Genomic DNA, 82245 nt, shown 5'->3' with positions numbered 1-82245 from the left:
CTCCCACAGGCCCGCACAATAGTCAGGACCTGTGGGAGCTGGCTTGCCGGCGATAGGGCCAGTACAGACAACATAAAGCTTCAGGCAAGAAAAAGCCGCCTCGAAAGGCGGCTTGTTCAATTCACTCAGGCCTGTGGACGCATGTGCGGGAACAGGATCACATCGCGGATCGACGGCGAGTTGGTCAGCAGCATCACCAGGCGGTCGATGCCGATGCCTTCACCGGCGGTCGGCGGCATGCCGTACTCCAGTGCACGCACGAAGTCGGCGTCGTAGTGCATGGCTTCGTCGTCACCGGCGTCCTTCTCGGCCACCTGGGCCAGGAAGCGCTCGGCCTGGTCTTCGGCATCGTTGAGCTCGGAGTAGGCATTGGCGATTTCGCGGCCACCGATGAACAGCTCGAAGCGGTCGGTGACAGCCGGATTGTCGTCGTTGCGACGGGCCAGCGGCGACACTTCGAACGGGTACTCGGTGATGAAGTGCGGCTGCTCCAGCTTGTGCTCGACCAGCTCTTCGAAAATCATCACCTGCAGCTTGCCCAGGCCTTCGTGGCCCAGCACCTTGGCACCGGCCTTCTTGGCGATGTCGCGGGCGCGGTCAACGTCCTGCAGGTCGGCAGCGGTCAGTTCCGGGTTGTACTTGAGGATCGAGTCGAACACCGACAGGCGCACGAACGGCTCACCGAAGTGGAACACCTTGTCGCCATACGGCACGTCGGTAGACCCCAGCACCAGCTGCGCCAGCTCGCGGAACAGTTCCTCGGTGAGGTCCATGTTGTCGCGGTAGTCGGCGTAGGCCTGGTAGAACTCGAGCATGGTGAATTCAGGGTTGTGACGCGTCGACACACCTTCGTTACGGAAGTTGCGGTTGATCTCGAACACTTTTTCAAAGCCACCAACCACCAGGCGCTTGAGGTACAGCTCCGGCGCGATACGCAGGAACATGGCCATGTCCAGGGCGTTGTGGTGGGTTTCGAACGGCTTGGCCGCCGCGCCACCCGGGATGGTCTGCAGCATCGGCGTCTCGACTTCGAGGAAGTCACGCTCGATGAGGAACTTGCGAATGTGCGAGATCACCTGCGAACGCACACGGAACGTGTGGCGGGTTTCTTCGTTGACCATCAGGTCGACGTAACGCTGGCGGTAGCGCTGCTCGGTATCGGTCAGGCCGTGGTGCTTGTCGGGCAGCGGGCGCAGCGACTTGGTCAGCAGGCGCACGTTGGTCATTTCGACGTACAGGTCGCCCTTGCCGGAACGGGCCAAGGTGCCTTCGGCGCTGATGATGTCGCCCAGGTCCCAGGTCTTGACTGCGGCCAGGGTTTCTTCCGGCAGGGTCTTGCGGTTGACGTAGACCTGGATGCGACCGGTCATGTCCTGGATCACCATGAACGAGCCACGGTTGAGCATGATACGGCCGGCAACCTTGACCGGGATCGCGGCTGCTTCCAGCTCTTCCTTGGTCTTGTCCGCGTACTGTTTCTGCAGGTCGTTGCAGTAGCTGTCGCGACGGAAGTCGTTGGGGAAGGCGTTGCCCTTGGCGCGCTCGGCGGCAAGTTTTTCCTTGCGCAGGGCGATCAGGGCATTTTCTTCCTGTTGCAGGTCTTGCGATTCGGTCTTGAGGTCGCTCATGTCGTCATTCTTTCCATCAGGTATTCGTTGCCCTTTTCGGGCAGGGCACGCGATACCGGCGGGTAGCCGGTATCGCGGCAGTGGAGTGCGGCTTACAGCCCTTGCTTGAGGCTTGCTTCCAGGTACTGGTCAAGGTCGCCGTCCAGCACTTTCTGGCAGTCGCTGCGCTCTACGCCTGTGCGCAGGTCTTTGATGCGCGAGTCATCCAGTACGTAGGAACGGATCTGGTGGCCCCAGCCGATGTCCGACTTGCTGTCTTCCAGCGCCTGCGAAGCGGCGTTGCGCTTCTGCATTTCCAGTTCGTACAACTTGGCCCGCAGCATTTTCATGGCGGTGTCTTTGTTGGCGTGCTGGGAACGTTCGTTCTGACACGCCACCACGGTGTTGGTCGGCACGTGGGTGATACGTACGGCCGAGTCGGTGGTGTTCACGTGCTGACCACCGGCACCGGAGGAGCGGTAGGTGTCAATGCGCAGGTCGGACGGGTTGATCTCGATCTCGACCTTGTCGTCGATTTCGGGCGATACGAACACCGCCGAGAACGAAGTGTGGCGACGGGCACCGGAGTCGAACGGGCTTTTGCGCACCAGGCGGTGCACACCGATTTCGGTACGCAGCCAGCCGAAGGCGTACTCGCCCTTGATGTGCACGGTGGCGCCCTTGATGCCGGCGACTTCACCTTCGGAAAGCTCGATGATGGTGGCGTCGAACCCGCGCTTGTCGGCCCAGCGCAGGTACATGCGCAGCAGGATGTTGGCCCAGTCCTGCGCCTCGGTACCACCGGAGCCGGCCTGGATATCCAGGTAGGCGTTGTTCATGTCCATTTCGCCGCTGAACATGCGACGGAACTCAAGCTGGGCCAGGGATTCTTCCAGGCCCTGCAGCTCGGTCTCGACGTCGCTGACAGCGCTTTCGTCCTCTTCCTCGACGGCCATGTCGAGCAGGTCCTTGCAGTCGGACAGACCGTTGGACAGTTTGTCCAGGGTCTCGACGACCTGTGCCAGCATGGCACGCTCGCGGCCCAGGGCCTGGGCGTACTCGGGCTTGTTCCAGACGTTGGGGTCTTCCAGCTCGCGGTTGACTTCGATCAGGCGGTCATGCTTGTGATCGTAGTCAAAGATACCCCCGAATGGACTGGGAACGCTCGGTGAGGTCCTTGATGGTGTTCAGGATCGGTTGGATTTCCATGGGCTGGCTACTCGTGCGAATTCGGTGAAAAGCCCGCGAGTATAACCGAGTCCGCTGCTGGGCGGCAGACCCGCCGGGCGGTCGCATGTATAGAGGGCACACAGGCGCGCAGTCTCTGGAGGCTCAAGCGATGCCGACCTGGTTACGCCCGCTGTTCTTGGCCTGGTACAGGCCTTTGTCCGCCGCCGAGATCAACTGCCGGCAGTGGCTGCCAACGGCCGGGGTCTGGGTGGCCAGGCCGATACTCACGGTCAGGCGCGCATCGGCCACCGGCGCGGTGTGCGGGATGCCAAGGCCCAGCACGGTCTGGCGCAGCTTCTCGGCCACCAGGCGCGCCCCGCCGGGCGAGGTATTGGGCAGCACCAGGGCAAACTCCTCGCCGCCATAGCGCGCCGGCAGGTCGGTCGGCCGCGAGCACGAACCACGGATCGCCTCGGCCACCTGTCGCAGGGCCTCGTCGCCGGCCAGATGGCCGAAGCTGTCGTTGTAGGCCTTGAAATAATCCACATCGATCATCAGCAACGACAGCTGCTGCTGTTCACGCATGGCCCGGCGCCATTCCAGCTCCAGGTACTCGTCGAAGTGGCGGCGGTTGGACAGCCCGGTCAGGCCGTCGGAGTTCATCAGCCGCTGCAGCATCAGGTTGGAATCGAGCAACTGCTGCTGGCTGACGCGCAGGGCGCGGTAGGCCTCGTCGCGTTGCAACAGGGTGAGGTACGAGCGTGAGTGATAGCGAATGCGCGCGACCAGCTCGATGGTATCCGGCAGCTTGACCAGGTAGTCGTTGGCCCCGGCGGCAAACGCCGCGCTCTTCACCAGCGGGTCTTCCTTGGTCGACAGAACGATGATCGGGATGTCCTGGGTTGCCGGGTTGTTGCGGTATTCGCGCACCAGGGTCAAGCCGTCCAGGCCAGGCATGATCAGGTCCTGGAGGATGACCGTGGGCTTGATGCGCATGGCCTGGACCACCGCCTGGTGCGGGTCGGCACAGAAGTGGAAGTCGATGTTGTCTTCATTGGCCAGACCACGCCGCACCGCCTCGCCGATCATGGCCTGGTCGTCGACCAGCAGCACCATCGCCGAGTTCTCGTTGGTGGTGGCAAAACCTTCGATCGGTAATTCATTCATACCTGTTCACCCGATCACTGCCGGCGTGGCGGCGTGATTCAATACATTTCGTCATTTTGCGAAAAAGTCCATCAAGCGCCCGGCGATGCGTTCCAGCGGGCGAATTTCCACCGCAGCATCAATGGCCGCAGCGGCCTTGGGCATGCCGTACACCGCACTGCTGGCCTGGTCCTGGGCAATGGTCAGAAAGCCCTGCTGACGCATCAGCTTCAGGCCCTGGGCGCCGTCTCGGCCCATGCCGGTGAGCAGCACGCCCACCGCATCGCCATTCCAGTAACGTGCCACGCTTTCGAAGAACACGTCGATCGATGGCCGGTAGATTTCATTGACAGGCTCGGCAGTGTAGGCCAGTTGGCCATTCTGTAGCAGGCGAATATGGTGGTTGGTGCCTGCCAGCAACACCTGGCCCGGCTGCGGCGGCTCGCCTTCACGGGCCAGGCGCACCGGCAGGCCTGCTGCGCTGCTGAGCCATTCGGCCATCCCGGCGGCAAACACCTGGTCCACATGCTGGACCAGCACGATGGCTGCCGGGAACGCTGCGGGCAAACCCTTGAGCAGCACTTCGAGCGCCGCCGGGCCACCCGCCGACGAGCCGATCGCCACCAGCCCGCGACGCTGCGAAGCCTCGCGCAACGGCGCGGCAACCGGCCTGGCGGCTGGGCTGCGCTGCTGGCCGACCAACCAGCCGATATTGAGGATCTTGCGCAGCAGCGGTGCCGCTGCTTCGCGGGGGTCGCCAGCGCCCAGGGCGGGGGTGTCGACCACGTCGAGGGCGCCGTGGCCCATGGCTTCGAACACCCGGTGCACGTTCTGCTTGCGGTCAACCGTGACGATGACGATGGCGCACGGGGTTTCGGCCATGATCCGCCGGGTGGCCTCCACGCCGTCCATGACCGGCATGATCAGGTCCATCAGGATCAGGTCCGGCAGTTGCTCGGCGCAGCGCTGCACCGCCTCGGCGCCATTGCTGGCCACCCATACCACCTGGTGCGCAGGCTCCAGGGCGACCGCCCGGCGCAGCGCCTCGACGGCCATAGGCATGTCATTGACGATGGCGATCTTCATCCCTGAGCACCTCCGATCAGCTCCACCACAGCATCCAGCAACGCATCGTCGTGGAAACTGGCCTTTGCCAAATAGTAGTCGGCGCCTGCATCCAGGCCACGCCGTCGGTCTTCCTCACGGTCTTTATAGGACACCACCATCACCGGCAGCGATTGCATGCGCTGGTCGCGGCGTACCAAGGTAACCAGCTCGATGCCGTCCATGCGCGGCATGTCGATGTCGGTGATCAGCAGGTCGAAATCCTCGCTGCGCAGGGCGTTCCAGCCATCCATGCCATCTACCGCCACCGCCACGTCGTAGCCGCGGTTGCCCAGCAGCTTACGTTGCAGCTCGCGCACGGTCAGCGAATCGTCGACCACCAGAATGCGTTTACGGGCCACGCCGCGGGCACCGCTGCTACCGCGCTCGACGCGTTCCAGGCTGCCGGTGCTGAGCAGTTTTTCCACCGAGCGCAGCAAATCTTCGACATCGACGATCAGCACCACCGAGCCGTCATCGAGCAAGGCGCCCGAGGAAATGTCCTGCACCTTGCCAAGCCGCAGGTCGAGTGGCATCACCACCAGCACCCGCTCGCCCACCAGCCGCTCCACGGCCACGCCGTACAGTTGCTCACGCTCGCGGATCACCACCACCCGCAGGCAGGCTTCATCGCTTTGCCCGGCCGGGCGGTTGAGCAACTGGCTGGCGGCCACTAGGCCGATATGCCGGCCTTCATGCCAGAAGTGCTGACGCCCTTCGATCTGTACGATCTGCTCGGCGGTCACTTCCAGCGTGCGCTCGATATGGGCCAGCGGGAACGCGTAAGCCTCACCGCCCACCTCGACAACCAGGCTGCGCACCACCGACAGGGTCAGCGGCACCTGCAGGTGAAAGCGACAGCCCTGCCCCGCCATCTGGGTCAGCTCTATCGAGCCGCGCAGCTCGCGGATCATGTGCTGCACCGCATCCAGCCCCACACCGCGCCCGGACACCTCGGTGACCTTGTCGCGCAGGCTGAAGCCAGGCAGGAACAGGAACGTCAGCAACTCCGCATCGCTCATTCGCGCCACTGTGTCGGCGGGCGACAGGGCACGCTCGACGATGCTGCTGCGCAGGCGCTCAAGGTCGATACCGGCGCCATCGTCGATCAGCTCCAGGCTGAGCATGCCGGCCTGGTGCGACGCCCGCAGGCGGATCACACCCTCGTCCGGCTTGCCCGCCAGCAGGCGCCGCTCGGGCAGTTCGATCCCGTGGTCGACGGCATTGCGCAACAGGTGGGTCAGCGGTGCTTCGAGCTTTTCCAGCACATCGCGATCGACCTGGGTCTTCTCCCCTTCCACCACCAACCGCACCGGCTTGCCCAGTGAACGGCCCAGGTCGCGGACCATACGGCTCTGCCCGGTCAGCACGTCGGCAAACGGCCGCATACGGCAAGCCAGCGCCGTGTCATACAGCAACTGCGCACGCTGGCTGGCCTGCCAGCCGAACTCATCCAGGTCGGCCGCCTGCTGCTGGAGGATCTGCTGGGTTTCGGCCAGCAGACGTTGGGTTTGCGCCAAGGCCTCGAGCACCTCGCTGCTCTGGCCGCTGTCCTCCAGCTGCATGCGCAAGCCGTCGAGCGCCTGCATGCCTTGGCCGTGCATGCGCTTGAGGCGCTGCAGGGTGGCCAGGTAAGGCTTGAGCCGCTGGGTTTCCACCAGCGACTTGCTGGACAGGTCGAGCAGGCTATTGAGGCGGTCGGCGGTAACCCGCAATACCCGCTCGGCACCTTCGCCAGCGCGCTTGCCAGCCTTGCGCTGCAGAATCGGCTCGGGCTCGGGCTCTGGTTCCGGCGGTTCGGTTGGCAATACCAGTGGTGCAGGCGGCAAGGTAGCCAGCGGCGGCTGTGGTACCACGGGTGCAGCCAACGGCTGCGCAGGCACGGCTGCACCCGGGTCGAGCAGGCTGGCCATCTGCGCAAGAAACACCGGCAAGGTCGCCTGCGCCCCGGCATCGCCTGGCGTGGCGATACGCATCAGCAGGTCGGTGCCCTGCAACAGCGCGTCGATGTGCTCGGCGGTGAGCCGCAGGCGGCCTTCCTGGGCCGCCACCAGGCAATCTTCCATGACGTGGGCGACACTGACGCCAGCATCCACCCCGACGATGCGCGCTGCCCCCTTGAGCGAGTGAGCGGCCCGCATGCACGCCTCAAGCTGGTCGGCCTGGGTGGGGTTGCGCTCCAGTGCCATCAGCCCGGCACTGAGCACCTGGGTCTGCGCCTCGGCCTCCAGGCTGAACAGTTCGAGCAACGATGCGTCGCGCATTTGCTCTGGGGTCATGACAGGCTCCGCTGCACGGCAGACAGTAAGTGTTGATCGTCCAGCACCCGCACGCTGCGGCCGTGCCACTGCAGGACTGCGGCGGTAAAGCGCGTGGCGTCCTGGCCGCGGCCCAGCAGCAGTGGGTCTAGCCGGTGAATACCGTCGATTTCCTCAACGGCCATCACTACCGGCCCTCCCTCGGCCGCCAGAATCAGCATGCGTGGCATGGCCCGACCGCCACGTTGCTCGACGGTGCCGGCCTGCACACCCAGCAAGTCAGCCAGTGACAGGCACGGCACCAACGCACCGCGCACATTGGCAACCCCCTGCAGCAGCCGCGAGCGCTGGTGCGGCAGCGAATGCACAGCCTGCAACGGGGCGATTTCGGCCAGGCTGGCGGTGGCCAGCGCCAGCCACTCCTCGCCCAGGCGGAACAGCAACATGGAGCGGCCGGTGTTTTCCTCGACCGGCTGTACCGCTGCAGCCTGGTGGTCCTGCATCAGCGCGTAGCGGTCGAGCAGCCGTGTGGCCGCAGCGGCATACACCTCGCAATTGCGGCAATGCACATGCCGCTCCAGCAGCGGGCACTGCTTGTCACCGTGCACGCCAATACGGTTCCAGCAGTCGTCGATGTGCGCGTCATCCTCGGCCAGCAACTGCATCGTCGAATCACTGTTCATCGTTCAGGCTCCCGGCCAGCCCGCGCCGCACGATCCTGCAGGCGCCGGGCACCGGCCAGGTCGCCCTGGGCCGCCAGCAAGGCGGCCAGGTGCACCAGCGCCTCAGGGTGCTGTGGCTCCAGGTACAAGGCCTTGCGATAGTGGGTGAGCGCCTGCTGCGCATCGCCCTCGGTATCGCTGAGCAGCCCCAGCCAGTAGTACACCTGCGCCGACGGCGGATACTGGCCCAGGTACCGCTGGCATTCGCCACGCGCCTGCTCGCTGGCGCCGGCATTGGCCAGCCGGGCAATGCTGGCCAGCAACTCGCTGGCGCCCTCGTGCTTGTGCTGGCGGGCTGGCGCTGGCCTGGCCGCCACCGGCAGCACACGCAGCGGGCGCGGCACCGGCACGCTGGGCGGCGGATAACCTGGTGTGCGTAAAGTCGCCAGCGTACGCTGCGCAGGCTGGGCGGGTGCCGCCGGCAACGGGGCGCTGTCGCCCTCCTGGCGCACGTAGGCAAACGACTGGGCGATCCCCAGCGGACGCATGCCCAGGCGTGCCAACAAACTGCCTTCGGCCGGGCCGATGAACAGCACACCCTGTGGATGCAGCAGGCGCTTGAGCACTTCGAACACACGCTGTTGGGTAGGCACGTCGAAATAGATCAACAGATTGCGACAGAACACGAAGTCGTACAGGCCATCGCGGCTGACCAACGCCGGGTCAAGCACATTGCCCACCTGCAGGCTGACCTGCTGGCGTACCCGCTCATGTAGGCGGTGGCCTTCGTCCAGCGCATCGAAATAGCGCTCGCGAAAGCCCAGTTCGCTGCCACGGAAGGCATTGCGGCCATACACAGCCTGCCCGGCCTTGGCGACCGAGCTGGGGCTGATGTCCATGCCATCAACCAGGAATGCACCCGGCGCCATGCCGGCGTCGAGCAAGGCCATGGCCAGCGAATAAGGTTCCTCGCCGGTCGAGCAAGGCAGGCTGAGCAATCGCAGCGGGCGCGCGCCCGCCAGGTGGGCTTGGCGTTTGTGGGCCAGGCTGGCCAGCGCTGTGAACGAGTCGGGGTATCGGAAAAACCAGGTCTCCGGGACGATCACCGCTTCAATCAGCGCCTGTTGCTCATCCGTCGACTGCTGCAGGCGCAGCCAGTAGTCGTCCAGGTCGATCGCACCCATGGCCACGCAACGCTGGCGCAGCGCGCGTTCGACCATGGGCGCGCCCACCGACTCCACGTCCAGGCCAATACGCTCACGCAAGAAGCGGAAAAAACGCTGTTCGTTCATGTAGGCATCCCTGTCGGGTCTTGCGTGTACAGCAATTGGTGCACGGCGTCGGTCAGCAGGTCATTGACTTCGATGCGCTGCAGCAGGCCCAGAGCATCCTGGCGCACCGGGCCCAGGTAAGGCGCTTCGCCTGTGTCCACCCCATAGGGCTGGAATTCGTCCGGTTGGCAACGCAGGGTTTCGGTGGCCTGTTCCAGAATCAGGCCAAGCTGCAGGCTGCCACGGTAGTGCACCAGCACCAGGCGGGTACTGGTGCGTTGCGCCGCAGGTTGGCCAAAACTCAGCGCAGCAAGGTCGATCACCGGGACCATTTGGCCGCGATGGGCGAGGATGCCCGCGACCCAGGCAGGTGCCTGGGCAATCGGCTTGAGCGGCTGGCGCGGCAGCACCTCGATCACCTCGTGCACGCTCAGGGCAAAGCGCTGCTCCCTGAGGCGAAACTGCAGGTACAACGCGCCCTTGACGTTGTGCGCGGGTGCGGCGCGCGGGTGCAAGTCGTTCATCGCAGTCAGACTTTGAAGCGCGACACGCCGCCACGCAGGCCGGCGGCCACCTGGCTCAGTTCATCGATGGCAAAACTGGCCTGGCGCAGCGACTCGACGGTCTGGGTACTGGCATCGCTGAGTTGGGCCAGCGCCTGGTTGATCTGCTCGGCACCGGTGGCCTGGGCTTGCATGCCTTCGTTGACCATCAGCACGCGCGGCGCCAAGGCCTGCACCTGATGAATGATCTGGCTGAGCTGCTCGCCCACCTGCTGCACCTCGAACATGCCGCGGCGCACTTCTTCAGAGAACTTGTCCATGCCCATGACGCCGGCCGACACCGCCGACTGGATTTCGCGCACCATCTGCTCGATGTCGTAGGTGGCCACGGCGGTCTGGTCGGCCAGGCGGCGCACTTCGGTGGCCACTACGGCAAAGCCACGGCCGTACTCGCCGGCCTTTTCCGCTTCGATGGCGGCGTTGAGCGACAGCAGGTTGGTCTGGTCGGCCACCTTGACGATGGTCACCACCATCTGCGTGATGTTGCTGGCCTTTTCGTTGAGGATACCGAGCTTGGCGTTTACCAGGTCGGCAGCGCCCATCACCTGGTGCATGGTCTCCTCCATGCGTGCCAGCCCCTGCTGGCCGGAGCCGGCCAGGCTGGAAGCCTGATCAGCGGCGGAGGTGACTTCGGTCATGGTACGCACCAGATCACGCGAGGTGGCGGCGATTTCCCGCGAGGTGGCGCCGATTTCGGTGGTGGTGGCGGCCGTTTCGGTGGCGGTGGCCTGCTGTTGCTTGGACGTGGCGGCAATTTCGGTAACCGACGTGGTCACCTGCACCGACGAGCGCTGGGCCTGAGCCACCAGGTTGGCCAGTGCCTCGGCCATCTCGTTGAAGCCGCTTTCGATGGCGCCGAACTCGTCCTTGCGGTCCAGGCTCAGGCGCATGCTCAGGTCGCCTGAACGCAGCTTGTCGAGGGCATGCACGATACGCTGCATGGGAGCGGTAATGGCACGCATCAGCAGCAGGCCGCAGATGCCGGCGGCGACGATTGCCAGCAGCAGCGATACCACCATGCTGCCCTTGGCCGTGCTGACGGCGCTGACGATCTCGTTGGTGGCGGAGTCGGCAGACGCCCGATTGTGCTCGATCACTTCATTCAGGTGCTTGCGGCCATCTACCCAGGCCGGCGTCAGCACCTCGATGATCAGCCGTTCGGCTTCGGCGTAGTTGTGCTGACGGTAAGTGTCCAGCACCTGACCGACGATCTTCATGTAGCTCTCTTCCTGCTGCACGAAGTTGTCGAAGCGGGTCTGGTCGTCCTTGTCCTGGATGGTGGACTGGTAGCTGGCCATGTGTTGCTTGAGCCGGTCTTCGAAGCTTTTGAACAGCTCCATGTCGGCCGACGTGATTTCCCGGTGGTTGGACAGGCCCACCAGTTGCTGGCTGGTGACGTAGCTGTCGACCCAGGCGCTGCGGATCATCGAGCTGTAGTAGACCCCGGGAATGCTGTCGGTCCCCACTGCCTCCTCGGCGGTTTCGATGGCCACCAACCGCGAGTAGGCGGCCACGATCATCAGCAGCATGATGGCGATGATCACGGCGAAACTTGCCAGGATCCGTTGGCGCAAGGTCCAGTTCTTCACATTCAGCCCTCAGGAATTCACAACGAGCGGGAAAAATCGCTGAAGTATAGCCCAGAGGCCTTACAGATTTGCGGGCGAAGTGAGGCCTAAACAGGCATACCTGCTGATGGACATGTCACTGGGGCTGCTGTGCAGCCCTTCGCGGGCACGCCCGCTCCCACAGGTATCAGCGAAATGTCGAAGGTTGTGATAACCCTGTGGGAGCTGGCTTGCCGGCGATGGGCTGCAACGCAGCCCCCGTTATTGGCCAGCAGCAAGCCGTACCTGGCTTTCCAGCTCCTGGCGCAAGCCCGGATCCAGACGCAGCTGGCGGGCCAGTTCGTCCAGGTAGGAACGCTCCATGAAGTTTTCCTGGTCGACCATCATCACGCTGGCCAGGTACATCTCGGCGGCCATTTCTGGCGTTTGCGCGGCGCGGGCCACCTCAGCCGGGTCCAGCGGTTTGTTCAGCTCGGCATGCAGCCAGTGCTGCAGTTCACGATCGCTGTCCAGGCGGGTGAACTCGCCCTCGATCAGCGCCCGCTCGCGCTCGTCGATATGGCCATCGGACTTGGCCGCGGCCACCAGCGCCCGCAGCACCGCCTGGCTGTGCTGCTCGGCCTGGGCAGGCGGCAGGCGGTCGACGGTTTGCGGTTCGGCGGCGGCCCCCCGCTGGTTGGCCTGCCAGTTGCCGTAGGCTTTGTAGGCCAGCACCCCCAGCGCGGCCAGGCCACCATAGGTCAGGGCTTTGCCGCCGTACTTTCGGGCCTTCTTGCTGCCCAGCAACAGGCCCAGAGCGCCGCCACCCAACAGGCCGCCACCTGCGCCGGACAACAGCCCGCCAAGCCCACCGGGAGCGCTGCCGGACTTGTTGGCGCCCCCCTGTTTTTCGAGCATTTGCTGGCCGGATTTGAGGAGTTGATCAAGCAAGCCCCGGGTGTTCATTCGTGTGTCTCCACGCAAGAAGATTCAACCGCCAGAGTAAGGCTTGGCGCAGCACACGCCATGCTGGATTTTGCTTCCGGATGTTGCATTGGCTGGCAAAAAGCCAACTAGACTCGATATCGCCAATACCTCGCGCGACCGCTCTACGCTTATAACGATTGCTTCACGGCTTGCTTGATGACTGCCCCGAACAAGATCTGTAAAAAGAGGGAACACCATGTCAGTGCACAAGACCGCATTGCTCGGCGCCATGACTGGCGCCGTGCTGGCCAGCTCCAGCCTGCAGGCTGCCGAACCGCCCAAGGCCCTGGGGCCTGGCGAGGGGCGCCTGGATATCGTTGCCTGGCCCGGCTACATCGAGCGCGGTGAAAGCGACAAGGCCTACGACTGGGTGACCGGTTTCGAGAAGGAAACCGGCTGCAAGGTCAGTGTGAAGACCGCCGCCACCTCGGACGAGATGGTCAGCCTGATGACCAAGGGCGGTTATGACCTGGTCACCGCCTCGGGCGATGCCTCGCTGCGGCTGATTGCGGGCAAGCGCGTGCAGCCGATCAACACCGCCCTGATCCCCAACTGGAAGAACATCGACCCGCGCCTGCAAAACGGTGGCTGGTACGTGGTCGACAAGCAGGTATACGGCACTCCGTACCAGTGGGGGCCGAACGTGCTGCTGTACAACACCAATACCTTCAAGCAGGCCCCTACCAGCTGGGGTGTGGTGTTCGAGCCGCAGAACTTGCCCGACGGCAAGCCGAACAAGGGCCGTGTACAGGCCTATGACGGGCCGATCTACATTGCCGACGCAGCGCTGTACCTGAAGTCGACCAAGCCCGAACTGGGTATCAAGGACCCTTACGAGCTCAACGAGGAGCAATACAAGGCCGTGCTGGAACTGCTGCGCCAGCAGCAACCGCTGATCCACCGTTACTGGCATGACGCCACGGTGCAGATGAGCGACGTGAAGAACGAAGGCGTGGTCGCCTCCAGTTCCTGGGGCTACATGGTCAATGGCCTGAAGGCCGAAAACCAGCCGGTGGCCTCGACCATTCCCAAAGAGGGCGCCACCGGCTGGGCCGACACCACCATGCTGCACAGCGAGGCCAAGCACCCCAACTGCGCCTACAAGTGGATGGACTGGTCGCTGCAACCTAAGGTGCAGGGTGACGTGGCGGCCTGGTTCGGCTCGTTACCGGCGGTGCCGGCGGCGTGCACCGGCAGCGAGCTGCTGGGGGCCGAGGGGTGCAAGACCAACGGTTTCGACAATTTCGACAAGATCGCCTTCTGGAAAACCCCGCAGGCCCAAGGGGGCAAGTTCGTGCCGTATAGCCGCTGGACCCAGGACTACATCGCGATCATGGGTGGGCGCTAAAAGTGACTTGGCCGGCACTGGCCCTGTCGCCGGCAAGCCAGCTCCCACAGGGTCTGCACAGGCCCGAGCCTTGCGCATGACTTGTGGGAGCTGGCTTGCCGGCGACAGGGCCAGTGCAGGCAATACATAGACAACTGAGTACTGCCTATGCCCCTAGCCGTCCAGTTCACCCAGGTTTCCCGCACCTTCGGCGAGGTCAAGGCGGTCGACCAGGTCAGTATCGACATCATCGATGGCGAGTTCTTCTCCATGCTCGGCCCTTCGGGTTCGGGCAAGACCACCTGCCTGCGCCTGATCGCCGGCTTCGAACAACCCACCAGCGGTTCGATCCGCATCCACGGCGCCGAGGCAGCTGGCGTGCCGCCCTACCAGCGCGACGTCAATACCGTGTTCCAGGACTACGCCCTGTTCCCGCACATGAACGTGCTGGACAACATCGCCTACGGCCTGAAAGTAAAGGGCGTGGCCAAGGCCGAACGCCACAGCCGCGCCGAAGAAGCCCTGGCCATGGTGGCCCTGGCCGGCTATGGCGCGCGCAAGCCAGCGCAGCTGTCCGGCGGCCAGCGCCAGCGTGTGGCCCTGGCCCGTGCCCTGGTCAACCGGCCAAGGGTGTTGCTGCTGGATGAACCACTGGGCGCGCTGGACCTGAAGTTGCGCGAACAGATGCAGGGCGAGCTGAAAAAGCTGCAACGCCAGCTGGGCATCACCTTCATCTTCGTCACCCACGACCAGACCGAGGCCCTGTCGATGTCCGACCGGGTCGCGGTGTTCAACCGCGGCCGTATCGAACAGGTCGACACCCCGCGCAATCTGTACATGAAGCCCGCCACCACTTTCGTCGCTGAATTCGTCGGCACTTCCAACGTGGTGCGTGGCGAACTGGCCATGCAGCTCAACGGTAGCCCGGCGCCCTTCTCCATCCGCCCCGAGCACATCCGCCTGGGCGACCTTGTGGTCACCAGCCACGAAGTGCAGGTAAGCGGCCTGTTGCGCGATATCCAGTACCAGGGCAGCGCCACCCGCTTCGAGTTGCAACTGGACAGCGGCCAGCTGTTGGCGGTAAGCCAGGCCAACGACCGCTGGCAAGCGCAGGCCCACCCCTGGCAGCCCGGGCAACGGGTGCAGGCACACTGGCCCCGCGAGGCCATGACCGTGTTGCAGGAAACCGAGGCCCGCTGAGATGAGCACACTGCGCAGCCTGGCCAACCTGCTGTACCGGCGGCCCAACCTGTACCTGGCACTGCTGCTGGTACCCCCGCTGACCTGGTTCGGCGCAATCTACCTGGGTTCGTTGCTGAACCTGCTGTGGCAAGGCTTCTATACCTTCGACGACTTCACCATGGCGGTGACCCCGGACCTGACCCTGGGCAACTTCGCCGCGCTGTTCAACCCGTCGAACTTCGACATCATCCTGCGCACCCTGGGCATGGCGGTGGCGGTGTCGTTGGCCAGCGCGGTACTGGCCTTCCCCATCGCCTATTACATGGCGCGCTACACCAGCGGCAAGACCAAGGCGTTTTTCTACATTGCGGTAATGATGCCGATGTGGGCCAGCTATATCGTCAAGACTTATGCCTGGACCCTGCTGCTGGCCAAGGGCGGCGTAGCCCAGTGGTTCGTCCAGCAGCTGCACCTGGACGGCCTGCTGCAAGCGGTGCTGGCGGTGCCGGGTGTGGGCGGCAGCACACTGTCCACCTCCCACCTGGGGCGCTTCATGGTGTTCGTGTACATCTGGCTGCCGTTCATGATCCTGCCGATCCAGGCCGCGCTGGAGCGCCTGCCGCCTTCGCTGCTGCAAGCCTCGGCAGACCTTGGCGCACGGCCTGGGCAAACCTTCGTGCAGGTGATCTTGCCGCTGTCGATCCCGGGCATCGCCGCCGGCTCCATCTTTACCTTCTCGCTCACCCTGGGTGACTTCATCGTGCCGCAGCTAATCGGCCCACCCGGTTACTTCATCGGCAGCATGGTCTATGCCCAGCAAGGGGCGATCGGCAACATGCCGATGGCCGCCGCGTTCACCCTGGTGCCCATCGTGCTGATTGCGGTGTACCTGTCCATCGTCAAGCGCCTGGGGGCCTTCGATGCACTCTGAAAAAGCTTCAGTAGGGCTGCGACTGGCGGCTTGGGGCGGGCTGCTATTTCTGCACTTCCCGATCCTGATCATCTTCTTGTACGCCTTCAACACCGAAGACGCGGCATTCAGCTTCCCACCCAAGGGCTTCACCCTGAAGTGGATTGGCGTGGCCTTCGCCCGCCCCGATGTGCTGGAGGCGATCAAGCTGTCGCTGCAGGTGGCCTGCCTGGCCACGCTGATTGCCCTGGTGCTCGGCACACTGGCGTCAGTCGCGTTGTATCGGCGCAGCTTCTTCGGCAAAGAGAGCATTTCGTTGATGCTGATCCTGCCCATCGCCCTGCCCGGCATCATCACCGGCATCGCCCTGCTCTCGGCATTCAAGTCCCTGGGGATAGAGCCCGGGGTGTTCACCATCGTGGTCGGCCACGCCACGTTCTGCGTGGTGATCGTCTACAACAATGTGATCGCCCGCCTGCGGCGCACCTCGCAAAGCCTGATCGAAGCGTCGATGGACCTGGGCGCCGATGGCTGGCAGACCTTCCGCTACATCATCCTGCCCAACCTCGGCTCGGCGCTGCTGGCCGGCGGCATGCTGGCTTTTGCGCTGTCGTTCGATGAAATCATCGTCACCACCTTCACCGCCGGCCACGAACGCACCCTGCCGATCTGGCTGCTCAACCAGCTGAGCCGCCCGCGCGACGTGCCGGTGACCAACGTGGTCGCCATGCTGGTGATGCTAGTGACCATGCTGCCAATCCTTGGCGCCTATTACCTGACCCGTGGCGGCGAAAGCGTCGCGGGCAGTGGCAAATGACCCTGGAGGAGCCCCCGATGCAAACGCAGATGCTGATCAATGGCCAACTGGTCGCCGGCCAAGGCCCGGCCTGGACCGTGCTCAACCCCGCGCTGGGAACCGCTTTGGCGCAGATCAACGAAGCCACTGAGGCCCAGGTGGACAGCGCCGTGCGCGCCGCCGACCAGGCCTTCGACAGCTGGTCGCAAACCAGCCCCAAGGACCGCTCGCAAACCTTGCTGGCGCTGGCGGATGCCATCGAAGCCCATGGCGATGAGCTGGCCCGGCTGGAATCGCAGAACTGCGGCAAGCCGCTGAGCGCCGCGCTGAACGATGAAATTCCGGCGATTGCCGATGTGTTCCGCTACTTTGCCGGCGCGGCGCGCTGCCTGGGCGGCTTGGCCGCGGGCGAGTACCTGCCGGGCCACACCTCGATGATCCGCCGCGACCCATTGGGTGTGGTTGCCTCCATCGCACCGTGGAACTATCCGCTGATGATGCTGGCCTGGAAGATCGCCCCGGCCCTGGCAGCCGGCAACACGGTGGTGATCAAACCCTCCGAACTGACCCCGCTGACCGCCTTGCGCCTGGGTGAACTGGCCCAGGACCTGCTGCCACCGGGCGTGCTGAACATTCTGTTTGGCCGCGGCCAGACCGTCGGTAACCCGCTGGTCAACCATCCCAAGGTGCGCATGGTGTCGCTGACAGGCTCCATCCCCACTGGCGCGCACATCATCAGCGCCACCGCCGACAGCGTGAAACGCATGCACATGGAGCTGGGCGGCAAGGCCCCTGTGCTGGTTTTCGACGATGCCGACATCGACGCTGCCATCGATGGCATCCGTACCTTCGGCTTCTACAACGCCGGCCAGGACTGCACCGCAGCCTGCCGCCTGTACGTGCAGGACGGCATCTACGAGCGCTTTGTCGAGCGCCTGGGTGAAGCCGTAGCCAGCCTTAAACCTGGCCTGCAGGAGGCCGAGGACACCGAGCTGGGGCCGCTGATCAGTGCCCAGCATCGCGACAAGGTCGCCGGGCTGGTGGAGCGGGCCATCGCCCAACCGCATATTCGCCTGGTGACGGGTGGCAAGGCGATTGATGGCGATGGTTTCTTCTTCGAACCGACGGTGCTGGCCGATGCCCTGCAGGACGACGAGATCGTGCGCAACGAAGTGTTCGGCCCGGTGGTATCGGTCACCCGCTTCAATGACGAAGCCCAGGCGCTGGAATGGGCCAACGACTCCAACTACGGTCTGGCCTCATCGGTCTGGACCCGCGACACCGGCCGCGCCCATCGCCTGGCGGCGCGCTTGCAGTATGGCTGCACCTGGGTGAATACCCACTTCATGCTGGTCAGCGAAATGCCCCATGGCGGGCAGAAGCATTCGGGGTATGGGAAGGATATGTCGATGTATGGGCTGGAGGACTACACCTGTGTGCGGCATGTGATGATCAAGCACTAGCCCGAGGTTCTAGCCACTGGCCTCTTCGCGGGTTCGCCCGCGAAGAGGCCGGCACAGGTAGAACCTAATCGCGCAGGTCGGACTCGTGAATCGGGTTGGCGCGGCTGGTCGCGCGTTGGTATTGCGCAGGCCAGGTGGCCTTGTTGCCGCCCAGGTCGTCGTCGGCGTGCAGTGCCCAGTACGGGTCACGCAACAGCTCGCGGGCGAGGAAGATGAGGTCGGCCTGGCCGGTGCGCAGGATGTGCTCGGCCTGGGCCGGTTCGGTGATCATGCCCACGGTGCCGGTGGCAATTTCCGATTCCTTGCGCACGCGTTCAGCGAAGCGGGTCTGATAGCCGGGGCCGGTGGGGATCTCGGCGTTTATCGAGGTACCGCCAGAGGACACATCGATCAGGTCCACGCCCAACCCTCGCAGGCGACGGGCCAGTTCGACGGTTTCATCCGGGTTCCAGCCGTCCTCCACCCAATCGGTTGCCGATACCCGCACCAGCAGCGGCAACTCGGCAGGCCACACCTTGCGCACGGCCTCGACCACCTGCAAGGTCAGACGGATACGGTTTTCGAAGCAACTACCGTACTCGTCGCGGCGCTGGTTGCTTAACGGTGACAGGAACTGGTGCAACAGGTAGCCATGGGCAGCATGGATTTCCACCACCTTGAAACCGGCCTTCAAGGCGCGCTCGGTCGAGGCGACGAAGGCCGCGATCACATCTTGGATCTCGTCCGGAGTCAGCTCATGTGGCGGTGTGTGTTGCGGGTCGAACGCGATCTTCGACGGGCCTACTGGCTGCCAGCCTCCCTCTTCAAGCTTCACACTGCCCTGTTTGCCCAGCCATGGGCGATAGGTACTGGCCTTGCGCCCGGCGTGCGCCAACTGTATGCCCGGCACGGCACCCTGGGCGGTGATGAAACGGGTGATGCGTTGCAGCGGCGCGATCTGGGCGTCTTCCCACAGGCCAAGGTCTTCGGCGGTGATGCGGCCATCGGCGGTAACTGCCACGGCTTCCGTGATAACCAGACCGGCGCCACCCACAGCGCGGCTGCCTAAATGGACAAGGTGCCAGTCGTTGGCCAGGCCATCGATGGCGGAATACTGGCACATCGGCGATACCGCGATGCGGTTGGGCAAGGTCAGCTGACGCAGGGTGTAAGGCTCGAGCAGCAGGCTCATGAGGGCACCTCCCAAGGACTCCAATGGTGATCCGGCCCGGACACTCAATTGCACGTCCCTGGCCCAGGTCCGGTCATAACTTCAGACTAGACCAGAATGGGTGGGGGGGAGGTTCCATGGGATTTTGGGTGGGGTGCGGGGGTCAGGCTCGAGAGTGATCTCCGCCACACCAAACAACTCAAGGCAAGCCCAGCGAGCCCGTCAGCGCGGCTCCATGTGGGCAATCATCAACTGCACGCTTTCGTTGCCACGAAACTCGTTCACATCCAGCTTGTACGCCAGTTCGACCCAGCGCACCGTCGGGTTCGGCCACACTTCGCGGTCGACGCCGAAGGCAATACCCTCTAGGCGCACCGCACCACACTCGCTCTTGAGCACCACCTTCAGGTGCCGCTCGCCCACCACGCGCTGCTCCACCAGCTGGAACACACCGTGGAACAGCGGCTCGGGGAAATGCTGGCCCCAGGGCCCGGCGTGGCGCAGGGCCTTGGCCAGGTCGAGGTGGAATTCCTCCACGGCCAGGCTGCCATCGGACAACAGCCGGCCTGTCAGGTCTTCCTCACGCAGCTGGCGCCGCACTTCTTCGTCGAACGCCTGGGCAAAGGCCGGGAAATTATCCTCGGGCAACGATAACCCCGCCGCCATGGCGTGGCCGCCGAACTTGCTGATCAGCTGCGGGTGACGCGCCGCCACGGCATCCAGTGCATCGCGGATGTGGAAGCCTGGTACCGAGCGCGCCGAACCTTTGAGCATGCCCTCGCCGGCATCCGCGAAGGCGATGGTTGGCCGGTGATAACGCTCTTTAAGGCGCGAAGCCAGAATACCGATCACACCCTGGTGCCAGTCGGCATCGAACAGGCACAGTCCATACGGCATCGACTCGACCGGCAGGTCCTTGAGCTGGGCCAGGGCCTCGCGCTGCATGCCCTGCTCGATAGACTTGCGGTCCTGGTTCAGGTCGTCCAGCTGCTGGGCCATGTCCTGGGCCAGCGCCGCGTCTTCGCACAACAGGCATTCGATGCCCAGGCTCATGTCGTCCAGGCGGCCAGCGGCGTTCAGCCGTGGGCCGAGGATGAAACCGAGGTCAGTCGAGGTGATGCGCCGGTAATCGCGGCGGGCCACTTCGAGAATTGCCTTCAGCCCTGGCCGGGCGCGACCGGCGCGGATGCGCTCAAGGCCCTGGTGCACCAGAATGCGGTTGTTGGCGTCCAGCGGCACCACGTCGGCGACGCTGCCCAACGCGACCAGGTCGAGCAGTTCGCCGATGTTGGGCTGTGGTTGCGTCTCGTAGCGCCCCAGGCTGCGCAGGCGCGCGCGCAGGGCCATCAGCACATAGAAGATCACCCCTACCCCGGCCAGCGCCTTGCTCGGGAACGTACAGCCCGGCTGGTTGGGGTTGATGATGGCGTCGGCCTCGGGCAGTTGCTGGCCCGGCAGGTGGTGGTCAGTGACCAGCACCTTGAGCCCGGCGGCCTTGGCTGCCGCCACACCCTCGACGCTGGAAATGCCGTTGTCCACGGTAATCAGCAGTTGCGGTTGACGCTGCAGCGCCACCTCGACGATTTCAGGGGTCAGGCCATAGCCGTATTCAAAGCGGTTGGGCACCAGGTAATCGACATGGGCCGCACCCAGCAGGCGCAAGCCCAGCACCCCGACGGTGCTGGCGGTGGCGCCATCGGCATCGAAGTCGCCAACGATAAGAATGCGCTGGCGCTGGTCCAGCGCCTCGACCAGCAGGTCGACACCGGCCTCGATGCCCTTGAGTTGCTGGTAGGGCAGCAGGCGCGCCAGGCTTTTGTCCAGTTCGGCCTCGGACTGCACACCGCGCGCGGCGTACAGGCGGGTCAGCAAGGGTGGCAAGTTACCCAGAAATGGCAGGGTCGGCGGCAGGGGGCGAGGTTCGATGCGCATGGGTCGCTTCAGCCACGCTCACCGAGCAGCCACTGCAGTTGCACTTCGTGCTGGCCCCGGTCATCCGTCACGAACACCGTGCCTTCGCTGATCATCACGTCCCACTTGATGCTGCGCGGCATGTCGGTGGCCAGCGTCTCCAGCACCTCCTGAGGCACGGCAGCGATGTTCAGGTTTTTCAGGTTTTTCACGGCCCCTACCACCTTGCCTTCCCACACACGCAGGCTGCCATAGGCCAGCAGGCTGGTACGTTCGGTACGGCGCGAGCACCAGGTCAGGCGGTCGGCGTCTGGCTGGCCCACTTCGATCCAGTGCAACACCCGATCGTCCAGGCTCTTTTCCCACAGTGCCGGCTCATCGACATCCGACAGACCGCGGCCAAACGACAAGTTCTCGTTGTACCAGAGCGCATACGCCAACAGACGAACCGCCATACGCTCTTCGGTTTCCGAAGGATGGCGAGCAATGGTCTGCTTGACGCTTTCGTAGACATTGCGATCGAGGTCGGTCAGATTCAATTCGAACTTGTAGGTGGTGGACGGCTGGGCCATGGTCGACGGGCTTCGTGCAAAAGAAAAGTGGCACAGTCTAACCCATCCGCTCCCTCCATGCGCCGCAGCAGTACCCGGCGAAACCGACGTGTGATAAAACCACGGCTCTGCCCAGCTGCCACGGATGCCCCATGTCGACGCCCAGCAAACCCCTCGCCGGCCTCAAAGTTGTCGAACTCGGCACCCTGATTGCCGGGCCGTTCGCCTCGCGCATCTGCGCCGAATTCGGCGCCGAGGTGATCAAGGTCGAATCCCCCGATGGCGGCGACCCGTTGCGCAAGTGGCGCAAGCTGTACGAGGGCACTTCGCTGTGGTGGTTCGTGCAGGCGCGCAATAAGCAATCGCTCACCCTCAACCTCAAGCACTCCGAAGGCCTCGAGATTCTGAAGCGCCTGCTGGCCGACGCCGACATCCTGATCGAGAACTTCCGCCCGGGCGTGCTGGAAAAACTCGGCCTGGGCTGGGATGTGCTGCATGCGCTGAACCCGCGCCTGGTGATGGTGCGCCTCTCGGGCTTTGGCCAGACCGGGCCGATGAAAGACCAACCGGGCTTCGGCGCGGTGGGCGAGTCGATGGGCGGTTTGCGCTACATCACCGGCTTCGACGACCGCCCGCCGGTACGCACGGGCATTTCCATCGGTGACTCGATTGCCGCCCTGTGGGGGGTGATCGGCGCGCTGATGGCGCTGCGCCACCGTGAGGTCAATGGCGGCCAGGGCCAGGTGGTGGATGTGGCGCTGTACGAGGCGATCTTCGCCATGATGGAAAGCATGGTCCCGGAGTTCGATGTGTTCGGTTTTATCCGCGAGCGCACCGGCAACATCATGCCAGGTATCACGCCCTCCTCGATCCACACCAGCGCCGACGGCAAGCACGTGCAGATCGGCGCCAACGGCGATGCCATCTTCAAGCGTTTCATGCAGGCCATTGGCCGTGCCGACCTGGCAGACGACCCGACCCTGGCCAGCAACGATGGCCGCGACCTGCGCCGTGACGAGCTGTACGGGGTGATCGACCGCTGGGCCAACAGCCTGCCTCTTGAGCAACTGATGCAGGTACTGACCACCGCCGAAGTACCGGCCAGCCGTATCTATTCGGCCGAGGACATGTTCAATGACCCGCAGTACCTGGCGCGGGAAATGTTCTTGCTGGCCAAGCTGCCGGACGGTAAGCCGTTCCGCATGCCGGGCATCGTGCCCAAGCTGTCGGATACGCCTGGCTCCACCGAATGGGTCGGCCCGGCGCTGGGCGAACACACCGACGCACTGCTCACCGGGCTGGGCTACGACGCGGCGGCCATTGCCGGCCTGCGCGAAGCCGGCGCGGTCTGACGCCTGACGCCGCCCTCGCCCATGCGCACTGCCCGCTGGATACGCCACCTGATCCTGTTGTGCGGGCTACTGCCTGCATTGCTGCTGCAGCCTGTCAGTGCCAAGGAACGCATCTTCTGGCTGGTGCGTGACCTGCCGCCATTCACCATTTTTGCAGGCCCGGAACAAGGCCAAGGGGTGATCGACCAGCTGTTGCCGCTGCTGATCGGGCAGATGCCCGAATACGACCACAGCATCGTGCGGGTCAACCGCGCCCGCGGCATCCAGATGCTGCAAGACCGCAACAGCTTCACCTGCGACCCGACCCTGTTATGGACCCCGGAACGTGCCGAATATGTGCGTTTTTCCAGGTCATCACTGGGCGTGCTCAGCGGTGGCCTGGTGCTGCGCAAGGAAAACCAGGCGCTGGTGGCACCGTACCTCGACGGCCAGCAGGTAGACCTGCATGGCCTGCTGAGCAACGACTCGCTGAAGCTGGGGATTGTTGCAGAACGCAGCTACGGCACCCAGATCGACGCCATCCTGCGCCAGTTGCCCGACAGCGTGCTCAGCCGCCACTACGGCAACGATGCCACCGCCAACCTGCTACAGATGCAACAGCTGGGGCGCCTGCGCATGGTGCTCGGCTACTGGCCTGAAGTGCGCTATCTGATTCAGCAGCAAGGGGGGGCACTGGCGGATTACCAGTTTCATCCGGTGCAGGGGGTAGAGCGCTACCAGTTTCTGCATGTGGGTTGTTCGGACAGCCCTCTGGGGCGCGAGGCGATCGCGCATATTGATCAGCTGTTACCTGCAGTGCGCCGGGATGTGTTGCCAGCGTTGTATGCGCGCTGGCTGGACCCGGCGTTGCAGGAAGACTATCTGGAAGACAGCAAGCGCTTTTTCCAAGACCAATAGCTGGTCGATCGGCAAGGCCGCTCCTACAGGGAAATGTGCTTAGTCAGAAAAAAGAAACCCCGGACGCTGGGGAGGACGCCCGGGGCCAAGCGAAAGCCGATTGAGGCTTCCCGAGGCAGCCTTGCCAGCGCCGGAGCAAAGCTCTGGCTGGCTACCCTCACACTGTCTGATAAACCACTCAGGCAAAGGTTCCCCTTGGTTGCTGACGCTGCTTCAACGCCGCGATCACACAAGGCTGCAAACGCCCTTCGGCGATCTGCAAGTCACGGTGCAGGCCATCTACCAAATCAATCAACAGGCGTTGTTCCTGCAACTGACGCTCGCTAACCGTGCGCCGCAGGGTAATGCCGGCAACGGGGTCGTGAACGGTCAATTGGCGATTACCGCTGGCATCAGCGATGCCGAGCTGGGCCTGATAGGGAGTCAGGGCGTCGTTGAGCAGTTTGCAGATTCTTTCCATCCAGTTCACTCGCTGCGTGGTGGGATATAAAGGAACTGACCAACAGGCGCAGCGCAAAGTTCGTTATCCGCGGCTGTTGCAGTGAGCATGCGGGGCAGACGTGACAGTTTTAGTATGCCGCCACGGGCGCACGTGCAGCGCTTGCAAGGCACGCTGCAGGCGCGTGGACGAAAGCGGCCAGGGGAGTTCGGCGAGTACCCAAAGGCCCCGCTTTCTTGCCTCCTGGGCAAGGTTCTGGTGCTTGGGGGTAGCCTGGCCGACGAACAGCAACGCACGTGATCGATGCTGCCGAGCGAGCAAAGAAAGGCCAGCCCGGGTTGGCATGGCATGGTCGAGAATCAGCAGGTCGGGGCAACGTTCAGCGGTCAGGCAGGCGTCCAGGTCGGATGCGTTCGCGCTGACGCGCACGTTGAACATGCCTTGGGCATTGAGGGCCTGGTGCAGGAGGATCTGGTGGGACGGGCGAGCCTGATGGATCAACACGTAGGGCTGGTGCATATGCCGCTCCTGGTGGGAGGACCGGCTAATTTAGGCTTGGCGCTGGACGGGCCGAATAGGAAATTTCTGAAGGATCAAAGGAAAAGGCTTACATGTGGGGCCGCTTTGCGGCCCCACATGGCAACGCGCTTACAACGGTTTGCCGCGGTTGCCGTGCTGGCTGACAAAGCCCTGCACTGCTTTCAGGTCATTGGCCAGCACCGTGCAACGCTCTTCACGGCTGAACAGGTCACTGAGGTGCGCCGGCAGCTCCAGCGCCTTGCCTACACCCGCCTTTTCCACCGCTTCCGGGAACTTGACCGGGTGCGCGGTACCCAGCACCACCATCGGCGTGTCCAGGCTACGGCGGCACTCGCGTGCAGCCTTGACGCCAATCGCGGTGTGCGGGTCGAGCACTTCACCGGTGGCAGCGAAGACTTCGGCAATGGTCTCGCAGGTCTGCTCGTCGCTGACGGCCAGCGAGTCGAACAGTTTGCGGGCTTCGGTCCAGCGGCCTTGCTCGACGCTGAAGCCGCCACCTTGCTTGAAGTTGGCCATCAGCTCGGCAATGGCGGCGCCGTTGCGTCCATGCAGGTCGAACAGCAGGCGCTCGAAGTTGGACGAGACCATGATGTCCATCGACGGCGACAGGGTGGCGTGCAGGGTGTCCTTGACGTACTGGTTGCCGCTCATGAAGCGGTGCAGGATGTCGTTGCGGTTGGTGGCGACGACCAGCTGGCTGATCGGCAGGCCCATGTTGCGCGCCAGGTAGCCGGCGAAGATGTCACCGAAGTTGCCGGTTGGCACCGAGAACGCCACCGAGCGCGCTGGGCCGCCCAGCTGCAGGGCTGCGTGGAAGTAGTAGACGATCTGGGCCATGATGCGCGCCCAGTTGATCGAGTTGACTGCCACCAGGCGGGTGCCCTTGAGGAACGACTGGTCGGCGAAGCTGGCCTTGACCATTTCCTGGCAGTCATCGAAGTTGCCTTCGATGGCGATGTTGTGGATGTTGTCGCCGAAGATGGTGGTCATCTGCCGGCGTTGCACTTCCGACACGCGCTGGTGCGGGTGCAGGATGAAGATGTCGACGTTGTCGCAACGGCGGCAGCCTTCGATGGCGGCGGAACCGGTGTCACCGCTGGTGGCACCGATGATCACCACGCGCTCGTTGCGCTTGGCCAGTACATGGTCGAGCAGGCGGCCGAGCAGTTGCAGGGCGAAGTCCTTGAACGCCAGGGTCGGGCCGTGGAACAGCTCCAGCACCCACTCGTTGCTGTTCAGCTGGCGCAGCGGGGCGACCGCAGCGTGGGCAAACTCACCGTAGGTTTCTTCGAGGATCTTCTTGAAGTCGGCGTCGGCGATGCTGCCTTCAACGAACGGGCGCATCACGCGGAAGGCCAGCTCGTGGTATGGCAGGCCAGCCCAGGAAGCGATTTCTTCCTGGGTGAAGCGTGGCAGGTTCTCGGGCACGTACAGGCCGCCGTCACTGGCCAGGCCAGCCAGCAGCACGTCTTCGAAATTCAAGGCCGGTGCCTGGCCGCGGGTACTGATATAGCGCATGGGTGCAAACCTTCGATGCTGGGGCCGGGGCCGCACTGGCGGCCCGACGGCAATAATTTTGTCAGTTGAGCTGTTCGACGCGGATACGCACGACCTTGCCGATCACGTCCTGCAGGGCTTCCAGGGCGACGATGGCGTCGTTGATGCTCTGTTCGACCACACCATGGGTCAGGAGGATCATTGGCACCAGGCCGTCCTGCTCTTCGGCTTCCTTCTGCATGATCGACTCGATATTGATGCCACGCTCCGACAGGATGCTGGCCACCTGGGCCAGTACGCCCGGGTGATCCTTGGCCTGGATGCGCAGGTAATAGGCGCTTTCGCAGGCTTCGATCGGCAGGATCGGGTGGGCCGACAGCGAGTCTGGCTGGAAGGCCAGGTGCGGTACGCGGTTTTCCGGGTCGGACGTCATGGCACGGACCACGTCGACCAAGTCGCCGACCACCGACGAAGCAGTAGGCTCCATGCCGGCGCCAGCACCGTAGTACAGGGTGGAACCGGCAGCGTCACCGTTGACCATCACGGCGTTCATCACACCGTTGACGTTGGCGATCAGGCGGTCGGCCGGGATCAGCGTCGGGTGCACGCGCAGCTCGATGCCTTCGGCGGTGCGACGCGCCACGCCCAGGTGCTTGATGCGGTAGCCCAGGGCCTCGGCATAGTTCACGTCAGCAGTGGTCAGCTGGGTGATGCCTTCGGTGTAGGCCTTGTCGAACTGCAGCGGAATGCCGAAAGCGATGGACGCCAGGATGGTCAGCTTGTGCGCGGCGTCGATGCCTTCGACGTCGAAGGTCGGGTCGGCTTCGGCGTAACCCAGCGCCTGGGCTTCGGCCAGCACGTCCGGGAAGGCACGGCCCTTCTCACGCATTTCGGTGAGGATGAAGTTGCCAGTGCCGTTGATGATGCCTGCCAGCCAGTTGATGCGGTTGGCCGAGAGGCCTTCGCGGATGGCCTTGATCACCGGGATGCCACCGGCCACGGCCGCTTCGAAGGCGACGATCACACCCTTCTCGCGGGCCTTGGCAAAGATTTCGTTACCATGCACGGCAATCAGCGCCTTGTTGGCAGTGACCACATGCTTGCCGTTTTCAATCGCCTTGAGCACCAGGTCGCGGGCGATGGTGTAGCCACCGATCAGCTCGACGACGATATCGATCTCCGGGTTGCTCGCAACTTCGAACACGTCAGCGGTAATGGGGGTACCGGTAATCTGGCAGTTCGGGTTCTGCGAGCGCATGGCGATCTGTGCCACTTCAATACCGCGCCCGGCACGGCGGGCAATCTCCTCGGCGTTGCGCTGAAGTACATTGAAGGTTCCGCCACCGACGGTCCCCAACCCACAGATGCCTACTTTGACCGGTTTCACTGTGAACTCCCCATTGAACGGCCGACACTTTCGCCGACCGTGAAACATGCCGTCACCCCATGACGACGGCGTACTGAATTGGATTACTTGGCAAGTGCCAGCTTGGCGACCTGCGGTGCCGGCTGGTAGCCCGGAATGACCTGGCCGCTTTCGAGGACGATAGCCGGGGTACCATTGACGCCGATCGACTGGCCCAGCTGGAACTGCTTGCCGACCGGGTTGGCGCACTTGGCAGCCTTGATCTCTTCACCTTCGACCATCTTGTCCATCGCCCCGCGGCGGTCGCTGGAGCACCAGACCGCCTGCAGCTGCTGGTCACCCGGCGAGCCGAGCCCCTGGCGCGGGAAGGCGACATAGCGCACTTCGATACCGCGACGGTTCAGCTCGGGCACTTCGGCGTGCAGCTTGTGGCAATACGGGCAGGTGGTGTCGGTGAACACGGTGATGTGCGACTTGGTCTCGCCCTTGGCAGGATAAACCACCATCTCGGCGGCTGGAATGCCGTTGATGAGTTTGGCGACACCTTGGCGTTCGGTCTTCTCGGTGAGGTTGACCGGCTTGCCGTCCTGGATCTGGAACAGGTAGCCCTGCATCACGAACTGGCCGTCGGCACTGGCGTACAACACGCGGCCGCCCTGCAGCTTGACTTCGTACAGGCCGTTTAGCGGGCTGCTGGCCACGCTTTCTACCGGTACTTCCAGCTCGAGGTTTTGCAACGATTTACGGATGGCCTGCTCGGCCCCGGCATTGCCATCGGTTGCCGCAGCAACGGCAAAGGTACTGGCCAGCGCCAACGCGGCGGCGGCGAAAAACTGGGTCACGCGCATGGGAACTCCTGAAGGCGGACAGGGGCCGGAGGGCGCCACCTGCGGAAAATACGCGGTGGCCGTGCGGCCCTTGGTGCAAACCGCCCAAGCCTACCACATCACACCACCGGTGAAGGGGCTTGCGAGGACCAGTCGGCGGAACATGAAAAACATTCATCCACGCGGGTGGTGCTGCGCGTGCAACTGCTGCAAGCGGGCTTTGGCAACGTGGGTATAGATCTGGGTAGTCGACAGGTCGCTGTGGCCGAGCAGCATCTGCACCACGCGCAGGTCAGCACCATGGTTGAGCAAGTGGGTGGCGAACGCATGGCGCAACGTGTGCGGCGACAGCGGTTTGTCGATACCTGCCACCCGGGCATGGTGCTTGATGCGGTGCCAGAAGGTCTGGCGGGTCATCTGTTCGCCGCGCTGGCTGGGGAACAGCACGTCGCTGGGGCGGCCATTGAGCAACTCGGCGCGGCCATCGCGCTGGTAGCGCTCCAGCCACACGACCGCTTCTTCGCCCATGGGCACCAGGCGCTCCTTGCTGCCCTTGCCCATCACCCGCAGCACACCTTGGCGCAGGTTGACCTGGTCGAGGGTCAGGCTGACCAGTTCGGTGACACGCAGGCCGCAGGCATACAGCACTTCGAGCATGGCCCGGTCACGCTGGCCGATGGCTTCGCCCAGGTCCGGGGCCTGCAACAGGGCTTCCACGTCGGCTTCGGACAACGACTTGGGCAGCGGCTTGCCCAATTGCGGCATGTCGACCTGCAGGGTCGGGTCGATCGCTACCAGCTTTTCCCGCAGCAGGTAGCGGAAGAAACCGCGCAGGCCAGACAGGAAGCGCGCGGTGGAGCGCGGCTTGTAACCCTGGTCGAGGCGCCAGGCCAGGTGGTCGAGGATCAGGTCACGGCCGGCATCGGGCAGGGAAACCGAATGCTCCTGCAGCCAGCCATTAAACAGTGCCAGATCGCTGCGATAGGACACGCGGGTGTTGTCGGACAGGCCTTTTTCAAGCCACAGGGCGTCGAGAAACTGGTCGATCAGGGGGTGGTCTAGGGCGGGCATTCGGGGCTGCTGGGTGTTGGACGTTGGCTTAGTGTTTCACAGCAGCTGACAGGTTGTCGTGATCAATCGGAGCGTGATCGGCTGGCACCGCCCCCACAGAGACCGCGTCAGCCCCTGAAGAGGCTCAGGCCTGGGGCAAAACGGGCACCGGGCGCTTGTCCTCGTCGATGGCGACAAAGCTGAACACCCCGTGGATCGCCCGCTCACGGCCGTCCAGGTACATGTTCTCGACAAACACGTCCACCTGCACCTGCAGGCTGGTATTGCCGACCTTGATCACCGAGCCCACCAACTCGACGATCGAGCCCGCCGGGATCGGGTGCTTGAAGTCGATGCGGTCAGTGGACACGGTCACCAGCGGCAGGCGACAGAAGCGCGTGGCGGCAATGAACGACACTTCGTCCATCCAGGCCAGGGCGGTGCCGCCGAACAGGGTGTTGTGGTGGTTGGTGGTGTTGGGGAACACCGCCTTGGTCACGCGGGTCACCGACAACTCGGTGCGGCGCTGGATTTCCTGGTCTCGGGTAGTCATGGCAATCACATTTTCGGGGGTTCAAAACGCAAAAAAGCAGCCCGAAGGCTGCTTTTTTCTCGCTAGGCGGCCTTGGCCACCGGGCAAACTGTACTCAGGACAGTTTTTCCTTGATGCGAGCGGCTTTGCCGGACAGGTCGCGCAGGTAGTACAGCTTGGCTTTACGCACGTCACCACGACGTTTCACGGCCAGGCTGTCGATTTGCGGGCTGTAGGTCTGGAAGGTACGCTCTACGCCAACGCCGCTGGAGATCTTGCGCACGGTGAAGGCGCTGTTCAGACCGCGGTTACGCTTGGCGATAACAACGCCTTCGAACGCCTGCAGACGGGAACGCTCACCTTCCTTCACTTTAACCTGGACAACAACGGTGTCGCCTGGTGCGAAGGTCGGGATTTCCTTGCTCATCTGCTCGGCTTCGAGCTGCTGGATGATCTTGTTGGTCATGCTGTGCTCCTAAGATGGATACGCGATCCACCATCGATACGTTTAACTATCGTCCCGCTCGCGGAGGTATTCCTCGAGCAGCTTCTTCTCTTCTCCAGAAAGCGAGCGACTTTCCAGAAGATCGGCGCGTCGTTCGAAGGTCCTACCAAGGGACTGCTTCATCCTCCAACGCCGGATATGTGCATGGTTGCCACTTAGCAACACGTCGGGAACACGCTGATCCGCATACACCTCAGGTCGGGTGTAGTGCGGGCAATCCAGCAGACCGTCGGTGAAGGAATCTTCTTCCGCCGAGTCCACATGCCCTAAAGCTCCGGGCAGCAGCCGTGTAACCGCATCGATCAGTACCATGGCCGGCAGCTCGCCACCGGAAAGCACATAGTCGCCAATCGACCACTCCTCATCGACATGAGCCTCGATAAAGCGCTCGTCGATGCCTTCATAACGACCGGCGATCAGGATCAACGATTCCTGTTCGGCCAGGCCTTTGACCGCCTGCTGAGTCAGCTTGCGGCCTTGTGGCGAGAGGTAGATCACCTTCGCCGCAGCTCCAGTCGCTTGCCTGGCGCTAACCAGGGCGTCTTCCAGAGGCTTGATTTTCATCACCATGCCCGGACCACCGCCAAACGGCCGATCATCTACCGTGTGGTGACGATCTGTGGTGTAGTCCCGCGGGTTCCAGCAAGTCACCTGAAGCAACCCCTGTTTCACCGCGCGGCTGGTAATGCCGTACTCCGTGATGGCCGAGAACATCTCGGGGAACAACGTGATGACGTCTACGCGAAGGTTACCCATCGTTTAGAAGTCCGCGTCCCATTCAACCCGCATCACGCCTGCTTCCAGGTCGACGTCGAGCACGCATTGCGCCGTGTAGGGCAACAGACGCTCGCGATCATCCAGGCTGCCTGCGCAGGGCTTGACCACCATTACATCGTTCGCACCGGTCTCCAACAGGTGATCGACCTTGCCGAACAGCTGTTCGTCCTGGTTGATGACCTTCAGACCTACCAACTGGTACCAGTAGTACTCGTCGGCAGCCAGGTTGGGCAAAAGGCTCCGCGCAATGCAGATTTCGTAACCGCTCAGAAGACGGGCTTCATCACGATCATCGAGGCCTTTCAGTTTCACGACCAGGCCCTTTTGGGAGCCACGACCGCTGACCAGCTCGACCTGCTTTACCTTGCCTTCGTGCCGAAGCGTCCAGCCGGGATAATCCAACAGGTTTTCAATCGGATCGGTAAAGGAATACACCTTCACCTCGCCGCGAACGCCGTGAACCGAAAAAATCTTGCCAACGACGATGAGGTCGTCAGCCTTTTCTGGCGTCGCGTTCATACTGTTCAGGCAGCGGCCTTGGCAGCGTCCTTCAGCAGCTGAGCAACACGCTCAGACGGCTGTGCGCCCTGGCTCAGCCAGTAGGTGACGCGCTCTTGGTTGACCGACAGCTTGACTTCGGCGCCCGATGCGATCGGGTTGAAGAAGCCAACGCGCTCAACGAAACGGCCGTCACGGGCGTTACGCGAGTTGGTCACGGTCAGGTGGTAGAATGGGCGCTTTTTCGAGCCGCCACGGGCCAGACGAATGGTTACCATGTGAACATCGTTCCTATAGTCGGTGTTGCAGTTTGTACTGCAAATCTGAATGCCAAATAGGCACACGGGTGCCCAAAAGGCCGCATATTCTCGGGGAATACACGGACATTTGCAAATGACTTTTTCGGCAAGGCTTTGCCCCACCGTCCAGATTTGCCGGTTTAGCCGCTAAATCAACGGCAGTTGCCCCGCCGGGGCGGGGGTTCTGGAAGCCTGCCCAGTTAAAGACAGGCCCCCGGAATAGGGGTTACAGCTTCGGCATGCCGCCGCCTGGCAGCATCCCGCCCAGGCCACGCATCATCTTGGCCATGCCGCCTTTGGCGGAAAATTTCTTCATCATCTTCTGCATTTGCTTGTGCTGCTTGATCAGCCGGCCGATGTCCTGCACCTGAGTGCCGGAACCCAGGGCGATACGGCGCTTGCGCGAACCACTGATCAGGTCAGGGTCGCGGCGCTCGGCCGGGGTCATGGAGTTGATGATGGCTTCCATCTGCTTGAACTGCTTCTCGGCCGCGCCCTGGGCGTTGCCCATCTGCGACAGGTTGACCCCGCCGATGCTCGGCAGCTTGTCCATCAGGCCGCCCAGGCCGCCCATGTTCTTCATCTGTTGCAGCTGGTCGCGGAAGTCTTCGAGGTCGAAGCCCTTGCCCTTCTTCAGCTTCTTGGCCAGCTTGTCGGCCTTGGCCTTGTCGATGGTCTGCTCGGCCTGCTCGATCAGGCTAAGCACGTCGCCCATGCCGAGGATGCGCGAAGCGACGCGGTCGGGGTGGAACGGCTCGAGGGCCTCGGTCTTCTCACCCATACCGATGAACTTGATCGGCTTGCCGGTAATGGCACGCACCGACAGCGCAGCACCGCCACGGGCGTCACCGTCAACCTTGGTCAGCACCACGCCGGTCAGCGGCAGGGCCTCGCCAAACGCCTTGGCAGTATTGGCGGCGTCCTGGCCGGTCATGGCGTCGACCACGAACAGCGTCTCGATCGGCTTGACTGCTGCGTGCAGCGCCTTGATCTCGTCCATCATGTCGGCGTCGATGTGCAGACGGCCGGCGGTGTCGACGATGACCACATCGATGAACTTCAGCTTGGCTTCACGGATGGCCGCTTCGGCAATGGCCACCGGCTTCTGGCTGATGTCGGACGGGAAGAAGGTGACGCCGATGTCGTTGGCCAGTGTTTCCAGCTGCTTGATCGCCGCCGGACGGTAGACGTCGGCGGACACCACCATCACGCTCTTTTTCTTGCGCTCTTTAAGGAACCGCGCCAGCTTGCCGGCGGTGGTGGTCTTACCGGCGCCCTGCAGGCCGGCCATCAGCACCACGGCAGGTGGCGCAGCATTGAGCGCGAGGTCTTCGTTGGCCGCGCCCATCAGGCTTTCCAGCTCGGCCTGGACGATCTTCACGAACGCCTGGCCCGGGGTCAGGCTGCGCGACACTTCGGTGCCGACCGCACGTTCCTTGACGCTATTGACGAAATCCTTCACCACCGGCAGGGCAACGTCGGCCTCGAGCAGGGCCATGCGCACTTCGCGCAGCGTGTCCTTGATGTTGTCTTCGGTCAGCTTGGCCTTGCCGGTGACATGGCGCAGCGTCTGTGACAGGCGGTCGGTCAGGTTTTCGAACATTGTGATCCTTTCAGGCCCAGTAAAAGCCGAGGTTTGTCAGGCACCCTGGGGGAAATACACACCCGCCGGGCACAGCAAGGCGGCGATTATAGCGAAGTGCGGCGGCGGCGCACACCTTGGGAGACATTCGGTGGCTGCTGTGACCCCTTCGCGGGCACGCCCGCTCCCACAGGATCTCCACCCTATTGCGGACCTGCGCCGTGCCTGTGGGAGCGGGCGAGCCCGCGAATGCCCTGACACAAGCCTTCAGTCTTCCTTGATCAGCGGAATCTATGCCAAACTCCGTCTCTTTAAGGCTCGCCAACCAGGACTTATGGTCTCCTCTCCCAGCCTCATCCCCAACCTGATCGCTGCCGGCCTATATATAGCGGCGGCCATCTACCAGGGCACGCACCTGGCCCAGGGCCGCAAGTCCGACAAGCGCCTGCTCGTCCTGCTGGGTACCTTCGCGGTGCTCGCCCAGGCCGGTGCGCTGTACTTCCAGCTGATCACCCCGCTGGGCCTGAGCCTGGACTTCTTCAGCGCCGCCAGCCTGATCGCCGTGGCCGTCATCGGCCTGACCCTGCTGGCCTGTCTGCGCATACCGGTCGAAAACCTGCTGGTGCTGCTGTTCCCGCTGGGTGCGGTCACCGCGCTGCTGGCGCAGTTTGCACCGCCTGGCACCGTACCGCTGATCAACGAAGAGCCGGGCATCCTCGCGCATATCCTGCTGTCAATCCTGGCGTACGGGCTGTTCACCATCGCGGTGTTCCAGTCGCTGCTGTTGCTGCTGCAGGACCACCAGCTGAAGAACAAGCACCCGTCCGGGCTGATCCGCAATTTCCCGCCCCTGCAAACCATGGAAAGCCTGCTGTTCGGCTTTCTCTGGGCCGGCTGGTGCCTGCTGTCGCTGTCGCTGATCTCCGGCTGGCTGTTCCTCGACAACCTGTTCGCCCAGCACCTGGTACACAAGACCTTGCTGGCCTGTGTCGCCTGGGTGGTGTTCAGCGTACTGCTGTGGGGCCGCACCCGCCTGGGCTGGCGTGGCCACAAGGCCATCCGCTGGACGCTGGCCGGTTTCTGCCTGCTGATGCTGGCCTATTTCGGCAGCAAGCTGGTTCGCGAATTCATCCTGCATATCTGACGGCCGCTCATGGACACACTGCCGTACGCACCGCTACTCGGCACCCTGGCACTGGCGCTGCTGTGGTCGGCGCTGTTCACCACGGTGGATGCCGCCCGCCTGCTGCTTAATGGCTCGCTGCGCACCTTTGATGACGGCCAGCCCTTGCTCCCGGCCCAGGCCTTGGTGCTGTGCGCTAGCCTGGGCAAGCTGCTGGTGTTGGGCCTGGCCTGCCTGGTCGGCCAGCGCCATAGCGGCGAGCACGGCTTTTGGCTGGCAGGGCTGGCCGCCACCCTCACCCTGCTGGTGTTTGCCGAATACCTGCCGCGGCGCCTGGCCCGGCGCAACCCGCAGGCATGCGTCAACCTGGGTACCAGCCTGCTGAAAGTGCCCCTCGCCCTGCTGCAGCCAGTGGCCTGCCTGCTGGACGGTTTCGCCAAGCTGCTCCTGCGCCCGTTTCGCGTGCAACCCACGGCCGTGGCCCTGCACCCGCAGGAAGCCGACGACTTCGACGAAGACGAGGAGCACGAAACACCCCGCCATGGCCTGCTCGACGGCCTGCAATCGCTGGACAAGATCACCGTCAACGACATCCTGGTACCGCGCAACGAGGTGGACGGCATCAACCTCGACGAGCCGATCGAGCGCATCATCGAGCAGTTGATCGTCAGCCGCCACACCCGCCTGCCGGTCTACCACAACGACATCAACCAGGTCGAAGCCATCCTCAACACCAAGCTGATCAGCCACCTGCTGCCCAAGGGCGAGCTGACCCTGGAGGCACTGCACGGCGCCTGCTACGAACCCTATTTCGTGCCAGAAAGCACGCCCTTGCAAATGCAGCTCCTGAACTTCCACAAGCAACAGCGCCGGCTGGGTGTGGTGGTAGACGAGTACGGCGAGGTGCAGGGCATCGTCACCCTGGAAGACATCCTCGAAGAGATCGTTGGCGAGTTCGAGGACGAACAAAGCCTGGAAAACCCCCACGTACACCCGCAACCCGATGGCACCTTCGTCATCGACGGCAACGCCTCGCTGCGCGAAATCAACCGCACCCTGGGTTGGCACCTGCCCTGCGACGGCGGGCCGAAAACCCTCAACGGGCTGGTTACCGAAGCACTGGAAAGCATCCCGGAAAGCGCCGTTTGCCTGAAGATCGGCCGCTATCGGCTGGAAATCCTCGAAACAGAGGACAATTGTGCCAGCAAGGTACTGGTGTGGACCGTGACCCGATAGCTATACTCGGGTCACGCTTACCCAGCCCCGCCGCCACGCCTGCTACCCGCACCCGGCGTTCCACGGCCAGTCCGCTCCACTGACACGCCCTGCGGTCCTGCTTCAATACCCCGAACAGTGCCCGCGCCGCCCCTACCCCCCTTGGGCTATCGTCAGTCGTGCGCACACAACAACAAAACGCTCCGGCGCCCGCGCAACCGTGCCTGCCCTTTTGCTCAGCACACCGCGCGGGCCATGCCCATGGAGCCGGACCAGACTGTTAGGGACCTACTTAATGACAAGCAGCACCTACGCCGAAGCGCCTGCCGCGCCGGTCAACTCGCCCGCCCGGGTAGCCACTGCCAGCTTCATCGGCACCGCCATCGAGTTCTACGACTTTTACGTGTACGCCACTGCTGCTGCCTTGGTGATCGGCCCGGTATTCTTTCCATCCGGGTCGGGTACCGCGCAAATGCTGGCGGCCTTCCTCACCTTCGGCATCGCCTTCCTCGCCCGCCCGCTGGGTTCGGCGTTGTTCGGCCACTTTGGCGACCGTATCGGCCGCAAATCGACCCTGGTTGCCTCGCTGCTGCTGATGGGGGTCTCCACCACAGCCATCGGCGTATTGCCGGGCTATGACAGCATTGGCGTGTGGGCGCCGATCATCCTGTGCCTGCTGCGCTTTGGCCAAGGCCTGGGCCTGGGCGGTGAATGGGGTGGCGCGGCGTTGCTGGCCACCGAGAACGCCCCGGAAGGCAAGCGCGCCTGGTTCGGCATGTTCCCGCAGCTGGGGCCTTCGATCGGCTTTTTGGCCGCCAACGGCCTGTTCCTCACCCTGGCCCTGACGCTCAGCGACGAGCAGTTCCGTGAATGGGGCTGGCGTATTCCGTTCCTGCTCAGTGCCGCGCTGGTGCTGGTTGGCCTGTATGTGCGCCTGAAGCTCGAAGAAAGCCCGGTATTCGCCAAGGCTGTTGCCCGCCACGAGCGGGTGAAAATGCCAGTGTTCGAGCTGTTTTCCAACTACTGGGTGCCCACCCTGCTGGGCGCTGCGGCGATGGTGGTGTGCTACGCGCTGTTCTATATCTCCACGGTGTTCTCGCTGAGCTATGGCGTGACCACGCTGGGTTACAGCCGCGAGACGTTCCTTGGCCTGTTGTGCTTCGCGGTGGTGTTCATGGCCCTGGCCACGCCATTGTCGGCCTGGCTCAGCGACCGCTACGGGCGCAAGCCGGTGCTGATCATCGGCGGCCTGCTGGCGGTCGCTTCGGGCTTTACCATGGAACCGCTGCTGACGTCTGGGTCGACGACGGGGGTGGCGTTGTTCCTGGCCATCGAGCTGTTCCTGATGGGCGTGACCTTTGCGCCGATGGGGGCACTGCTGCCTGAACTGTTCCCTACCCACGTGCGTTACACCGGGGCTTCGGCGGCATATAACCTGGGCGGGATTGTCGGCGCCTCGGCGGCACCGTTCTTTGCCCAGAAGCTGGTCAGCATGGGCGGGTTGAGCTGGGTGGGGGGCTATGTGTCGGCTGCGGCGGTGATCAGCCTGATTGCGGTGCTGTGCCTTAAAGAGACCCGTAATACCGAGCTGTAAGCAATTGGGGCCGCGTTGCGGCCCCCTGCGGTTTCAGATCAGAACTCGACCTTGACCGCCTGCGAAGCGCGGGTCGCCTTAGCCCGCGCCAGCTCGACCGACTCGTCACGCGCCAGGCACACGCCCATGCGGCGGGTACCGTTGATTTCCGGCTTGCCGAACAGGCGAATGGCCGTATCCGGCTCGCTCAGCGCTGCGCCCAGGTTGGCGAAGCTGGTCTGCTGCGACTGCCCTTCTGGCAGGATCACCGCCGACGCCGACGGGCCAAACTGACGCACCACCGGAATCGGCAGGCCGAGAATGGCACGGGCATGCAGGGCGAACTGCGACAGGTCCTGGGAAATCAGGGTGACCAGGCCGGTGTCATGCGGGCGCGGCGACACTTCGCTGAACCACACCTGATCGCCCTTCACGAACAGTTCCACGCCAAACAGGCCGCGACCGCCCAAGGCATCGGTGACGGCCTTGGCCACGCGCTGCGACTCGGCCAGCGCTTTCGGGCTCATGGCCTGCGGCTGCCACGACTCCTGATAGTCGCCCTTCTCCTGGCGGTGGCCAACCGGCTCCAGGAAGGTGGTACCGCCGACGTGGCGCACGGTCAGCAAGGTGATTTCGTATTCAAAGTCGATGAAGCCCTCGACGATCACCCGGCCTTTGCCGGCGCGGCCGCCTTCCTGGGCGTAGTCCCACGACTTCTGCAGGTCGGCATCGCTGCGCAGCAGGCTCTGGCCTTTGCCCGACGAGCTCATCACCGGCTTGACCACGCACGGGTAACCCACATCGGCCACGGCCTTGGCGTAGTCTTCATAGGTGTCGGCGAAGTGGTACGGCGAGGTCGGCAGGTCCAGCTCTTCGGCGGCCAGACGGCGGATGCCTTCACGGTTCATGGTCAACTGCGTGGCCCGGGCGGTCGGCACCACGTTGAAACCTTCGTTTTCCAGCTCGACCAGGGTGGCGGTGGCGATGGCTTCGATTTCCGGGACGATATAGTGCGGCTTCTCGGCCTCGATCACCGCACGCAGGGCAACGCCATCGAGCATGTTGACCACGTGGCTGCGATGCGCCACCTGCATGGCCGGGGCATTGGCGTAGCGGTCGACGGCGATCACTTCGACGCCCAGGCGCTGCAGCTCGATCACCACTTCCTTGCCCAACTCGCCACAGCCGCACAGCAGTACACGGGTCGCGGTGGGCGACAAGGGGGTTCCGATACGGGTCATTTCAGGTCCTCGAAGGCGTCCGGGGCCGCGCCAGGCTTTGCGCCGCCCGCTGAAAAAGGACCGCTATTCTACACCATCAACCGGCGACGGCGGCCCGTCGGGCGCGAAATGCCATGGCCAGCCATACGGCAGTGACACCGGCGAACTTCGACGCCATGGCGGTGCCGATCACCGCCGGGGTCAGGGCGCCGATCATGCCGAAAAAGATGAAGGTATCCACCGGGATGCTCAGCGCCGAGCTGAGCCACAGGCGATCGCGCAGCGGCCGGCGGGTAATGCTGAACACCAGCCAGTCGATCAGCTCGGAAATGAAAAACGCGGTGGCGCTGGCCAGGGCGATGGCCGGCTCGGAGGTGACATAGGACAGCACCAGGGCCACCAACATGGCAACCAGGGCACCATGGCCGAAGCGGGTCTGCACCATGTCGCGCAGGATGAACACCAGGCCGCCCCAGGCGGACCAGATGATGTCCAGGTGCGGGGCGCTGGAGAAGGCGTAGTTGATCAGCACTACGCTGCTGATGTAGGCAATCAGATAGAACATGGCGGGTAGTCTGTGGGCAAGCCGTACAGATTACCGCTGGCGCCCTCGACAGGCAACGCCGTCCCTGTAGGAGCGGCCTTGTGTCGCGATGGGCTGCGCAGCGGCCCCAGGGTTTCTGATGCACACCGAAGATTGCAGGGGGCTGCTGCGCAGCCCATCGCGACACAAGGCCGCTCCTACAGGATGAGGCCGGCCTCTACTGCCCGTTCATGGCAAAGCTTGAGCACCGCCCGGCGCTCATCGTTGTCCATCCGCCCCCAGCGGCCAATCTCTGCCACGGTACGCTGGCAGCCGGTGCAGATATCCTGCTCGTCCAGCGCGCAAATGCTTACGCACGGCGAGGCCACCGGCCGCTCTACTACATTACTCATCATCAACCACCAGCTCCTGGGCATAACGCTGGGCATTGTGCACGTAATGCGCGGCACTGGCTTCAAGCATGCGCTTCTGCTGCTCGGTCAATTCACGAACTACCTTGCCGGGCGAGCCCATCACCAGCGAACCGTCGGGGATTTCCTTGCCCTCGGCGATCAGTGCATTGGCGCCGATGATGCAGTGCTTGCCAATGCGCGCGCCGTTGAGGATCACGGCATTGATACCGACCAGGCTGTAGTCGCCCACGGTGCAGCCATGCAGCATGGCGTTGTGACCAACGGTGACGCCCTTGCCCAGGGTCAGCGGCGAGCCCATGTCGGTGTGCATCACCGTGCCATCCTGCACGTTACTGCCTTCGCCGATATCGATCAGCTCGTTATCCCCGCGCAGCACCGCGCCAAACCACACGCTGGCATTGGCTTGCAGGCGCACGCTGCCGATCAGCGTGGCGTTGGGTGCGGCCCAACTGGTGGGGTGGCTTTCGACCCGCAGGTCGCCCAGGCGGTATTTCATGCATGCTCCTCAGGCTGGAACGCAGACGGCAGGGTAGGCCCCGCTCAGTTTTCGATGTAACGCTCTGGGGGCTGGTGCAGGCTGATGCCGGCATCAAACAGTACGTTGACCAGTTCGACGATCATGATCGCCGACAACCCCCAGATCTTGTATTCGCCATAGCGGTAGCTGGGCACGTACCAGCTGCGCCCCTGATAATCGATACGGTGGGTATGGTCGCGCGGGTCCTGGCGGAAGAATTCCAGTGGCACGGTGAATACTGCCGAGATTTCGGCATCGTTGGCGCGGTATTCGACGAAGTCGGGAATAAGCCCGACGAATGGCGTCACTTTAAGGCCATGCAGCGAAATAAGCGGGCTGAGCGGGCCTACCACTTCCACCAAGCCAGGCGGCAGGCCGATCTCTTCCTCGGCCTCGCGCAGGGCGGTAAACACCAGGTCCGGGTCTTCCGGGTCGCGTCGGCCACCGGGAAAGGCCACTTCGCCACCATGGGTAGACAAACCCTTGGCGCGCAGGGTCAGGACCAGCTCGGGCGCTTCGCTGCGGGTAATGGGCAAAAGGACCGCCGCTTCAGGGAACCGCCGGTCGGTTTCCAGTGATGCGGGTTGGTGGTTGCTCATTCGGCGAAGTAGCTCGTCCAGCATTGCGCACGCTCGTATCCAAGGCCTGCCTTGCATGATGCACCAAAGCCGCGAAGCACCCAAGCCCCTACGCTTGCGGCGGCCCTGCCTGCACGCCAAGATAGCCTTGAACAAAAGGAACCTCCCATGAAATTCTGCAGCGCGTGCGGCCAGCCGGTCACCCAGCGGATTCCCGAAGGCGATAGCCGCCTGCGGTATGTCTGCGAGTCTTGCCAGACCATCCATTACCAGAACCCCAACATCGTCGCCGGCGTGCTACCGACCTGGGGCAGCCAGGTGCTGCTATGCCGGCGTGCCATCGAGCCACGCCGTGGTTTCTGGACCCTGCCCGCCGGGTTCATGGAGAACGGTGAAACAATCGACCAGGCCGCCCGTCGCGAAACCGTCGAGGAAGCCTGCGCCCGGGTGGGGCCAACCAGCCTGTACCAGCTGTTCGACTTGCCGCACATCAACCAGGTGCATGTGTTCTTCCGCGCCGAATTGACGGACCTGGACTTCGCCGTCGGTGTCGAAAGCCTGGAGGTGCGGTTGTTCGAAGAACATGAGATTCCGTGGGGCGAGCTGGCTTTCCGCACCGTCACACGCACACTAGAATGCTACTATCGCGACCGCATCGGGCAGCACTACCCCATAGGCCATGAGTACCTGGCGCCGATGACCGTCTCGACCTCCACCTCTACTTAGAAGAAGCCTTCAGGGATACCGTTACATGCGCTGGTTGCTTGCCATTTTCTGCCTTTGCGTTACCTCGGTGTCCCAGGCGGCCTTCACCGAGACGATCATCCGCAAGCCCGTGCCGGCAGCGCAGACGCCGTCGCCTTCGCCTTCGCAGCAGGCCATGCAACCGCTGATCGACAAAGTGCTGGTGATCAAGTCCGAGCGTCGCCTACAGCTGATCAGCCGTGGCGAGCCGCTGAAAACCTACCGCATTTCCCTGGGCAAGCAGCCCAAGGGTGCCAAGCAACGCGAAGGCGATAAAAAAACCCCTGAAGGCCTGTACTGGCTGGACTGGCGCAAGCAAAGCGACCGCTTCAACCTGGCCATGCACATCAACTACCCGAACATAAGCGATGCCGCCCGCGCCACCCGCGAAGGGGTGAGTGCCGGCAGCATGATCATGATTCACGGCACGCCGATCAACGACGAGTACCCGGAGTGGTATTTCCACACCCTGGACTGGACCGACGGCTGTATTGCCATGCGCAACCGTGACATGCAGGAAGTCTGGGAACTGGTGCGCGATGGCACGCTGATCGAAATCCGGCCCTGAAGAGAAACACAGCTGCTCCTGCAAGGTGAGGCGGTAGCGGGAGTGATGGTGAAAGACAGTTGCTCGCACAGCTTACCAGCGCAGGTCGCGTTGCCCTGCCAACGCCTGCGCCCCCAGCCACTGCGCACCTCGTAACAAGGGCACCAACGCCGCTTCCGGTTGCAACTCTAACACCACCTGGGCCCGCCGCCCTGGCAGGTCAGCATCCACGAACAGCTCATGCTGCCCCTGCTGCGCCAGCTGCCCACGCAGGTGCCAGCCACTGCGGCAGTCCATTTCCAGCCACCCCTGCCCCAGGCCCAGCGACCACGGTTCGCTCAGCGCCAGGTCGCTCACCGTGAAACGGCCTTCGCTGCCCAGGCATTGCCGCCCTGCCCCCTGCATGCGGACTGCGCCCTGCCACAGCCCGGCCAAGCGGTAATCCGTGGCCACCGTCGCCTGGACGCCCATCGCCGTTGCCTCCAGCCGCCAGCGCCACGGCCAGCCTTCGGCGCGCAATTGCCAGGCCTGCCCCTGAAACCCCAACTGTGCAGTTGCCTGCAAGCGCCAAGGCTGCACCGACCAGCGCAGAGGCCCCACCGGCCCCAACTGTTGCGCCTGGCCCTGCCACAGGCTGCCACTGACATCCCGCACCGGCACACCTGCCCCGTGAGCCACCCAGGCGGCGGGTAACTCAACGAGCAAGGTCAGGCCGAAAACCAGCAGCACCCACGCCACACCTTTGCGGCTCATGGCTGCACCACCAGGTCGAAGCGCAACGCCTTGCCATCCTGTTCCAGCCCCCATTGCAGCGGCGTTGCGCCCTCTTCATGCAGGGACTGCAACCAGCCTTGCAGCACCCGCTCATCAGCCACCTGGCCACGCAGTTGCCAGGCCTTGCCTTGCACATCGACCTCGGCCAATACAACCTGCCGCGCCTCGGCCGACTGCTTCAGGCGCTCCAGGCTCAAGCCCGGGCCGCCATGCAGGCTTGCGGCTTGTTCTGCCAGCCCCCGCCACTGGCTGACCTCGCGCCATTGTGCCAAGCCCTCGCGCAGAGCCAGAACAGTCAGCAACAACGCAATCAGCAACCAGGCGAACTTCAACCGATGACGCTGCATCCAGTCCTGGTTCATGCGGCGGCTCCCAAGTCGAACACCACTTCGCCACCTTGTACCTGTACGGCAGCACCGGCAGCGTTGGCCATGTCTTGCCAGGGTGGCGTGGCGCCGTCGCCTTCTAGCCGCAGGTGCCAGCGCTGGCCATCGAAGCGCACCGCTTGCAGGCGCCAGCCGGGCTGATCACGCAGCCAGGCCTGCAAGGCTGCCTGCAAGTCTTCGAGCTGGCGGGTGCGTACTTGCTGTTGAAGCTCGCTTTCCCGCAGGCGTTTGAGCGCCTGCGCGGCGTGCCGTGGGCTGGCCTGCTCGCCCGTCACGGCAAACACCTGGGCGCGCCAGAGTTGTGCCTGACGCCACTGCTGACTCAACCACAGCCCGCTCCAGACTGCCGCCAGTATCAGGCAGGCGGCCAACAGGCGTTGCTGCGGGCGTGAAACGACGGGCAACGAAGGTGCCTTGCGAGCACGCTCGAACAGGCCGGGCATCGCGTCGAGCGGTGCCAGCGTGCCTGGCCAGTCACCACTCAGTGGCACGCTTTGCAGGTGTGCCCAGGGTTGCTGCGGCGCTTCCCCCAGTGCTTGCGGCCATGCCAGCCAATGCTCCTGCTCGCCCTCGGCCAGCCCTTTGTACAAGGACATGCCGGGTGTGCGCTGCCAATGCCAGGCACTGCCTGCCTCAGGCCTGGGCAGCAACTGCAACTCGGCCCAGCAACGTTCTACCTGCAAGCCCCATACGCCACACTGTCCGCGCCAGTCGTCCAGTTGCTGACGCGCCACCACCAGCAAGCGAAGGTGCCCGGGCTGACGGGCCAGGCAGGCGCAGGCCACCTCGTCGGGCGGTTGCAGCAAGCGGTCTTCGAGCAACAACGGCCACTCCTCACGCTTGAGCCCGGGTGGGGCAGGCACGTGGAAGACGCTGCAGGCCTCGGCAGGCAGAACAAGGGCTACCCGGGCTTGCACGTGCGCCGGTGGCTCACCCTGCCCCTGGCTTTGCACGATGCCGCCCTCGGCCAGCGCCCAGTGCCAGACAACACCTGGGCGCATCAACAACCACGGTTGAGCAGGTGCACGCTGTCGCCATTCAAATTTCATGAGCGCCCCCACGGGAGGGCGAAGGTGCAGACATAGGGTGCTCCATCACGCTGCAGTTCCAGGCGCACGCCACGGCCGGGGTGCGCCGGTTGGTCAGAAGGCCAGGCCAGCCAGCGGCCGCCCTGGTAATAAAGGATATTCATGGCCCCGACCCGGTCGAGTTGCTCACGCTGCACCCAGCGCGGCGCGGCGGCGGCGTACAGGTCGGCCGAGCTTTCCAGCAGCAAGCGCTGCTCACGGGCCTCGAAGCGCAAGCGCTGGCGTTGCAGGCGCGAGCCGCCTTCGGCTTCTGGCAGGCCGGTGGTGGCAACCCACTGCAACTGGTTGCTTGCCGGTTGCCAGTCCAGCCAGCGGCTGGCCAGGGGCAGGCGCTGGTCGTAAACGCGACGCAGCACCGGACTGTCGAAACGCCGCTCAAGGGCCAGGCAGAAGTCCAGCACCGAGGTTTCCTGGGTGGTCACTTGCAGGCGTTCGCGCACTTTCATCCAGCCATTGACCAACGCAGCGAGCATGATGCCGAGCAGGACAGTCAGGGCCAGGGCAACCATCAGTTCAATCAGGGTCAGGCCTGCCTGACGGTGCCTTACAGGCCGAACCCGGTACTGGCCGCTGTATGGGCAACCTGTGGGAGCGGGCGTGCCCGCGAACACCGGCATAGCCGGTGCCATACACTGCGTCGCCTGATTCGCGGGCACGCCCGCTCCCACAGAGGTCGTGCAAGCCATCAGTGGTGTGAGCCAGATCATGGGCGCTCCAGAAACACGGTGTACTGGCCCAGTGGCACGCGCTGGTCGCGGTCGGCGTACAGTTGCAGTTCGCCACGGCGCAGGTCGCGCACGCCGGTGCGGCGCAGTTGCAGTTGCCAATGACACGGCTGGCCACCCTGGCTCAGCTCACCCTTCACCTGATTGGCAGAAGGCCAGAATTGCTCCACGGCGAATCGGGTTTGCAGTTCACGGGCACACAACAGGCCAAGGCGGTGTTGTTGCAGGTTGTGCTGCACGGCCAGGCGCTGACGCAGGACCTGGCTGGTGATCACCGCCAGCACGGCGGCAATCGCCAGGGCCACAGTCACCTCCAGCAAGGTGAAGCCACGCTGACGGTGCTTCATGGCGCAACCGCCACCTGCAAGCGGCCATCGCGGCCCCACGCCCATTGCTGGCTGCCATCGGCCCAGCGCCAGCGCACACTGCCCGACTGTGCCCAGCCGTGCGGGGTGAACAGCAAGTGGGGCTGCGGGCTGGCGGGCCAGTCCGGGTGCAGGCCCTTGGGCCAGTCGCCAAGCCCGACCGCTTCGGCCACCCAGGCATTGCCCTCACGCCGCACGAACTCCGGCCGTTGGCCATTCCAGCGCAGCCCACGCAGTTGCCCGGCATGCCGGGCCAGCGCCGCCTGGGCCCGGGTTTCGCTGGCCAGGCGTTGCAGGGCCTGATCGACACGCGCCTGGCCGCTGCCGAGCCCGGCCACTGCCAGCCCCGTCATCAGGCCGGCGATGGCCAGCACCACCAGCAACTCGATCAGGCTGAAGCCCCGCTGACGGCTCACCCTTACAGCGCCCAGTTACCCAGGTCGGCATCCTGGCCTTCACCGCCAGGCTGGCCGTCGGCACCCAGCGAATAGATATCGACCCGGCCATGCTCACCGGGCATGCGGTATTGGTACGGGGTGCCCCACGGGTCTTCCGGCAGGCGGCGCACATAGCCGTCACTGCGCCAGGCCCGCGGCAGCGGTTCCTGGCTCGGTTTTTTCACCAGTGCGGCCAGGCCCTGTTCAGTGCTGGGAAAGCGCAGGTTGTCCAGGCGGTACATGTCCAGCGCCTGCTCCAGGGTGGCCAGGTCGGCCATTACCTTCTGCTTCATGGCCTTGTCCTGGTTGCCCAGCACGCTGGGCGCGACCACGGCAATCAGCAGGCCGATGATGAAGATCACCACCATGATTTCCATGAGGGTGAAACCGCGCTGGCGGTTACGTTGATGCTGCATGGCAGTACTCCTTGTATTCACAGTTGCAGGCCCTGGTTGAGTTGCATGATCGGCAGCAACACCGCCAGCACGATGAACAGCACCACGGCGCCCATCACCAGGATCATCAGGGGTTCGAACAGCGCCATGGCGGTATCCACCTGGCGGGCAAAGCCACGCTCCTGGTCGTCGGCCACGCGCTCGAGCATGTCGGCCAAGGTGCCGCTGGCCTCGCCGCTGCCGACCATGTTCACCAGCAGCGGCGGGAATTGCTGGCTGGCATCCAGCGCACGGTGCAGGCTGGTGCCGCCCTGCACTTGCTGGTGCACCTGCTCCATGGCCAGGCGGATACGCCGGTTGCCGACGGTTTCGGTGGCCACTTGCAAGGCTTCGAGCAGGGCCACGCCGCTGCCGCTGAGAATCGCCAGGCTGCGTGCCAGGCGTGCGCTTTCCAGCACCTGTAACAAGCTGCCGATACGCGGCAGGCGCAACAGCAACTGGTCACGGCGCAGGCACCAGTGCGGCTTGCGCAGCAGCCAAGTGCCGAGCCCACCCGTCAATAGCGCCAGCCCCAGCAACCAGGGCCCGGCCTGCACCAGCCCCTGGCTCAGGCCGATCAGCAACGCGGTGATCAGCGGCAGGCTTTGCCCGGCGTGGGCAAACTGTTCGGTGAGCTTGGGCACGACAAAAGTCATCAGGCCGATGACCACGGCAAGCGATACGCCCATCAATACGGTGGGGTAGATCAGCGCTGTACGCGCCTTGTGTTGTTGCCGTTGTACCTGCTCCAGGTGATCGGCCAGCCGGGTCAACACCTGTGCCAGGCGCCCGGAACGTTCGCCGGCCTCGACCAGCGCGCAGTACAAGCCAGTGAACGGCGCCCCCTGGCGCGCCAGGCTACGGGCCAGGCCCAGGCCTTCGGCGAGGGAGCCGCGCAGGGCCACCAGCACACTGTGCAGGGCAGGCTGACGCAGTTGGCGTTCGAGGGTGCCCAAGGCGTCGACCAAGGGGATGCCGGCACCGGTCAATGTGGCCAGCTGACGGGTCAGCTCACACAGCTGGGCCCGGCTCAAACGCTGGCGCCGGGGTTGCCGATTGCCGACCTCCTGGCGCTGCAACTGGCGGGCAAACAGGCCCTGCTCGCGCAGCAACTGGCGCGCATGGCGTTCGCTGTCAGCCTGCAGGCTGGCCTTGCGGGTCTTGCCGGCGAGGTCGACGGCCAGGTAGCGATAAGTCGGCATACCTTAGCCCTGCACCACACGCAGTACTTCGGCCAGGCTGGTCTCGCCACGGGCCAGGCAGTCGCTGGCCATCGCGACCAGGCTCTGCCGGCGTCCGGCCAGATAGTCCTGCATGGCCAGTTCACTGGCGCCGTCATACAGCAAGCCGATCAGCCCGGCATCCAGTTCGATGAATTCGTACAGGCCCAGGCGCCCGACATAGCCGCTGCCCTGGCACTGCTCGCAGCCGACCGCGTGGTAGGTGCTGCCCAGCGCCGTCAGTTCTGGCCACAGGTCACGCTCGGCATTTTGCAGCGGCTGCGCCACGGCGCAACTGCACAAACGCCGCACCAGGCGCTGGGCCAGCACACCGCGCAGGCACGAGGCGATCAAAAACGGCTCGATGCCCATGTCGCGCAAGCGGGTCACCGCACCCACGGCACTGTTGGTGTGCAGGGTGGACAGCACCAGGTGCCCGGTCAGGCTGGCCTGCACGGCGATCTGCGCGGTTTCCTGGTCACGGATTTCGCCGAGCATGATCACGTCCGGGTCTTGGCGCAGGATGGCGCGCAGGCCACTGGCGAAGGTCAGCCCCGCACGCGGGTTGATGGCGGTCTGGCCAATGCCGGCGATGGCGTACTCCACCGGGTCCTCGACGGTGAGGATGTTGCGGCTGCCATCGTTGAGGCTGTTGAGGCTCGCGTACAGGGTGGTGGTTTTGCCCGAACCGGTCGGGCCGGTGGACAGCACGATACCGTTGGGCCGCGCCAGGCAACTGCGCAGGCCCTGCAACACCGCTGGCGGCATGCCCAGGTTGCCCAGCGCCAGCAAGCTGGCCTGCTTGTCGAGCACACGCATGACCACGCGCTCGCCATGAATGCCGGGCAGGGTCGAAACCCGCACATCCACCTCGCGCCCTGCCGCACGCAGGGTAATACGGCCGTCCTGGGGCTGGCGCTTCTCGGCGATATCCAGGCGGGCCATGACCTTGATCCGCGACACCAGCATGGCCGACAGCGCACGCGGCGGGCGCAACACTTCGCGCAGGTGCCCATCCACCCGCAGGCGCACCACCAGGCTTTGCTCGAAAGTTTCTATGTGGATATCCGAGGCGCGCAGGCGCAGGGCCTGGCCGAACAGGCCGTTGATCAGGCGGATCACCGGGGCTTCGTCATCGCTTTCCAGCAGGTCTTCGATCTGTGGCATCTCGCTCATCAGGCTGTCCAGGTCGACCTGGTCGCCAATGCCTTCGATCAGCGTTTCAGTGGCGCCATCGCCAGCCTGGTACAGCTGGCCGAGGCGCTCGTCGAACACGGCAGGTTCCAGGTATTGGAGCATGCAGGGCTGGCCATGTACCCGCAGCAGCTCCTGCACCTGGGCGCTGTCGGCGTCGGGCCGCAGCCACAGCTGCCAGCCCTGTTCCGTCGTGGTCATGGCTACCCCGCTCTGGCGTGCCTGGCGATACGGCAACATCACCAGGCACCGCCTTCGAGGCGTGCGCGGCTGGAGGGGAACACCTGCAACAGCGGCGTGCCCTCTGCAAGGTCCGGCAGTTGCAGCGGCGTGGTCTGCTGCAAGGTGCGGTACTTTTCTTCACTAAGCCCGGCCAGGCTCGGCCCGTCCCGCAGAATGCGCGGGCGGATGAACACCATCAGGTTCTGCTTGGTGTTCTTGCTAGCATCGGAGCGGAACAGCCGGCCCAGGTAAGGGATGTCACCGAGCAGCGGCACGCGCTGGTTGCTGGTGCTCAACTCGTCGCTGATCAGGCCGCCGAGAATGACCAGGCCATTATCCTCGACCATGACCTTGGTCTTGATCTCGCGCTTGTTGGTGATCACGTCGCTGGCCGCGCTGGACTCGGCGATCGACGACACTTCCTGGACAATGTCCAGGCGCACGCTGTTATCGATGTTGATCTGCGGCTTGATGCGCAGTTTTACCCCGACCTCTTTGCGCTCGATGGTCTGGTACGGGTTGGCGTTGTTTTGCGTGACCGAGCCGGTAACGAAGGGCACTTCCTGGCCGACCAGGATCGACGCTTCGGCGTTGTCCAGGGTCAACAGGGTGGGCGTGGACAGCAGGTTGAAGCCGCTCTTGCCCTTCAGTGCATTGACCAGCATGGCAAAGTTGAACCCGCCGCCGAAATGGCCGATGCCCGCCGTGGCGCCGGCAGTCGTGGACAACAGGTCGCCAAGCGCCTCGTTGTCGCCACCGGCAGCAGCCCCGGCAATATTGGCGATATTCACCCCGTTGCTGCCGAAGTTGACGATGCCGGCGCCGAATTTTTCGTCGGCAAACAGCCATTGCACCCCCAGCTCCTGGGCGCTGCTGTCGGACACCTCGGCGATGATGGCCTCCACCACCACCTGGGCACGGCGGATGTCCAGCTGTTCGACGATGCTGCGGTAGGCCGCCAGCTCGCTGTCGGTGCCGACCATGACCACGGCGTTGGTGCCTTCTTCGTACTCCAGGCGAATGCCCGGGCCACCGGCGGTGGCCATCACCGGCTTGTCCTTGCCCTCCCCTTCGCTTGCGCCTTCAGCTGGCGCCATGCCTTCCTGACCAAGCCCGCGCAGCACCTTGACCACTTCACCTGCGTTGGCGTGCCGCAGGTAGATGACTTGGGTACTGCCGCTGCCGGGTGCTTCCTGGGGGCGGTCGAGCTGGCGCAGCAGGCTGGCGATACGGTCCAGGTTGCTGCGCCAGTCGGTCACCACCAACTGGTGCGCCGCCGGGTACGGTGTGATCACCCCGACCCGTGGGTCGATCAGCGGTTTGAGGATGCCCAGCACCTGCTCGCTGGCGGCGTTGCGCACGTTGAATACCCGGGTCGCCACGCTGTCACTGCCTTCACCCTGCTGTCCACCCGCCTCCACCGGCACCGGTTCCAGGCGCGCGGCCTGGTCGGGGACGATCTTCACGCTGCCGTTGGGCAGGTCGACGGTGGCGTAGCCTTGGGCGCGCAACTGCGCCAGGAAGATGTCGTAGATGGCATCGGCGTCGTGCAGGTCGACGGTGCGCACGGTGACCTTGCCCTTGACCCTTGGGTCGACGATGAAGGTGGTGCCGGTGATGCGCGACACGCTGTCGATGAACTCGCCCAGTTCGGTGTCGACGAAGTTCACCTCGTACATCGGCGTGCCGTTTTCATCGAACACCGGCTCTTCGGCGCGGGCCTCTGGCAGGCCTGTGGCCAGGGCCAGGCTCAGCACGGCGGCCACGCAGTATCTAACAGGCATCGTTCATCCTTGCCGCTTGAAGCCGGTCACGGCGGGGCGTGGCGGCCAGGGCAGGCGTTCACGCCGCCCCTGGTTGTTGAAAATCAGGCCATCGGTGTCGATGTCCTGCAGCACGATCCCCGGCGCCAGACGCTGACCGCGGGCCAGGGTGCGCACCTGCTCGCCGTAGCGCAGCACCACCACACTGGAAGACAGTGGCTGCGCCCTGAGGCCGCCGAGGTAGTGCAATGGCAGGCGGGTAATGGCGATGGCGCCGTCGTCGATGGGCGCTTGCCAGTGCCCGACCATCAGCCCTGGCAGCGGGCTTACGGCTGCCGTCGGCGCCATGGCCGGTTGCGGCTGGCGGCTCAGTTGCAGCACGCACTGGGCGGCCAGCCAGCCGGCCAGCGTCAGGCCAGCGCCGGTGAACAAGCGCGAGGCGAGTGTCACGAGGCCAACTGCCGTGGGTGCCAGCCCGGGTGCCCCTGCACGTAACGCACTTCGGGCAGTTGCAGCGGCGCCAGTTGCCAGTCGCTACGCTGCTGGGCAAGCCAGGCTTCGACCCGTTGCCACAGGGGTTCGCCAGCCTGGCTTTCAAACTGCAGGCCGAAGGTGCGGCACAGGCCCTGCACCGGCTCCAGCCCAGTGATGCGCTTGCCTTGCGGGCTATAACTGACCCGCCAGGCCTGGCCCTGCCAGCGTGGCAAATCCTGGCTGTTGTCCAGCAGCAGCGGGTCGCCGAACAGCTGCTCTGCAGCGTTCTCCAGCACTTGCTCCACCTGCCGGGCCGGCGCTTCGACCACCGGCGCCGGGTAGCCACCGGTGAGGCTGATCAGGTGTTCGCGTGTGATCGACGCCCCGGCGGGCAGCGGGTAGTCGTAACGCAGGCCGGGCAGCAGCACGGGCATGCTGCTGTCATCGGCCAAGGCCTGATGCAGCAGACGGTCCCAACTGCCGCCACGGGTATCGCGGCGCCACAAGGCCTGTGGCGCGCGGGCCAGCGGTTGATCGAGCCACGCCGCATGGCCGGCACGTTGCTGGCGCAGTTCTGCCTGCAATGGGCCGACACGCAGCTGCGCGGCAGGGGCCAGTTGTTGTTCAAACGCCGGGAAGAAACGCCCATCGAACTGCCACAGCCCGGCCACGCGCTGGCAGCGCAGGCGGAAGGCTCCGCTGCCCCGGCAACCGGCAAACAGCACCGGTACACGGCGACCACTGGCCTGGGTTACCTCGACGGGCGCCGGCCACAGGTCCTGGCCACGGGCGCACAACAGCACATCGATTTGTGGCAACCGCTCGGCCAGCCACAGGCCGGGGCCGGTGCCGACATCGGCCATGGCCACCACCAGGTCGGCCTCGCGCCGGGCCTGCTCGAACACGGGCTGCAGCGACTGGTACCACAGTTTGAGGGAGGCTTTCTGGTCCTGGGCATAGGGGTCGGTCACGCCGACCACCGCAACCCGGGCGCCGCCGCGCTCGAAGACGTGCAAGGCGTCCAGGCCCAGGGCCTGGCGTTGCCCGTCAGCCAGGCCGGCGCCGAGGGAAACTGCACCCGCCTGGCGATAAAGGCCGGCGCTGCGTTGTGGCCACAGCACACGCTCGTCACTGCTGACCCGCGCTTCGATGCCCAGCAGTTGGCTGCCCTGCACCCCGCTTTCGCCCTGGGTCAGGTAAGCCAGGCCACTGCCGTTCCAGCCCTGGCCATTCTCCAGGGTCAGGCTGTTGCCTGCGCCGGCCTCGCCGCGCAGTTGCTCCAGCAGGGCGGCTAGCACCGCGTAGCCGCCGAGCTGGGCTGCTGTTGCCTGGCTGGCATCTAGCAGCGGTGCCAGTTGCGGGTAGGCAAGGCTGGCGCTGCTGCCAGTCATCCACGGCGCGCGGCCCAAGTGGCTGACCGGCCCCAGGCGGGTCGCTGGCACCACGGCCTGGCCGGGTTGGCGGGCATCGAGCGTATCGGCTACGTACAACAGGTCGAGCCGGGCGTTGCCGCCCTGCTGTCCAGGGAAGGCAGAACAGGCGCCGAGCAGCGGTGCCAATGCCCCGACCCCCATCCAGCCAATCACTTCGCGCCTGTGCACACTGCTCGCCATCGCACCTGCCATCCTTTTCCACATTCATTCCGGGATCCGGATGTTGCGGCGTTGGCATTACAGTTTGATGGCAGAAATCCGACAGCAATTCCAAATTGATCTGTCAGAAGGCCCTCTAAGAGCGAGTCGTTTTAAAAACCCCTTAACATTTCTGCCAATCAATCATCATATTTCCCCCCTAAAGTCGCGGGTTCCTCTAACTCAGCCACTACAAGGACACCCTGATGAGTCGAGATACCGGCGACAACCTGGACCGGAACCAAAGCGGCAATATGCCGATGGCCAACGTCATGGACGCCTACCTGAGCCGCCGCAGCGTGATGCGCGGCAGCCTAGGCGCCGCCATCGCCATGATCGCCGGTACCGGCCTGACAGGCTGCTTCGACGGGGGTGGTTCCGATCACGATGATCCGGTCACCGAGCCACCGGTGACCGAGCCGCCTGTCACCGAGCCGGAAGTGCCGAAACTGGCACTGGGCTTCCAGTCCATCCCGGGCTCGCGCACCGACGCCTGTGTGGTTGCCGCCGGCTACAGCGCCTACGTGCTGGCGCCCTGGGGCACGCCGCTGAACAGCAACGCCAACCCGTGGAAGCCCGACGGCAGCAACACCTCGACCGACCAGGCCAACGCCATGGGCATGCACCATGACGGCATGCACTTCTTCCCCATCAACGGCAGCTCGGAAGACGGCCTGCTTGCGATCAACTTCGAGTACATCGACGCCGCCGCCCTGCACCCGGCCGGCCCGACCACCGATGTCAACGGCAAGCGCCCGGTCGAGGAGGTGCGCAAGGAAATCAATGCCCACGGGGCTGGCGTGGTGCGCCTGCAGAAAGTCAGCGGCCGGTGGCAGGTGGTCGACAACGACCCGCTGAACCGCCGCTTCACCACGGCTTCGCGCATGGAAATCACCGGCCCGCTGCGCGGCACCGACCACGTCAAGACCAAGTACTCCGCCGCCGGTACCCACTGCCGCGGTACCAACAACAACTGCGGCAACGGTTACACCCCGTGGGGCACCTACCTGACCTGTGAAGAGAACTGGCCGGGCATCTTCGTCAACAAGGGAACCCGCCCTGAAGACCAGCGCCGCATTGGCGTGGGCACCTCCAGCGGCCAGTACAAGTGGGAAAGCGCTGCCGGTGACAGCACCGAAGTGGCCGACGAGTTCGCCCGTTTCGACGTCACCGTCAAGGGCGCCAGTGCCACCGACGACTACCGCAACGAAGCCAGCACCTACGGCTACATTGTCGAGATCGACCCGTACAACAGCAGCACCCTGGCCACCAAGCGCACCGCGCTGGGCCGCTTCCGCCACGAGGGCTGCGCCCCAGGCCTGCCAGTCGCCGGCAAGCCGCTGGTGTGGTACATGGGTGACGACTCGAACAACGAGTACCTGTACAAATGGGTGTCCACCGCCGTGTGGGACGCCGCCGACGCCAATCCGGCCGACCGCCTGGCCACCGGCGCCAAGTACCTGGACCAGGGCAAGCTCTATGTGGCGCGCTTCAATGCCGATGGCACCGGCGTATGGCTGCTGCTGGACGTGGCCACTGCCACCACGGGCGGCAGTACCCTGGGTGCGCTGTATGGTGACCTGCCAGGCATCATCCTCAACACACGTGGTGCCGGCGATGCTTTGGGCGCAACACCGATGGACCGCCCGGAATGGACGACGGTCAACCCGCTGAACGGCGACGTGTACCTGACCCTGACCAACAACAGCGCACGCACCCCGGAAAAGGTCGATGCGGCCAACCCGCGTGGCCCTAACCGCCACGGCCACATCATTCGCTGGCATGACAGCGACGACCAGTTGAGCTTTACCTGGGACATCTTCGTGTTCGGCGCAAACGCCGCCGGTACTGCCGACATCAACCGCTCCGGCCTGACCGAACTGAACCAGTTCGCCAGCCCCGACGGCATGAGCTTCGATAGCCGCGGCGTGTTGTGGTTCGAGACCGACAACGGCGAGAGCACCCTCACCGATTACACCAACGACCAGTTGCTGGCGGTGATCCCCACCGACCTGGTGGACGCCACCGGCAAGCAGGTGCCGGTGAACGCACAGAACCAGGTGGACCTGCGCCGCTTCTTCGTTGGGCCGAATGAGTGCGAAGTGACCGGGATTGCGTTTACCCCGGACAACAAGACGCTGTTCGTCAACATTCAGCACCCGGGGAACTGGCCGTATACCGACAAGGCTACCGATGCGACCCCAGCTGGTGCCACCGTTCGGCCGCGGGCTTCGACGGTAGTGATTCAGCGCAATGATGGCGGGGAAATCGGGACTGCCTGATCGACCTGTTTCCGGGGGCCGCTTTGCGGCCCTTTCGCCGGCAAGCCAGCTCCCACAGGGATATCACAGGCCATGAATGCCTTGGTTTCCTGTGGGAGCCAGGGGATACACAGCCTCTGAATATCGAGGTTTCCTGTGGGAGCTGGCTTGCCGGCGAAAGGGCTGCACAGCAGCCCCGGCAATCTCAAGCCCTACCAGGCCATCGGCTCGCGGCTACGTACCCGCACTTGCTGCGCCGGCACCCGGGCATGCCATTGCACCACCCCTAGCGCCTCCACCTGGAATTCGCTGCGCATCACCCGCCCCTCTTCCTCGAACGACAGCTGCAGCAGGAAGTACCCGCTGTTGAGCAGCAAACCCTCGCTCAGCCGTTCAAACGTTTCGTCATCCACCGCCCCCAGCGCCTGGCGCAACGCGGCCGCATCCACGTACCCCGACGCCGGCCGCCCGCTGATGATGCGGCTGAGCAGCGACCGTGAATAGCGCCCTTCGTACAGCGCCTCCAGTAACGGAAGGTGCTCCAGCCCAAGCGCATTGGCGTTCAGGCGCCAGCCGGTGACCTGGGGCAAGGCGCACAGCATCGGGTAACGCGCCTGGCGGGCCGCGTCGGGCTCCAGCAACAGGTTCAGCTCGCTGGCGTCAAGCATCGGCTGGTTGGCGGCCAGGCGCGGCGGTTGCTGGCGCAGGTACTGTGCGCTTTCGGCGCCCTGCAGGCGGGTATCGCTGTCGGCGTCGAGCCAGTCAGCCAGCGCATCGACCAGGCGTTCGGCGGCCATGTCGTCGCCCAGCAGGTAACGCAACTGGTGCTCGGCGCGCTCGCCATCGGCCCCCAGCAGCGCATTGACGTTGAAGCAGGTGTGCTGGTCGCGCACCCGCAGCTGCGCCTGACCGGCGCCAAAATCGTAGTTAAGTGGCTGCCCACGCAAGGCCTGCCAGAACAGCGGGCTAAGCCGCCAGGCGGGGTCGCGCAGGGCCTGCTCGGCATAGGCCAGGCCAGCCTGCTCCATGGCCCGCGCCTGCACCCGCTGGTGCAGCAGGCGCACGTCATCCACCTGGCGCCGGCCATCTTCCACCAACCAGGCCATGCCCGCCGCCAGCATTGCCAGCACCACCATCACCATCAGCAGGGCCGCACCCTGCTGTTGCCTGCCACCCATCCGTGCGTCCCTCGCTTGCGGAATAAAGACGCCAGTCAACACGCGGCGTGTTGCAGGTAGATGGCAATGCCCCATCGTCATGTGCACGTCATCTACACGAGGCAGGATTGCCCTTCCTTTTCATGACCTTACAGGAGTGGTCGCAATGGGTGGCATTGGAATCTGGCAACTGGTGATCGTACTGCTGATCGTATTTCTACTGTTTGGTACCAAGCGCCTCAAGGGCCTGGGCAGCGATGTGGGCGAGGCGATCCAGGGTTTTCGCAAGTCCATGGGCGGCGATGCTGACGCCAACGCACCTGGCCAGGCGCAGGTTCAGCAACAGGCCCCGCTGACCGGCCAGGCCACGCAGCAGCCTCAAGCGGACCGTCAGGCCTGATGTTCGAGGTAGGCTTCAGCGAGTTGCTGCTGGTTGGCGTCGTCGCGCTGCTGGTGCTGGGCCCGGAGCGTCTGCCGGTGGCAGCGCGCACCCTCGGGCGCGGCTTGGGCCAGGCGCGCCGGGCCATGCACGCCTTGCGCACGCAGGTAGAGCGCGAAATCGAGTTGCCAAACCTCGACAGCGCACCGTTGCAGCGCCTGGAACAGGAAATCCGCCAAGGCATCAGCCTGAACACGGCGCCGGCCAATGATGCCGCAACGGTCGCCGCCCCCAAGGAACACGCCTCATGAGTATTGCCATGGACCCGGCGGCCAGCATGCCGCTGACCGAACACCTGCGCGACCTGCGCAAACGCTTGGTGCGTAGCCTGGCACTGGTGGCATTGGTGTTCGCCGGCCTCTTCCCCTTCGCCCAGACGTTGTACACGCTCATATCCGAACCGCTGCGGCGCTTTTTGCCAGAAGGCGCCAGCATGATCGCCACCAGCGTAACCTCGCCGTTTCTGACGCCGTTCAAGCTGACCGCAATGTGCGCACTGTTCCTGGCCATGCCGCTGCTGCTGCACCAGGCCTGGGGTTTTCTGGCGCCGGGGCTGTACCGCCGTGAGCGGCGCATTGCCCTGCCGCTGCTGGTGTCGAGCATCGTGCTGTTCTATGCCGGCATGGCGTTTGCGTTTTTCCTGGTCTTCCCGATGATGTTCGGTTTCTTTGCCAGCGTGACGCCGGACGGCGTGGCGATGATGACCGATATCAGCCAGTACCTGGACTTTATCCTGGCGCTGTTTCTGGCGTTCGGGCTGGCGTTCGAGATCCCGGTGGCGACGTTCATCGTGGTCTGGGTGGGGTTGGCCGATGTGGCCACGTTACGGCGCAGCAGGCCCTATGTGATCGTCGGGTGCTTTGTGGTGGGGATGATCCTGACGCCACCGGATGTGTTTTCGCAGACGATGTTGGCGGTGCCGATGTGGGTGCTGTTCGAGGTGGGGTTGCTGGCTTGTGGAATGTTGAAGCAGCCTGAGCAAGGCAAGGAAATTGTGGCTGGCTGACAGGGCCCTATCGCCGGCAAGCCAGCTCCCACAGGGATATCACAGGATCTGAAAATGCTGATATCCCTGTGGGAGCTGGCTTGCCGGCGATGGCCTTGATGCGGTCTAGAACTCGGCGAGCCGCCAGACCTCATAGGCTGGCGTCTCGTACGGGTGGCTCTGCTTGAGCGCAGCGACGACCTGGGCTATCAGTTCGTCAGCCACCACCAGCTCTACCTTCCACTCCTCCACCACCTCGACCTGGCCTGTTTGCCCGAGGAACGGCTGGCTGCCGTCCAACGGGCGGAACTGGCCCTGGCCCAGGGTTTGCCAGGCGCAGTGGTCATAGTCACCGATGCGCCCGCCACCCGCAGCGAACACGGCGGCTTTGACCACTTCGACGTGGCTGGAGGGGACGAAGAAGGCGAGCTTGTACACGCCTTAGTTCACCCACACCCGCGCGTTGCGGAACATACGCATCAGCGCGGCATCTTCCTGCCACTCATCCGGGCGCCAGGAGTTCTGCACGGCGCGGAACACACGCTCCGGGTGCGGCATCATGATGGTCACGCGGCCGTCACGGCTGGTCAGGCCGGTGATACCACGCGGCGAGCCGTTCGGGTTGGCCGGGTACGCTTCGGTGACCTTGCCGTGGTTGTCGACGTAGCGCAGGGCCACGCAACCGGACAGGTCGGCTTCCAGCAGTGCCGCTTCATTGGCGAACTCGGCATGACCTTCGCCGTGGGCGATGGCGATTGGCATGCGCGAACCGGCCATGCCCTGCAGGAAGATCGAGTTGGACTTCTGCACCTCGACCATGGCCACGCGTGCCTCGAACTGCTCCGAGCGGTTACGCACGAAGTGCGGCCAGTACTCGGTGCCCGGAATCAGCTCGTGCAGGTTGGACATCATCTGGCAACCGTTGCACACGCCCAGGGCGAAGCTGTCGGTACGCTCGAAGAAGGCCTGGAAGGCGTCCCGGGCACGGGCGTTGAACAGCGCCGACTTGGCCCAGCCTTCACCGGCGCCCAGCACGTCACCGTAAGAGAAGCCACCGCAGGCGACCAGGCCCTTGAAGGCCTCGAAGTCGACACGGCCCGCGAGGATGTCGCTCATGTGCACGTCGATGGCGGCAAAACCGGCGCGGTCGAAGGCGGCTGCCATCTCGACCTGGCCGTTGACACCCTGTTCACGCAGGATGGCCACTTGCGGGCGCACGCCCTTCTTGATGTACGGCGCGGCGATGTCGTCGTTGACGTCGAAGCCCAGCTTGACCGACAGGCCCGGGTTGTCTTCCTCGAGCAGCAGGTCGAATTCCTGGTCGGCGCAGTCAGCGTTGTCGCGCAGGCGCTGGATCTGGTAGCTGGTCTCGGCCCACTGACGCTGCAGCATGCGACGGTCGTCGTCGAACAGCACTTCGCCGTTCAGGCTGATGGACACTTCGGCGTTGTTGACCGGCTTGCCGATCACCGCGACGCACTCTTCGCCCAGGCCAGCGGCGCTGAACTGTGCCAGTACGTCCGGGGTGGCATCCTGGCGAACCTGGATGACCGCACCCAGCTCTTCGTTGAAGAGGATGGCCGGGACGTCCTTGCGGTTGTCAGTCAGTGGGTCGAGTTGCAGGTCGAGGCCGCAGTGGCCGGCGAAGGCCATTTCCAGCACGGTGGTGACCAGGCCGCCGTCGGAGCGGTCGTGGTAGGCCAGCAGGTGGCCGTCGGCGTTCAGGCCCTGAATCACGGCGAAGAAGGCCTTGAGGTCTTCGGCGTCGTCGACGTCCGGTGCCTGGGCAGCGATCCTGCCGTAGGTCTGGGCCAGGATCGAGGCGCCCATGCGGTTTTTGCCACGGCCCAGGTCGATCAGGATCAGGTCGGTTTCGCCCTTGTCCATGCGCAGCTCAGGGGTCAGGGTCTTGCGGATGTCGGTGACCGGGGCAAAGCCGGTGATGATCAGCGACATTGGCGAGGTGACGCTCTTCTCGCCGCCCTCATCGCTCCACTTGGTCTTCATCGACATCGAGTCTTTGCCGACCGGAATGGTAATGCCCAGCTCCGGGCACAGCTCCATGCCGACAGCCTTGACGGTGTCGTACAGGCGGGCGTCTTCACCCGGGTGACCAGCGGCGGACATCCAGTTGGCCGACAGTTTGATGTCGGACAGCTTGTCGATGCGCGAAGCCGCCAGGTTGGTCAGGGTTTCGCCGATCGCCATGCGCCCGGACGCCGGGGCATCCAGCAGCGCCAGCGGGGTGCGCTCGCCCATGGCCATGGCTTCACCGGTGTAGACGTCGAAGCTGGTGGCGGTGACGGCGCAGTCGGCGACCGGTACCTGCCACGGGCCGACCATCTGGTCGCGGGCAACCAGGCCGGTGATGGTGCGGTCGCCGATGGTGATCAGGAAGCTCTTGCTGGCCACGGCCGGGTGGTTCAACACGCGCTGCACGGCGTTGTCCAGGTCCAGCTCGCTCGGGTCGAAGTCATCGCCCAGCTCGGCTTCGCGGGTAACCGAACGGTGCATGCGCGGCGGCTTGCCCAGCAGCACGTCCAGCGGCATGTCCACAGGCGTGTTGCCGAAGTGGCTGTCGCTTACGGTCAGGTGCGGCTCTTCGGTTGCTTCACCGACCACGGCAAACGGGCAACGCTCACGCTCGCAGATGGCCTGGAAACGCTCGAAGTCGACCGCGCTGACGGCCAGCACGTAACGCTCTTGCGATTCGTTGCTCCAGATTTCGTGCGGGGCCATGCCCGGCTCGTCATTGGGCACGTTACGCAGCTCGAAGCGGCCACCACGGCCACCGTCGTTGACCAGCTCGGGGAAGGCGTTGGAGATACCGCCGGCGCCCACGTCGTGGATGAAAGCGATCGGGTTGTTGTCGCCCAGCTGCCAGCAGCGGTCGATGACCTCCTGGCAACGGCGCTCCATTTCCGGGTTTTCGCGCTGTACCGAGGCGAAGTCCAGGTCAGCCGAACTGGCACCGGTCGCCACCGACGAAGCGGCGCCGCCGCCCAGGCCGATCAGCATGGCCGGGCCGCCGAGCACGATCAGCTTGGCGCCGACGGTGATCTCGCCCTTCTGCACGTGGTCTTCACGGATGTTGCCCATGCCACCGGCCAGCATGATCGGCTTGTGGTAGCCGCGCACTTCTTCGCCGTGCGGGGTGTTGATGGCCTGCTCGAACGTACGGAAGTAACCGGTCAGGGCCGGGCGACCGAATTCGTTGTTGAACGCCGCGCCACCCAGAGGGCCTTCGATCATGATGTCGAGGGCGTCGACGATACGCTCAGGCTTGCCGTAGGCCTGCTCCCAAGGCTGTTCGAAGCCCGGAATGCGCAGGTTGGACACGGTGAAACCGGTCAGGCCCGCCTTGGGCTTGGCGCCACGGCCGGTAGCACCTTCGTCGCGGATTTCGCCACCGGAGCCGGTGGAGGCGCCGGAGAACGGGGCAATGGCGGTCGGGTGGTTGTGGGTTTCCACCTTCATCAGGATGTGCACCGGCTCCTGCACCGCGCCGTACTGGCGGGTTTCAGGGTTCGGGAAGAAGCGGCCGGCCACGTTACCGACGATGACCGAGGCGTTGTCCTTGTACGCAGACAGCACGCCTTCGCTGTGCATCTGGTAGGTGTTCTTGATCATGCCGAACAGGCTTTTTTCCTGAGCCTGGCCGTCGATGTCCCAACTGGCGTTGAAGATCTTGTGGCGGCAGTGCTCGGAGTTGGCCTGGGCGAACATCATCAGTTCGATGTCGTTCGGGTTGCGTTTGAGCCCCTGGAAGGCAGCGACCAGGTAGTCGATCTCGTCTTCGGCCAGGGCCAGGCCCAGGTCGATGTTGGCCTGGGCCAGGGCATCACGGCCACCGGCCAGGATGTCCACCGAGGTCATCGGTTTGGGCTGGGCGTGGCTGAACAGGTCGGACGCCTGCTCCAGCTGGCCGAGCACGCGCTGGGTCATGCGGTCGTGCAGTTCGGCGGCAATCAGTGCGGCATCAGCGTCGCTCAGGGTGCCGGCCACGTAGTAGGCGATACCGCGCTCCAGGCGCTGAATCGACTGCAGGCCGCAGTTGTGGGCGATGTCGCTGGCCTTGCTGGCCCACGGCGAAATGGTGCCCAGGCGCGGCACGACCAGGAACAGGCGGCCGGTCGGCTCCTGTACCGGCACGCTCGGGCCGTACTTGAGCAGACGGCCCAGCACCTGCTGCTGGTCGGCGGTCAGCTCGCCATCGACATCGGCGAAGTGGGCGAATTCGGCATACAAACCAGTAACAGCGGGGACTTTCTGGCTCAGTTGCTCGAGTAATTTACCGTGGCGAAAGGCAGAAAGGGCAGGAGCGCCGCGCAGGATCAACATCGTCGGGACAGCCTCAGGAAGGGGTGTGCTTAGAGGCCGTGCATTCTAGCCTAATTCGATGGCTTTCGGCACCCGCTCTACGCCACGGCTGCCGGGCGGCGTAACCGGACTTTCGGGTCAAAAAAAACCACCCGCCGCACACAGTCCCTGTAGGAGCGGCCTTGTGTCGCGATGGGCTGCGTAGCAGCCCCCGGCGATTTGTGCCGGCACTCAGATTTTGGGGCCGCTGCGGGCCCCATCGCGACACAAGGCCGCTCCTACAGCCAAGCGGGGACGCTGACATTGCACAGAAAGCGCTACCAGACAAGCTAACCGTTGTCGAGATATGGTTGAACCGGTCCTTTGCGTATACTGCAACCTATGTTCGCCCACACTGCTTTGCGCCAGCGTTGCGCCAAATGGCTTTTCGCAACCGGACTCTTTCTGCTGCTCGGTGCCTGCGTTGAAAAACCCAGCACCCTCGAGCGCGTGAAGGAGGATGGCGTGCTGCGCGTGATCACCCGCAACAGCCCGGCCACCTACTTCCAGGACCGCAACGGCGAAACCGGTTTCGAGTACGAGCTGGTCAAGCATTTCGCCGACGATCTCGGGGTGAAGCTGGAGATCGAGACTGCCGACAACCTCGATGAGCTGTTCGACGACCTCGGCAAGCCCTCCGGCCCGGTGCTGGCAGCCGCCGGCCTGGTCAGCAGCGAGCGGCGCGCGGCCCAGGCCAAATTCTCGCACCCGTACCTGGAAGTCACCCCACAGGTCATCTACCGCAACGGCCGCCCCCGCCCGACCAACGCCAAGGGCCTGGTCGGCAAGAAAATCATGGTGCTCAAAGGCAGCAGCCATGCCGACCTGCTGGCCGAGCTGAAAAAGCAGAACCCTGGCCTGGACTATGAAGAGTCGGATGCCGTGGAGGTGGTCGACCTGTTGCGCATGGTCGACGAAGGCCAGATCGACCTGACCCTGGTCGACTCCAACGAACTGGCGATGAACCAGGTGTACTTCCCCAACGTACGCGTGGCCTTCGACGTGGGCGACACCCGCGACCAGCGCTGGGCAGTGGCAGCGGGCGAAGACAACAGCCTGCTTAACGAAATCAACGAATTTCTCGACAAGGCGCAGAAGAACGGCACCCTGCAACGCCTGAAAGACCGTTATTACGGCCATGTCGACGTATTGGGTTATGTGGGTGCCTACACCTTCGCCCAACACCTGCAACAGCGCCTGCCCAAGTACGAAAAACACTTCAAGAGCTACGCCAAGGTCGAGCAGGTGGACTGGCGCCTGCTGGCCGCCATCGGCTACCAGGAATCGATGTGGCAGCCGGAGGTCACCTCCAAGACCGGTGTTCGCGGCCTGATGATGCTGACCCAGCGCACCGCCCAGGCCATGGGTGTGTCCAACCGGCTGGACCCGAAACAGAGCATCCAGGGTGGTGCCAAGTACTTCATGAAGATCAAGGCAGAGCTGGACGACAGTATCCAGGAGCCGGACCGCACCTGGTTCGCCCTGGCTGCCTACAACGTCGGCAGTGGCCACCTGGAAGACGCCCGAACCCTGGCCAAGCGCGAGAAGCTCAACCCTAACAAGTGGCTGGACGTGAAGAAGATGCTGCCGCGCCTGTCGCAGAAGCAGTGGTATCGGCAGACCAAATACGGTTATGCCCGTGGCGGCGAGCCGGTGCACTTCGTGGCCAACATCCGTCGTTACTACGACATCCTCACCTGGGTGACCCAGCCACAGCTCGAAGGCCAGGTGGCCGAGGGCAACCTGCATGTGCCCGGGGTCAACAAGACCAAGCCGGCGGAACAGTCGCCGCCGATGTAGGCCTGCACCGGCCTCTTCGCGGGCGCGCCCGCTCCCACAGGTACAGCGCAGCCCCAAGGGAGTTGATATTCCTGTGGGAGCGGGCATGCCCGCGAAGAGGCCGGTTCAGGTCAAGCCTTGGCCCGGCGGGCCTTGAAGAAGTCGCTGAGGATCTGCCCGCACTCCTGCGCCAACACCCCGCCCTCCACCATCACCCTGTGGTTGAGGAACCCCTGGCTGAAGAACTGCCCCTGGCTCTGCACAATGCCTGCCTTGGGCTCGAGCGCACCAAATACCACGCGCATCACCCGCGAATGCACGATCAGCCCCGCACACATGCTGCACGGCTCCAGGGTCACATACAGGGTGCTGCCGGGCAGCCGGTAGTTGCTGGCCGACCTGGCTGCAGCCCTGATCGCCACCATCTCGGCATGCGCACTAGGGTCGCTGTCGATGATCGGCCGGTTGAACCCCTGGCCGATCACCTGCCCATGCTGCACCAGCACCGCCCCCACCGGCACTTCGCCAAGGGCCGCGCCCTCGGCCGCCAGCGCCAGCGCCAGGTGCATGAATTCCTGATCACGGCTGCGATCGATGATCTGCGGACGCATCAGACCACCGCGATCGCGGCCATCAGGCCGGTTTCCATATGGTCGATGACGTGGCAATGGAACATCCAGGTACCCGGGTTATCCGCCACCAGCGCTACCTGGGCGCGCTCGTTCTTGCCCAGCAGGTAGGTGTCGGTGAACCACGGGTCCTTGATGTCGTGACGGTTGGAGGCGATCACCTTGAAGCTCATGCCGTGCAGGTGGATGGGGTGCTGGTACTGGGTCATGTTCTTGAGCTCGAAGATGTAGCTCTTGCCCTTTTTTAACGTGGCGATGGGGCGGTCGGCGCAGGTCTTGTCGGTGATATCCCAGGCTTGGCCGTTGATCTGCCACATGCTAGAGGGTTTGTCCGGGTTGGGGGTGACAGAGACGCTGGCCGCCCACTCGAAATTGAAGTTGAGCTTTTCGGCATTCTCCAGGTCCGGCTCGGCGATCGGGTTGGGCGGCAGCGCTGGCGGCCAGTCACCCGCCGCGTCGTTACTGGGCACTGAACGCAGTGTACCCAGGCGCACGAAACCGTCGCGCAGGGAGATCTCCTCACCCGCTTGGGGAATACGGATGGCCAGACAGATGCGCATGCCCGGGCCAAGCCAGTACTCGTCTTCCAAGGGGCGCGGGGTCACCGGGTTGCCGTCCAGGGCATAGATTTTCGCCTCGCAGTTGCCCTTGAGGTTCAGGCGATAGGTCCAGGTGTTGTCCAGGTTCAGCAGGCGCACCCGCACCACTTGGCCGGCCGGCAGCTCGGTAACCGAGTCAGCCTGGCCATTGATGGTGATCAAGCGCCCGGCGGTGCCGTTGCGCGCCGCCTCGCGAGGGATGCTGAAAGGCAGCCAAGCCCCCTGCTCGTCCACATGCCAGTTCTTCAGGCTCAACGTGCGCTCATGCTGGAACCCTGTAGGCTCGCGCTCTTCGACGATCAACGGGCCGACCAGGCCGCGCCCCAACTCTTCGGAACTGCTGACATGCGGGTGGTACCAGTAGCTGCCGGCGTCCGGCACGCGGAACTTGTAGTCGAAGTACTCGCCCGGTTTTACCGGCAGTTGCGACACATAGGGCACTCCGTCCATTTCCAGCGGCAGGCGAATGCCATGCCAGTGGATGGTGGTTTCCACCGGCAGGTGGTTGATGAAGCGTACCCGCAACCAGGTGCCCTGGCGCACGCGCAACTCGGTGCCCGGTGCCGAGGGGCCAAAAGCCCAGGCCTCGGTCTTGAAGCCCGGCACCAGCTCGACGTCCAAGGGCGCGGCGATCAGCTCGTAGTCATGCCCGGCGTTGTCGTCTTCGACCTTGCCCAGCCAGTAACGCGCCGCGCCACCGGCGCCCAGGCCAACCACAACCAGGCCGGTCAGGCCCTTGAGCATTTGTCGACGGGTGAAGGACATCGGTGCGGGTACCTCGTGTTCTGCGCAATCAAGCTGCCAGCAGTGGCTGGCAATGAAGGGCGAATACGATACACCTGCAAATGGGAAAGATTAAGTGAAGTGTTGTTTTGCCTGGGCTGGCCTCTTCGCGGGTGAACCCGCTCCCACAGAGACCACACAGTTTTTGAGGCCTGCGCAGTACTTGTGGTAGCGGGTTTACCCGCGAATGGGCCGGGACAGGCGACAGATACAACAAGGGCGCCTTGCGGCGCCCTTGTGGCTCAACTTATTCCCACTCGATGGTGGCCGGCGGCTTGCTCGACACGTCGTAGGTAACGCGCGAGATGCCTTCGATTTCGTTGATGATACGGCCGCTGACGGTTTCCAGCAGCTCGTATGGCAGGTGTGCCCAACGCGCGGTCATGAAGTCCACGGTCTCGACGGCACGCAGGGCAACAACCCAAGCGTAGCGACGGCCGTCGCCAACAACACCCACCGATTTGACCGGCTGGAACACCACGAACGCCTGGCTGGTCTTGTGGTACCAGTCGGCCTTGCGCAGTTCTTCGATGAAGATGTGGTCGGCGCGACGCAGGATATCGGCGTATTCCTTCTTCACTTCACCCAGGATGCGCACGCCCAGGCCCGGGCCCGGGAACGGGTGGCGGTAGACCATGTCGTACGGCAGGCCCAGTTCCAGGCCGATCTTGCGCACTTCGTCCTTGAACAGTTCACGCAGCGGCTCGACCAGCTTGAGGTTCATTTCCTCCGGCAGGCCACCCACGTTGTGGTGCGACTTGATCACGTGGGCCTTGCCGCTCTTGGCGCCAGCCGACTCGATCACGTCCGGGTAGATGGTGCCTTGGGCAAGGAACTGGATGTTATCCAGCTTGCTGGCTTCGGCATCGAAGATGTCGATGAAGGTGCGGCCGATGATCTTGCGCTTCTTCTCCGGGTCGGCTTCGCCTTCCAGGTTGTCGAGGAACTGCTTTTCAGCGTCGGCGCGGATCACCTTGACGCCCATGTTCTCTTTGAACATGGCCATCACCTGGTCGCCTTCGTGCAGGCGCAGCAGGCCGTTGTCGACAAAGACGCACGTCAGCTGGTCGCCGATGGCGCGGTGCAGCAGTGCGGCAACCACCGAGCTGTCAACGCCGCCAGACAGGCCCAGCAGGACGTTGGCCGAACCGACTTGCGCACGCACCTGGGCGATGGCGTCTTCAACGATGTTGGAGGCGGTCCACAGGGCCTCACAGCCGCAGATATCCTGCACGAAGCGGGACAGGATGCGACCACCCTGCTTGGTGTGGGTCACTTCCGGGTGGAACTGCACGCCATAGTAGCCGCGCGTATCGTCGAACATGCCGGCGATCGGGCAGCTCGGGGTGCTGGCCAGTACATGGAAGTTGCCCGGCATCTGGGTGACCTTGTCACCGTGGCTCATCCACACATCCAGGCCCAGCACGCCGTCGGCGTCAACATGATCTTCGATGCCGTCAAGCAGGCGGCTCTTGCCTACCACGTCTACGCGGGCATAACCGAACTCACGCAGCTCGGAGCCTTCGACCTTGCCGCCCATCTGTTCGGCCATGGTCTGCATGCCGTAGCAGATGCCCAGCACCGGTACGTTCAGGTCGAACACGGCCTGCGGGGCACGGGGGCTGTTGGCTTCGTGGACCGACTCGGGGCCGCCAGCGAGGATGATGCCGCGCGGGTTGAATTCGCGGATCGCTTCATCGTCCATGTCGAACGGGTGCAGTTCGCAGTACACGCCGATTTCGCGCACGCGGCGGGCAATCAGCTGGGTGTACTGGGAACCGAAATCGAGGATCAGGATGCGGTGAGCGTGAATGTCGAGGGCCATGACTCAATCTCGTCAGTGGAAATCGGAAACGACGCGGGGCTGTCGTGACAGCCCCGCATCCTTATATTGCTGGAAGCCTCAGCCTACGCGGTAGTTAGGGGCTTCTTTGGTGATTTGCACATCATGCACGTGGGACTCGGCCATGCCGGCACCGGTGATGCGTACAAATTCCGGCTTGGTGCGCATCTCTTCGATGGTTGCGCTGCCGGTGTAGCCCATGGACGAACGCAGGCCGCCCATCAGCTGGTGGATGATCGCGGCCAGGGCGCCCTTGTAAGGCACGCGGCCTTCGATCCCCTCAGGAACAAGCTTCTCGGCGCCGGCCGAGGAGTCCTGGAAGTAACGGTCGGACGAGCCTTGCGCCTGTGCCATGGCACCCAGCGAGCCCATGCCGCGGTAGGCCTTGTAGGAGCGGCCCTGGAACAGTTCGACTTCGCCTGGGGCCTCTTCGGTACCGGCAAACATCGAACCCATCATCACGCAGGACGCACCGGCAACGATGGCCTTGGACAGGTCACCGGAGAAGCGGATACCGCCGTCGGCGATCAGTGGCACGCCAGTGCCTTCCAGTGCGGCGGCGACGTTGGCGATGGCGCTGATTTGCGGCACGCCGACACCGGCAACGATACGGGTGGTGCAGATGGAGCCCGGGCCGATACCGACCTTGACGGCGTCAGCACCAGCTTCGGCCAAAGCCTTGGCTGCGGCGCCGGTGGCGATGTTGCCGCCGATCACCTGCACTTGCGGGTAGGTTTCTTTAACCCAGCGAACGCGGTCGATCACGCCTTTGGAGTGACCGTGGGCAGTGTCGACAACCACCACGTCAACGCCAGCGGCAACCAGGGCGGCAACGCGCTCGCCGGTGTCCTTGCCGGTGCCGACCGCAGCGCCAACGCGCAGGCGACCTTGGTCGTCCTTGCTGGCCAGCGGGTAGGCCTTGGCTTTTTCGATGTCCTTGACGGTCATCATGCCCTTGAGGTTGAACTTGTCGTCGACGATCAGGACTTTTTCCAGGCGGTGCTTGTGCAGCAGCTCGCGGACTTCGTTCTTGTCGGCGCCTTCGCGGACGGTGACCAGACGCTCTTTGGGGGTCATCACGTCGCGGACCTTGGCGTCCAGGCGGGTTTCGAAGCGTACGTCACGGGAGGTGACGATACCGACCAGGTCGCCGTTCGCCAGCACCGGAACACCAGAGATGTTGTTCAGGCGGGTCAGGTCGAACAGGTCACGCACGGTGGCGTCGGCTTCGATGGTGATCGGGTCCTTGACCACGCCAGCCTCGAACTTCTTGACCTTGCGCACTTCGCCGGCCTGCTGTTCGATGGTCATGTTCTTGTGGATGATGCCGATGCCGCCTTCCTGGGCCATGGCAATGGCCAGACGTGCTTCGGTCACGGTATCCATGGCGGCGGAAACCAGCGGAATGTTCAGCTCGATGCCACGGGTCAAACGGGTCTTGAGACTGACTTCATTGGGCAGTACCTCGGAGTAGCCAGGTACAAGGAGGATATCGTCGAAGGTCAGGGCTTCTTGGCTGATACGCAGCATCGCGGGGGCTCCCGGGCGGGAAAAATGGAAGCGCGCCATTATACTCATGCAGGGCGCGCCGCTCAATGCAAAATAAGGGCCTTCGGTCAGCCTTGTGGCACTTTTACCTGCACCACGGCCACCGGCTGGTCGAGCCAGTCGGCAAAGCTGTCGAGAAAGGCCTGGGTGAACCCGGCCTCGCCCCAGTTGTTGAAGATGAACCCCAGGTTGGAAAAGGCACATGGCTGCAGGTAAATGAAGCCATTGATGTCATCTTCAAAGCCGCACAGCGGGCAGGTGAAGTTGTCGGTCACCGCTGGCGTCCACTCTTCCAGGCTTTCGAACAGCGGCTCGCCAACCTCGCGCCGGCACTCCGGGCAACCGGCTTCTTCGAGAAAACCTTCGGTGGGGGTATAGATGCAGCGCTTGAGCACCACCTCCATGCCGTTGACCTGCTGGTCGAAAGGCAGTTTTTCCGGATGTAGGGCCACCTTGCGCGCCCCTGCGGCCAGGGCATGGCCCATGCGGTTGCCGGTGCGGCCACAGGTAGTCAGCTGTTCTTCGACGACCTTCTCGCGTACCAGCCAGCGCAGGATGGCGCGAGCGCGGGCTTCATGCGCCGGGACGGTGGACAGCTTGGGAACGATGATGCTCTGGGTGTTCATGAACGGGACAAGCCTGAAAAACGCCGGTAATGGCGCAATTCTACCGCTCAGGCGCTCAGGTAGCGACCGATCAACGCCAGGCCGCTGGCCAGCACCAGCCAGGTGACCAGGCGAACAAAGGCCTCACGCGACAGCCGGTTGGTCAGCCGGCGCCCCACCCAGAGGCCGGCGAACATGACCGGCAGCAAGCAGGCGGCGAGCAACAGCAGGCTTTGGTCGGCATACACACCGGCGATCAGGAACAGCGTCAGGCGTACGACCGTGCTGCAGCTGATCAGCGCGCTCTGGGTGGCGCGTACCTGTTCCTTCACTTCCAGCCGTGCGCTCAGGTAAAGGGCATAAAGAAACCCGCCGCTGCCGAACAAAGCCCCGAACAACCCGCCTGCCGTACCCATCGGCAACGCCCACAAGCCCGACAGGCTGGCCGGCCGCACTTTCACTGCCAGCCCGTACAACGCATAGGCGGTCACGAACACGCCCATCAACAGCAGCAAAAGGTCGGACTTCAGCTGCAGCAGGAACACCACGCCCAAGGTGCAGCCCAAGGCCATGAACGGTAACAGCCGCAGCAACTCGCTGCGCACCACATCCCGGCGCGACGGCAGCAGGTTGCCGAATGCGGCAACGAAGTCCAGCAGCACCAGTAGCGGGATGATGCGCGACAACGGCATGAAATGTATCAGTACCGGCCCGGCCACCAGCGCGGTACCGAAACCGGCAATGCCGAAAACGATGTAGGCAACACCGACACCCAGCAGGATGGGCAGCCAGTCGAGGCCGGAAAAGGAGAGTTGGGCGAGCATGGCAACAATTCCTGGGAAGACAGGCCAAGGTTAGCCAGCGATGAGCCATGCCGACTAATATGCCTTTATCGCTAAAGCCATCTCGAAAAGGCATGACATGACGTCGATCCGCCAGTTGCGTTACTTCGTGGCAATCGCCGAGTGCGGCAGTTTCAGCGCTGCCGCCGAACGGCTGTACATCGCTCAGTCGGCGCTTAGCCGGCAGATCAAGGAGCTGGAGCAACAACTGGGGACGCCGCTGTTCGAGCGCACCGCGCGCCTGCCACGTCTGACACTGGCCGGCGAAGCCTTTCTTGAACGGGCGCGGCGCTTGCTGGCCGACCTGGCACAGGCCGAGCGGGTAACCCGCGACATTGGCGAGGGGCTGCAAGGCAGTCTGCGCCTGAACCATTCCAGTACCGTGCCACTGACCGGCACGCTGCTGGCTCGCCTGGGCAACTACCTGAAAGACAACCCGGGGGTTTCGCTGGAAATTGCTCAACAGTCTTCGGAGGCACAGCTGGAAGATATTGCTGCCGGGCGGCTGGATATCGGCCTGCTGCGCTTGCCGGTGCTACGCCAGCATGAAGGTGTGGTGCTGCATGACCTGCTCAGCGAGCCCTTGTTGCTGGCGGTTGCTGCCGGGCACCCTTTAGCCAGCACGCCGCGGGTGAAACTGAAGCAGTTGAGGGAAGAACGCTTTATTTCCATCCCCCACCGGGACCGTGGCGGGCTGAGTTACCTGTCGGCTTCGCTGTGCATGGAAGCAGGCTTTTTCCCGCAAGCAGCGCAGGTGCTGTCGCGCAAGACCACGCAGTTGCAGCTGATTCAGGCGGGCTTCGGGGTGGCGCTGTTGCCGCAGTGCATGCGCGAGATTGCGCCGGTATCGGTTAGCTTCGTGGCGCTGGAGGGTGATTGCCAGAGCACCGTGGCACTGGCCTGTCGTCGCGATGCGGGGCAGTTGGCCAGGCAATTCGTGACAGCCATGCAGGCTTGAAGCGGCAACACCCAGCCGTTGTAGGAGCGGCCTTGCGTCGCGAAGGGCTGCAAAGCAGCCCCGGCAATAGATGCGGCGAAACTGATAACCTGGGACCGCCTTGCGGTCCTTTCGCGACGCAAGGCCGCTCCTACAGGGACCGCGAAATATCCCGGATCAGGGCCGGGACAGACAACCGGGGCCGATGTCCTTTATGATGCCCGCCATGATCAAAGACCCCTTCGAACGACTCGGCCTGGACCGTGAGGTCCTTACCGTCAGCCAACTAAATGGCCGCGCCCGCGTGCTGCTGGAAGACGTGTTCCGCAGCGTCTGGGTGGAAGGCGAAATTTCCAACCTCGCCCGTCCGGCGTCCGGCCACATGTACTTCACCCTCAAGGACAGCGGCGCCCAGGTGCGCTGTGCGCTGTTCCGGCAGAACGCCACGCGGGTGCGCCAGGCCCTGCGCGACGGCCTGGCTGTGCGGGTACGCGGCAAGGTTTCGCTGTTCGAAGGGCGTGGCGATTACCAGCTGATTCTCGACACCGTCGAGCCGGCCGGGGACGGCGCACTGCGCCTGGCCTTCGAGGCGCTGAAGGAAAAGCTCAGTGCCGAGGGGCTGTTCAGCACCGAACGCAAAAAACCGCTACCGGCCCACCCTCAGCGTATCGGCATCATCAGCTCGCCTACCGGCGCTGTAATCCGCGACATCATCAGCGTGTTCGGCCGCCGCGCCCCACAGGTGGAACTGAACCTGATTCCCACGGCGGTACAGGGCCGCGAAGCCATCGCGCAGATCGTGCGCGCCATTCGCCTGGCCGACAGCCTTGGTTTCGATGCGCTGATCCTGGCCCGTGGTGGTGGTTCGCTGGAAGACCTGTGGTGCTTCAACGAAGAAGCTGTGGCCCGTGCCGTGGCCGCCTGCGTTACCCCTATCGTCAGCGCCGTGGGCCATGAAACCGATGTGTCGATCAGCGACTTCGTCGCCGACGTACGCGCCCCCACGCCGTCTGCCGCCGCCGAGTTGCTGGCCCCCGACAACAGTGGCTTGCAGCAACGACTGGACGGCCTGCAGCGGCGCCTGCTGCTGCGCATGCAGAACCGCCTGACCCATGACCGGCTGCGCCTGGAGTCACTGACCCGGCGCCTGCGCCACCCGGGCGAACGCCTGCGCCAGCAGGCCCAGCGCCTGGACGACCTGGACATGCGCCTGCGCCGCGCCTTCATGCTCAGCCTCAACCAGCGCCGCGAGCGCCTGGCACGCATGGACACCCGCCTGGCCGCGCAGCACCCGGGGCGCAACCTGAAGTTGCTGAGCCAGCGCCTCGACAGCCTGGCCGAGCGCCTGCCACGGGCCATGCGCGAGGTGTTGAAAGACCGTCGCCAACGCTTCCAGGCCCAGCTGCAAACCCTGCAAGTGGTCAGCCCCCTGGCTACCCTCGCCCGCGGCTACAGCATCTTGCTGGACGACCAGGGCCAGGCCATTCGCAGCGCCGAACAGACCCGCAATGGCCAGCGCCTGACCGCGCGCCTGAACGAAGGCGAACTGCAGGTGCGGGTCGAAGACAACCACCTGACCCCGGTCACCCTCTCATTACTGGACTGACACATGCCCCGCCTGCTCGCGCCCCTGCTCGCCCTCTCCCTCGTGCTGCTCGCCGGCGGCGCCCAGGCCAGCTATATCACCCGCACACTGAACAAGCCGGTGCCTGGTGGCGTGGCGGTGGTTGACCTGGGCCCCGCCGCCAGCGCGCCCAGCGCCCGTTTCGACGGCAAGCCGGTGCTGGTGGTGAAGGAGCAAGACAACTGGCTGGCCATCGTCGGCATCCCGCTGACCCAGAAGCCCGGTACAGCCGTGCTGAGCCAGGACGGCCGGACCCTGCCCTTCAGCGTCGGGAGCAAGAAGTACCCTGAACAGCGCATCACCCTGAAGAACACTCGCCAGGTGAATCCGAACCCGGCCGACCTCAAGCGCATCGACCGCGAACTGGCCGAGCAGATCAAGGCCTACCGTAGCTTCAGCCCTACCCTGCCGAGCAACCTGATCCTCGACAAGCCGGTCAACGGCCCGTTGTCGAGCAAATTCGGCGTGCGCCGCTTCTTCAACGGTGAGGAGCGCAACCCGCATGCCGGGCTGGACTTCGCGGTGCCGGCGGGCACACCGATCAAGACACCGGCCAATGGCAAGGTGATTCTGGTGGGGGACTACTTCTTCAACGGCCGCACGGTGTTCGTCGACCATGGGCAGGGCTTTATCAGCATGTTCTGCCACATGTCGAAGATCGATGTGCAGGTGGGGCAATCACTGCGCCGTGGCGAGGTGGTCGGGCGCGTGGGCTCGACCGGGCGGGCAACCGGGCCGCACATGCACTGGAACGTCAGCCTGAATGATGCGCGGGTGGACCCGGCGATTTTCATTGGTGCGTTTCAACCCTGAAGCTGCGGCGCCTGCTTCGCGGGCATGCCCCCTCCCACAGACACTGCGCCGTACCTGTGGGAGCGGGCAAGCCCGCGAAGAGGCCAGCACTGTCAGCACCCATACCACTGGGTTGCGCCATCGAAATATACCGCGCAAAAATAAAGAAACACTCAGCCAATTACAGCCATAAAATCTCGCCCATTAACGTTTTTTAAGCATTCCTCTCAATTTTTCCTGAACACTTGCCATCCCTCACCTCTCTGGTTAGGGTTGAAGGCATGAAAACCTTCAGCACCCTCATCCTGCTCCGACAACATCGCAGCCTCTGCCTGGTCAGCGCCCGACTACCAGGCTGAATCGCGTCGCCTCGCCTCTTCATCTCGTTATCGCTCGGCAGGCCCGATCTCGGCCGCACACAAAAGGATTGCTTCCATGTCCATGCTCAAAGACCCTTCGAAGAAGTACCGCGCCTTCCCGACCATCGACCTGCCCGACCGTACCTGGCCGTCGAAGACCATCACCGCCGCGCCGATCTGGTGCAGCTCCGACCTGCGTGATGGCAACCAGTCGCTGATCGAGCCGATGGATTCGGAGAAGAAACTGCGCTTCTGGAAGACCCTGGTGCAGGTAGGCGTGAAGGAAATCGAAGCGTCGTTCCCGTCTGCCTCGCAGACCGATTTCGACTTCGTGCGTACCCTGATCGAAGACGGCCACATCCCTGACGACACCACCATCCAGGTGCTCACCCAGGCCCGTGAAGACCTGATCGCCCGCACCTTCGAGTCGCTGCGCGGTGCGAAAAAGGCCATCGTCCACCTGTACAACGCCACCAGCCCGTCGTTCCGACGCATTGTCTTCAACCAGGACAAGCAGGGCGTGAAGGACATCGCGGTAAACGCGGCCAAGCTGTTCGTCAAGTACGCTGCCCAGCAGCCGGAAACCCAGTGGACCTTCCAGTACTCGCCAGAAACCTTCAGCGCCACTGAAATGGAGTTCGCCAAGGAAGTCTGCGACGCGGTTATCGAGGTGTGGAACCCGACGCCTGAGCACAAGATCATCCTCAACCTGCCGGCCACCGTGGAAGTGTCCACGCCAAACATTTACGCCGACCAGATCGAATGGTTCTGCCGCAATGTCAGCCGCCGCGACAGCGTGATCATCAGCCTGCACTGCCACAACGACCGTGGCACCGGCATCGCCGCCACCGAGCTGGGCCTGATGGCCGGCGCCGACCGTGCCGAAGGCTGCCTGTTCGGCAACGGCGAGCGTACCGGTAACGTAGACCTGGTGACCCTGGCGCTGAACCTCTATACCCAAGGCATCGACCCGTTGCTGGATTTCTCCGACATCGACGGCGTGCGCAAGGTGGTCGAAGAGTGCAACCAGCTGCCGGTGCACCCACGCCACCCGTACGTGGGCGACCTGGTCCACACCGCGTTCTCCGGCTCGCACCAGGACGCCATCCGCAAGGGCTTCGCCAAGCAACAGGAAGGCGAACGGTGGGAAGTGCCGTACCTGCCGATCGACCCGGCCGACATCGGCCGCAGCTACGAGGCGGTGATTCGCGTCAACAGCCAGTCGGGTAAAGGCGGCATCACCTACCTGCTCGAGCAGGAATACGGCATCAGCCTGCCACGCCGCATGCAGATCGAGTTCAGCCAGGTGGTGCAGGGTGAAACCGACCGTCTGGGCCTGGAGATGACCGCCCAGCAGATCTACAGCCTGCTGCATAAGGAATACCTCCAGGCCAACGCGCCGTACGCACTGGTCAGCCACCGCCTGCAGGAAGAGAACGGCCACAGCGCCGTGGAAGTGGAAGTTGCCGGTGAAGGCGAAACCACCCTGCACTGGCGCGGCAAGGGCAATGGCGCCCTGGAAGCCCTGGTAGCCGGCCTGCCGATCTCGGTGGAAATCATGGACTACAACGAGCACGCCATTGGCGCAGGTACCAATGCCAAGGCCGCTGCCTACATTGAACTGCGTGTGGCCGGTGGCCGCCCGGTGCATGGCGTGGGCATCGATGAAAACATCACCACGGCCAGCTTCAAGGCACTGTTCAGTGCATTGAACCGCTCGCTGAGCCAGCAGGATGCCAAGGCAGCCTGAGCCGACCTGCAATAAAAATCCCGCATCTTGTGCGGGATTTTTTTGGCCGATGCCGCCCTTTCAGGCAAACAATACTCAGTAGCGCGAGCCAGGCTTATGGTAGGCATTCGGATAGAACAGCCAGTGGCCGCTATTGTCCGAAGCCTTGTAATTTTCCATCAGCACAGCCTTCTGGATTTCATGCCAACCCAGCGGCGAGATCGAGGAATCGCTTGCGACCGGCACGACGGTATCGGTTGCTATGGAGGTGAGGAAGCACAAGTCTTCCCGCCCGCTTCCATCCGTGGCCACTTGGGAATACTGGAACATGCTTTCAAGATGGCCTGCCGATGTCGCCTTGTGCGCAAACACCATGTGCACTTGATAGAAGTTATAAACGCCCGGCCCCTGTATCTCATAGGACTCCGTACGCTTGTTGGACCCATGAACGCCTTCGGTATAGCTGTTAGAGAGCTTTACCCCTCCAGCGCCTAACAGCACGAATCCACTGCCTACAGAAAGCTCGGCCTCCGTCGTATGGCTAACTGACGAGCTGAATCCCTCCGTGATTTCAACGGCGTGAGTGTATTTGGTGGCGCTCGGAATACGCACCGTCTGCACATGCTCCAGGTAGGCAAACACCGGTACGCTGTAGGTCCCCCAGTTCTGATTCCAGATATACATGTCCCCATATATGGTCCTGCCTCGCACCCAGCAACCGGGATTAAGCACCTGTCCGGTTTCGCCCAGCAAATAGTTGTCAATTTCGTAACTACCGCGCTTCTCCGGCATATAGCCAATCTGCTGGAACATTTTTGTATCGATCATACTCACACACTCCTGCCATTGACGTTTGGTTGAGACCGTCAACTTTAGGAACAACAGTGCTTGCAGCGAAGCATGAAGCGGTTCCTTGTCAGCACCCGCTTCAGGCAAAAAAAAGGGGCGCCGACCAAGCGCCCCATAAGCCGTAAAGCACACAACAAATTCAGTGGGTGTCCAGCAGCGCGATCGCCTCGGCACTGCACGCTTCGATCCGCGCCCAATCGCCGTTCTTTATCCAGCTACTGTCGAGCATCCAGGTGCCACCCACGCACATCACATTGGGTAAGGCCATGTAGTTACGCACGTTGGCCGGGTTCACACCGCCGGTTGGGCAAAAGCGAATATCGCCGAACGGGCCACCAAAGGCCTTGATCGCAGCTACGCCGCCGCTTATTTCCGCCGGGAACAACTTGAACCGGCGGTAGCCCAAGGCGTAGCCCATCATGATTTCGGATGGCGTGCTGATGCCTGGCAGCAGCGGGATTTCACTGTCCACGCCTGCCTCTAGAATGTCCTGGGTAATGCCCGGGGTGACGACAAACTGTGCGCCGGCGGCTTCGACAGCGGCGAACATGCTGCGATCAAGCACGGTACCGGCCCCTACACACAACTCTGGGCGCTGCTCACGCAGCACCTGAATGGCTTTGAGCCCATGCTGCGAACGCAGGGTCACTTCCAGGGTACGGATGCCGCCGGCGGCCAGTGCATCGGCCAGCGGCAGGATGTCTTCCTCACGGGCGATGGTGATGACCGGCAGGATGCGCGCCTTTTCGCAGATGGCGTCGATCCTGGCGGCTTTGGCGGCCATCGAGAGCTTTGGCTGTGGGCGTTCGAGGGTGGTCATGACAGTGGATCCTTGGCTCATGGGCACCAGTAGATGTCCAGGGGGTCGTGAAGAAAAGCGCGAATCGGCATTTCAGTAAGGTCGTTGCCCGCCAGCGCGGCGCGCAGGGTAGCGAGTTTGCCCGGCCCTTGCACGGACAGCGCTGTGAAGGTGGCGCTGGCCAGCAGCGAACGGGTCATCGACAGGCGTTGGTGCGGCACGCTCGGCGCCAGCAATGGCAGGCAGCGACGCGGGTTGGCCAGGTCCAGGCCTGCTTCCAGGTTGGGGCTGGCGGGGAACAGCGAGGCGGTATGGCCATCGTCACCCATGCCCAGCACCAGTACATCGATTGGCGGCAGTGCGAGCAGAGCCTGGTCGGCCTTGCCAGCAGCGGCATCGAGGTTTTCTGCCTGCTGGTACAGGCCGACAAAGCGGGCCTCGGCCGCCGCGCCCTTGAGCAGGTGGCGGGCCAACAGGCCTGCGTTGCTGTCAGCGTGCTCTACCGGCACCCACCGCTCATCGGCCAGGCTGACGGTGACCTTGGCCCAGTCCAGGTTTTCACTGGCCAGCTTCTCAAGGAATGGCACCGGGCTACGGCCACCAGACAGCACCACGCAGGCCTGGCCCTTGGCAGCAATCGCTGCACGAAGGCGCTCGGCCACATCATGGGCCAGCGTTGCAGCCAGCACCTTGGCGTCCGCCAGGTCGTGAACCTTTACGGCTGCCGGCAACTTCAGTTCAGATATCCCCATACCACGCCCTCCCATCGCGTGTGATCAATGCAATCGAGCTCATCGGCCCCCAGGAGCCCGCCGCGTAAGGCTTGGGCGCATCGCCTGCATTACGCCAGCCGGCGATCAACTGGTCGCACCACTTCCAGGCATATTCGATTTCGTCCTTGCGCACGAACAGGTTCTGGTTGCCACGCATCACTTCGAGCAACAGGCGCTCGTAGGCATCCGGAATCCGCGTGCTGCGCCAGGTGTCAGAAAAATTGAGCTGCAACGGGCCGCTGCGCAGCTGCATGCCTTTGTCCAGGCCCTGCTCTTTGGTCATCACCCGTAAAGAAATGCCTTCGTCCGGTTGCAGGCGAATGATCAGCTTGTTACCGATTTGCAAACGCTGTTCCGGGGCGAAGATGTAGTGCGGCGTTTCCTTGAAGTGGATGACGATCTGCGACAGCTTCTGCGGCATGCGCTTGCCGGTACGCAGGTAGAACGGCACGCCCGACCAGCGCCAGTTGCGGATATCGGCACGCAGGGCGACGAAGGTTTCGGTGTCGCTGCGGGCGTTGGCATTGTCCTCTTCCAGGTAACCCGGCACCGGCTTGCCCTCGCTGTAGCCGGCAATATACTGACCGCGCACCACTTGGGTGCTCAGCCCCTCGCCCGTGATCGGTGCCAGGGCTTTGAGCACCTTCACCTTCTCGTCACGAATGGCATCGGCGGACAGCTCGCTAGGCGGGTCCATGGCGATCAGGCACAGCAGCTGCAGCAGATGGTTCTGGATCATGTCGCGCAGCTGGCCGGCCTTGTCGAAGTAGCCCCAGCGGCCTTCGATACCGACCTTTTCGGCGACGGTGATCTCCACGTGGGAGATGGAATTCTGGTTCCACTGGGTTTCGAACAGGCTATTGGCGAAGCGCAGGGCAATCAGGTTCTGCACCGTCTCCTTGCCCAGATAATGGTCGATACGGTACACCCGGTTTTCGGGGAAGAACCGCGCCACGGCATCGTTGACCCGTCGCGACGACTCCAGGTCGTGGCCGATGGGCTTTTCCAGCACCACCCGGGTACGCGGGGCCAGCCCGGCCTTGTCGAGGTTTTCGCAGATGGCCCCGTATACCGCTGCTGCCGTAGCGAAGTAGGCGATCAGCGGCAGTTCGCCGGGCAACTGCTCGGCCAAGGCCTGGTAGCCCTCAGGTTCCAGGAAATCCAGGTGCTGGTAGCTCAACCGGGCCAGGAAGCGGCCCAGTGCTGCAGGCTCGATATCGGCCTCGGGCACATGGCGGCGCAGGTGGACTTCGATGCTGTTCAGGTGCTCCTGCGCACTGCCTGCCTCGCGGGCCAGCGCCATCAGGCGCGTGTCGGGGTGCAGCAGGTTAGCCCGGTCGAGCTGGTAGAGCGCAGGAAACAGCTTGCGCAATGCCAGGTCGCCAAGGGCGCCAAAGAGGGCAAATGTGCAAGGTTCGACACTGATTGCAGCCATGATGTAGGTTCTTTCCTAAAGTTGGTCTAGGAATACCGCTTTCACATACGGTTTTCAAGGGATAATGTAGTAAAAACCACAACATTACACACAAGTATTACAGACAAGTGGTGCGCCACCCGCACCGACAGTACGATAGACGACCGTGCAAAAAGCCTGCTGCTTCGTCAGCCGGCTGTCTTCCCGACCCAAGGACACACCCATGGACCGCGTGCGAAACCTCCTGGAACAGATCCAGGGACGCCTCGACGAGCTGAACAAGGCCGAACGCAAAGTCGCCGAAGTCATCCTGCTCAACCCGCAACAAGCCACCCGTTTCAGCATTGCTGCACTGGCCCAGGCGGCCAAGGTCAGCGAACCGACCGTCAACCGCTTCTGCCGCTCGTTCGGCGTCAGCGGCTACCCCGAACTCAAGCTGCAGTTGGCGCAGAGCCTGGCCAGCGGCGCCGCCTACGTCAGCCGCGCGGTAGAGGCCGACGATGACCCGGCAGCCTACACCCAGAAGATCTTCGCCAGCGCCATCGCCTCCCTCGACGGCGCCTGCCAGCTACTGGACCCGCAGCAGGTCAGCCGTGCCGTGGACATGATGATCCAGGCCCGGCAGATCCATTTCTTCGGCCTGGGCGCCTCGGCCCCGGTGGCCCTGGATGCGCAGCACAAGTTCTTCCGCTTCAACCTGGCGGTATCGGCCCACGCCGATGTGCTGATGCAGCGCATGCTGGCCTCGGTGGCCCACACCGGCGACCTGTTCGTGATCATTTCCTACACCGGGCGCACACGCGAACTGGTCGAAGTGGCCCGCCTGGCCCGTGAAAACGGCGCCTCGGTGCTGGGCCTGACCGCTGCCGGCTCGCCGCTGGCCAACGCCTGCAGCCTGAGCCTGCACATTCCGTTGCCGGAAGACACCGACATCTACATGCCGATGACCTCGCGAATCATCCAGCTGACCGTGCTCGATGTGCTGGCCACCGGCATGACCCTGCGCCGTGGCGTCGACTTCCAGCCGCACCTGCGCAAGATCAAGGAAAGCCTGAACGCCAGCCGCTACCCGATCGAGGACGACGAACTCAACTGAGCCGGTGCGCCTGCAGCCGCAGGTGGGCACGCTGCCCCGGCGCCAGGCTCAAGCCCTCGCCACTGCCGCTGGCGGCCTCGACGCAGACAAAGCGCTGGCTTTCACGGCCAGTTACGCCCATCAACGGTCGGTTGCCCGGGTGCCAGACCACGGTGTCGTCGCTGTCACCCGTGTCTATGCACAGCTCGCGCTGCCAGGCCGGGTCCTGCAACTGTACCCGCGGGGTGCCCGGGTAGACCTTCTGGCAGCCACCCTTGAGCTTGAGCGCGCCATCCTCACGGCAGGCCTGGCGGTTGAGGCGGTCGTAACCTTCGATATCCTCCAACCCAGACAGCGCTATCTCGGACACGTCACTGATCCGCCAATAGGCCAACAGTGCATGGCTCAGCTGGCAAGGTTCGCTGTCCTGGTGCTCGGTGCTCAGGCTCAGCTCCATACGGCTGCCCAGCCTTGCGTGCAGGTCGACCTGCCAGTCGCACAGGTCCAGGCGCCACTTCAGGGTCACGCCCTCCTCGTCTTCGCGGCTGTCCACCAGCTTCCAGTCCAGCAGGCGCGCCCAGCCGTGGGCCGGCCACAGGTCCTCGCTGGGGTGACGGCCATACCACGGCCAGCACACCGGCACGCCGCCACGGATCGCCCCCACCTGCGGCCACTGCTCGGCGCACCACAGCCACGGCCGCTCACCTGCCGGTTGAAAGTGCAGCAACTGCGCGCCCTGGCGGCTGAAGACCGCTTGGCAACGGGGGTGATCGATGATCAGCACATCGCGCTGCTGGTAACGCTCCCACTCGAATGTCGGCCTTGGCCGCTGCGAGGCAAAGAAGCGATGGAGCGGATGTTCGGGCATGGTTCAGAGCTCTTGTTGTTTGAGATAGCGCTGTCTCGGCCTATCCCCGACAACCACTGCAGGCCAGTGGGTGCCGGGGAACCGAAAAGGGATTGGCGTAAATTTACAACAAATGGCCTCAGAATGACGACTGAATCTTCAAGCCTGCGACCAGCGCGTTGTCCACTTCATCCACCCCGCCCGGGCTCTTGATGAACTGCAGGTTAGGCCGCACGGTCAGCCAGTTGGTGACGTGGAAGCCGTA

Annotated in this window: 79 protein-coding genes (1 of these 79 cut by a window edge); 22 read left to right on the top strand and 57 right to left on the bottom strand. The window is 63.9% G+C overall.

Annotation, left to right across the window (positions count from 1 at the left end; genetic code table 11):
* Positions 1-125 precede the first annotated feature (125 nt).
* From lysS to JOY50_RS11780, 10 genes are all read right to left on the bottom strand, one after another.
* On the bottom strand, positions 126-1628 hold the full coding sequence (lysS, locus tag JOY50_RS11825) for a lysine--tRNA ligase (RefSeq protein ID WP_012270790.1): 1503 nt from the start codon (positions 1626-1628) through the stop codon (positions 126-128).
* Positions 1629-1720: 92 nt separating this feature from the next.
* A protein-coding gene (prfB, locus tag JOY50_RS11820) for a peptide chain release factor 2 (protein ID WP_096425666.1) occupies positions 1721-2816 on the bottom strand; the annotation gives its coding sequence in 2 pieces (ribosomal slippage) (positions 1721-2743 and positions 2745-2816; 1095 coding nt in all).
* Between the two features lie 123 nt (positions 2817-2939).
* A complete protein-coding gene (wspR, locus tag JOY50_RS11815) occupies positions 2940-3944 on the bottom strand; it encodes a Wsp signal transduction system regulator diguanylate cyclase WspR (RefSeq protein ID WP_132843742.1) in 1005 nt (334 codons plus the stop codon).
* A gap of 51 nt (positions 3945-3995) precedes the next feature.
* The gene (wspF, locus tag JOY50_RS11810) at positions 3996-5009 is read right to left on the bottom strand and encodes a Wsp signal transduction system protein-glutamate methylesterase WspF (RefSeq protein WP_132843745.1); all 1014 of its coding nucleotides are present in this window, start codon (positions 5007-5009) and stop codon (positions 3996-3998) included.
* Positions 5006-7306 (bottom strand): hybrid sensor histidine kinase/response regulator, encoded by a 2301-nt coding sequence (locus JOY50_RS11805; RefSeq protein ID WP_132843748.1) that lies wholly within the window; start codon positions 7304-7306, stop codon positions 5006-5008. Before JOY50_RS11805 ends, wspF begins: the two co-directional genes overlap by 4 nt.
* Entirely contained in the window at positions 7303-7968 is a 666-nt protein-coding gene (locus tag JOY50_RS11800; RefSeq protein WP_132843751.1) for a chemotaxis protein CheW, read from the bottom strand. Before JOY50_RS11800 ends, JOY50_RS11805 begins: the two co-directional genes overlap by 4 nt.
* Complete coding sequence (locus tag JOY50_RS11795) at positions 7965-9239, bottom strand: protein-glutamate O-methyltransferase CheR (protein WP_132843753.1); 1275 nt, start codon at positions 9237-9239, stop codon at positions 7965-7967. Before JOY50_RS11795 ends, JOY50_RS11800 begins: the two co-directional genes overlap by 4 nt.
* The gene (locus JOY50_RS11790) at positions 9236-9742 is read right to left on the bottom strand and encodes a chemotaxis protein CheW (RefSeq protein WP_132843755.1); all 507 of its coding nucleotides are present in this window, start codon (positions 9740-9742) and stop codon (positions 9236-9238) included. Before JOY50_RS11790 ends, JOY50_RS11795 begins: the two co-directional genes overlap by 4 nt.
* 5 nt (positions 9743-9747) lie before the next feature.
* On the bottom strand, positions 9748-11370 hold the full coding sequence (locus JOY50_RS11785) for a methyl-accepting chemotaxis protein (RefSeq protein ID WP_019473626.1): 1623 nt from the start codon (positions 11368-11370) through the stop codon (positions 9748-9750).
* Between the two features lie 240 nt (positions 11371-11610).
* Complete coding sequence (locus tag JOY50_RS11780) at positions 11611-12294, bottom strand: tellurite resistance TerB family protein (RefSeq protein ID WP_243055204.1); 684 nt, start codon at positions 12292-12294, stop codon at positions 11611-11613.
* Between the two features lie 217 nt (positions 12295-12511).
* On the opposite strand from JOY50_RS11780, the gene ydcS reads away from it, so the two are divergent.
* The 5 genes from ydcS (at position 12512) to JOY50_RS11755 (ending at position 17993) form a co-directional block, all read left to right on the top strand.
* Positions 12512-13663, top strand: coding sequence for a putative ABC transporter substrate-binding protein YdcS (gene ydcS, locus JOY50_RS11775; RefSeq protein WP_138737587.1), 1152 nt, complete (start codon positions 12512-12514; stop codon positions 13661-13663).
* Between the two features lie 147 nt (positions 13664-13810).
* Positions 13811-14842 carry an ABC transporter ATP-binding protein gene (locus JOY50_RS11770; protein WP_132843766.1) on the top strand — a complete coding sequence of 344 codons (1032 nt, stop codon included), beginning with the start codon at positions 13811-13813 and terminating at the stop codon, positions 14840-14842.
* A 1-nt stretch (position 14843) separates the two neighbouring features.
* A complete protein-coding gene (locus JOY50_RS11765; protein ID WP_138737588.1) occupies positions 14844-15755 on the top strand; it encodes an ABC transporter permease in 912 nt (303 codons plus the stop codon).
* A complete protein-coding gene (locus JOY50_RS11760; RefSeq protein ID WP_132843772.1) occupies positions 15745-16551 on the top strand; it encodes an ABC transporter permease in 807 nt (268 codons plus the stop codon). The genes JOY50_RS11765 and JOY50_RS11760 overlap by 11 nt, the downstream gene beginning before the upstream one ends.
* A gap of 17 nt (positions 16552-16568) precedes the next feature.
* Positions 16569-17993 carry a gamma-aminobutyraldehyde dehydrogenase gene (locus JOY50_RS11755; RefSeq protein WP_132843774.1) on the top strand — a complete coding sequence of 475 codons (1425 nt, stop codon included), beginning with the start codon at positions 16569-16571 and terminating at the stop codon, positions 17991-17993.
* A 64-nt stretch (positions 17994-18057) separates the two neighbouring features.
* Here the strand turns inward: JOY50_RS11755 and JOY50_RS11750 are convergent, their stop codons facing one another.
* From JOY50_RS11750 to JOY50_RS11740, 3 genes are all read right to left on the bottom strand, one after another.
* Positions 18058-19164, bottom strand: coding sequence for an NADH:flavin oxidoreductase/NADH oxidase (locus JOY50_RS11750; protein ID WP_132843776.1), 1107 nt, complete (start codon positions 19162-19164; stop codon positions 18058-18060).
* A 201-nt stretch (positions 19165-19365) separates the two neighbouring features.
* Positions 19366-21075 (bottom strand): single-stranded-DNA-specific exonuclease RecJ, encoded by a 1710-nt coding sequence (gene recJ / locus JOY50_RS11745; protein ID WP_243055203.1) that lies wholly within the window; start codon positions 21073-21075, stop codon positions 19366-19368.
* Positions 21076-21083: 8 nt separating this feature from the next.
* Complete coding sequence (locus tag JOY50_RS11740) at positions 21084-21626, bottom strand: YaeQ family protein (protein ID WP_016485154.1); 543 nt, start codon at positions 21624-21626, stop codon at positions 21084-21086.
* Positions 21627-21757: 131 nt separating this feature from the next.
* Here JOY50_RS11740 and JOY50_RS11735 point away from each other — a divergent pair, with 131 nt between their 5' ends.
* Together JOY50_RS11735 and JOY50_RS11730 are read left to right on the top strand one after the other, a co-directional pair.
* Entirely contained in the window at positions 21758-22957 is a 1200-nt protein-coding gene (locus JOY50_RS11735) for a CaiB/BaiF CoA-transferase family protein (RefSeq protein ID WP_243055202.1), read from the top strand.
* Between the two features lie 21 nt (positions 22958-22978).
* Entirely contained in the window at positions 22979-23854 is an 876-nt protein-coding gene (locus JOY50_RS11730; RefSeq protein WP_132843783.1) for a TIGR02285 family protein, read from the top strand.
* A 178-nt stretch (positions 23855-24032) separates the two neighbouring features.
* On the opposite strand, the gene JOY50_RS11725 is transcribed toward JOY50_RS11730, so the two are convergent.
* The 12 genes from JOY50_RS11725 to ffh all read right to left on the bottom strand — a co-directional run bounded on the left by JOY50_RS11725 (position 24033) and on the right by ffh (position 33787).
* Positions 24033-24314 carry a DUF3509 domain-containing protein gene (locus JOY50_RS11725; RefSeq protein WP_132843785.1) on the bottom strand — a complete coding sequence of 94 codons (282 nt, stop codon included), beginning with the start codon at positions 24312-24314 and terminating at the stop codon, positions 24033-24035.
* 63 nt (positions 24315-24377) lie between these two features.
* Positions 24378-24812, bottom strand: coding sequence for a response regulator (locus JOY50_RS11720; protein WP_132843788.1), 435 nt, complete (start codon positions 24810-24812; stop codon positions 24378-24380).
* Positions 24813-24941: 129 nt separating this feature from the next.
* Entirely contained in the window at positions 24942-26351 is a 1410-nt protein-coding gene (thrC, locus tag JOY50_RS11715; RefSeq protein WP_132843791.1) for a threonine synthase, read from the bottom strand.
* A 61-nt stretch (positions 26352-26412) separates the two neighbouring features.
* Entirely contained in the window at positions 26413-27717 is a 1305-nt protein-coding gene (locus JOY50_RS11710; protein WP_019473612.1) for a homoserine dehydrogenase, read from the bottom strand.
* Between the two features lie 83 nt (positions 27718-27800).
* Positions 27801-28544, bottom strand: a complete 744-nt coding sequence (locus JOY50_RS11705; RefSeq protein WP_019473611.1) for a thioredoxin fold domain-containing protein — start codon at positions 28542-28544, stop codon at positions 27801-27803.
* A gap of 153 nt (positions 28545-28697) precedes the next feature.
* Complete coding sequence (gene xerD / locus JOY50_RS11700) at positions 28698-29594, bottom strand: site-specific tyrosine recombinase XerD (protein WP_003252154.1); 897 nt, start codon at positions 29592-29594, stop codon at positions 28698-28700.
* Positions 29595-29718: 124 nt separating this feature from the next.
* Positions 29719-30126 (bottom strand): acyl-CoA thioesterase, encoded by a 408-nt coding sequence (locus tag JOY50_RS11695; protein ID WP_019470347.1) that lies wholly within the window; start codon positions 30124-30126, stop codon positions 29719-29721.
* A 94-nt stretch (positions 30127-30220) separates the two neighbouring features.
* Positions 30221-30571: a 50S ribosomal protein L19 gene (gene rplS, locus JOY50_RS11690; protein ID WP_003252148.1), complete on the bottom strand. Its 351-nt coding sequence runs from the start codon at positions 30569-30571 to the stop codon at positions 30221-30223.
* 42 nt (positions 30572-30613) lie between these two features.
* Positions 30614-31366 (bottom strand): tRNA (guanosine(37)-N1)-methyltransferase TrmD, encoded by a 753-nt coding sequence (gene trmD, locus JOY50_RS11685; protein WP_003252146.1) that lies wholly within the window; start codon positions 31364-31366, stop codon positions 30614-30616.
* A gap of 3 nt (positions 31367-31369) precedes the next feature.
* The gene (rimM, locus tag JOY50_RS11680) at positions 31370-31906 is read right to left on the bottom strand and encodes a ribosome maturation factor RimM (protein ID WP_016485144.1); all 537 of its coding nucleotides are present in this window, start codon (positions 31904-31906) and stop codon (positions 31370-31372) included.
* A 5-nt stretch (positions 31907-31911) separates the two neighbouring features.
* The gene (gene rpsP, locus JOY50_RS11675; protein WP_008094480.1) at positions 31912-32163 is read right to left on the bottom strand and encodes a 30S ribosomal protein S16; all 252 of its coding nucleotides are present in this window, start codon (positions 32161-32163) and stop codon (positions 31912-31914) included.
* 247 nt (positions 32164-32410) lie between these two features.
* A complete protein-coding gene (ffh, locus tag JOY50_RS11670; protein ID WP_012270758.1) occupies positions 32411-33787 on the bottom strand; it encodes a signal recognition particle protein in 1377 nt (458 codons plus the stop codon).
* A 313-nt stretch (positions 33788-34100) separates the two neighbouring features.
* Here ffh and JOY50_RS11665 point away from each other — a divergent pair, with 313 nt between their 5' ends.
* The 3 genes from JOY50_RS11665 (at position 34101) to JOY50_RS11655 (ending at position 37698) form a co-directional block, all read left to right on the top strand.
* Positions 34101-34910: an inner membrane protein YpjD gene (locus tag JOY50_RS11665; protein ID WP_132843794.1), complete on the top strand. Its 810-nt coding sequence runs from the start codon at positions 34101-34103 to the stop codon at positions 34908-34910.
* 9 nt (positions 34911-34919) lie between these two features.
* Entirely contained in the window at positions 34920-36125 is a 1206-nt protein-coding gene (locus JOY50_RS11660; protein WP_243055201.1) for a transporter associated domain-containing protein, read from the top strand.
* A gap of 274 nt (positions 36126-36399) precedes the next feature.
* Positions 36400-37698 carry an MFS transporter gene (locus tag JOY50_RS11655; RefSeq protein ID WP_132843799.1) on the top strand — a complete coding sequence of 433 codons (1299 nt, stop codon included), beginning with the start codon at positions 36400-36402 and terminating at the stop codon, positions 37696-37698.
* Positions 37699-37736: 38 nt separating this feature from the next.
* Here JOY50_RS11655 and purT read toward each other — a convergent pair whose 3' ends face one another.
* The 5 genes from purT to JOY50_RS11630 form a co-directional block, all read right to left on the bottom strand.
* Positions 37737-38918, bottom strand: a complete 1182-nt coding sequence (purT, locus tag JOY50_RS11650) for a formate-dependent phosphoribosylglycinamide formyltransferase (RefSeq protein WP_016501237.1) — start codon at positions 38916-38918, stop codon at positions 37737-37739.
* A gap of 76 nt (positions 38919-38994) precedes the next feature.
* Positions 38995-39462 (bottom strand): VUT family protein, encoded by a 468-nt coding sequence (locus tag JOY50_RS11645; protein ID WP_010952556.1) that lies wholly within the window; start codon positions 39460-39462, stop codon positions 38995-38997.
* Between the two features lie 176 nt (positions 39463-39638).
* Positions 39639-39836, bottom strand: coding sequence for a DUF1289 domain-containing protein (locus JOY50_RS11640; protein ID WP_016501238.1), 198 nt, complete (start codon positions 39834-39836; stop codon positions 39639-39641).
* Positions 39826-40350 (bottom strand): gamma carbonic anhydrase family protein, encoded by a 525-nt coding sequence (locus tag JOY50_RS11635; RefSeq protein WP_132843805.1) that lies wholly within the window; start codon positions 40348-40350, stop codon positions 39826-39828. Before JOY50_RS11635 ends, JOY50_RS11640 begins: the two co-directional genes overlap by 11 nt.
* 44 nt (positions 40351-40394) lie before the next feature.
* Positions 40395-40994 carry a CoA pyrophosphatase gene (locus JOY50_RS11630; RefSeq protein WP_243055200.1) on the bottom strand — a complete coding sequence of 200 codons (600 nt, stop codon included), beginning with the start codon at positions 40992-40994 and terminating at the stop codon, positions 40395-40397.
* 123 nt (positions 40995-41117) lie between these two features.
* On the opposite strand from JOY50_RS11630, the gene JOY50_RS11625 reads away from it, so the two are divergent.
* Positions 41118-41675, top strand: a complete 558-nt coding sequence (locus tag JOY50_RS11625; RefSeq protein ID WP_019470342.1) for an NUDIX hydrolase — start codon at positions 41118-41120, stop codon at positions 41673-41675.
* Positions 41676-41700: 25 nt separating this feature from the next.
* The gene (locus JOY50_RS11620; protein ID WP_243055199.1) at positions 41701-42261 is read left to right on the top strand and encodes a murein L,D-transpeptidase family protein; all 561 of its coding nucleotides are present in this window, start codon (positions 41701-41703) and stop codon (positions 42259-42261) included.
* Between the two features lie 72 nt (positions 42262-42333).
* Here the strand turns inward: JOY50_RS11620 and gspN are convergent, their stop codons facing one another.
* The 12 genes from gspN to JOY50_RS11560 form a co-directional block, all read right to left on the bottom strand.
* The gene (gspN, locus tag JOY50_RS11615) at positions 42334-42993 is read right to left on the bottom strand and encodes a type II secretion system protein N (protein WP_132843810.1); all 660 of its coding nucleotides are present in this window, start codon (positions 42991-42993) and stop codon (positions 42334-42336) included.
* Positions 42990-43376 (bottom strand): type II secretion system protein GspM, encoded by a 387-nt coding sequence (gene gspM / locus JOY50_RS11610; protein WP_019470339.1) that lies wholly within the window; start codon positions 43374-43376, stop codon positions 42990-42992. The genes gspN and gspM overlap by 4 nt, the downstream gene beginning before the upstream one ends.
* Positions 43373-44449 (bottom strand): type II secretion system protein GspL, encoded by a 1077-nt coding sequence (gspL, locus tag JOY50_RS11605; RefSeq protein ID WP_243055198.1) that lies wholly within the window; start codon positions 44447-44449, stop codon positions 43373-43375. The genes gspM and gspL overlap by 4 nt, the downstream gene beginning before the upstream one ends.
* Entirely contained in the window at positions 44446-45117 is a 672-nt protein-coding gene (locus JOY50_RS11600) for a prepilin-type N-terminal cleavage/methylation domain-containing protein (protein WP_259374931.1), read from the bottom strand. The genes gspL and JOY50_RS11600 overlap by 4 nt, the downstream gene beginning before the upstream one ends.
* Before the next feature lie 74 nt (positions 45118-45191).
* Positions 45192-45560: a type II secretion system protein GspI gene (locus tag JOY50_RS11595; protein ID WP_243055196.1), complete on the bottom strand. Its 369-nt coding sequence runs from the start codon at positions 45558-45560 to the stop codon at positions 45192-45194.
* On the bottom strand, positions 45557-45994 hold the full coding sequence (gene gspH, locus JOY50_RS11590) for a type II secretion system minor pseudopilin GspH (protein WP_132843818.1): 438 nt from the start codon (positions 45992-45994) through the stop codon (positions 45557-45559). The genes JOY50_RS11595 and gspH overlap by 4 nt, the downstream gene beginning before the upstream one ends.
* Before the next feature lie 2 nt (positions 45995-45996).
* A complete protein-coding gene (gspG, locus tag JOY50_RS11585) occupies positions 45997-46431 on the bottom strand; it encodes a type II secretion system major pseudopilin GspG (protein ID WP_132843820.1) in 435 nt (144 codons plus the stop codon).
* Between the two features lie 17 nt (positions 46432-46448).
* Positions 46449-47651 carry a type II secretion system inner membrane protein GspF gene (gspF, locus tag JOY50_RS11580; protein WP_243055195.1) on the bottom strand — a complete coding sequence of 401 codons (1203 nt, stop codon included), beginning with the start codon at positions 47649-47651 and terminating at the stop codon, positions 46449-46451.
* 3 nt (positions 47652-47654) lie between these two features.
* Positions 47655-49103: a GspE/PulE family protein gene (locus tag JOY50_RS11575; protein ID WP_243055205.1), complete on the bottom strand. Its 1449-nt coding sequence runs from the start codon at positions 49101-49103 to the stop codon at positions 47655-47657.
* Positions 49103-50869, bottom strand: coding sequence for a type II secretion system secretin GspD (gspD, locus tag JOY50_RS11570; RefSeq protein WP_192902549.1), 1767 nt, complete (start codon positions 50867-50869; stop codon positions 49103-49105). The genes JOY50_RS11575 and gspD overlap by 1 nt, the downstream gene beginning before the upstream one ends.
* 3 nt (positions 50870-50872) lie before the next feature.
* Positions 50873-51298, bottom strand: a complete 426-nt coding sequence (locus JOY50_RS11565) for a pilus assembly protein PilZ (RefSeq protein WP_132843828.1) — start codon at positions 51296-51298, stop codon at positions 50873-50875.
* Positions 51295-52935: a lipoprotein UxpA gene (locus JOY50_RS11560; RefSeq protein ID WP_132843832.1), complete on the bottom strand. Its 1641-nt coding sequence runs from the start codon at positions 52933-52935 to the stop codon at positions 51295-51297. Before JOY50_RS11560 ends, JOY50_RS11565 begins: the two co-directional genes overlap by 4 nt.
* Positions 52936-53159: 224 nt before the next feature.
* On the opposite strand from JOY50_RS11560, the gene JOY50_RS11555 reads away from it, so the two are divergent.
* Positions 53160-55235: a PhoX family phosphatase gene (locus tag JOY50_RS11555; protein WP_138737512.1), complete on the top strand. Its 2076-nt coding sequence runs from the start codon at positions 53160-53162 to the stop codon at positions 55233-55235.
* A gap of 191 nt (positions 55236-55426) precedes the next feature.
* Here JOY50_RS11555 and gspK read toward each other — a convergent pair whose 3' ends face one another.
* Positions 55427-56392: a type II secretion system minor pseudopilin GspK gene (gspK, locus tag JOY50_RS11550; protein WP_138737511.1), complete on the bottom strand. Its 966-nt coding sequence runs from the start codon at positions 56390-56392 to the stop codon at positions 55427-55429.
* A 145-nt stretch (positions 56393-56537) separates the two neighbouring features.
* Between gspK and tatA the strand changes: the two genes are divergently transcribed.
* From tatA to tatC, 3 genes are read left to right on the top strand one after another with little or no spacing between them, the layout of a single operon-like run.
* Positions 56538-56771 (top strand): twin-arginine translocase TatA/TatE family subunit, encoded by a 234-nt coding sequence (tatA, locus tag JOY50_RS11545; protein WP_016501257.1) that lies wholly within the window; start codon positions 56538-56540, stop codon positions 56769-56771.
* Complete coding sequence (gene tatB / locus JOY50_RS11540) at positions 56771-57061, top strand: Sec-independent protein translocase protein TatB (RefSeq protein WP_132843841.1); 291 nt, start codon at positions 56771-56773, stop codon at positions 57059-57061. Before tatA ends, tatB begins: the two co-directional genes overlap by 1 nt.
* A complete protein-coding gene (gene tatC / locus JOY50_RS11535; protein ID WP_138737510.1) occupies positions 57058-57816 on the top strand; it encodes a twin-arginine translocase subunit TatC in 759 nt (252 codons plus the stop codon). Before tatB ends, tatC begins: the two co-directional genes overlap by 4 nt.
* 105 nt (positions 57817-57921) lie before the next feature.
* Here tatC and JOY50_RS11530 read toward each other — a convergent pair whose 3' ends face one another.
* Complete coding sequence (locus JOY50_RS11530; protein ID WP_138737509.1) at positions 57922-58233, bottom strand: NGG1p interacting factor NIF3; 312 nt, start codon at positions 58231-58233, stop codon at positions 57922-57924.
* Positions 58234-58236: 3 nt separating this feature from the next.
* On the bottom strand, positions 58237-62136 hold the full coding sequence (gene purL, locus JOY50_RS11525; protein ID WP_243055194.1) for a phosphoribosylformylglycinamidine synthase: 3900 nt from the start codon (positions 62134-62136) through the stop codon (positions 58237-58239).
* A 360-nt stretch (positions 62137-62496) separates the two neighbouring features.
* Here purL and mltF point away from each other — a divergent pair, with 360 nt between their 5' ends.
* Entirely contained in the window at positions 62497-63954 is a 1458-nt protein-coding gene (mltF, locus tag JOY50_RS11520) for a membrane-bound lytic murein transglycosylase MltF (protein WP_019470322.1), read from the top strand.
* A 110-nt stretch (positions 63955-64064) separates the two neighbouring features.
* On the opposite strand, the gene tadA is transcribed toward mltF, so the two are convergent.
* From tadA to JOY50_RS11490, 6 genes are all read right to left on the bottom strand, one after another.
* Positions 64065-64544 (bottom strand): tRNA adenosine(34) deaminase TadA, encoded by a 480-nt coding sequence (tadA, locus tag JOY50_RS11515; protein WP_132843850.1) that lies wholly within the window; start codon positions 64542-64544, stop codon positions 64065-64067.
* A complete protein-coding gene (locus tag JOY50_RS11510; RefSeq protein ID WP_243055193.1) occupies positions 64544-65926 on the bottom strand; it encodes a multicopper oxidase family protein in 1383 nt (460 codons plus the stop codon). The genes tadA and JOY50_RS11510 overlap by 1 nt, the downstream gene beginning before the upstream one ends.
* Before the next feature lie 265 nt (positions 65927-66191).
* On the bottom strand, positions 66192-67769 hold the full coding sequence (guaA, locus tag JOY50_RS11505) for a glutamine-hydrolyzing GMP synthase (protein WP_016501266.1): 1578 nt from the start codon (positions 67767-67769) through the stop codon (positions 66192-66194).
* Positions 67770-67847: 78 nt separating this feature from the next.
* A complete protein-coding gene (guaB, locus tag JOY50_RS11500) occupies positions 67848-69317 on the bottom strand; it encodes an IMP dehydrogenase (RefSeq protein ID WP_012270723.1) in 1470 nt (489 codons plus the stop codon).
* Between the two features lie 86 nt (positions 69318-69403).
* On the bottom strand, positions 69404-69961 hold the full coding sequence (locus JOY50_RS11495) for a sugar ABC transporter ATPase (protein ID WP_132843856.1): 558 nt from the start codon (positions 69959-69961) through the stop codon (positions 69404-69406).
* Positions 69962-70008: 47 nt separating this feature from the next.
* Positions 70009-70764: a sulfite exporter TauE/SafE family protein gene (locus JOY50_RS11490; RefSeq protein ID WP_132843859.1), complete on the bottom strand. Its 756-nt coding sequence runs from the start codon at positions 70762-70764 to the stop codon at positions 70009-70011.
* Between the two features lie 97 nt (positions 70765-70861).
* Here JOY50_RS11490 and JOY50_RS11485 point away from each other — a divergent pair, with 97 nt between their 5' ends.
* From JOY50_RS11485 to leuA, 4 genes are all read left to right on the top strand, one after another.
* Positions 70862-71740: a LysR substrate-binding domain-containing protein gene (locus tag JOY50_RS11485; protein WP_138737506.1), complete on the top strand. Its 879-nt coding sequence runs from the start codon at positions 70862-70864 to the stop codon at positions 71738-71740.
* Positions 71741-71945: 205 nt separating this feature from the next.
* A complete protein-coding gene (gene xseA / locus JOY50_RS11480) occupies positions 71946-73325 on the top strand; it encodes an exodeoxyribonuclease VII large subunit (protein ID WP_132843864.1) in 1380 nt (459 codons plus the stop codon).
* A 3-nt stretch (positions 73326-73328) separates the two neighbouring features.
* On the top strand, positions 73329-74156 hold the full coding sequence (locus tag JOY50_RS11475) for a M23 family metallopeptidase (RefSeq protein ID WP_019471486.1): 828 nt from the start codon (positions 73329-73331) through the stop codon (positions 74154-74156).
* A 414-nt stretch (positions 74157-74570) separates the two neighbouring features.
* Positions 74571-76244: a 2-isopropylmalate synthase gene (gene leuA, locus JOY50_RS11470; protein ID WP_132843867.1), complete on the top strand. Its 1674-nt coding sequence runs from the start codon at positions 74571-74573 to the stop codon at positions 76242-76244.
* A 75-nt stretch (positions 76245-76319) separates the two neighbouring features.
* Here the strand turns inward: leuA and JOY50_RS11465 are convergent, their stop codons facing one another.
* The 4 genes from JOY50_RS11465 to zwf all read right to left on the bottom strand — a co-directional run bounded on the left by JOY50_RS11465 (position 76320) and on the right by zwf (position 80079).
* Entirely contained in the window at positions 76320-77051 is a 732-nt protein-coding gene (locus JOY50_RS11465) for a monalysin family beta-barrel pore-forming toxin (protein WP_243055192.1), read from the bottom strand.
* Positions 77052-77211: 160 nt separating this feature from the next.
* Positions 77212-77892 carry a bifunctional 4-hydroxy-2-oxoglutarate aldolase/2-dehydro-3-deoxy-phosphogluconate aldolase gene (locus tag JOY50_RS11460; RefSeq protein ID WP_132843872.1) on the bottom strand — a complete coding sequence of 227 codons (681 nt, stop codon included), beginning with the start codon at positions 77890-77892 and terminating at the stop codon, positions 77212-77214.
* Positions 77893-77909: 17 nt separating this feature from the next.
* The gene (pgl, locus tag JOY50_RS11455) at positions 77910-78623 is read right to left on the bottom strand and encodes a 6-phosphogluconolactonase (RefSeq protein ID WP_132843875.1); all 714 of its coding nucleotides are present in this window, start codon (positions 78621-78623) and stop codon (positions 77910-77912) included.
* Positions 78610-80079, bottom strand: coding sequence for a glucose-6-phosphate dehydrogenase (gene zwf, locus JOY50_RS11450; RefSeq protein WP_138737503.1), 1470 nt, complete (start codon positions 80077-80079; stop codon positions 78610-78612). The genes pgl and zwf overlap by 14 nt, the downstream gene beginning before the upstream one ends.
* A gap of 211 nt (positions 80080-80290) precedes the next feature.
* On the opposite strand from zwf, the gene hexR reads away from it, so the two are divergent.
* Positions 80291-81154 carry a DNA-binding transcriptional regulator HexR gene (gene hexR / locus JOY50_RS11445; RefSeq protein ID WP_172455959.1) on the top strand — a complete coding sequence of 288 codons (864 nt, stop codon included), beginning with the start codon at positions 80291-80293 and terminating at the stop codon, positions 81152-81154.
* Here the strand turns inward: hexR and JOY50_RS11440 are convergent.
* Both JOY50_RS11440 and JOY50_RS11435 read right to left on the bottom strand, forming a co-directional pair.
* The gene (locus tag JOY50_RS11440; protein ID WP_019471492.1) at positions 81147-82001 is read right to left on the bottom strand and encodes a D-hexose-6-phosphate mutarotase; all 855 of its coding nucleotides are present in this window, start codon (positions 81999-82001) and stop codon (positions 81147-81149) included. The genes hexR and JOY50_RS11440 overlap by 8 nt on opposite strands.
* Positions 82002-82119: 118 nt before the next feature.
* A protein-coding gene (locus JOY50_RS11435) for a carbohydrate porin (protein ID WP_138737502.1) crosses the window boundary here: on the bottom strand, positions 82120-82245 show its 3' portion. It continues 1218 nt past the right edge of the window; the window shows 126 of its 1344 coding nt (coding positions 1219-1344); its start codon lies off the right edge, out of view — the gene reads right to left on this strand; its stop codon occupies positions 82120-82122.

Source organism: Pseudomonas sp. BP01 (assembly GCF_022760795.1).
Lineage (GTDB): Bacteria > Pseudomonadota > Gammaproteobacteria > Pseudomonadales > Pseudomonadaceae > Aquipseudomonas > Aquipseudomonas putida_Q.
The sequence above is the reverse complement of the archived record's forward strand: the minus strand, read 5'-3'. Positions and strand labels throughout refer to the sequence as shown.

Coding starts and splice junctions, on each gene's coding strand:
- JOY50_RS11560 (WP_132843832.1), bottom strand. CDS start 52,935: ATGGCGAGCAGTGTGCACAGGCGCGAAGTGATTGGCTGGATGGGGGTC.
- JOY50_RS11555 (WP_138737512.1), top strand. CDS start 53,160: ATGAGTCGAGATACCGGCGACAACCTGGACCGGAACCAAAGCGGCAAT.
- tatC (WP_138737510.1), top strand. CDS start 57,058: ATGAGTATTGCCATGGACCCGGCGGCCAGCATGCCGCTGACCGAACAC.
- JOY50_RS11790 (WP_132843755.1), bottom strand. CDS start 9,742: ATGAACGACTTGCACCCGCGCGCCGCACCCGCGCACAACGTCAAGGGC.
- JOY50_RS11750 (WP_132843776.1), bottom strand. CDS start 19,164: ATGAGCCTGCTGCTCGAGCCTTACACCCTGCGTCAGCTGACCTTGCCC.
- tatA (WP_016501257.1), top strand. CDS start 56,538: ATGGGTGGCATTGGAATCTGGCAACTGGTGATCGTACTGCTGATCGTA.
- gspD (WP_192902549.1), bottom strand. CDS start 50,869: ATGCCTGTTAGATACTGCGTGGCCGCCGTGCTGAGCCTGGCCCTGGCC.
- JOY50_RS11800 (WP_132843751.1), bottom strand. CDS start 7,968: ATGAACAGTGATTCGACGATGCAGTTGCTGGCCGAGGATGACGCGCAC.
- JOY50_RS11755 (WP_132843774.1), top strand. CDS start 16,569: ATGCAAACGCAGATGCTGATCAATGGCCAACTGGTCGCCGGCCAAGGC.
- JOY50_RS11735 (WP_243055202.1), top strand. CDS start 21,758: ATGTCGACGCCCAGCAAACCCCTCGCCGGCCTCAAAGTTGTCGAACTC.
- tatB (WP_132843841.1), top strand. CDS start 56,771: ATGTTCGAGGTAGGCTTCAGCGAGTTGCTGCTGGTTGGCGTCGTCGCG.
- guaB (WP_012270723.1), bottom strand. CDS start 69,317: ATGCTGCGTATCAGCCAAGAAGCCCTGACCTTCGACGATATCCTCCTT.
- JOY50_RS11460 (WP_132843872.1), bottom strand. CDS start 77,892: ATGACCACCCTCGAACGCCCACAGCCAAAGCTCTCGATGGCCGCCAAA.
- JOY50_RS11805 (WP_132843748.1), bottom strand. CDS start 7,306: ATGACCCCAGAGCAAATGCGCGACGCATCGTTGCTCGAACTGTTCAGC.
- JOY50_RS11645 (WP_010952556.1), bottom strand. CDS start 39,462: ATGTTCTATCTGATTGCCTACATCAGCAGCGTAGTGCTGATCAACTAC.
- JOY50_RS11770 (WP_132843766.1), top strand. CDS start 13,811: ATGCCCCTAGCCGTCCAGTTCACCCAGGTTTCCCGCACCTTCGGCGAG.
- thrC (WP_132843791.1), bottom strand. CDS start 26,351: ATGCGCTATATCAGTACCCGCGGCCAGGCACCGGCCTTGAATTTCGAA.
- JOY50_RS11595 (WP_243055196.1), bottom strand. CDS start 45,560: ATGAAGCACCGTCAGCGTGGCTTCACCTTGCTGGAGGTGACTGTGGCC.
- JOY50_RS11620 (WP_243055199.1), top strand. CDS start 41,701: ATGCGCTGGTTGCTTGCCATTTTCTGCCTTTGCGTTACCTCGGTGTCC.
- JOY50_RS11495 (WP_132843856.1), bottom strand. CDS start 69,961: ATGAACACCCAGAGCATCATCGTTCCCAAGCTGTCCACCGTCCCGGCG.
- JOY50_RS11725 (WP_132843785.1), bottom strand. CDS start 24,314: ATGGAAAGAATCTGCAAACTGCTCAACGACGCCCTGACTCCCTATCAG.
- JOY50_RS11720 (WP_132843788.1), bottom strand. CDS start 24,812: ATGCACCAGCCCTACGTGTTGATCCATCAGGCTCGCCCGTCCCACCAG.
- JOY50_RS11575 (WP_243055205.1), bottom strand. CDS start 49,103: ATGTTGCCGTATCGCCAGGCACGCCAGAGCGGGGTAGCCATGACCACG.
- zwf (WP_138737503.1), bottom strand. CDS start 80,079: ATGGCTGCAATCAGTGTCGAACCTTGCACATTTGCCCTCTTTGGCGCC.
- JOY50_RS11600 (WP_259374931.1), bottom strand. CDS start 45,117: ATGGCACCGGCTATGCCGGTGTTCGCGGGCACGCCCGCTCCCACAGGT.
- rpsP (WP_008094480.1), bottom strand. CDS start 32,163: ATGGTAACCATTCGTCTGGCCCGTGGCGGCTCGAAAAAGCGCCCATTC.
- wspF (WP_132843745.1), bottom strand. CDS start 5,009: ATGAAGATCGCCATCGTCAATGACATGCCTATGGCCGTCGAGGCGCTG.
- gspK (WP_138737511.1), bottom strand. CDS start 56,392: ATGGGTGGCAGGCAACAGCAGGGTGCGGCCCTGCTGATGGTGATGGTG.
- gspG (WP_132843820.1), bottom strand. CDS start 46,431: ATGCAGCATCAACGTAACCGCCAGCGCGGTTTCACCCTCATGGAAATC.
- JOY50_RS11780 (WP_243055204.1), bottom strand. CDS start 12,294: ATGAACACCCGGGGCTTGCTTGATCAACTCCTCAAATCCGGCCAGCAA.
- trmD (WP_003252146.1), bottom strand. CDS start 31,366: ATGGGTAACCTTCGCGTAGACGTCATCACGTTGTTCCCCGAGATGTTC.
- tadA (WP_132843850.1), bottom strand. CDS start 64,544: ATGCGTCCGCAGATCATCGATCGCAGCCGTGATCAGGAATTCATGCAC.
- purL (WP_243055194.1), bottom strand. CDS start 62,136: ATGTTGATCCTGCGCGGCGCTCCTGCCCTTTCTGCCTTTCGCCACGGT.
- xseA (WP_132843864.1), top strand. CDS start 71,946: ATGATCAAAGACCCCTTCGAACGACTCGGCCTGGACCGTGAGGTCCTT.
- JOY50_RS11665 (WP_132843794.1), top strand. CDS start 34,101: ATGGTCTCCTCTCCCAGCCTCATCCCCAACCTGATCGCTGCCGGCCTA.
- JOY50_RS11465 (WP_243055192.1), bottom strand. CDS start 77,051: ATGATCGATACAAAAATGTTCCAGCAGATTGGCTATATGCCGGAGAAG.
- pgl (WP_132843875.1), bottom strand. CDS start 78,623: ATGGGGATATCTGAACTGAAGTTGCCGGCAGCCGTAAAGGTTCACGAC.
- JOY50_RS11510 (WP_243055193.1), bottom strand. CDS start 65,926: ATGTCCTTCACCCGTCGACAAATGCTCAAGGGCCTGACCGGCCTGGTT.
- gspL (WP_243055198.1), bottom strand. CDS start 44,449: ATGAAATTTGAATGGCGACAGCGTGCACCTGCTCAACCGTGGTTGTTG.
- JOY50_RS11635 (WP_132843805.1), bottom strand. CDS start 40,350: ATGAAATACCGCCTGGGCGACCTGCGGGTCGAAAGCCACCCCACCAGT.
- JOY50_RS11730 (WP_132843783.1), top strand. CDS start 22,979: ATGCGCACTGCCCGCTGGATACGCCACCTGATCCTGTTGTGCGGGCTA.
- JOY50_RS11705 (WP_019473611.1), bottom strand. CDS start 28,544: ATGCGCGTGACCCAGTTTTTCGCCGCCGCCGCGTTGGCGCTGGCCAGT.
- recJ (WP_243055203.1), bottom strand. CDS start 21,075: ATGCGCATCGAACCTCGCCCCCTGCCGCCGACCCTGCCATTTCTGGGT.
- JOY50_RS11695 (WP_019470347.1), bottom strand. CDS start 30,126: ATGACTACCCGAGACCAGGAAATCCAGCGCCGCACCGAGTTGTCGGTG.
- JOY50_RS11655 (WP_132843799.1), top strand. CDS start 36,400: ATGACAAGCAGCACCTACGCCGAAGCGCCTGCCGCGCCGGTCAACTCG.
- JOY50_RS11440 (WP_019471492.1), bottom strand. CDS start 82,001: ATGCCCGAACATCCGCTCCATCGCTTCTTTGCCTCGCAGCGGCCAAGG.
- gspN (WP_132843810.1), bottom strand. CDS start 42,993: ATGAGCCGCAAAGGTGTGGCGTGGGTGCTGCTGGTTTTCGGCCTGACC.
- guaA (WP_016501266.1), bottom strand. CDS start 67,769: ATGGCCCTCGACATTCACGCTCACCGCATCCTGATCCTCGATTTCGGT.
- JOY50_RS11625 (WP_019470342.1), top strand. CDS start 41,118: ATGAAATTCTGCAGCGCGTGCGGCCAGCCGGTCACCCAGCGGATTCCC.
- JOY50_RS11485 (WP_138737506.1), top strand. CDS start 70,862: ATGACGTCGATCCGCCAGTTGCGTTACTTCGTGGCAATCGCCGAGTGC.
- leuA (WP_132843867.1), top strand. CDS start 74,571: ATGTCCATGCTCAAAGACCCTTCGAAGAAGTACCGCGCCTTCCCGACC.
- purT (WP_016501237.1), bottom strand. CDS start 38,918: ATGACCCGTATCGGAACCCCCTTGTCGCCCACCGCGACCCGTGTACTG.
- JOY50_RS11660 (WP_243055201.1), top strand. CDS start 34,920: ATGGACACACTGCCGTACGCACCGCTACTCGGCACCCTGGCACTGGCG.
- JOY50_RS11475 (WP_019471486.1), top strand. CDS start 73,329: ATGCCCCGCCTGCTCGCGCCCCTGCTCGCCCTCTCCCTCGTGCTGCTC.
- ydcS (WP_138737587.1), top strand. CDS start 12,512: ATGTCAGTGCACAAGACCGCATTGCTCGGCGCCATGACTGGCGCCGTG.
- JOY50_RS11640 (WP_016501238.1), bottom strand. CDS start 39,836: ATGATGAGTAATGTAGTAGAGCGGCCGGTGGCCTCGCCGTGCGTAAGC.
- rplS (WP_003252148.1), bottom strand. CDS start 30,571: ATGACCAACAAGATCATCCAGCAGCTCGAAGCCGAGCAGATGAGCAAG.
- lysS (WP_012270790.1), bottom strand. CDS start 1,628: ATGAGCGACCTCAAGACCGAATCGCAAGACCTGCAACAGGAAGAAAAT.
- wspR (WP_132843742.1), bottom strand. CDS start 3,944: ATGAATGAATTACCGATCGAAGGTTTTGCCACCACCAACGAGAACTCG.
- xerD (WP_003252154.1), bottom strand. CDS start 29,594: ATGCCCGCCCTAGACCACCCCCTGATCGACCAGTTTCTCGACGCCCTG.
- ffh (WP_012270758.1), bottom strand. CDS start 33,787: ATGTTCGAAAACCTGACCGACCGCCTGTCACAGACGCTGCGCCATGTC.
- gspF (WP_243055195.1), bottom strand. CDS start 47,651: ATGCCGACTTATCGCTACCTGGCCGTCGACCTCGCCGGCAAGACCCGC.
- JOY50_RS11740 (WP_016485154.1), bottom strand. CDS start 21,626: ATGGCCCAGCCGTCCACCACCTACAAGTTCGAATTGAATCTGACCGAC.
- JOY50_RS11630 (WP_243055200.1), bottom strand. CDS start 40,994: ATGCTGGACGAGCTACTTCGCCGAATGAGCAACCACCAACCCGCATCA.
- JOY50_RS11490 (WP_132843859.1), bottom strand. CDS start 70,764: ATGCTCGCCCAACTCTCCTTTTCCGGCCTCGACTGGCTGCCCATCCTG.
- JOY50_RS11760 (WP_132843772.1), top strand. CDS start 15,745: ATGCACTCTGAAAAAGCTTCAGTAGGGCTGCGACTGGCGGCTTGGGGC.
- gspM (WP_019470339.1), bottom strand. CDS start 43,376: ATGAACCAGGACTGGATGCAGCGTCATCGGTTGAAGTTCGCCTGGTTG.
- JOY50_RS11795 (WP_132843753.1), bottom strand. CDS start 9,239: ATGAACGAACAGCGTTTTTTCCGCTTCTTGCGTGAGCGTATTGGCCTG.
- rimM (WP_016485144.1), bottom strand. CDS start 31,906: ATGAACGCGACGCCAGAAAAGGCTGACGACCTCATCGTCGTTGGCAAG.
- mltF (WP_019470322.1), top strand. CDS start 62,497: ATGTTCGCCCACACTGCTTTGCGCCAGCGTTGCGCCAAATGGCTTTTC.
- JOY50_RS11765 (WP_138737588.1), top strand. CDS start 14,844: ATGAGCACACTGCGCAGCCTGGCCAACCTGCTGTACCGGCGGCCCAAC.